Genomic DNA, 115,343 nt, shown 5'->3' on the forward strand with positions numbered 1-115,343 from the left:
AGGATTCACCGTTGATCATGATCTGCCACTTACCGGAGCGTACGGGCTTGCCGCCGTCCTTCAGGGGAGTCATGCCCTTGGAACCGTCGTGACGCTCACCGTTCTCGTCGGTCTTCCAGATTGGCAGACCCCACTCTTCGAACAGGTGTACAGATTCGTCAACGTGGCGGCCCAGGTCATAAGCCAGGTCATCACGGGTGATACCCATCAGGTCGTTGGATACCATGCGGGCATAGTCCGCAGGATCCTGCTCGGAACCGATGTAGGTGTTGATAGCAGACAGACCCTGTGCAACCGCGCCAGAGCGATCCATAGCAGCCTTGTCTACCAGTTTGATTTTAAGGTCAGTGCCTTCTGCCCAGCGCATGATTTCAAATGCAGCGCCACAGCAGGCCATGCCTCCGCCGATAAGAAGAATGTCTACTTCTTCTTCGACGATTTCAGGATTACCAAATTCTCCTGCCATTTTCTTTTCCTCTCTTAAGCTAAAAGTTCAGGCTTACTTGCGGATCAGTTCGGCTGGATCGCCAGCGCGGTAACCGTTCTCGTTGTTGAAGAAGCCAGGCTCGTCGATCTTGGCCATGTCGGCAGCAGGCTTGCCTGCATAAGGATCGATGGAGCCTTCAGCAGTCGTACGGATCGGGAACTTGAAGCGCTTCAAGGTACCGTTGCGGAACTTGATGGTCCACATGATGGAGTCAGTACCGCGCAGAGGCTGTACGGAACCACCCAGGGGAACGATATCCGCATAGTGACGGGCTTCGATTGCGTTCTGAGGACAAATCTTCACGCAGCTGTAGCATTCCCAGCACTGTTCCGGTTCCTGGTTGTAGGACTTCATGGCGTGGCCGGTTTCAGAGCCATCCTTGTCCAGTTTCATGAGATCGTGCGGGCAGATGTACATGCAAGCGGTCTTGTCCTGACCCTTACATCCGTCGCATTTCTCGGTTCTAACAAAAGTAGGCATATCAGCCCTCCGTTTTATTTTCAGTTTTCAACGTTGAAAAATGGGGGTCTCCCCCAAATTGCATTTCTGCAATGCTTTCTGCCTGGCCGACCCCGGCTAGTGCTAGCCCGGGTCGGCTGGACAAAACCTGTAGCCGGAAGATTACTTGGCGGAGTGGCCTTTCAGCTCCACTTTCACCTTGTCTTCTTCCTTGATGCTGCCGTAGTACGCGCGCAGGATGGTCAGCACTTCCGGGCGTGAGAACTTGTCAGAGACTTCCCCGCCTTCGGACAGGGCATGACGCAGCTTGGTGCCGGATAGCAGGATGCGGTCTTCTGCGCTGTGTGGGCAGGTCTTCATGGAAGCCATGCCGTCACACTTGTTGCACCAGAAGGTCCAGTCGATCTTGAGCGGCTGGGTTTCCAGGGCATCTTTCGGAATCTCGTCAAAAATGTGGTGCGCGTCGAACGGGCCATAGTAGTCGCCGACACCGGCGTGGTCACGACCAACGATCTGGTGTGAACAGCCATAGTTTTGGCGGAACAGGGCATGTATCAGGGCTTCACGTGGACCGGCGTAACGCATGTCCAGCGGGTAGCCGGCCTGGATGACGGTGTTCGGAGCGAAATACTTGTCGATCAGGGTACCGATGGCGTTGGAACGCACGTCAGCCGGGATATCCCCAGGCTTCAGCTTGCCCAGCAGTGAGTGGATCAGAACGCCGTCCATGGTTTCGATGGCGATCTTGGCCAGGTATTCGTGTGAGCGGTGCATCGGGTTGCGGGTCTGGAACGCGGCAACGGTTGTCCAGCCACGTTTTTCGAATTCGGCGCGGGTCTGCATCGGTGTCATGAACTGGTCGCCGTACTGTTCCGGGAAACCGCCCAGGGACAGGACCTTGATCGGGCCGGCCAGGTTCACGTCGCCCTGTTCCATGACCATTTTTACGCCAGGATGATCCATTTCGGTGGTCTTGTAGACCATCATGCATTCGTGGGCTTTGTCGATGCTGTATTTTTCGGTGATGGTCATGGTGGCCATGATGGCACCGGTTTCACCGTCGACCAGGGCGATGTCGTCGCCGTCGTTCAGGCCGTTTGCATTGTCGGAATCAGTGGAGAGGGTAATCGGGATGGGCCAGAACAGGCCGTTTGCCATTTTGTAGCCGTCGCAGACGCCTTGCCAGTCGGCGTGGGTCATGAAGCCTTCCAGCGGGGTGAAACCGCCGATACCCATCATGATGACGTCGCCGGTTTCGCGGGAACTCATTTTGACCTGTTTCAGGCCCTTGGCGCGCTCCAGTTCTGCCTTGGCAGCATCACCTTCCAGCAACAGTGGCTTGAGTTCGCCGCCACCATGTGGCTTAACCAACTTGGACATCGTTTTAACCCCTTCCTAATATATTGTTCGAAATGTCTTGAGGCGCGAAACTTTAAAGCCAAAATAGGGGCAACACTAATTAGTATTACTGCGGTTGCGTATAAGTGTTCTTTATTTTGGAAAACTTGGCCTAATGCGCCAAAATGCGGCTGGTTGAGCCGGGAACGTTACTTGAAAAACCACTTAAAAAACAGCGAGTTACTAAATTTTTCGAGGTCTTAAGCTCGAAACGCCGAGCATCTTAACGCAGTTTCCCGGGGCGGGAAAGCACAAAGGAATTTTATGAGTATTTCAGTCAGGTTTTTTGCCAGCGTCCGAGAGCGGGTGGGGCGCAGCGAGGCGAATGTTGAGGTTCAGGGGGCAATACCTGTCACCGTTCTTTGGGATAAAGTAACCGGCATGACCCGGCCACCCAAGTTGCTGGTTGCCATCAACCAAGAGTACGTGGATTGGGAGGCAGTGGCCAGTGACGGCGACGAAGTCGGGTTCTTCCCGCCGGTCACCGGCGGTTAATCCTGAACAGGAATCACACATCACAATGAACCGGTTGTGCAGCTCATGGCCGATGTTCCGGCAGGAGAAATAATGGAAGTACGGGTGCAAGAGCGGGCCCTGGATCCGTGGCAGGAAGTCCAGGCATACCAGTCCCAACATGCAGAATTATTGGGTAAATTTGGTGCGACCACGATCTTTGTCGGCACCATGCGCGACTTTAACCAGGGCAAGGATGTCACCGAAATGCGCCTTGAGCATTACCCCGGCATGACCGAATCGCACCTGCAGAAAGTGACCAGTGAAGCCCTGGAAAAATGGGACGTGCTGGACGTGCTGGTGATTCACCGGGTCGGCTTGATGCGGCAGGGCGACCCCATCGTCCTGGTCGCGGCCTGGTCCGCCCACCGCGCCGATGCCTTCGCCGCCTGTCGTTATGTCATCGATGAGCTGAAAACCCGTGCACCGTTCTGGAAGCAGGAGTCCATTCCCGGGGGTGAAACCCGGTGGGTGGAGCCCGAGCAAGAGTAGCGCGGGCATTAACCGGGGATGATCATTGCTGCGGTGCAGATGGCGCCGGGTCGGCGGATTTTTCCGGTGCAGTGAGCTTCTCGGCTGCGGCCTGGCTGGCCTTGATCTCCCTGTACCGAACCAGTTCCTTGTTGTAGTGGGCCTCAATGTCTTTTTGTTCGACGCGCTTGGCGTCGATGGCGCCCTTGACGCGGTTGATCTGGCTTCGGGTGTGCTCCAGGCTGTCTTCTTCAACCTTTTGTTTTTGTTGCCGTTCCAGGGTCTTTTCCAGTGTCGTCAAGGTTTCCTTGTTGGCGGTGATGGAGTGTTCGACCTGGGCGATTTTCCGATCTCGAACGTAGATGATGTCTTTTTCATGACCATAGATTGAGAGCAGCAGGGCGTCTTGCCGGGCCTGTTCGGCCTCGGCTTTTTTGCGTTCTTCATCACGCTTTTGCTGTTCTTCAAGTACTTTCAGTTCCTCGACTGTTGGTGGTGCAGCGACTTCCCCGGTCTTGGTGCCATCGGTATTCATTTCAATGATCTTGGACTTGGCACAGGCTGCGGCCGCCCGGTCGCCGTAGTGCCACATCCCGTCCTCATCCTGGCATTTCTTGATCTTGGTGGCGCCCGCTTGACCTGCGAGAAGAAGCGATCCAAGCAATAACGTCAGCGTTAGGTTTTTCATGAGTGTTTTGTCCATAAGGCGTAATTATTTTCCAAAATAGTTAACCAGCAGGGATAATGTCAACATATTAGCATCGGATTGGGTGATTTTGAGCGATATTTTTCAGTATTTGGCGCTGTTCGTTGTCTCGCTGGTGGCCAACGCGTTTTCCGCCTTTGCCGGTGGCGGTGCCGGCCTGTTGCAGTTTCCGGTGTTGATTTTCCTCGGCCTGAATTTTGGTGTGGCCTTGGCCACGCACAAGATTGCCAGCGTTGCGCTTGGTCTGGGCGCGACCATTCGTCACTGGCGTGAAGGCAGCCTGGAGCGGAACATGGCCGTGTTCATCCTGGCCTGCGGTCTCCCCGGCGTGGTCCTGGGCGCGACCTACATTCTTGATGTGCCGGACCAATGGGCGCGATTGAGCCTCGGCGTGCTGACTATCGGGCTTGGTGTTTACTCCTACATAAACAGTGAGTTGGGTCTAGAGCATCGGCCCAGCAATCGCAACCAGCGCGGCTACATGGTTGGCGGTCTTGGCCTGTTCCTGATCGGCGTATTGAATGGATCGCTGACATCGGGCACCGGGCTGTTTTGCACGTTGTGGCTGGTACGCTGGTTTGGTCTCGATTATCGTCGCGCCGTCGCTTACACGTTGGTATTGGTCGGTATTTTCTGGAATGGAACCGGCGCCATCACCCTGACCTTGCTCGGCGAAGTAAAGTGGGACTGGCTGCCCGCATTGTTGCTGGGTTCGGTAATTGGTGGCTACCTCGGAGCACACTGGTCTATCGCCAAGGGTAACCGCTGGATTAAGCGTGTTTTCGAAGTGGTAACCGTCCTGGTGGGTTTGAAACTGGTATTTTAGTATGCAAATTGTGAACGCTATCATGCAAAACTTTGGCTAAAGGCGTATTATTGTCGCTTATGAACCCGAGTAATACGGGTAAAAAGGGAAATGGGGAACCGGAAAGCAAGGCAACCGGAAACAGGAGGTGCAAGATGCATCGCAGAACACTGGATTCAATACAAACCGTACCCGTCACGATCCAGCGTGATCGAATAGTCAAGGGCGATATTCGCGGCGAATGCAGCTACGTGATCCACGGTCGTGTTGTCGGTGATTCAGACCTGGATGGCGCAATTATGATTGCCGAGTCCGCGTTTTGGCTGGGCAACATCAATGCCGAAATGGTTGTTGTCAAAGGCAGGGTCAAAGGCAATATAGTTGCCAATAGCAAGATTGAGTTACGCCCTGGTTCGCAAGTAATGGGAAGCTTGTCGGCACCGTTTATTACTATCGCCGAGGGCGCCAACCTGGTGGGCGATATTGACGAAGTCAGTATGGTCACGCATTACACTGAAAGCCGTACCCATTAGCTGATCAAGTAGATTGTGGTGGTTCTGGCCGAAAACGCGCGCCGCCATAGCAATTTGCGGCAGGGCAAAAAAGATAACTAGCCGCCATACTCCTGGCGGTATTCACGAATGGCGGCGAGGTGTTCTTCTTGCCCGCCTTTTTGTTCCAGGTAGGTTTCCAGTGTCTTGAGGCTGACAATGTTGGCCACCTGGATATTGAACTTCTCTTCGACTTCCTTGACGGCTGCCAGCTTGCCGGCGCCGCGCTCCTGCCGATCCAGGGCAATGACCACGCCGGCCACCCTGGCGTCCATACCGCGAATGACATTGACCGCCTCGCCAATGGACAGGCCGGCAGAAATCACATCATCGATGATCATGACGCGACCTTCGAGTGGCGCACCAACAATAATGCCGCCCTCGGCATGCTGCTTGGCTTCCTTGCGATTGAAAGCAAACGGCACATCGCGATCGTGGTTGTTGGCCAGGGCAATGGCCGTGGCCGCCGCCAGCGGAATACCCTTGTAGGCTGGGCCATAGAGCATGTCGAACTCAATGCCGGAATCCAGTATGGCAGCCGCGTAGTACTCGCCAATGCGTGCCAGCATGGCGCCGGTATTGAACAGGCCTGCATTAAAAAAATACGGGCTAAGGCGACCGGATTTCAGCGTGAATTGGCCGAAGCGGATGACGTCGTGGCCAATGGCGAAGTCGAGAAATTCTTTTTCGTAGTCTTGCATGGGAGTGGAGCATACCGGAAATGGCTAACGGGAGACCAGTATGATTTACCGATACAGGTTTCAGGGTTGACGCCGGGATGCCGGGTTATTGGGTCTGCCGGGATGAATTCCGGCAAAGAAAAAGGCGGGCCACGGCCCGCCTTGCTGAAGATCTGTATATAAAGAGAATCAGTTTGTCAGGTTGATATATATCCGATTGGGCTGGGCGCCGCTGTTTCCTTCCAGCAAGTCGAGATCGCCATCGCCATCCAGGTCACCGAGCCCGGTGGCATATGTGGCGCTTACTCCCAGTGCCTGGCCGCTGTCGGTAAAGTTACCGCTGCCGTCATTAAGGTATACCCGGTTTGCGGAAAATCGGTTGCCAGCCACTATGTCCAAATCGCCATCACCGTCTACATCTCCGAGTGATACGGTCAAGGTGGAGTTTGCGCCCAGGGCCTGGCCGCTGTCGGTAAAGGTGCCGGTACCGTCATTAAGGTATATCCTGTTTGCTTCACCTGAGGAGTTTCCGGCAACCAGGTCCAGGTCGCCATCACTGTCCAAATCACCAAGCTCGACCGAATAGGTGGTGCTCGCTCCCAGGGCCTGGCCGCTGTCGGTAAAGGTGCCGGTACCGTCATTAAGGTATACCCGGTTGGCTTGACCGAGGTTGCCTGTCACGAGATCGAGATCGAGATCCCCGTCAACGTCGCCAAGAGTAACGGATGCCGTGGCGTTTGTTCCCAATGTCTGGCCGCTGTCAGTGAAGTTGCCCTGACCGTCATTAATCCAGACGAGGTTGGCTTGGCCATCGTTGCCTGTCACCAGGTCTGGATCGCCGTCGCCATCAACATCCCCAAGAGCGATGTCAAAGGTCTTGCTTGTTCCCAGTGACTGGCCGTTGTCAAAGAACCCTCCGCTGCCATCGCCCAGCAATACACGGTTGCCTTGGAGCCAGTTGCCTTCCACCAGGTCCAGGGTGCCATTGAAGTCGAGATCGGCAAGCGCAATCGCATGTGTCTGGTTGCTACCCAAAGATGCGCCAAGACTGAAGTTGCCCAGGCCATCGTTGAGATAGACACCGTTGGCCTGATTCCAGTTTCCGGTTACGAAGTCAAGATCGCCGTCGCCATCGACATCGCCGAGGCTGACAGAGTAGGTCTCGCTTGTCCCCATTGCCTGGCTGCCGTCGGTGAAGAAGCCGTTGCCGTTATTGATGAATACCTGGTTTGCCTGGTTGTAGTCAGCTGATACCACGTCGAGATCTCCATCACCGTCTATATCGACCACTATAGCCGAGAAGGTATCATTTGCCCCGAGTGCCTGACCGCTGTCGGTGAAGTTTCCTGCTCCATCATTGAAATAAATGCGGTTAGCTTGACCCCAATTGCCTTCGGTCAAATCAAGATCACCGTCTGCATCCAGGTCAGCGAGAACAACCGACCTGGAGTTGTTGCTGCCCAGCGATTGACCGCTATCGGTGAATGTGCCGGTTCCGTCATTGATGTAGAGACGATTGGTCAGTGTGGAGTTCCCTGTGACCAGGTCAAGGTCACCGTCTGAATCTACGTCGCCAAGACTGACGGCGGTGGTATTGTTGGTTCCCAGGGATTGACCACTGTCGGTAAAGGTGCCAGTTCCGTCATTAATGTAAACGCGGTTGCCCTGGTTATTGAAGTTCGCTGATACGAGGTCGAGATCCCCGTCTCCATCAATATCCCCGACCACTATCGCGTAGGTGTTATTTGATCCCAGTGCCTGTCCACTGTCAGTAAAAGTGCCGGTGCCGTCGTTGAAATACACCCGGTTAGCTTGACCATTATTTGCTGTTAGCAAGTCCAGGTCGCCATCACTATCAACATCGGCCAGAATAACATCCTGGGTGCCGTGAATTACACCCAGTGCCTGTCCACTGTCAGTAAAAGTGCCGGTGCCGTCGTTGAAATACACCCGATTTGGCAAGCCGTTGATGGCCACAGCCATATCCAGATCCCCATCGCCGTCCACATCACCCAATTCAATATCCAGGGTATTGTCGGCACTTAATGACTGCCCGCTGTCTATGTAGCTGCCTCTGCCATCATTAAGAAGAACCGCGTCAGCCTGTCCAAGCCTGCTTTCTATCAGGTCAGGATTTCCATCACCGTCGACATCACCAAATGTCAGAGAAGTCGAGGCGTATGTACCCGCCATCGGGTTATGAAATATGCCCGCTAAATGATCCCGGGTGATGACACAGACAACCGTGACATTGGTAATATTGCTGTTGCTGATGGTGCCGGTGCCATTGGCGATGGCGCAGGACTGCTTGGGCCAGGCCGGTTGCGTCAGCACGGAAACATCAAACGTGCTGCCATCGGCTATATCGGTAGCAAAGGTAAATGCGCCATTGGCGGATACGGTCAGGTCATCACCAGCGTTATTCTGCAAGATCACGCGGTTACCCGGTTCCAGGCCAGTGATAGCACCACCAAGCGTGAAATTATTGACACAAGCCACTGCGACATTTGTCACATTGGATCCGCTTACCGTGCCGCTGCCGTTGGTCACCGTACAAGTCTGATTCGGTGCGGTTGGTTGAGTCAGTACTGTAACATTGTAGCTGCCACCGTCAGTGACGGCAGTTGGCAGGGTAAAGTTGCCATTAGCCGCGACGGTTAAATCGTCTCCGCCATTGTTTTGCAACACCACGTTGTTGCCCGTAGCCAGTCCCGATACGGTACCACCAATCATGTAAGTAGTGGTGATACAGGTAATTGTGATATCGGTAACATCGGCACCACTGATCGTGCCGGTGCCATTGGTAACTGCGCAGGCCTGGTTCGGTGTAGTCGGTTGAGTCAGTACCGTTACATCATAAGCGCTGCCATCAGGAACTGCAGCCGCGAACTGGAAAGCGCCGTTGGCAGACACAGTGACAGCAACAACGCCGTTATTTTCCAGTACAACAGTATTGCCTGTTGCCAACCCGCTTACCGTGCCGCCGATAGTGTAGGTAGTGGTCACGCAACTGACTGTAACGGTGATATCAAAGTTAATGATGGTGCCGCTGCCATTGCTGACCGTGCATACCTGGTTCGGGGTGGTCGGTTGTGTAAGTACCGTCACGGCATAGGTGTCGCCAGAGACGAGAGCTGTGGCGAAGGCGTGCGTGCCATCAGTATTCACCGTCAGGTTGTCGCCACTGTTGTTCTGTAGCACCACGCTGTTCCCGGCAGCCAGGCCGCTGACGATGCTGCTCACGGTGTAAGTGTTGGTCACACAGTTCACGGCAATGCTGGTGATATCGGCACCACTGATCGTGCCGGTGCCATTGGCCACTGTACAGGTCTGCCCAAAGGGCTGGACCAGTATGGTAACGTCATAACTTGTTCCATCGGCAACTGGCGTGCCGAACTGGAAGGCGCCATCGGCAAACACCGTCCAGCTGTCTCCACCGTTGTTTTGTAATACTACGGTATTGCCTGTTGCCAACCCGCTTACCGTGCCGCCGATAGTGTAGGTAGTGGTCACGCAACTGACTGTAACGGTGATATCAAAGTTAATGATGGTGCCGCTGCCATTGCTGACCGTGCATACCTGGTTCGGGGTGGTCGGTTGTGTAAGTACCGTCACGGCATAGGTGTCGCCAGAGACGAGAGCTGTGGCGAAGGCGTGCGTGCCATCAGTATTCACCGTCAGGTTGTCGCCACTGTTGTTCTGTAGCACCACGCTGTTCCCGGCAGCCAGGCCGCTGACGATGCTGCTCACGGTGTAAGTGTTGGTCACACAGTTCACGGCAATGCTGGTGATATCGGCACCACTGATCGTGCCGGTGCCATTGGCCACTGTACAGGTCTGCCCAAAGGGCTGGACCAGTATGGTAACGTCATAACTTGTTCCATCGGCAACTGGCGTGCCGAACTGGAAGGCGCCATCGGCAAACACCGTCCAGCTGTCTCCACCGTTGTTTTGTAATACTACGGTATTGCCTGTTGCCAACCCGCTTACCGTGCCGCCGATAGTGTAGGTAGCCGGTAGTACCGGCGCGCCACCACCGCCACCACCGCCACCACAGCCGGCAAGCCAGGCAACAAGTGAAATGAAGAGTGTGGTTTTCAGAACGGCGGCAACGATGCGCACTAGGGTTCCCCTTTCGCGGTATTATTGGGTTGGCCACAAATAAAACGCCGGGCAGGAAAACCTGCCTGGCAGTATGACTCGTTTAATTGTCGCCAAGCCCCGATTGGGGAAACTGCAATAAATATTATTATTCTGAAGGCCTGTTGATACCACAGGGTATTTGCTGCACAGGCACATGCTCGAACTAGGATAGCCAAAGTCGCCGGGCGCGGCAACCCGGGTTTTTGTTTCAGGCAGAAGAGCGGGATTTTTCCCGCGTGAGAGATCTGTGCAGCAGCAAGGGTCAGGCCGAGCATGGCCACGAAACTGCTCTTCAATGTGGTCTGCTGGTGAGTGCGTAGCGCTATAATTCATGCTTGTTTTCTAGTACCTTCGCCCCATGAGAGTGATATCAGCAAATTTGAACGGCATCCGGGCGGCCCATAAGAAGGGCTTTTTTCAGTGGCTGGCACGGCAGAAGGCCGACGTGGTCTGCATCCAGGAGACCAAGGCCCAGGTGCACCAGTTGACTGCCGAGATGCTGGAGCCGAAGGGGTTTTACGGCTATTTCCACGACGCCGAGAAGAAGGGCTACAGTGGTGTCGCTATTTACAGCAAACTGCAGCCGGATAATGTGCGCATTGGCCTGGAGTTGCCGGAATGGGATGCCGAGGGGCGTTACATCCAGGTGGATTTTGGCGAGCTGAGCATTGCCTCAATCTATGTGCCATCCGGTTCCAGCGGTGATGTGCGGCAGGAAGCCAAGTTTCGTTTTATGGATGAGTTCACCCCGGTCATGCAAGACATGAAGGCCAGCGGTCGTGAATTCATTCTTTGCGGCGACTGGAACATTGTTCATAAAGAGATCGATATCAGGAACTGGAAAAGCAACCAGAAGAACTCGGGTTGCTTGCCGGAAGAACGCGCCTGGCTGACAAAGTTGTTTGATGAGATGGGCTGGGTGGACGTGTTTCGTGTCGTCAACCGGAAACCGGACCAGTATACCTGGTGGTCCAACCGTGGTAATGCCCGGGCCAATAATGTGGGGTGGCGCATTGATTACCATATCGCCACGCCCGGTATTGCCAAAAAGGCAACAAAGGATCGCATCTACAAAGACAACTGGTTCTCCGATCATGCGCCGCTGATTATTGATTACGACTACGACCTGGAAGGAAACTGATTGACGGCGACAGTATCCAGTTGGCGGGAGGCGCTGTCGGTTTATACCCGGCCACGCGTTGTTGGCATGTTCTTTCTTGGTTTTGTGGCCGGGCTGCCGTTTCCCCTTGTATTTACAACGCTGTCTACCTGGCTGCGTGATGTGGGCGTTGAGCGCAGCACGATCGGCTTCTTCGCCTGGATAGGCATCAGCTATTCCATCAAGGTGTTCTGGTCACCGGTAGTGGACCGGGTACCGATCCCGTTTTTCACGCGCGTGATGGGCAAGCGCCGGTCATGGATGTTACTGGCGCAGCTGTTCATTATTCTTGGCTTGACCGGCATGGCATTGACCAACCCGACGCAGCATATCGTAACCATGGCGTTGTTTGCCTTGCTGGTGGCGTTTGCTTCGGCCACCCAGGACGTGGCCATTGATGCTTATCGTATCGAGGCGGTAGAAGCAGAGTACCAGGGCGCCATGGCGGCCATGTACCAGAGTGGCTGGCGCGTGGCCGCCGCGTTGGTTGGTGGCGCAGGCGCCTTGTATATTGCGGAATATGCGTCGTGGCAGAGCAGTTACCTGGTTATGGCTGCCAGCATCATAGTGGGTATTGTTACTGTGTTGGTTATTCGCGAGCCTGAACACAAGGTCGGTTCAAACATGGCCGCCGACGAGCAGCGTGTTATTGATTACCTTGAGCGGGCGGCGCATGTGCCGGGTGTTATTCGCAGGCCGGTTGCCTGGTTCATCGGTGCTGTTGTATGCCCGTTTACCGATTTTTTCAAACGTAACGGGAAATGGGCGCTGACCATTTTGCTGTTTATTGGCATTTATCGCATCAGTGACATTGTGCTGGCCAACATGGCTTACCCGTTTTATATCGACATGGGCTACAGCAAGCCGGAGATTGCCAATATTGCCAAGTTGTTCGGCTTTGCCATGGCGGTGGGCGGCGCCTTTGTCGGTGGTGCGCTGGTAGTGCGTTACGGCATCATGCGCATACTGTTGCTGGGCGCGATACTGGTGGCAATTACCAACCTGTTTTATGCGCAACTGGCAGTCATGGATAAAAGTCTCGCCGGCCTTGCCTTTGTCATCAGTGCCGATAATTTTTCCGGTGGCCTTGCCGGGTCGGCATTCATCGCCTACCTGTCGCGCCTGACCAACTCGGCGTATACAGCAACCCAGTACGCGCTGTTCAGTTCCCTGATGACGCTTGGACCAAAGTTTGTCTCGGGATTCTCCGGGGTGATTGTTGATGGCTTTGGCTATGTCAGCTTCTTTGTCTACGCGGCAGTCATGGGCATCCCGGCGATACTGATGGTGACGGTGCTGGCCAAAAACGAGTCCCCTGACGGTCGCTGAAAAGAAAGTCATCGTATTTTCAAACAAGTACTTGTGGATGAAACTTGAGGTAAATACTGCCCGGCTTGCAGGCGTTTGCTATTGCTCGTATATTGACCCGCATAAATACATTATAAAAACCTGATATGGCAGCGCTACCATAAATAAAGATATCGCTAATGCTGCCTGTTTTTATCGCTAGCGAGGGAGCATGGCGTGACCGAATCTGCAGTAATCAGTTCGGGGTTTCCCGAACAGTATTCCCGTATCAATGATCCTGTCTGGAAGCAAGTCTCTGCTTCGGCGCGACCCTATTTTATTCCGGCCGGAACCGTGATTAATGCCGGCGATGGAAACAGTCCCGGTTTTATGGTGCTGTCTGCCGGAGCGGTCAGGGTAATGGCAACATCGGAAGAGGGGCGTGAAATCCTGTTGTACAGAATCAGGCCGGGTGATGTCTGTGTGCTGGCATTGGCCGAGTTGATTGACCAACGGCCTGGCGGTATCAAGGCGATAATCGAGCAGGATGTATCGGCCATCAGTATGTCCCACGAGCAGTTTCAATACGCGTTTTCAGGATCTAATGATTTCAGAAACATCATGTTGTTGACTATTGCCAGGCGTCTTAACGAGATGACCACCCTGATCAAGGATCTTGCCTTTGAGCGGCTGGATCGACGTATTGCCCGCACATTGCTGGAAAAGGTGGAAGAAACCGGATCAACCGTTCTGCAACTTACACACCAGGACCTGGCCCACCATCTTGGTTCAACGCGCGAAGTCATTAGCCGAATTCTGAAGGAGCACGAGAAAGTCTGCGGCTGCATTCGCATGGGTCGCGGCATTATTGAAATCGTTGATCTCGACGCTATTCGCGCGGTCGCTGAATAACGCCAACAATCTCCCTTTCCTCATAAAACCCTGCTTTTTTAGTGTAACCAAAATCACACAAGCTTAGTGATTATCGTTACAGACAAGAACCTTGGCTGATCGCTAATCTCATTCCCGCATCAACCAGACCTATACGCATATAAGACAATCAGACCGGTTGTGGTTGGCGCCGCCCGTGATCCACGGGTGATAACTATAAAACCAAAGGGATTTGCGGCTGTACGACTTGATCACGTGCAGCCCTTGGGGTCGGGAAAACACGGTTTGTAACCTTCACTAGAGTGTATTGAGGAGATCAATCATATGAAACGGCGCGAATTTCTCCGTAACGGGGCCGCGGGCGCTGCAGCATTCAGCATGTCTGGCATGACCACGCTATTGCCACGCAAGGCGAACGCTGCAGTAACAGTCAATCTCACGGCCGAGGGCGCAACCCGGACACTGGTAGACGGGACATCGGTATTTGTCTGGCGTTTCCGTGACAACAATGGCACGGGACCGGGTGCGTTGACGTCCGGCCTTGTTGTGCAGGAAGGCCAGGCTGTTACGGTCAATGTCAGCAATGCACTGGATCGCAATATCAATTTTGTCATCCCGGGAGTGCTGGAAGGCACCAGTTCAGTATCGCCGGGAAGCTCCCGCAGCTACAGCTTCACGGCGCCGGCGGCGGGAAGTTATTTTTATACCGACAGTCGCAACGGCGAAATCGGTCGTGCCATGGGTCTTGCCGGGCCGATGGTGGTGATGCCGTCCGATGGCAGCCAACGACTGTATCGCGGCGGCCCGTCTTTTGATCGCCAATACACGCTGGTGCTCAACGAGTTGGATGATCGCCTGAATGCCGCAGTTGCGGCCGGTGGCAGCTACAACATGGCCAACTACGAGCCCAATTACTTTTTCGTCAATGGCATGAGTTACCCCGATACATCCGCCGATGCGGATACGGTGGTTTCCATGCGAACCGGTGATGATGTGGCAATTCGTTTCATTAATGTCGGTGCCATTACCAATCCAATGCATTTCCATGGTTACCACGTGAACATCGCTACACGCAACCGTGTGCCCGATACGCTTATGGGCGAGAAGGACACGGTGCTGGTGAACGTGGGCGAGTGCGTTGATGTGATGTTGCCGGTAAAGCAGAACGGCAAGTATCCATTGCACACGCACTATGTCCCCGGGGTGACTGCTGATGGCACGTATGCCAACGGCGCATTGATCATTATGTCGGCTGCCTGAGGCGGTCGAACTGAACGTATTGGAGGTTTGTTATGTTTAGCTATTTAAATTCTGTTCCCATGGGACGTATGGGTGGCGGTGGTGGCGGAGGCGGTGGTGGCGCCGGCTCAACCGGCGGTGGCCGCACGTTTACATTTCTTGGTCCCAATAATGCCACGGTCGGCGTCAATATGAATGGTTCGGCAACCATGGCTGATGGCAGGACAATCAGCACCTGGTATTTTGGCAGTGGTTTTAACGGTGATCGCACCGTGCCAAGCCCGGTCATCGAAGGTGTCCAGGGCCAGACTGTAAACGTCACGCTTAATTCCATGATGGAGCATACCATTCACTTGCATGGTCTCGATGTGAACCAGGCCAATGACGGCGTACCGGCGACCTCTGGATCGGTTGGTATGGGACAGGCGCTGGGTACATCTTATACCTATACATTCACTGCACCCCATGCCGGTACCTATATGTACCACTGTCATGTGGATACGGTGCTGCATTTTGAAATGGGCATGTACGGTACTGTTATCATTCGCCCGAGTGATGGCTCAACCAACAAGGCATGGAATAACGGACCGACGTTTGACAAGGAGTACATCTGGCACCTGCATACCTTCGACAGCACCTGGCACGGTGGTGGCGGTATGGGTGGTGGCGGTATGGGTGGTGGCATGGCTACCGGCGCACCGACTGCGCGTCATCGCCCGGATTACTTCATGATTAACGGACGCGATGGGGGCAATACGCTGAACGATACGACAACAGCCATACGTGCTGCTGCCGGCAAGAAGGTGCTGATTCGTGCAACCGGTGTCGGATACCAGCCGGCCGTGGTTCGCCTCGGCGGCCTGGCATTTGATGTCATCGCCTCTGACGGCCGGCCCTTGCCGAACCCGATACGAACAACGTCACAGTTAATTGCCCCGGGTGAGCGTTATGATCTGCTCCTGACCATGCCCAGTAGCGGCACGCGCACCGCGACCGTGGACTATTACGATATTCGTCGAGGCGGAATCCTCGGTAGCGCATCAACCAGTATTACCGTGGGCTGATCACGGATTGCACGATGTGCGCTTCGAGGGCGTACGGAAAAGGCCGGGGTGACCCGGCCTTATTCTTTGGTAAATGCGGCGACTGTTATTTTTTCCGGAAACGATACAGCGCCACTTCGCCCAGCAGGTTTGGCAATATTTTTAAACCAAAACTGCCGCGGTGACTGTGATCCACGGCCTGGCGTTCCAGTATGCGAAAGCCCAGCCGGTCACAAAGCCGTTCAAAGTCGCTGAGCGTGCACAAGTGGATATTGGGCGTGTTGTACCACTCGTTGGGCAGGGATCGCGTTACCGGCATGTGGCCACCGAATACCAGGTTCAGCCGTGACTTCCAGTGACCGAAGTTGGGAAAGGTGACAATGCCTTCATTGCCAACGCGCATCATTTCCTTGAGCAGCAAGTCAGGCCGATGCATGGCCTGCAGCGTCATGGACAGGATGACATGGTCAAACGAGTCTTCATCGAACTCCGCCAGGCCAAGGTTAAGATCCATCTGGATAATATTGATGCCATGACTGATGCATTGCACCACGTCGCTGTCGGCGATATCGACACCATAACCGTTCACACCCTTGGTTTGCAGCAAGTGGTGCATGAGCGTGCCATCACCACAGCCGAGATCCAGTACCCGGCTTTCCGGCTTGATCCAGTCGGCAATGATCGCCAGGTCAGGTCGTTGGGCAAGCAGGTTCATTGTGCTGCTCCCTTCGCGGATTCCCTGGCGACGCGTTTCATGTAGGCATCAAATACGGCCACGTATTGCGGAATCTTCATCAGGAAAGCGTCATGCCCGTGTATGGCATCCACCTCGGCATAGCTGACATTAAGATCGTTGTCATGAACGGCCTTGACGATCTCTCGGGAACGCGACGGCGCGAAGCGCCAGTCACTGCTGAAGGAAACAACCAGAAAGTCGGCCCTGGCGGTGGACAGGGCGCGAGTGAGATCGCCATCGCATGTCGCCGCCGGGTCAAAGTAATCCAGCACCTTGGTCATCAGCAGGTAAGTATTGGCATCGAAGCGACCAACAAAGCTGTCGGCCTGGTAGCGCAGATAGCTTTCTACCTGGAACTCGACATCGAAGTCGAAGTCGATCTTGCCGTCGCGCAGGTCGCGACCAAACTTCTCGCGCATCATGTCGTCAGAAAGGTAGGTAATATGGCCAAGCATGCGGGCAATGCGCAGGCCGCGTGCGGGTTCGGTACCCTGCTCGCTGTAGCGGCCGTCATGAAAATCGGGATCGGTACGAATCGCCTGGCGCGCGACTTCGTTGAAGGCAATATTCTGTGCGGTCAGTTTTGGTGCTGATGCTACAACCACGGCATGACGCAGGCGATCAGGATAATCAATAGCCCATTGCAGTACCTGCATGCCGCCGAGACTGCCACCGATTACCGCGGCCCATTGTTCGATACCCAGCAGATCGGCAAGCCTTGCCTGGCTTTCGACCCAGTCTTTCACTGTAACAATGGGGAAGTCCGGTCCAAAAGGTTTGCCGGTTTTCGGGTTAATGCTTGATGGCCCGCTGGAGCCTGCACAGCCGCCAAGATTGTTGAGCCCGACGACGAAGAAGTTGTTGGTATCAATGGGTTTGCCCGGGCCAACGAAGTTTTCCCACCAGCCGGGCTTCTTGTCTTCAGTGGAATGATAACCGGCGACGTGGTGATCGCTGCTGAGCGCATGACAAATCAGGACGGCATTGGTTTTGTCGGTGTTGAGTTGGCCATAGGTTTCATAGACCAGGTCATAGCCGTCAAGCACACCGCCACTGACCAGTTGCAATGGTTCGATGAAAGTGGCGGTCTTGGGTGTTACCAATCCGACTGAGTCGGCGGGAATGGTTTCCGGCATCAACGGGCTCGTCCAGTCAGGTGTATTACCGTTTACAATGGCCGGAGTTAACCACGCGGACAGATAGCTGTAAACCGCGAACCCGGGGCTGGCTGGCGCACTCCCGGCTACCAGGTAGCCGGGGCATTCAGCTCAGATGTTCCGGTTTGCTGAGGAAAACGTGCTGGTTGATCTTGTCCCGAATATAGGCGGTAGTTCGTTGCTGGGACTCCAGGTCGACCCGGGTTTCTTCCAGCTCGGCAATGCTTTCATCCAGCGAGCCTTGCTGCACGGAAATCTGGCGCAGGTTCTGGGTGCGCTGGTCGATCATTTCCTTGTGCTCCTGGATCTGGGCAATAACCGGGTCCATGATGGATTTGTACCAGACTTTTACGTCATCGTTACACTGGCTGAACGTGTTGCGCGCGTGACTGACCATGCTGATGAAGAACCGCTTGATCACAAAATGCTGTTCCATCATCACCATAATGGTGCTGTTTCGGAATGCCTCGGCTTCACGGTAAAGCCGGGAAAGCTCATTGAGATATGGCCGAAGCGAGAAGTTTTGTGACTTCAGCTTGGCCAGGCCATGCTCGACCTGGAAGCTGTTGTAAATACCCTCTACTACTTCCTTGATGGCGTGGGCCTGCTTGTTCACTTCCTGCATGGTTTCGACGGCGCCATCAAAAAAGGTTTTCATGCCGATTTTCAGGCCGTGGGTTGTCCAGGATTCGTGCATATCCTTTCGGGTCTGGGATATGAGCCGGTCGAATGCCTTGAGACTGAGCGGTTGCGCCAGTACCCGCATCTGTTCTTTCAGCTTGACCTGGGCCTTGTTGAAGTTCGCGATTTTCTTGTCGTAGGCTCGTTGTTCTTCGCGCGCCTCTTCGATCATCTCCTGGATCGTGTGCTGGTTCTTGCCGCGCAGGCCTTTTAATTCCTGCAGTTGGTCGTTGATGGAAGAGAGTCGGTTGGCAACCATGGACGAAGTGTTTTCCACCATACTGCCGACCTGGTGCACAATCTTGTCGTGTACCAGGGCCTGCTTGTAGGGGATGATTTCCCTGGTGAGCTTGTGCTCCAGTTCACGCAGTCCACTTTGGCCGAGCAGGTTGCTGTCACCCTTGATTTTGCCAATCAGTCCCTTGAGCGCAGATACCGGGAATACCTGGCTCTTGGTAATGCCCAGTGCCTGGGCGGTTTCCTGCATTTGCCTGGAAATGGTTGCCTGGACAACCGCATCACCGCGCAGTTCATCCCAGAGCGTATCGACCTTGTTCAGTACGACGATGCGCCGGGTTTCGTTGCCATCGGTCGCCGGTTTGACATAGCTGTTCCAGATTTCAAGGTCAGACTTGGTTACGCCCTGGTCTGCCGACAGTACAAACAATACCGCGTGCGCATTGGGCAGCATGTTCAGAGTAAGCTCCGGTTCCGAACCCAGCGAGTTCAGGCCCGGCGTATCCAGTACGACCAGCCCTTTTTGCAGTAACGGGTGCGGATAGTTGACGATTGCATGGCGCCAAACAGGGATTTCCACCATGCCGCCCTGGACCGTCTGGGCCATCATGGTGTCTTCCGGGTTGTATAGATCCAGCTTCTGCGCTTCCTGGATTGTGACTTTCTTGTTCCTGATGATTTCCTTGAAGGTTTCCGCCATTTTGGCTGAATCATTAACCGGTAATGGAATTCGCGTCCACTGGGTTGGTGAGCGCTTGTATTCGGCAATGGTATGGTTGCCTTCGCGGGTTTCAATGGGCAGCAGCATGATGCACGGCGGCAACTTGTCTGTATGCAGCAGTTCGGTCGGGCACATGGTGGTGCGACCGGCGTCAGTTGGCAGCAGTCTTTCCTTGTAATCGGCGAAAAAAATGGAATTGATCAACTCGGTTTTGCCGCGGGAAAACTCGCCGACGATGGCGATAGTGAAATTGTCTGATTTAAGTCCCTGGATAATTTCGTAAGTGGGCAAATCGGCGATACCACGGCTTTGGCCGTGGCGCTCAAGAAAATCCTGGTAGTCGGAGAGTGCGGTGAGCAGCCCCTCACGCCAGACATGATAATCATCAAGTTGTGCGCTGAGCGTATCGGCAATCGCGTTGCCGGTGACCTGGACAACATTTTCCATGTGTTTCAGACCTCGATAATTCTCGCACCGAACCGTATGTACTGTGGCATCGCCGGTGTCTCGTTTTCTGTGCGTCTAGTTAATCAGTTGTCAGATTTGGCCGGGCAGTGTGTAGGTGATCCAGCCAATATCGTGTCCCTGAGGTATTTTCCTCATACCTATAATAGTGTAGGGAAAGCGTTTATCGGCGCAAGGCCAGAAATCCTGTATTTATGTCCGTTTGACCGATGAACGGTTAGCCCACATCTCCGAAATCTGTCGCCAACATGCCAATCAATTGTGAATCCGTGGTTGGCCACGGGTTGGGGAACAGGGTTTACTGGCTGCAAGATACTGTTTATAAAAATAAAGCCGAGTTCCAGGCGCGTGCACCCTGTCGCAGGATTGGTGTCCTGGGTTTCAGCAACGGCGCTCATGGCGTCAACGTAGCCGGGGAGCCGGGAAAATTACGTCTGGCGGCTGATACGAATGTTTACACAGTTGCCCGGGGCTCATGGACGCATTCCATATTTCCGGGCCCAGTACGGTAATTGCTGATGCGTTACACGCCAACCACTTTGCTCAGGATTTTCAGAGCCGTGAATAGCAGGAAAATTACCAGTATTGGCGAGAAATCAATTCCACCCATGGGTGGAATCAGGCGCCTCGCCGGGCGCATCAGGGGGTCACTGATGCTGGCGCTTAGTCGGGCGACCGGGTTCTGGTATGCCGCATGAGGATTGATCCAGCTGATGACAATACTGATAAATATGGAGCCGATCAGGATATAGATTGCCAATTGGATCAGCTGCGCCACGGCAATGATCGCCAGAATGGCGATGCCGGCCCGGGTATTGGTAATCAGGAAAAGAATGCCCAACTCGACCGATTTGAGAATCAGCATCAGCGCGACAGAGGCCATATCAATGCCCCATAACCCGGGAATCAGACGCCGCATCGGGTTCAGGACTGGTGCTGTCATTTTGACAATGCCTTGGGAAATGGGATTATAAAAGTCTGCGCGAACAATCTGCAGGATCAATCGCAACATCACAACGAAGATGTAGATACCAAACACTAGCTGAATGAATTCCGCCAGAATTTCTGTGCCCAGGCTCATTTGTCGTTTCCTCCGAACATTTGTGCCAGTTCCCTGGCCCGCCCGATGGCGGCATCGATGGCGCGTTGACAAATATCGCGTAACCCGGCTTCCTCAAACGTGTTGATAGCCTGCTCGGTAGTGCCGCCGGGCGAGGTAACACGTCGTCGCAGTTGGGCCGGGTCTTCGTCGCTTTCCAGGGCCATTTTGGCCGCGCCCAGCGCGGTTTCCACTGCCAGCAAGCGTGCGTCGTTGCTGTCCAGGCCTCGGGCAACCGCAGCGTTTTCCAGGGCCTCTATCATCAGGAAGAAATATGCCGGTCCGCTGCCGGAAAGGGCCGTGATTACGTCCAGTTTCGCCTCGCTGTCGACCCATACGGTCACGCCACAGGCACGCATGAGGGATTCGGCAAAGTTTCGGTCGTCAGCGCTGGTGCCCGGGCTGGCATACAGGCCGGTCGCGCCCGAACCGATCAATGCCGGGGTGTTGGGCATGGTCCGAACCATGTTGAGCCCGCCACCGAGCCAGGACTGAATATCCTCGACCAGGATGCCGGCGACAACAGAAATAACCAGGGGCTTGCGCTGCTGAACCGCGGATGCCAGTGGCTGCAACACGGATTTGAGCAGTTGTGGCTTCACCGCCAGTACCAGTACGTCGCAATGACTGATCAGCTCTGAATTGTCCGCAATACATGTCGTACCCAGTAGTGACGCGGTGGATGTTCGCTGATCATCATTGGGGTCGGACAAAATCAACCGCGCTGTTGGCCAGCCATTGTCAATCAGCCCCTTGGCGAGGCTGCGGGCCATGTTGCCGGCACCGATAAATCCAATCTTTCGCGTATCCATGATTCCCAACCATTGATAGTGTCATTATGCCCGGATTCGGACCCGAGTTGTGACAAGTGTACCGCTATCCCGGGGCATGTACCAAAACGGACAGGCGGCACAGAATCCTGACTATCTAGCTGGATATCCCCGCACGGACCCCTTGTTTGTCCGGGCTTGATAGTTATACTAAAACCAAGAATTCAAACAACCAAACGCACCGGCTGCCGATTTTCCACTTTTGTGGCGACAGGGTGGCCGGCACTGTAACCACATCTGGAGAGAGTATGGATATTGCCGAGTTGCTGGCATTCGCCTTCAAGCAGGGTTCCTCGGATATTCACTTGTCGGCCGGGTTGCCGCCAATGATTCGGGTCGACGGCGAAATCAAGCGAATCAATGTTGATCCGCTGGATGATCGCACCGTTCATAACATGGTTTACGATATTATGAACGACAAGCAGCAGAAGGATTTTGAGGAATTCCTGGAGTGTGACTTCTCCTTCGAGATTCCCAATATTTCACGGTTTCGCGTCAATGCCTTCAACCAGAATCGTGGTCCCGGCGCCGTATTTCGTGTGATTCCGTCCAAGATCCTGTCACTGGAGCAGCTTAATGCTCCGCAGATCTTCAAGAAGATTTCCGAGCAGCCGCGCGGCATTGTCCTGGTGACCGGGCCAACCGGCTCCGGCAAGTCAACGACGCTGGCGGCAATGGTCAATCATATCAACGAGACCAAGCACGAGCATATCCTGACCATCGAGGACCCCATTGAGTTTGTACACCAGAGCAAGAACTGCCTGGTCAACCAGCGTGAAGTCCATCGTGATACCCTGGGGTTCGACAACGCCCTGCGTTCGGCGTTGCGACAGGACCCTGACATTATCCTGGTCGGTGAAATGCGTGACCTGGAAACCATTTCGCTGGCGCTGTCCGCAGCGGAAACTGGCCACCTGGTATTTGGTACACTGCACACCAGTTCTGCCGCTAAAACCGTTGACCGTATCATCGACGTATTCCCGGCAGCGGAAAAAGACATGGTCCGGGCAATGTTGTCGGAATCACTGCGCGCAGTTATTTCACAAACGCTGCTGAAAAAGATCGGTGGCGGCCGTGTCGCCGCGCACGAGATCATGATTGGTACGCCTGCGATTCGAAACCTGATTCGCGAAGGCAAGGTGGCACAGATGTATTCGTCCATCCAGACCGGTCAGAAGGAAGGCATGCAAACGCTTGACCAGAACCTGCAAGGCCTGGTTCAGGCGCGCCAGGTGGATGTTAACGAAGCCAGGCTGAAGGCTGCCAACAAGGACAACTTCATGGGTGGTGGCGGTGGTCCGGCCAAGTTTGGTTCCGGCGGCTAGGAATTGGATACGGAATAACCAGGGGCAGGCATGGTATTTACTGATTTACTCAAACTGATGAAACACAAAAAGGCTTCGGACCTTTTTGTAACGGCAGGCGTTCCGCCTTCAATCAAGGTGGATGGCAAGATTATGCCGGTTACCAAGCAGGCGCTGACGCCGGAGCAGTCCCGTGCCATGGCCTACGGCATCATGAATGAAGAGCAGCGTCGCCAGTTCGAGGCCGATAGCGAATGTAATTTTGCCATTTCGCCCAAGGAGATAGGCCGTTTTCGTGTCAACGTATTCATGCAACAGCGCCAGGTAGGCATGGTGTTGCGTACCATTGAAACCGACATCCCGAGGTTTGATGACCTGAACCTGCCCAAGGTGCTGGCGGATATCTCGCTGACCAAGCGCGGGCTGGTTATTTTTGTCGGTGGCACCGGTTCCGGTAAATCCACGTCACTGGCGGCGATGATCGGCTACCGAAACGAATACAGCTACGGCCATATCATCACCATCGAAGATCCTATTGAGTACGTTCACGAACACAAGAACTGCATTGTTACCCAGCGTGAAGTGGGTGTGGATACCGAATCATTTGGTGCCGCACTGAAAAACACCCTGCGCCAGGCACCGGACGTAATCCTGATCGGTGAAATTCGTGCCCGTGAAACCATGGAATACGCGGTGCAGTTTGCCGAAACCGGTCACTTGTGCCTGGCAACCCTGCATGCCAACTCTGCCAACCAGGCGCTTGATCGCATTATCAACTTCTTCCCGGAAGAGCGGCGCCAGCAATTGTTGATGGACCTGTCGCTGAACCTGAAGGCGGTTATCTCGCAGCGCCTGATCCCGCTGAAGCAGGGCAAGGGTCGGGTACCGGCGGTTGAGGTCATGATTAATACGCCGCTGATTGCCGACCTGATTATGGACGGCAGCATTCATGAGCTGAAAGAGCTTATGTCGAAATCCGGCGAGGCCGGTATGCAGACATTTGACCAGTCGCTGTTCAACCTGTTTGAGGCTGATCTTATTTCCTATGACGAAGCCCTGCGCAATGCCGATTCAGTCAACGATATCCGGTTGCGTATCAAGCTTGAAGGCAAGGATGCGAAAACCAGGGAGCTTGGGGAGTCAATGGAGAATCTTTCCATTAGCTAGTATTTTGCACCGTGATTTCAGGCCGCAGTATAGACGATACCTGCTGCAGGTGAGCGGACTGAATTTTCGACAGAACTGAAGAAACCACGAAAGAAACGCATGCGCTGTATACCTATCAATGAATTAAGGAACAATGGATTGCCGGAACGCTTGCCGGCACAAACCCGTATGGGCGTCTGGAAGCGCAGCACCGGGTTCGAGGTGATCCTGCCTTATAGTCTTGGCTTTGTGTCCTGGTTGATCATGTACCTGGGCCTGGTGGCGCTGGTTGCCGGAGCAGTAGCTATTGCCTATTATTTTCCGGGCACTGGTGTCGGGCAGCGACTCGTATTGTACTGTGTACTGGCACTGATGATCCTGATCTACATTTTCTTTATGGCGCACCGCCGGAAGATGGTCAATCACACCAAGATACGTATCGATATGACACCGCTGCGATTGACGGTAACGCGCGTCAGTCCTGCAGGTGTGAGCAAGCGATTGAACGAGTTGCCGGTGCGCGAAATTGAGGAAATCTGTATTGATGTTGCCAAGGGTATCAAGATCAATGGCCAGATCGAGGATTTGAGTTACGGTTTCTGGGTGGGTGCCGGGTTGTCGGCGGAAGACCTGCATTATCTGGCCTGTGTTATCGGCCAGGTGACCAAGCTGACCATGCAGGATGCCAACCCACTGGAAACATTCGAACTGCGGTGAGCCCCGTTGTCGGCGTGACGAATCAGGGCTGTTGAACTACCCACATTTCAACTTCCAGCTCTTCGACATCATCTCGCTTGATTTCGTAGGAAAACAGGCCGCCTGGCGAGTTCTTCCCGACTACCAGCTTGTCTCCAGCCATGGCCAGTAGTGTGCCCTCGCGGGGCTGACCGGTTTTCAGGGTAATCCGTACCTTGGCATCAACATGGTTCCCGGCCTCGCGCAGCGGCGTTTTTACCCAGGCCAGTTCCTTGACCACGCGCGTGCTCCTGCGACGTTCTTCCCATTGCTTGTTCCATCGTTCGCGAGCTCGCTGGTGAGATTCGCGCGAAGCTTTTTCGGCTTCCTCCTGGGATTGCCGCGTGACCGCCTGCTGCTCCTTTTCGAGTCGTCGGGCATGTTCCTGTTCAGCTGCCGTGTCCCTGGGCTGGTAGGGCCTTCCGTCTAGCATCGCTTTTGTCATTCGGGTCAGCTCGGCTACATACTGCTCCCTGGTTTCCAGCGCTTCAAGATTACTGGTCAGGGTGGCGAGCGGCTGCTGGCCCGGCAACAGTGACAGGGCACTGGTAATCACAATGCTGCCTGCAATGATATTCAGCGCCAGCGCCAGCCAGGCCTGTCTGAAATTCATAATGGCAAAAACGACAGGAACCAGCACGATTAGCACCGAAGTGGGCGCACGCCATGGATTGTCCAAGAATGTATAAATATAGATTACCGTGCCAAGCAATGGGGCCAGCAGGCAGCCAACGCCCCACCAGGCATGCTTTCTGAACGCCATTATCAGCAACCAGGCGCCACTCATTGCGCCGAGCAGCAGACCGAGTATGAGCCCGATGCTTGTATCCAATCGAATTGTCTCCAGGTTGGTCTGGTTATGCCTTTGATTATAGGCATATTAGTTCGTAGAATTTAAGTTTCGATTGTACCCGTGTTTCGGATTTTACAACGCGCCAGGCGGGAATCTCTGCTAACATCGGGCCTGGTCTGCAATTCAATTCGGAGATTAATCATGGCAAAAGCCCGCGCCAGGCACATCCTGGTAGACAATGAAGCCAAATGTAATGAACTCAAGGCCGAAATTGAGGCCGGCGCCGATTTTGGTGATGTAGCGAAGGCCTATTCGAGCTGTCCTTCGGGTCGCCAGGGCGGTGACCTGGGCGAATTTTCGCCGGGTCAAATGGTGAAAGAATTCAATGATGTCGTATTTTCTGCTGAAGTGGGCAAAGTGCACGGCCCGGTGCAGACACAGTTCGGCTATCACCTGATCGAGATTACCAGTCGTACCGATTAGTCCTCCCGGCATATTCTGCTGACGGGTCAGTCGTCGTTGTATTCGTAAACGACTTGTCCGCCCACCAGGGTGCGGACGACTCGACCCGTAAAGTTCCAGCCAATAAACGGACTGTTCTGGCCGCGACTGACAAAATCTTCGTGGCCCAGGGTCCAGTTTGTGTCGGGATTGATAATGCATATATCCGCAGTGGAGCCTGGCCCGAGGTGGCCGCTGTCGATCCCGATGATTGAAGCGGGATGATGGGTCAGGCGGGCGATAGCCTCTGGCAGGGTCAAAATGCCGTCATCGACCAGTCTCAGGGTGAGGGGCAGCAGCGTTTCCAGTCCTGATATGCCTGGCTCCGAATCACTGAACGGCGCCAGCTTGGCATCGGCTTCGTGAGGCTGGTGGTCGGAACAAACCGCCGATATCACGTTATCTTTCAGGGCTGCGCATAATGCTTCCCGGTCACGTTGTGAGCGTAACGGCGGCCACACGTGGCACTGGGTGTTGAAGAAGCCGATATCATGCTCAGTCAGGTGCAGGTGGTGGGCGCTGACGTCGGCGGTGACGCGCAAGCCACGGGCCTGTGCTTCAGCGATCATGTCTACTGCCCGGGCGCTGGAGATCTGGCTGAAGTGGGCGCGTACCCCGGTTTGCTCGATCAGCGCCAGGTCGCGTCCGACGGCTGCTGTTTCGGCGGCCTCGGGAATTCCTGGCAAACCCAGGCGCGTGGCCACTTCACCTTCGTGGGCGCAGCCATCCTTGCTTAGCCAGGGATCAAAAGAATTAAAAAATACGGTCAGGTCGAAACTGGTGGCATATTCCAGGGCCCGGCGAAGCACCAGCGTGTTGGTGACAGGATTGAGGCAATTACTCAGTGCCACGCAGCCAGCTTCATCAAGAGCCTCCATGTCGGAGAGCATCTCGCCATCCAGGTTGCGCGTCAGCGCGCCAATGGGGTGAATGAATGCCATGCCATAGCGCCAGGCGCGTTGCTGGATCATTTGCGCCATCGCAGGCGTATCAATAACCGGCACGGTGTCAGGCGGACAACAGAAAGTGGTTACGCCACCCGCCACGGCGGCACGGGTTTCCGATTCGATCGTGGCCTTGTACTCAAGACCCGGTTCGCGTGGCCGTGCTTTCAGGTCAATCAGGCCGGGGCAAACAACCTTGCCGCTGGCATCGATAACCTGTTGTTCGTGAAAATCTTCCGGTTTGTCGCCGACGGCAGCGACAAAGCCTTCGTCATCAATATAAATGTCGGTGATCGCATCAAGGTCATGCGCCGGATCAATGACACGACCACCCCGGATAACAAGGCTCATGACTCACCCCCGGTGCTGCGAACATTGGGGCGGTTGCCCTGACCTTGGCCACCCATAATCAGCGCCATGACCGCCATGCGCACGGCAATACCGTTGGTGACTTGCGGCAGGATGACTGAACGGTCGCTGTCAGCGACCTTGGAATCGATTTCCAGCCCACGGTTCATCGGACCCGGGTGCATGACTATGGCATCGCTCTTGGCCATGGCCAGCTTTTCTTCGGTCAGGCCGTAGAGATTGAAATATTCCTGTTCGCTGGGGATGAGTGCGCCCTGCATGCGTTCCCGCTGCAGTCGCAGCATGACCACGACGTCAACATCATCCAGTCCGGCATACATATCGTAATGCTTGCTGACGCCGAGTCGTTCCACGTCAACAGGCAGCAGGGTCTTGGGGCCGATGACCCGTATATCCGGTACACCGAGAATATTCAGCGCATGAATCAGCGAACGGGCAACGCGCGAATGCAGGATGTCGCCGACTATGGCAACCTTCAAATCGGTAAAATCGTGTTTGTACTGCCTAATAGTGAAACTGTCGAGCAGCGCCTGGGTTGGATGGGCGTGGCGCCCGTCACCGGCGTTGACCAGCCTGACGTGATCAGGCAGGTGCTTGGCAATCATGTAGGCAGTACCGCTGTTGGCGTGACGGACAACGAACAGGTCCGTATGCATGGCCTCCAGGTTACCGATGGTGTCGAGCAGGGTTTCGCCCTTCTTGGTGGACGAAACGCTGGGATTCAGGTTGATGACATCAGCTGACAGGCGCTTGGCCGCAATCTCAAAAGTAGTGCGCGTGCGGGTACTGGCTTCGAAGAACAGGTTGACGACAGTTTTGCCGCGCAGCAGCGGAACTTTTTTGATTTCACGTTCGCCGACGGCGATAAAGGATTGAGCGGTATCGAGAATATCGAGAATGGTTTGACGTTTCAGGCCTTCAATAGTGAGCAGGTGCCGGAGTCGGCCGTGCTCATCGTAAAGAAGGTCGTCAGTCATTCATTTGCCTCTTGCAACGTCAGGGCGAGTGTACCGTCTTTCTCGTTCCTGACAAGTTTTATGTGCTGGTTGGGCCTGAGTGTCAGCGACTGGCCGGCGACATCGGCTCGAATCGGCAGTTCGTGGCCATTGCGTTCGATCAGGCAGGCAAGAATTATGGCGTCCGGCCTGCCGTAGTCGAAGATTTCGTTCATGGCGGCACGAATCGTGCGGCCAGTGTGTAACACGTCATCCACGAGGATAATGTGGCGGCCTTCAACACTGGTACTCAGGTCAGAAGTCCTGACCTGCGGGTTCATGCCGATACGGCTGAAGTCATCACGGTAGAACGAGATGTCCAGCGTGCCCAGCGGCTCGGTCAGGCCCAGGCGCCGGTGCAGTTGTTCGGCCACCCATACGCCACCGGTGTGAATGCCGATCATGAGCGGGTTATGGTCAAGCCGGGGACGCAAGGCTCCGGCCATGGTGTCCAGCATGCTGTCAATGTCGAACGTCGTGTTCAAGTGGTCTGTCCCGGATTATCGTTCAGGTAACTCTGCAATATGGTTTGTGCCGCCAGTTTATCCAGTTTTGGCTTGTCACCGCGGCGCGTTTTTTTCCCGCTCGTTTCAAGCGTATGCCGTGCCGCACGGGTACTCAGGCGTTCATCCACCATGTAGATGGGCAGATTGTAGCGGTCCTGCAGCGCTTCACCAAATTGCCTGGCCGCCGGTGTGGTGCCGGTATCGGTTCCATCCATGTTCAAGGGCAGGCCGACAACCAGGGCATCGGGCCGCCATTCATTCATGTAGCGGTCAATTTGCTGCCAGTCTGGTCCAGAAGGGTGCATCGGCACCGTGCCCAATCCTTCGGCGAGGCCGCTGAAGCGGCTGCCCACCGCGATACCGATAAACTGACTGCCGTAATCAAACCCGATAAAGCTGTTCTCGCTCAAGCGTGTCCCGCCTGGTCCGACAGCATCTCAATTTCCACGCCCAGCAGTTTCGCCGCAGCATGCCAGCGCTCGGATACCGGTAGCTCGAAAATGATCTGGTTGTCAGCGGGACCGGATAGCCAGGCATTGGCTGCCATTTCCTGCTCCAGTTGTCCCGGACCCCAGCCGGCGTAGCCCAGTGCCAGCATGTTTCGCCGCGGACCACGATTGTGGGCCATAGCTTCCATGATGTCCTTTGACGTGGAAATGGCCAGCGAATCGGTGATACGCATGCTCGAATCCCAGTCGCCGGGCGGTTCATGCAGAACGAAACCACGATTATGTTGCACCGGGCCGCCCTGGAATACCGGTGACCGCGTATCAATATCGGTGTCGGGCCGGATTTCCAGTTCCTCAAAAATTTCGGCCATGGAAAGGTCCAGTGGCCGGTTAATGATCAGGCCCATGGCGCCTTCCGGCGTGTGTTCGCAGATATAGGTAACCGTGCGCGAAAAGTTTGGATCGGCCAGCCCGGGCATGGCGATCAGGAAATGGTTGGCGAGTGATTCAAATTCCGGCATGACACCAGTATGTTGCAGCGTCCGGGAGGACGCAAGCCGCGTGCTGGCGAATCTAGTCTTGCAGCCAGCCGCCCTGGTTAAATTTCCAGGTGCGGGTGATGTGCAGGATATCGGTTTCATCCTTGATGGATTTGGGAAACGGTGCGAACGGTGCGGCAAGCGTGACAATGCGTATAGCTGCATCGTCCAGCAGCTTGTGCCCGGAGGAGCGGCGCACATCCAGGGCATGCAGGCTGCCATCGGGTTTCAGTGCGACATCAAGAACCAGGTCGCCGGCGAGATCTCGCTGTCTTGCAGCCTCGGGGTAATTCAGGTTGCCCACGCGTTCGACCTTGGCGCGCCAGGCATCCATGTAGGCGGCGTATTTATATTCCCGTGTCCGGGCATTGATGAATTTCTTCCTCGGCAGTTGCTGGTATTCCTGCCAGAAGCGACTGATCTCGGCGTTGAGTCGCGCGCGCTCATCGGCCGGTTGCGTCTCGTCAATCATGCCGGGATTGGAATCGGCCGGGGGTCTGCGCTCGGTTCTTTGTTCCGAGTCCTTTTTCCGGGCCTTGTCCGCAGACTTGTCTGCTGTCATCAGTTCGGCAACATCCTGTTTGCGTGATTTCTGCGGCTCAAACATCGGCTGGTGGCTGGGAAGAATGTTGGTGGACTCGCCAATTTCCTGGATGGGCAGCGGATTTCGGGCAATGCCTTTTTCCGGGTGGTTACCGCCTCCGTCCTGGTTGGCCTGGGCTAGGTAATCCGCCTGGTCCGGTGCTTGCTCGGACCGAGTCTGTACCAGTGTTATCTCCAGTGTCGGCAGCCCATCCAGTTCGCGCAACTTGGGTAAGCCAAAGGTGATACCCAGAACGATGATCATGTGTAACAGGAATGAACCGAAGAAGGTGACCCCCATGCGGTCGTTCTCGGTGAACTCCGGCAGGGATTGAGAGGCATTCAGCGTGTAGCTACCTGTGTTGACTGCCAGCTGGTCTTGCATCAAATGTTTCATAATGCCTTGGTAATGATTTGACCCGAGTATAAGTGTTGATCACATTTATTGGTAGATGGTCGTCGCTCGTTGGGCGCACAAGCAAAAATAGGTTTCATTAGCAATGTCTAAAATAGTTTTAAATAGCGTGATTGGGATGCCCGGAATCGTGATGGAGTTCAAAGACTTGAAATCATATTTGTGTAACTCTTGAATCGCATCCAGACATTGTGTACAGATAGCCAAAACTTTTCTAAACTGTCTGGATAAGTGATTGATAAAAATAGTTTAATTCAGATGGTGACAGGTCAAGAATGTTCTTTTTATTCGGAATACTGTGCAAGACTAGGCGGTAAACATTAGCAGTTCGCAAGTGTTTAGCTGGCACAGCAATAATCGAAGGATATTGTTTCAATTGTTTGAATGACTGACCAATAAAGCCTATAATTTTCTGAGTAATCCGGTATAGCAGAAAAAGAATATAATTACGCCGGATACGACGCGACAAAAATGGAAAATAAAAGAAGTTCCTTTGGTTAACCAAATCTTACTTTAGCGATCGTAATATAGGGAGAGTATCCAAATGAAAACCAAGAAGTTGAAAAGTTTGGGCGTAGGCTTGGCCGGCCTCGCGCTCGTGGCGGGCGCCAATGTGGCAGCTGCTGATGGCGCTAACGTTTCTGTTGGCGGTATCGGTATTTCTGCCGGGGCAGCCATAGCCGGAACCGGTTCGATGTCCATACGTGTAGGTGGTCCCGGCGGATTCAGCGATCAGGTGTCTTTTAGCGGAACTTCCGCATCCTGGAGTTTGCCAGGCGGTGCGGCAGATGGCGTCTATAAGTATGATGTCTACACCGTGATCCGTTCTTTAGGGGAAGGTAAAGGCGGACAGGTATTCCGTGAATCCGGAAGTTTCACAGTTCGTGGCGGTATCATTCAAGTTGAAGGTTCTGCCGATGGCAAGATCTCTCAAGCGCCTTCTGTTTCGGGAGTCGTTGAGCGTGTCGCCGAAGCGGTGGTGGACTTCCTGTTCCCGGCAGCGCACGCGGCTGATCTGACCGCATCAAGTGCAACACCAAAAATCTTCATGGATGACACCGACACCGTGGGAGGTGACTGGGAATTCTTTATCAACGGTAATAACACGACTTACGGCAACTTGTTGCGTTTGTTTGATCGTCAGGCCCAGGTCGAAGTATTGCATTTCGCCGGCGGCAGCACGCTTTTGCAGAATAGCCTGGCAGTAGACGATATTGGTGATGTTGGTTTGGCTGGCGGAGCCGTATCCATCGATCGTTCGCTCGGCAGGGTAGGTGTTGGTACCAGCACTCCCGCCAATTCGATTCATATTACAGGCGGTAACCCCGGAATTCGATACGACAATATCGGTGAATACTATGACGTAGTGGCCGGTGACGATTACACGCTGTATCACAATGATGGCACTACTACAGTTCCAGTCTTCAATGTAGAAAATCTTCCTGCCAACCGCGGTTGGGTAACATTCGGTGGTAACCCAGGCTTCTTCCCGGGTGCCCCGCTGGAGGTATTGCGGTCTGACGGTACATCGAAAATTCTGGTCAAAGAAACCAACGGTACGACTGCAGCGCGTAACATGTTTGAGCTCGTCAACAATGGTCCAGTTGGCTTCAATATGACCGATACGACTGCAGGTACATGGCGTTTTGCGGCACAGCCTACCGGCTTCCGTATTTCGCTTGACGGCACCGGTGGTCCGGAACTGGAAGTGGGTAATGGTGGTACGCTGGCTGTTGGCCCGGGTTCAGCTACCCGCTTCTTCGTCGATGCTCTGGGTAACGTGACCATTAACGGTACACTGACTCAAGGTTCTGATATCAACAGCAAGACCAATATCAAGAACATTGATCGTGATACCATCCTGGCCAAGCTGGCTCAACTGCCGGTCAGCCAGTGGTCTTACAAGAGTGATACCGACTCTGTTCACATGGGCCCGATGGCGCAGGACTTCCACAAGGCCTTTGGCTTTGGCCCTGACAACAAGCACATTGCCCCGGGAGACCTGGCAAGTGTTGCATTGGTTGGTGTGCAGGAGCTGCAGAAGCAACTGGCAGCGCGTGACGCCGAAATTGCCGAGCTGAAAGCCCAGCTGGCACAGCGTGATGCCCTGACTTCAGAAGTGCATGCTCGCCTGACCACGCTGGAAGGTATGGTACAGCGCATCGCCAAGTTTGGTGTTGACGACCAGGTAGCCATGAACACCAAGAAGTAAATCAGATTGTAAATGAGTCTGATGAAGGCCCCCGGTTCGCCGGGGGCTTTTTTGTGCCTGTTAACCGGTAATGCATCAACAGCCGGGTCAGGCCGATATAGCCTTGTTGTGCATACCGGTATCCGGAAGCGTTTTGTCGTACAATGGATGAGCTATTGACGTCAGGATCCGGGATCAACGAGAAGCGCCAGTCGACGAGATGACAAAAACTGTTCAGTTCTATCGGGATTACCAGGGTTTCACCGGCGGGCACCTGAAAGTGTTTGATTACTTCAATCATGTCAATTCGACCGAAGGTTACCGGGCCCAGATATATTTTTCCGAGCGTTCCGTTTGGGATGAAAGAAACCCCTGGCAGGCCTGTCGGGACGGCATTCAACATACATGGGAGCCGGGTAGCGCTGATATCCTGTTCCTGGCTGGCACCGACTGGCAAGCTTTGCCTGATGGCTGGCTGGAGACCAACCCCGATGTGCCCATTATCAATTTCATCCAAGGTATGCGACATGCGGAGCCTGAAGATCCCAGATACAGATTTCTCAGCAACCGCGCTGTGCGTATTTGTGTTTCCGATCAGGTGCGGCAGGCGATTGAGAACACCGGAAGGGCAAATGGCGCTGTGTTCACAATACGCAATGGACTCCATCTCGAAGAGATGCCGCGGCTTGCTGAAGAGGAAATGGATCAAGATAGCGTGCTTTTGTACGGCGTCAAGCAACCAGCAACTGCACGCAGTATTTCGAAAGAGTTAGCGAGCAGGGGCATTAAAGTTCGTTTGCTTCTGGAGCCAGTACCGCGATGGGACTTCCTGTCGCTGGTCAGGAGAAGTCGAATATCTGTCCTGTTGCCGTTGGCCACCGAAGGGTTTTTTTTGCCAGCCCTGGAGTCCATGTTTTTGGGTAGTCTGGTTGTTTGTCCCGATTGTATTGGCAACAGGGACTTTTGTATTGACGGTGTGAACTGTCTTATGCCCGGGACCAATGAAGATCAAATTATTGAGATGGTGTTGTCCGCATTAAACCTGGAAGAAGAAGCAAGACAGGCAATGTTACAAAAGGCAAGGCAGACCGCCGAAGGTTATGATATTTCTTCTGAAAGAAAGACATTTTTAGGTATTTTGGAGAATGTTGACGATATCTGGTGAGAAGCCATTATGCGAAACCAGCAGCAGTAGAGGTGCATTATGTTTCTGCACTTAAAATTGATCCATTACGCCCTGAATATCGTTTTCATTGTAGAATTCAAGAAAGGCGCCGCCAGTGGAAAGCAAACGGCTGGCCAGCTCTTCCATCAGTGATTTATTGTACAGATTATTCGTATTCCTGCTGTTTAGCGTTGGACTGTCATCTGAATGAAGTCGCGTTATCCTGTTCAGAATGTCACCATTGGTTGAAATAACATCTTCGTATTTTATTATTCTGTCTGGTTCGAGATGGCTTTTGTATTTTTCAAAATACCAGTTTAGAAGCGATACCTGTCTGTCGTGCCTGTCGCACAGGCTGGACAGTCGGATCTTCAGCATTGGGTCAACCTTTTCTGCTGCCGGGGCGTGCCCATCGTTAAGTGGCAAGTCCAGAGTATTCCATGAAGCAAGCACAGACAGCGGATTACGAATACAGGCAAAATAGTCGAACTGTCTGGCAAGGGTTCCAATGATCGCAGTAAACAGATTGGGGTGTTTCACGACAATGTCAAAATCCTCGGGGTTCTCAACAGCGACTTGAATTATCCCTTGCTGAATGACACTTTTTCGAAGACCATTGGAACCTGTGCTTGCAGAAAAAGTATTGGACGGCGTGTCATTTTCAGCTAACTTGGTGGAAATCAGCCCATTTTCGCGTATGGATGTGCGCGTATCATTGAAAAAATTTCGAATCAATTTCGTATATTCTGTTTCCGTGGACGTAGAAAAAAAAGGGCTTATATCCATTGGCTCAACCAATGCAACGCATCGCCTTGATCGATTCAGGATACTGCATACCAGCGAGGTTCCTGATCGTGGAATTCCGGCAAGTATTATATCTTTTGATGCCACGGTTGTATTCCGTATACCCAAATGTTTTGGCATTATAACACCCGGATCAAGTCAGGCACCATTTTGGCGTATTGCCAGGTTGATCGCCATCTTGGATCGGCTGGCAACTGATCAGATCATGAATCAAATATGACTTCAAAGCACAAGGTAAGCTTCGTTATTTGTGGCACCCAGAAAGGAGGCACCACCGCGCTTGATCATTACCTCAGGCAGCACCCCGGGATTTGCATGGCAAATCACAAGGAAGTTCACTACTTTGATACGGAAGAATGTTTTGAGGAAGGCGCGCCCGACTACGAGGTATACCATGCCCATTTCAGCTGTCTTGGTTCGGGAATAGCCGGCGAAGCAACGCCCATCTACATGTACTGGCGTGGGGCGATGCAGCGGATATATGACTATAACCCGGGCATTAAAATTATTTTGCTGTTGCGCAATCCGATTGACAGGGCGTATTCGCACTGGAATATGGAGCGCAGCCGCGATGCTGACGCATTGCCGTTTTTAGAGGCCATTACGCGGGAAGATGAGCGATGCAGCGAGGCGGCACCACAACAGCATCGGGTGTATTCGTATATTGACCGGGGTCGATATGCCCGGCAGATACAAAATATCTGGCAACTGCTTCCAAAAGAGCAGGTATTGATTCTGAAAAATGAAGAGCTTCGTGATGCACTGCATGAGACCCTGGCGAGAGTGACATCGTTTTTAGGTGTTTCTGATTTTCCACTGGTGGCGCATGAAGATGTTCACTCCAGGGATTATGAAGCCGGAATGGGTCAGGATGCACATGATTACCTGGTATCGGTATTTCGTCCGGAGATACTTGAGCTGGAGCAGTTGCTCGGCTGGGATTGTTCGGACTGGCTTAAGCCCTTGCACATGAACAAGAATTGAAACCGGCAGTTACTGCTGCAGATTGTTGCCTTGCGAGACTGCTGCAGCGATCCTGTCATTCATGACATCATTCCTGGCGGCCAGGTCGTTCTTCCATGCCAGTTCAACAGCACTCAGTTGCATCATGTTGCCGGTAATTTCCCAGTCCCGGCCATCGCTGCTCATGAGTGCCTGGCAGCCACCGGCCGCAGCCATCGGGTCATCATCAATTACAGTGACAGACCGGATTGTTGGCGCCGGAAACCCGGTATCCGGATCCAGGTAGCTGTGGTAGTAGTGACTGTTTTCGGTAAACCCGTGATCTTCGATTTCGGTATGACACAGGGTTTCGCCGGCATTGAGTCGATAGCCGGGCGCGCCTTGAGTATGCGCATACCTGATATCTTCCCCAAGGCTGCTGGCCATGTTGTTGGTAAATACACTGGCTTTTCGGTACCCCGCGTCATTCAGTATGGCGCGTACAAGGCGAACAATGTGTCCCTGGTAGAGCAGGCCGTAATGAATTGCCACGGCTGGATTCTTGCTGCGCACACGGATGCCGTCGAACTCAATATCTTCCGTGGAAGGGTTCTGGTTGACCAGGGCAAGTATTTCCCGTGTGGATGGCAGCTTGAGGGTTGCCGACTGTTTTGGATCGCGGTGAAATCCCCACAAGTTGATTAACTTGCCGATAGCCGGGTTGAACGTATTGTTGCTTTTTTCAGCCAATGCCCTGGCGTCACGCGTGAGCTGTAACAACGAAGGATTGATGGACGACCACTCGCCGGTACCGAGTCGGTCATTGAGCCGGGTAATGCCGCCAATCTTGTCCGGATGAATGACGTTGTTCAATAACTCCAGTTCGGAGAAGATGAAATCCAGCGTTTCCTTGTTTTGCCTGGCCGAAGGTGATTCACCAAGCTCCACGCGGACACATTGATACAGGATATCACATTGTTCACGGCTGGTTTCGGGCTGTATGCAGGCGGCTGTTGCCAGTATTGTGGCCAGGATTATTGTTCTGCGAAACATCAACACAGCCTTTGTTCGATCACATCCATTAACTGGCCGGCGATATCCAGGTTGTACTGGGCGTCCAGTTCACGAATACAGGTTGGACTGGTGACATTGATCTCGGTGAGGTAGTCGCCAATGACATCCAGGCCCACAAACAGCAGGCCACGCTGCACCAGTGTCGGGCCGACTTGCTCACATATCCAGCGATCACGATCTGACAGGGCGACGCCTTCGCCTCGCCCCCCGGCCGCCAGGTTGCCACGCGTCTCGCCTTGTGCCGGAATGCGCGCCAGTGCATAGGGTACGGGTTCGCCATTGACCACAAGGATGCGCTTGTCGCCCCGGGTGATTTCCGGGATATAGCGTTGTGCCATGACAAACCGGCTGCCATGCCGGGTAATGGTTTCGATAATCACGCTGGTGTTGGCATCGCCAGGGCGCACGCGAAATATGGAAGCGCCGCCCATGCCGTCAAGCGGCTTGATGATGATGTCCTGATGTTCAGCAAGAAAATCCTGCAGCAGTGCCGGTTGCCGGGTGACCAGTGTCGGTGGCGTACATTGCGGAAACCAGGCGGTAAACAGTTTCTCGTTGGCGTCGCGCAAACTTTGAGGTTTGTTGATAACCAGCGTGCCTGCAGCTTCGGCCTGCTCCAGCAGGTAGGTGCTGTATATGTATTCCATGTCAAACGGCGGATCCTTGCGCATCAGGATCACATCCAGGTCTGATAGCGGCGCAGTGACAGCAGGTGCCAGCTGATACCACGGTTGCCGGTCTTCCTGTAACTGCAGTTTGCGCTGGCGGGCAAATGCCTTGCCATCACGCATAAACAGGTCACCGGGCTCCATGTAATGAAGCGTCCAGCCACGCCGGTTGGCAGCACGGATCATGGCCAGGGTGCTGTCTTTTTTTACATTGATGGACCCGATGGGGTCCATGACGAATCCGATATTGATTGAAGTCATGGTGGTTGCTTATTCAGATTCTTCTGCCAGCTCACGAGCAGCCGCCAGGAGCGCCAGCCGGGCAACAACGCCGTAGGCATAAAACCGGTTGGGGTGGGCATCGGGTGCCTTGTTGGGATCCGGATTATGGCAGGTTTCCTCGAACGCCAGCGGCTCGAAATGCATACCGGGCGCATTGAGGTTTTCGTTGGGTCCGCGATCAGTGTGTACCCGGTAAAAGCCGCCGACTACATAGTGATCCATCATGTAGACAACGGGTTCGGCCACCGCCTGGCTCTCGCCCCAGGTTTCAAAGCTGTAGACGCCTTCCTGGACAATCACATCTGTGACCGCCTGACCTTCCTTGATGCGGGCCATTTTGTTGCGCTGCTTGCGATTCAGTTCGCGCATCTCCTCGCCACTATGAGCAGTCATAATGCCCATGCCGTAGGTGCCGGCATCGGCTTTGACGATGACGTAGGGCGCGTGCTTGATGCCGTATTCGTCATACTTGGTCTGGATTTCGGCAATGACCGCATCGACATTCTTGGCTACGCAGTCCTCACCTTCCCGCTTGTGGAAATCAATCTTGCCACAGCGCCTGAACGAGGGATTGATAATCCAGGGATCAATATCGACCAGCTTGGCGAACTCCCGGGTGATGCGCTGATAGTGGGCAAAGTGGTTGGACTTACGCCGGTTGGACCAGCCAAGGGCGAGGGGCGGAATAACCGGTTGATCCAGGTTTTCCAGGATGGCCGGGCGACCACCTGACAAGTCATTGTTAAGCAATATAAAACAGGGCTCAAAATCGCCCAGCACCAGCTTGTTCTCACGTCGCTCCAGCGGTTCCAGGGTAATATTCTGGCCATTGGGCAGGTCCAGAACCTGGGGTCCATCGAGGTCAGGTAGCATCGAGCCAATACGTACCTCAAATCCGGCCATATCCAGGATCTGGGTGAGTGCTGATACGCTTTCGAGGTATTTCAGGTTGCGCGTGTGATTTTCCGGAATCAGGATGGTGCGCTTGGCCCTGGGGCAAATGCGCTCCGCGGCGGATTCGGCAGCGTGTTGGCATAAAGGCCGAAATGCCGGGTTGAGATTGTTGAATCCGGCCGGGAACAGGTTGGTGTCCACCGGCGCCAGTTTGAAGCCGGCGTTACGCAAATCCACGGAACTGTAAAAAGGAGCGGGTGTTTCAAGCCATTGCTCACGGAACCAGTGTTCAATTTCAGATTGCCGATCAAGAAAGTGTTTTTCAACTTCGTGTAATGGCCCGGTTAGCGCGGTGGTCAGGTGAGGTACCGCGTGCATATGTTCAACAGACATAATGTCCTTTTTGGTGGTATTTATTCATGACAGCTACCATAATAGGTATTGCGTGGGGGCTTCAAGTCAATTATTCAAATGCCGGTCAGAGAGTGGCGGGTGCTTATGGCTGTCTGGCGCCGATAGGCCTGTTCAACTATATATAGGGTGCGGAGAGCGGGCGCGGGAGGCGTATCAGCGCCATTGGCGAGCAGACTGACCGCGGTAAATTGCCTCTAATTGGTTTCTTTCGTGGATTTTGACAGAAAAATGTGCTAACAAATCATTTAGGTACGTCAAAAACTGCAGAAATTACATTTAAAGTGTGGCAGGGCTAAAATGTGGCATTGGGCCGAAGATCCGGGCGTGATTTTTGGTAAGTTTTTTCCGGATTTGGGGATTGGCGCATGCTGGCCCATGTTGGCGTCAATGCAGTATGGAGAGATGGGAAATCCGTGGCCGTAAAAGTAATGATAATTGATGATAGCAGCACGATTCGCCGTACTGCGGAAGCGCTGCTCAACAAAGCGGGTTATGAGGTATTCACGGCAGGTGACGGCTTTGAGGCTATGTCCATGATTACTGACAACCAGCCCGACATTATTTTCGTCGACATCATGATGCCGAGACTGGATGGCTACCAAACCTGTCAGTTGATAAAAAACAACAAAAAATTCAAGGAAACACCGGTCATTATGTTGTCGAGCAAGGATGGTTTATTTGATCGTGCCAGGGGTCGAATTGCGGGCTCACAGGAACACGTTAACAAACCTTTTACCCAGGAAGAATTGATCGACGTCATTAACCGGTATGTGCATTGACCGGAGGCGAGCCCTCACCAGGGCGGCTCGAACGGATTTTTGGGAAAATAGACGCGTAGCGCATTAAGAGTTCAGGAGTTTATCAAATGGCAATCAAGAGAGTACTGGTAGTTGACGATTCCCCAACGGATGCCCACGTCGTTACCGCAATCCTGGAAAAGCACGGCTTCAGCGTGATTTCTGCATCCAGTGGCGAAGAAGGTGTAGCACTGGCCAAGTCACAAAAGCCTGATCTCGTGTTGATGGATGTGGTGATGCCCGGCATGAGCGGATTCGAGGCGACCCGGTCCATTTCCAAGGACCCGGAGACTTCACATATTCCGGTCATTATCTGTTCCTCCAAAGGGCAGGAAACAGACAAGGCCTGGGGGTTGCGACAAGGTGCGCGAGACTACCTGATTAAGCCCGTGGGTGAAGCGGATCTAATGGCAAAATTGCAGGCTTTGTAACAGCGGCTTTTGAATTTTTCAGGACCGGGATACATGGCGCAAGAACCGTTCAGCATACTGATCAAGATGGAACAGGACAGCCTGGCGTCATCGCCGGGTCTGCCCGAGGAAGTCAAGGCAGCCGAACTGTGGACCGGTATTGGGTTCAGGATAGGCGATGTACACCTGGTAATTCCGCTGAACAGTGTCACGGAAATTATCCAGTATCCGCCCATTACCCCGGTACCGATGACGCGATCCTGGCTTAAAGGCTTGGCCAATGTTCGCGGTAGCCTGATTACTATCGTTGATCTGTCCAGGTATTACGGGCGTGATTCCATTTTTCTGGATGATCGTGTGCGGGTTCTGGTTATCAACCGGGGCGAACTCTCGACCGGTCTGGTAGTAAGTGAAGTATTTGGTTTGCGCCACTTTGACGAGGAACTGGAGCGTCAAAGGGTTACCGGCATTGATGATCCGGTAATGGCCAACACCAAGGGGGCATTTCTTCGAGAAAATACCCTGTGGGGTATTTTTGATATGGATGCATTGCTAGAGAGCGACAAGTTCCTTCATGTTGCCACCTAGATCAGCGACCGGAAGTGTCGTTGATGAATTGTGCATCAGGTTTTAACTGGGTTTTTCCAACGGGGTCGGAACAGCAAGAGAGGCAGGGTTATGGCACTTAAACTATTTGGAAAAGGTGGCGATGATACGATCGACCAGATATCCGAAGATATTATCGACTTTGCAGCGGACGAGATTGGCGAAGAGATAGTCCCGGCGGTAAGGGATTCCGGTCGCCATGGCGGCAGGGTCGGTGGTCTCTTTAACAATATAATGAGCCTGAAAACACTGCTGGTTACCATGGTGCTTGTTGGTACCGGTGCCGCATGGCTGTATTACAAGACGACTACCGATGCTGCCCGCGATACAACCTATATTGAAAAATCTTCGCAGTTGCTGATGTTGTCGCAACGCGTGGCCAAGGATGCCCGTGAAGCCGTGCAAGGTCAGGAAATTTCGTTCAAGACCCTCAAGGAATCCCGTGATACTTTCGATCGCATACTGGGTGCTTTGCAGAACGGTGACGCCAGCACCGGCCTGGCCGCCTCGCCTGAAACCATTCGCCCGGTCTTGAATGACCTGGTAAACCAGTGGACTGAAAGAAAAAACGGTGTGCGAAACCAGGTTAACCAGATCCTGACCCAGGAAAAGACCCTGTTCGCCCTGCGTGACCACGTCTTGGCTATTAACCAGTTGGCGCCGCTGTTGCTGTCCATCGCGGATGAAACTGTGGAAGTGGGAAGCCGGGCCGGCATGAAACAAAATGACCTTTACCTGGCTTCACGACAGGGCATGTTGAGTCAGCGTATCGCCAAGGATGTAAACCTGTTTGCACAGGGTGGCAATGAAGCGGCTGTTGCTGCTGCACAGTTTGGCAAGGACGCAAAGCTGTTCAAGGATACTGATTCACGGTTGCGCAAGGTCGCGCCGGCCGCGGTAAAGAGCAAGCTTAACGAGGCCAATGAAGTGTTCTCCGAAATGAACACCCACGTAGAAGGCATCCTGAGCAACGCTGCGGAACTGTTTGTATCGCAGCGTGCTTCGAAACTGGTGGTAGATAAATCCGACGTATTGCTGGAAAAGGTTCGTGCCCTGGTGGATTCCTATGCCGGGCTGGGTGAAGAGCGGGCCGGCAGCCAGATTATTCTCTATGCGTTGGCGATAGTGTTACTGGTCTGTATCGTCGCAATCGGCTGGCGATTCGTACAGGACGAAAAAGATCGCGCTGAGTTGTCTGCGGAACAAAGCCGGACCACGCAGGACGCTATCCTCAAACTTCTCGACGAAATGGGTAACCTGGCTGACGGCGACCTGACGGTGGAACCGGAAGTAACCGAACAGATTACCGGTGCGATCGCAGACTCCATTAACTTCGCCGTAAAGGAAATGCGCAACCTCGTAATGCGTATCAAGACTGCCGCGCAGCAGGTGGCGCTGGCATCTGAAAGCTCACGACAGACTGCCACAGAACTTACCGAGGCGGCGTTGCGGCAGGCGGCACAGATTACAGAAACATCTGATCGTATGAACGTGATGGCGCGATCCATGGAAGACATGTCGCAATCGGCTGAAAAATCAGCCGAGGTAGCACAAGGCTCGGTACAGACTGCAAAGCGTGGTGCCGAAGCGGTACAGGATACCATCACCGGCATGGATCAAATGCGTGAACAGATCCAGGAAACTGCAAAACGAATCAAGCGACTGGGTGAGTCTTCCCAGCAAATCGGTGAAATCGTTGAATTGATCAACGATATTTCCGAACAAACAAATATTCTGTCACTGAACGCGGCGATCCAGGCGGCCATGGCCGGTGAAGCGGGTCGCGGTTTCGCGGTGGTTGCGGACGAAGTACAGCGACTTGCTGAACGTTCCGGTGAAGCGACCAAGCAGATTGCCGATCTCGTAAAAACCATTCAGGCGGATACCAATGAAGCGGTTGCTTCCATGGAAGAAGCCACCAATGGTGTGGTCGCGACAACACGGCTGGCGGATGCAGCCGGACAGGCGCTCGGCGAAATCGAATCGGTATCCGAACAGTTGTCAGACCTGATCGTAGGTATTGCACGTGACGCGCTTGAACAATCAGAAAGTGCAGGCGTGGTATCCGAAAACATGGCCAAGATTCAGGAAACAACCAACCTGACATCATCCGGTACCCGCCAGACGGCGGAAGCTATCGGAAAACTGTCAGATCTTGCGCGAGAGTTGCAGGAATCCGTAGCCGGCTTCAGGTTGCCGGCTTAATTCAGCATTGAGGGATATGCGCGCATCTGCTGACCCGGGTGTGATTGCAAAAAGCATAACAGGATAATGGCTATCAGCAGCACAGTGGACCTGAGCACACTCGGTTGGGTAAAAACCGAGATAGAGGAGACGCTCAAGCAGGCGCGTCAGGCTTTGGAGTCCTATCTCGAAAGCCCAGACGAAGGCCAGTTGCGTTTTTGCTCCACGCATTTGCACCAGGTTATCGGAACGCTGGAGATGGTGGAGCTTGACGGTGCCGCCATGCTCGCGCGCGAACTGGAAGCATTCGTTGAAGCATTGCTCGATGAGTCTGTCGGTGCTGAAGAAAATAACTTCGAAATACTTATCCGCGGTATTCTTTCCATCCCGGATTACCTGAGCCGGCTTGAATTCGGTCAGCCTGATGTACCAATCAGGCTGTTGCCCGTAATCAATGACTTGCGCCGGGCGCGTGCCACCGACTTGTTGAACGAGGTGGACTTTTTCAGTCCCGATCTTTCTGTCAGGCCTCCGTATTCAGAGCAGGCCGGGGACCTTCCTTCCGAAGACGATTACGGCAACATGGCCAAGCGCCTGCGACCAAAATTCCAGGCTTCATTGCTGGCATGGTTGCGGGACACCGGTAGCCGTGATGCTGTTGACACCATGGTGGAAGTGCTTGACGAACTCAGCGCAAAATCCAGGCTTGGTGTAATTCAGCAATTGTTCTGGGTAGCCAGTGGTTTGCTGGAAGCCATGATGGAAGGTGAGCTCGAGCCCAACAACGAGCGCAAGAAACTGCTATCAAAACTTGATCAGCAAATGAAAAAACTGGTCGAAGGTGGTGGCCGTACCGAGCTGCGTGACACATCTGAATCTCTGGTCAAGACCATCCTTTATGAACTAGGCGGTGCCAGCAACAATTTGCCCCGGGTCGGGCAGCTGAGAAAGGCGTTTGATCTTGATCTGTTGCTTGGCAAAGTGGCCGTTGAGGGAGAGGACGGCATTGACCAATTGCCGACACCGGAAGTGTTGGAATCTGTTGCCGCTGCGCTGAAGACCGAGATTGATACCGCGCAGGAACACTTGTCGGTCTATTTTGATCCGGATCATGAAGGCGAAAGATCACTTGTCGTTCTGATTGCCTTGCTGGACAAGATGTCTGCGACCATCGAAATGCTTGGTGTGCCTTTGCTCAAGAAGCTTATTGATGCGCTTGGTGATGTATGCCGTGGTGTCGAAATCGGGGAAATCGAAACCACCGATGATGCGTCAATGGTCATGGCGCGCGGCCTGTTGCTGATAGAAAACAGTGCTCGCGATATCTCGCATTCAGCTACGGACTGGAAGCGTCATGTTGAAGAGGGCATTGTCCTTCTTGAGAACCTGGCTGGTCACGAAACCAGTTTGCCTGGAGTCGAGGGTTTCGAAGTTTCAGATGGTGAGCTTACTGAAAGCGATTTCCGCCAGCTTCTTTCCGTTGTTGCCGAAGAAATTCGGGCCAATCTTTCCCAGGTGGAGGAGGAGTTTGAGGCGTTTGCCAATGACCGTGGTGCTACTAGTCATCTTGCTGTCATGCAGGACTCTCTTGGCCAGATTTACGGTGCACTGCAGATAATCGGCGAGGAAGTCGCCGGAATGCTGGTGGACCGGACCATGGCGGCGCTGAGAAACATTTCGCGCGGTGTCGTTGAGGTCGATAATGCGGTAATGGATGCATTGGCGATTGCCATCGGCACTATTGGTGCCTATATCGATGGCTTGCTGTACAACCGCTCGAATCTTGATGCCCTGCTCGATCTCGCGTTCCAGGAATTGCATTCCGCCTTTGCCAGCCAGTACCGTTATGAGCGAAATCCGCCGGCATTGATCGAGGCGCTTGAGGATACCGTTATTGCCTGGCGCGATAATTACAACAGTCGCATCATGAACGAGCTGAAACAGGTCAGTGAGGCGGCGCTGAAGGTATCCGATTCACTGGGTATATCGGATGCGTCAGAGCTGGCGCAGCACCTGGTTGAGGCACTTGATGCAGCAGCGAATGCCGATGAACAATCCATAGAATCCGATTCTGCACTTGTCAGTGAACTGGCAGCTCGTTTTATAGAATCTGCCCGGGAGCAGTTCCCGGATGATGCGGTAGAAGCAACCATTCCGTTACCCGAACCCGGACATGCAGCAAGTGCGCCCGTAATTGTTGAAGAGCCAGCGCGAGAGGCTGTATCGCCGGCGCCCGTATCTGCTGCTGCAGCGATGGCGGATGTAGATGATGACTTCGACGAAGAGATCATGGAGATCTTCATCGAAGATGCCCGTGATTCGGTAAATACAATTGTTTCCAATTTCCCTGGCTGGCGCGACAGTGAAGACAACGCCGCTATGCTTGAGGTTCGTCGCGGCTTCCATACTATTAAAGGCAGCGGCCGCATGGTCGGTGTTACCGATATCGCCGAGCTGGCGTGGGCATTTGAGAATATGCTGAACAGGGTGCGCGACGGAAAGATGTCGCGTAACGCCGTGATGGTCGACCTTATTCAGCAGGTCATGGAAGTCATGCCGGTAATGATTGATGCGCTGGAAAGCGGTACCAGTCCTGCAGTGGATCATGAAAGCCTTCGTCTTGCCGCTGAGGCGGTTGCCGAAGGCCGAATAACTGATGCTGAACCGGCAATTCCCGTTTCCGAACCAATAGTAACTGAGCCGGCACAAGTGGAAGTCAGTTATGAGCCCGATGAGCCCGAGATTCAACCGGTAGCAAAAGCTGATGACGAACCGGTCGTATCGCTGGACGGGACTCTGCTTAATATTTTTGTCACCGAGACGCGTGGTCATTTGCAGTCAATTCGAAATCACGTTGGCGCCTGCCAAAAACGCGGAAGTTGTTTCGCCGACGCCGATATGGTTCGCGTGGCTCATACGGTTGCCGGAAGCGGCCGCTCTGTCGGTCTGACTGATATGTCTACTGCAGCGAAGGAGATGGAGAAACTTTTCCTGGCTGCCCAGGAGCATGGTTTTCTGCTCACATCTGAGCCCATAGCCCTGTACAGCGAGCTTGAGCAAAGTGTTGGTGCGCTGGTTGATGTGCTGTTGGCCAAGCAGGGGAGTTGCAGCGAGGGGGACATGGCGTCGTTTATAGACCTGGCCGCCCGGATCGCTGATGCAGAAACCCGCCTCGGCAATGCCCCGGTCCAACCCGCGCCTGAACCGGACGTTGTCCCGGTGGCTGAACCTGAACAGCAGCCGGTTGCTGCTGAGCCTGTGCAGGCTGTTGCCCCGGAACAGGAAGATTTGTCGTTGTTTACTGAAGAATTCGGCGCCATTCTGGCCGCTGGCATCACAACGCCTGCTGCCGACGATGGTGGCGATGTCGCTCCACAACCTGTTGTTGACGATGTTGTTTCCGAGCAAATTGATGAAGACCTTGCAGATATCTTTTACGAAGAGGCGGTTGATATTCTGCAGAATCTGAATGAGGCTATTGCAACATGGCGCGGCGACCAGTCCAATACCGGAGTGATCGGGGACATGAAGCGCGCCCTGCATACCTTCAAGGGCGGTGCGCGCATGGCTGGCGCCATGACTCTGGGTGAGTTAGCCCATAAAACGGAGACCATGCTGGGCAAGGTTGAATCCGGAGATATACCCGCTGCCAGGCCGGTGCTGTCCTTGCTGGAAGAAATGCATGATACCTCGGCAGCAGCATGCGAACAGCTCAATGCCGGTCAACCAATGACAGGCCTGAAAACGCTGGAAGCCCGGCTCGATGCCATGATTGCCGGTCAGGCACCAACAGCGCTGTCAACGCCGGCTGTCGCCCACGTCGTTGCGCCAAGTGCAGTGACAACGGTAGCGGAACAGGTGAAAGCACCGGCAGCACAAGCTGTTCAGCCCGAGCCTGTATCAACCAGGCCGGCAGTTGTTCCGGCCGATGTCACTTTGCCTGCTGATAACATTGATACAGACCTGGCTGATATCTTCTACGAAGAGGCGGTAGATCTTTTGTCCATTGTCAACGACAGCCTGGTCAAATGGCGTACCGATACCGGAAACACATCTCCGCTGACCGATCTGAAGCGGGCAATGCATACCTTCAAGGGTGGTGCGCGCATGGCTGGCGCCATGTCTATCGGCCAGGTTGCCCATCTGACTGAAACAGCCGTCGAGCGCGCAGAGAGCGGAACCTTGACGGCTGACACCGGCCTGATCGACCTGCTTGACGAGGTGCATGATACATTTGTCAGCGCGATAGAGCAGGTCAATTCCGGACAGGCTATTTCAGGACTAGAGGCTATTGCCGGTCGTCTTGATGCCGCGATTCGCAGCGGCAAGGCAGGGGCGACTGCAACGACCAAACCCATTGATCCCGGAGCGTTGATTGAGCAGCGCATGGCCGCTGCCCAGAGAGCCATAGAAGAAAAGGCTGCGCAACGCCAGGTAAAAGCTGGAACCCGGGTGAGTGAATCACCGTTAACCGAACCGGCGGACTCTGCGGAACTGGTGAGCCAGCCTGTTGTGCCTGCCGCACCCGCGCCAATGCCGGTTGCGCAGCCGGATCTGACGCAGCTCGCCAGTGCTGACCCGATGGTGTTGCGTGATGAGGTCTTTACGGAAAAAGGAAAGGGCCTGGAAAAAACCGAGCGGCGTGAACAGATTCGTGTGCGTACAGATCTGCTCGATACACTGGCCAATTACGCCGGCGAAGTCAGTATTTCCCGTGCGCGTATGGAGCAGCAGGTTTATGGACTGCGTGAAAACCTGGGTGAATTGCAGTCCAACGTACATCGTTTCCGGGATCAGTTGCGCGAACTGGAAATCCAGTCTGAATCACAAATGGCCGCCCGTATTGAAGCGGCCGGCGCCGAGAACATGGAAGATTTTGATCCTCTGGAATTTGACCGTTTCACAGCTTTGCAGCAGTTGTCGCGGTCATTAACAGAGAGCTTCCATGACCTGACATCGATTCAGAACAGTCTTGGCAATTTCGCCAGTGAGGCAGAAACGGTTCTGGTTCAGCAGGCCCGTATCAATACCGATCTGCAGGAAGGATTGATGCGCACCCGAATGGTGGCGTTGTCAACCCAGGCAACACGCTTGCGCCATATCGTGCGCCAGACATCGCGTGAACTTGGCAAATCAGCACAGCTCGTAATTAACAATACCGAAGTAGAGCTTGATCGAAACGTGCTTGAGCGCATGATAGGTCCGTTCGAACACATGATTCGTAATGCGATTGATCATGGCCTGGAGCCGGCTGAAAAACGCAAGGCTGCGGGCAAGCCCGAACTTGGAACAATTCGTATTGATCCGGTTCAGCAAGGCAACGAAGTGGTTATTCGCGTATCTGATGACGGGCGCGGACTCGATATTGCTGCCATCAGGAAGAAGGCTGTTGAGCGAGGCTTGATGTCAGAATCCTCGACGTTGTCTGACCAGGAAGTTACCCAGTTTATCTTGATGGCCGGATTCTCCACGGCAACTGCAGTCACCCATATCTCGGGTCGTGGTGTCGGCATGGATGTGGTACATAATGAAGTGCGCCAGCTTGGCGGCTCCATGTCTGTCGATACCAAGGCAGGCGAAGGCACAACATTTATTATTGCACTGCCTTTGACCCTGTCTATTATGCAGGCGCTGATGGTAAAAGCAGGCGAACAGTTGTACGCGGTACCGCTTTCTGCCGTTATTAACCTGGTTGAACTGCCGGCGAAGGACATCAAGGGTTTGTCAGTCGGTGACAACCCGCTGCTTAATTATCGCGACCAGGTATTCCCTTTCATGCATCTTGGCGAGCGCCTTGGCGTGTCGTCCGCCAATAACAGGGGCAAAAAAGTTCCGATCCTGCTGGCCAGAAGCGGGCCGCGGGAAGTGGCGATTGAAGTGGACGGGCTGGGCGGTACCCGTGAAATCGTAATCAAGGGAGTTGGTCGACAGGTGGGAGAAGTCCAGGGAATTGGTGGTGCCACTATTCTTGGTGACGGTAGCGTCGTCTTGATCCTGGATATTCCCGGGCTGTGGCTGCATGAAGAAGGCTTGCACGTTGCAGAAAAAGCTCATGCCACGGTTTCACGTACCAGCGCCCCGGCTGCCGATGTTGTTCCGGAAGCTGCCGATATTGCAGATGACGTGATCACAGCGCCGACAAGTGTACCGTCGGTAACACCTGAGCCGCGACCATCCACGGAAAAACGACCACCAATCGTGATGGTGGTGGATGACTCGCTCACGGTAAGAAAGATTACTTCCCGGCATTTGCACAAACGCGGCATGGAAGTACACACGGCAAAAGACGGCCTTGACGCAGTTGAACAGTTACGTGAAATCGTGCCAGATGTCATGCTGGTAGATATTGAAATGCCGCGCATGGACGGCTACGAATTGACGTCCCGTATTCGAGCGGAATCCGGGCTGAAGCACATACCTATTATAATGATCACGTCCCGCGCCGGCGCCAAGCACAAGGAAAAAGCGTTGAGCCTGGGTGTTGATATTTATATGAGTAAGCCGTACCAGGAAGACACTTTGCTGGCGAACATCGAGCAAATGCTGAATTATCGCCATGAAGACAATGTTTCGTAACGTGCGAACCAGTCTGATGTCTGGGAACAGCAAACAAGGGGAAGATAAATGGCCCAATTTCTGAAGGTAACAGTCGGAAATTCTGTATACCTGTTACCGGGAAAAGCCAGCCTGGGTATCGTGCAAAAGGACAAACTGATGCTTAATGGTGCCGGCGGAAACATCGTCGGCTGGAAACAGGATGCATCTGGTCGTTGGCCAGCATATGCCCTGACCGAAGACTGGGCGGTCGATTCATCAGCTTCGTGGGAGCGCGCCGTGTTTATACCGGGTTCTCCATCGCCAATTGGTATCGGCGCCAACACGGTTGAAATGATGACTAATGTTGATATTGAGCCACAACAGTTCACGCCGGCTGGCCCGGCGCCGTCCCGGTTTGGTCATCTGTTTAATGCGGTCTGGGTCGATGATGGTGTGACACACCTGGTGATTAATCCACCCGGGGTTGCCGGTTACCTGTCTACCGTGGGTGGATCATCATGAGTAACGCATCAGCACTTAGGCAGTCTTTGCATGTACTGGAAATACCTACTGCAGGGCATCCAATACTGGTACCCAGTGCCTGTGTAGCCGAAGTGGTCAATATCGGAACCGTCACGCGAGCACCACAAGCACCTTCCTGGTGCATGGGAATTGTTGGCTGGCGCCTGCAAGGCGTACCGATAATATCGTTTGAGGAATTGACCGGTCAGCCCACTGGCGGTATTGCTACTCGGGGCAAGTTGATTGTCTTTTTCCCGTTTCCCGGGCAACCGAAGCACCAGTTTTTTGCCATCATGAGTACATCCGAGCCGCAACCGCACACGTTGAACGCAGCCGATGCTGTGTCGGTGACTTCCCCGGTTCAGTCGACCTATGTTGCCGCGTCAATCAACCTTAAAGGCACGTCTGTACTTATCCCCAATTGGGATACATTGGGTGCCGTTGTATTTCCCAAGATGGTGTAAACCAGTGGTCGGCAATAGGTCGATTGATCTATTGCTCAGTATCCCCAGTAACTGGCCAGAAGCTCCCGGTATCCATCGTAGTCTGACGCATCACCGGCAATCAGTTGATTCAATCCCGCTTGTTCCAGTGCAAATCTGCCCGCAGAGGAATCTGCTGCAAACAGTAATGCGCGCTGGACCTGGCGAAAAATGACCGGGTCCAGATCGCGTGATGCAGTAATGGCGCGTGCCGCGACCGGCTCGGTGATGGCCAGGATGCGATAACCCTGGCTGATTTCGAGCAAGTCTGACGCCAGTGAAGTTGGCAGCATGAGTGCCGCAACTTTGTCTTGGTCCAGCAGTTCAAGCCCGTCCTGGTAATCAGAGATAGGGTAAATCCTTGGCTGCCGCGCCGGGTCGGGCAGCATGGCATGAAGCCGGGTGGCATCCAGGCTAGGTATATCGCGCACGGCTACGGGTTTGCCGGCAAATTTATGTAGCGGAGTGTTATCGGTCGATCGGGTAATGAGCGCCAGACTGCTGCTGCCAGTCTCCTTGGCCAACAGGCGGTTGCCGAGTTTTGTCAGACGATAGTCAGAAAAATGCGCGGCATCAATGGCTATCTCCCTGGACGAAGCGACACGCACAGACGTCCAGTGAAACAGGAAATTGTGTGACGTGCGAACCCGGTACCGGTATCCGGTGCGGGCTTCCAGGTAATCCGCCAATGCCTGAAAACGTAGCGCAGAATCAGCCTCATTTTTTCCCATGGGCGGCACCACCATGGTGATGGGATCTGTTGCATCGAGTGGATTTTTGCCCGGAATCGTGTCCTGATGGCGCGAGGCTGAGCCGGTAGCGCAACTGCCAAACAGCATCACAATCGCCGCTGGCAGTATCAGTCGCCGGTAAGCAAGAAAAAATAAGGTTTTTTGACGATGGGGTCGGTTCATGAATTCAGGCTTTCGTTCGGTTGTTCGTGGGCGTTTGGAGTCTAGAACAGAGGATGCACAGACTGTGCCAGAACAAACTGGGAAAACATGCGTAAAACGGTACAATGCGGCACCGTAAAAACTGTTTTCGTGAGTTTCCTGATGCTTGATGCTCTTCAATATATCTCGCAACTCGTGCCGCGACTGGCCAGCGAAGAACTCATGGACCGATTTAACCGGGTGCAGGTCGAGCAGAAAAAGGACGGCAGCCTCGTAACCGATGCAGATGCGGCAATGCAGGCGCGCATATGTACGGAACTGCAAGAAAAGTGGCCTGAAATCAGCATATTGGGTGAAGAGATGCCGGCCAGCGAGCAGTCCAGGCTACTGGCTACTGGCAAGCCTATCTGGTGCCTCGATCCGCTTGATGGCACGACCAATTTCGCCGCAGGCATGCCGATTTTTTCGGTATCGCTGGCGTTAATCGAGAATAATCAGCCGCTTCTTGCCCTGGTTTACGATCCAGTGAGAAAAGAATGCTTCACCGCCATGGCCGGAAAAGGCGCCTGGTTGAATGGCGTGCCGCTGTGCGTCAGCCCCTGGACACGGGGGCTGCCGGAAGCGGTGGCAATGGTGGATTTCAAACGCCTCAGCGCCGAGGAAGCCACGGCGCTGGTTGTCGATCCCCCGTTTCGCTCCCAGCGGAATTTGGGAACCTCTGCTCTGGAGTGGGCCTGGCTGGCTGCCGGGCGGTTCCAGTTGTACCTGCACGGCGGGCAAAAACTATGGGATCGCGCGGCGGGTTCATTGATTGCCCGGGAGGCGGGTGTTAGTGCACGTACACCAGGTGGAGATCCGATTTTCGTCGATAAATTGACGTCCTGCCCTATTCTGGCGGCGTGTGATGACGCGCTGTGGACAGAGTGGCACGGCTATTTGAATACCATTTAAAACAATTTTTCCGATAAAAGACACTTATAGCGCCCAAAATACGAGAAATGGACGGCATTTCCACTATTGCGGCCACGGGCAGGGTGAGAGAGAATACGCGCCTATTTTTGGACACTGAATCCGGATACAGCCAGGCAAGGGCGGCCGTATTCGCAATTAATCGTCGCCATAATTTTTGTTGCCCGGCTTCCATTACAGCCGGCAGGGATCAGATTTACCCGATAACCCGGTAGCGGTTTCGGTGAGCAAATTTAAATCTTGTTAAAGGGGTAAAACATGTCAAAAGCAGCAGCGCCAAGTCGTCGTGAAATGGCTAATGCCATTCGGGCCCTGAGTATGGATGCGGTTCAGAAGGCCAACTCCGGACACCCGGGTGCGCCGATGGGCATGGCGGATATCGCCGAAGTCCTGTGGAACGACCACATGACCCACAACCCGGCCAATCCGAAGTGGCCGAACCGCGACCGCTTCATTCTGTCCAACGGTCATGGCTCCATGCTGATTTACTCGCTGTTGCACCTGACCGGTTACGACCTGTCAATTGACGACCTGAAGAATTTCCGCCAACTGCATTCCAAGACCCCGGGCCACCCGGAATACGGCTATGCGCCGGGCGTGGAAACCACCACCGGCCCCCTGGGCCAGGGTATTACCAACGCTGTAGGCATGGCGATTGCTGAAAAAGCACTGGCAGGCCAGTTCAACCAGAAGGGCCACAATATTGTTGATCACAATACCTGGGTGTTCATGGGCGATGGTTGCCTGATGGAAGGTATTTCGCACGAAGCCTGCTCACTGGCCGGTACCCTGGGCCTGGGCAAGTTGATCGCGTTCTGGGATGACAACGGCATCTCCATCGACGGTCACGTTGAAGGCTGGTTCACTGATGACACACCGAAGCGCTTTGAATCCTACGGTTGGCACGTGATTCCAGGCGTGGACGGCCATGACTCTGCGGCTATTGAAAAGGCTATCGAGCAGGCCAAGGCCATGACCGACAAGCCGACCCTGATTTGCTGCAAGACCACTATCGGGTTTGGTTCACCGAACAAGGCCGGTTCGCACGCCTGTCATGGCGCGCCGCTGGGCGAAGAAGAGATCAACCTGACCAAGGCAGCACTGGGCTGGGATCATGGAGCGTTTGAAGTACCGGCCAATGTTTACAATGGCTGGGACGCCAAGGATGCCGGCGCCAAGGCCGAACAGGCCTGGAACGACAAGTTTGCCGCCTACAAGGCAGAGCACCCTGAGCTGGCCGCCGAATTTGAACGCCGCATGAACGGTGACTTGCCTGCAGACTGGGCCAAGACCTCGGCTGGTTATATCGCCAGCGTTAATGCCGCGGCCAAGACCGTGGCTACGCGCAAGGCGTCCCTGGCCTGTATCGAAGCGTTTTCACCGGCGCTGCCGGAACTGTTCGGTGGTTCCGCTGACCTTGGTTGCTCCAACCTGACCGAATGGTCCGGCTACAAGCCGATGGATGCCAACGAAGTCGCCAACTATGTCCGCTATGGCGTGCGTGAATTCGGTATGTCTGCCATTATGAACGGAATTGCCCTGCACGGTGGCCTGATTCCGTTTGGCGCAACCTTCCTGATGTTCTCTGAATACGCGCGTAACGCCCTGCGTATGGCTGCGTTGATGAAACAGCGCTCCATCTTTGTTTATACCCACGATTCCATCGGTTTGGGTGAAGATGGTCCGACGCATCAACCCGTTGAACAGATTCCGACCATGCGCATGATTCCCAACATGGCGTTGTGGCGTCCATGTGATGCGGTTGAAGCGGCTGTTGCCTGGTCAAAAGCCATCGAACGTCGCGACGGTCCGACCTGCCTGATTTTCTCGCGCCAGGATTTGCCACACCAGGTTCGCAGTGATGCCCAGATCGCCGACATCGCCAAGGGCGGTTACATCCTGAAGGACTGTGACGGCACACCTGATGCCATCATTATCGGTACCGGTTCCGAAGTTCAGCTTGCCACGGGCGCAGCTGAAGCCATGTCCGGCAAAAAGGTTCGCGTGGTATCCATGCCTTCTGTTGACGCATTTGAAGCCCAGGACGACAGCTATCGCAGCAACGTACTGCCAAAGGGCGTTCCGACTGTAGCTGTTGAAGCGGCCGTTGAAGCCGGCTGGTACAAGTATGCTGACAAGGTTGTGGGAATCAATCGCTTCGGTGAATCCGCGCCTGACAAGGTACTGTTCAAGGAATTTGGCTTCACCGTTGAAAACGTCGCGAACGCCGTTGAATCAGTTTTGTAATTCAAGAAATTTTGAGAACCTTTAAGGGGAGATAAACAATGACTATTAAAGTCGGTATTAATGGATTCGGCCGTATCGGCCGCATGGTATTCCGCGCTGTATACAACGAATTCAACGACATCGAAATCGTTGGTATCAATGACCTGCTGGACGCTGATTACCTGGCGTACATGCTGAAGTATGACTCTGTTCACGGCCGTTTCAAGGGCACCGTTGAAGGTGGCGATGGCTGCATGATCGTCGATGGCAAGAAGATTCGCCTGACTGCTGAGCGCGACCCGGCCAACCTGAAGTGGAGCGACGTTGGTGCGGATATCGTTATCGATTCCACCGGCTTCTTCCTGACTGAAGAAGGTTGCCAGAAGCACATTGATGCTGGCGCCAAGAAAGTGGTTATGTCCGCTCCTTCCAAGGACGGCACGCCGATGTTTGTTTACGGCGTAAACCATGAAACCTACGCAGGTCAGGCAATTGTTTCCGCTGCTTCATGCACCACCAACTGCCTGGCGCCTGTCGCCAAGGTTCTGAACGACAACTGGGGTATCAAGCGCGGCCTGATGTCTACCGTTCACGCTGCTACCGCTACCCAGAAAACTGTTGATGGCCCTTCTTCAAAGGACTGGCGCGGTGGTCGTGGCATTCTGGAAAACATCATCCCTTCTTCCACTGGTGCTGCCAAGGCAGTAGGTGTTGTTCTGCCTGAGCTGAATGGCAAGCTGACCGGTATGGCGTTCCGTGTGCCGACTTCTGACGTTTCAGTTGTTGACCTGACTGTTGAGCTGGAAAAGCCGGCCAAGTACGCTGATATCTGCGCGGCCATGAAGAAGGCTTCCGAAACCAAGGGCATCGGCGATACCCTGGGTTACACCGACGAGAAAGTGGTTTCTACTGACTTCCGTGGTGTTGGCTACTCTTCAATCTTTGATGCCGAAGCCGGTATTGCCCTGGATGACACCTTTGTCAAGGTTGTCAGCTGGTACGATAATGAGTATGGCTATACGTGTAATATGATGAGGTTTGTCCAGCACGTAGCCGCGAATTAAGCGGATCTTTTGCACGCTGAGGGTGTTGCGGCACGAGTTTTAATTGCTCATGTACGCGCATGTACACTGCGCATTAAAACTCGCACCGCGCCTACTCAGCGCACAAAATTTCTCGCTTAATTTATTGCCGGGAGTTGAGCAGGACTATTTCTTGCTTTTTTGGCCGGGAATGAAACGAGCAGAAAAGAAAATTGATTGGCCCGGGGTGACAACAGCCCGGACTGATTGATTACCAAGCATTGAGAATCATTTGCCAAGTTGTTGGTCAAAATTTGCCAAATAATTCTTTATCTATCTGGAGTTGTGAAATGTCTTTCATCAAACTGACTGATCTTGATCTGGCTGGCAAGCGTGTACTGATTCGTGCCGACCTGAATGTTCCTGTCAAAGACGGCAAGGTAACTTCCGATGCCCGTATTACCGCATCCATGCCGACTATCGAGCACTGCATGAAAGCCGGCGCAAGAGTCATGGTGATGTCACACCGTGGACGTCCTGAAGAAGGCAAGGCCGACGAAGAAAATTCCATGGCCCCGATTGCCGCCGATATGTCCGCCAAGCTGGGTCGTGACGTTCGCCTGGTCAAGGACTACATCAATGGTGGTTTTGAAGTAGCTGAAGGCGAATGCGTACTGCTGGAAAATGTCCGTTTCAATGCCGGTGAAAAGAAAGACAACGAAGAGCTGGCAAAAAAATACGCCGCGCTGTGCGACATATTTGTCATGGACGCTTTCGGGACCGCCCATCGCGCCCAGGCTTCTACCCACGGTGCCGGAAAGTTTGCACCGACTGCCTGCGCCGGTTTGTTGCTGGCAGAAGAACTGGACGCGCTGGCCAAGGCCCTGGCTAACCCGGCAAGACCGATGGTAGCCATTGTTGGTGGCTCCAAGGTTTCAACCAAGCTGACCGTACTGGAAGCCCTGTCCGAGAAAGTTGACCAGATGGTTGTCGGTGGCGGTATTGCCAATACGTTCCTGAAAGCGGCCGGTCACCCGGTTGGCAAGTCACTGTGTGAAGTCGACCTGGTGGACACTGCCAAGGGCCTGATGGAAAAAATGAATGCGCGCGGCGCATCTATTCCAATTGCAACTGATGTTGTCGTTGGCAAGAACTTCGATGAAAACGAACCGGCTGTTCTGAAAAAGGCCGATGAAGTTGCGGATGACGAAATGATTTTTGATATTGGTCCTGATTCAGCGAAAGAACTGGCAGATATAATTGCCAAGGCCGGCACCATTGTCTGGAACGGCCCTGTCGGCGTATTCGAGTTTGATCAGTTCGGTGAAGGTACCAAAACTGTTTCCATGGCAATTGCCAATGCCGATGGTTTCAGTCTCGCCGGCGGCGGTGACACCATTGCCGCCATCCAGAAATACAACATCTATGACAAGGTGTCGTATATATCAACAGCCGGTGGCGCATTCCTGGAGTACCTGGAAGGCAAAACTTTGCCGGCAGTTGCCATGCTGGAAGAGCGCGCCAAGGGCTAAACTACAATCACGGGCCGCGGCGGCATGCCTGCAGTCCGTGTTGGGGAATTTATGTTAAGACGTACAAAAATAGTCGCCACCATCGGTCCGGCCAGCGAAGATCCGCAGATCCTCGACAAGCTGATCGAGGCCGGCGTTGACGTGGTGCGCCTGAACTTCTCGCACGACAAACCGGAAGTACACATGCGTCGCGCCGAAGAGATGCGTGACCGCGCCAAGGCTCATGGCCGTGAAGTCGGTGTTCTGGCCGACATGCAAGGGCCAAAAATCCGTATCGGCAGGTTCAGGGACAAGAAAATCATCCTGAAAGAGGGTGCGACTTTTGTACTTGATGCAGATATGGATATCGAGGCCGGCACCGAGGAAGCGGTCGGGCTCGACTACAAGGAATTGCCTAACGACGTTCAGCGCGGTGACAACCTGTTGCTGGATGACGGTAGAATTATCTTGTGGGTCGACAAGGTTGAAGGTGCGCGGGTTTGCTGCAAGGTTGTCATTGGTGGAGACCTGTCAAACAACAAGGGCATCAACAAGCAAGGCGGCGGTCTTTCCGCAAAGGCGCTTACTGACAAGGATCGCCGGGACATCAAGACTGCAGCTGAGCTGAAGGCCGATTACGTCGCCATTTCATTTCCGCGTGATGCCGATGATGTTCGTGAGGCGCGTGACTTGTTGCGCGCAGCCGGCGGTCATGGCGGTATTGTTGCCAAGATAGAACGTACCGAGGCCCTGGACAACATCGAAGAAATTATTCGTGAAGCCGATGCCATCATGATTGCCCGTGGCGACCTGGGCGTGGAAATCGGTGACGCGGCGTTGCCACCGATCCAGAAAAAACTGATCAAGCTTGCTCGCACCATGAACAAGGTGGTGATCACGGCAACCCAGATGATGGAGTCGATGATCGAAAATGCCATGCCGACGCGTGCCGAGGTATCTGATGTTGCCAATGCGGTAATCGATGGCACTGATGCGGTGATGCTGTCTGCGGAAACCGCGGCCGGCAAGCATCCGGTAGCGGCAGTCGCTGCCATGGATCGAGTCTGCAAGGTGGCTGAACAGACTCGTGAAGTGAAGAGTTCTACGCACCGCATGGAAGTTTCATTTCAGTACATTGATGAGGCGATTGCCATGTCGACAATGTACGCGGCCAATCATTTGCCGGTCCGCGCCATTGCTTCACTGACTGAATCCGGATCGACTGCCCAGTGGATGTCCCGTATCAGTTCCGGCGTGCCGATCTATGCCCTGACGCCGCACGAAGCCACGCGTCGCAAGGTGTGCCTGTATCGCGGTGTGTACCCGGTCAGTTTTCAGTTGACCTGTAATGATCCAGCAGTGGTCATGCAGGAGGCGGTTGATGAGCTGCGTCGTCGTGGCGCTGTACGGGAAGGTGAAGTGGTCATTCTGACCATCGGTGAACCGCTGGCCAAGCCGGGTGGAACCAATACAATGAAGATCGTCCAGGTTGGCGATCATCACGATTAACTAACGGAATTTCAATTAAACGCATCCTGGAGGATATTATGGCTCTAGTCTCACTTCGTCAGTTGCTGGATCACGCCGCCGAAAACGGTTACGGCATGCCGGCTTTCAATGTCAACAACATGGAACAGGTTCACGCCATCATGCAGGCGGCGGATGAAGCCAATAGCCCGGTGATCCTGCAGGGTTCCGCCGGTGCCCGTTCTTACGCCGGTGAGCCATTTCTGCGTCACCTGATTTCCGCTGCAGTTGAAATGTATCCGCATATCCCGCTGGTTATGCACCAGGATCACGGTTCCGAGCCTGCAGTATGCTTGCGCTCTATCCAGTCCGGGTTCTCTTCGGTCATGATGGACGGCTCGTTGATGGCAGACATGAAGACTCCTTCCAGCTACGAATACAACGTTGACGTTACTCGTGAAGTCGTCAAGATGGCCCATGCCGGCGGTGTTTCCGTAGAAGGCGAGCTTGGCTGCCTGGGTTCCCTGGAAACCGGTATGATGGGTGAAGAAGATGGTCATGGTGCCGAGGGCGCCCTGGATCATTCACAGCTTCTTACTGACCCGCAGGAAGCCAAGGATTTTGTCGAAGCTACAGGTGTTGACGCTCTGGCTATCGCTATCGGCACTTCTCATGGCGCCTACAAGTTTACCCAGCCGCCTACCGGCAAGGTGCTGCGTATTGATCGTATCAAGGAAATCCACGCTGTTATCCCTGATACCCACCTCGTAATGCATGGCTCATCTTCTGTGCCGCAGGACTGGCTGGAAATCATCAATAACTTCGGCGGTGACATGGGTCAGACCTATGGCGTACCGGTTGAAGAAATCGTTGAGGGCATCAAGTCAGGTGTTCGTAAGGTCAATATTGATACCGACCTGCGCATGGCTTCTACCGGTGCGATTCGCAAGCACATGGCTGAAAACAAGTCCAACTTCGATCCACGCAAGTTCCTGAAGGAGTCTACCAAGGCCATGAAGGAAATCTGCAAGGCGCGTTACGAAGCTTTTGGCTGCGCCGGCCAGGCAGACAAGATCAAGCCTGTTTCACTTGAGAAGATGATCGGCTTCTACAAATAAGACCGGTCTCAAGAAAAAAACGGCCCCGAAACGGGGCCGTTTTTTATTGTATACCGGAAAGTGTCATCATGAATTCAGCTGGTGCTCTTTCCACAACAAAAATACTGCAGGCAATACTACCAGGGTCAAAAGTGTGGCACTGACCATGCCACCAACCATGGGTGCGGCAATGCGACGCATAACCTCCGAACCGGTACCGCCACCAAGCATGATCGGTAACAGGCCGGCAATAATGGCCGAGACTGTCATCATGATCGGGCGTACCCGCAGCAAGGCACCCTGGATTACCGCTTCCTTGATGTGCTTGTGGTTCAGCACTGTGTACTTGCGCTTCATGTCATCGTAGGCCTGGTTCAGGTATACCAGCATGATGACACCGATTTCCACTGCAACACCGGCAAGGGCGATAAAGCCAACGCCTACGGCTACTGACATGTTGTAACCCAGCACATAAAGCAGCAGGAATCCGCCTACCAATGCCAGTGGCAATGTGCCCATGATAATCATGACTTCCGTGAAATTACGGAAGTTCAGGTACAACAACAGGATAATAATGGCCAACGTTAACGGTACGACAACCGACAACCGCTCCTTGGCGCGCACCATGTACTCGTACTGTCCCGACCAGGCGATGGAATACCCGGCCGGCAGTTTCACCTGTTCGGCAACGACTTTTTGCGCTTCTTTGACATAGGATCCCAGGTCGCGACCCTGTATATCAACAAACGTCCAGCCATTGGGGCGTGCATTCTCGCTCTTGATCATGGCAGGCCCGCTTTCAACAATAATATTGGCCACCTCGCCGAGCGGGATGCGTGCACCAGCGGGCGTGACAATCGGCAAGTTACGCAGTTTCTCCACCGAGTCGCGTACATCACGAGGGTAGCGAATATTGACCGGATAACGTTCCAGCCCCTCAACTGTCTGGGTGATGTTCATGCCGCCAATCGCGGTACGTATTACTTCGTGAATGTCGCTGATGTTGAGACCGAAGCGTGAAGCCTTGACGCGATCGATATCAGCAGTGACATAGCGTCCTCCGGCTACCCGTTCTGAGTACACCGAGGCAGTACCTGGAACAGGCTTCAGTACCTCTTCCAGCTGTTTGCCTATTTTTTGTATTTGCTCGAGGTCCGGGCCGGCAACCTTGATACCCACCGGGGTCTTGATCCCGGTTGCGAGCATGTCGATGCGGGTTTTGATCGGCATGACCCAGGCATTGGTCAGGCCGGGAAAGCGCACCAGTTCATCGAGCTCTTTTTTGAGCTTGTCCAGTGTCATCCCGTCTCGCCATTGATCCCGGGGTTTGAGCTGGATCGTGGTTTCGATCATGGTGAGCGGCGCCGGGTCGGTGGCAGTGTCGGCCCGGCCGATCTTGCCAAATACGCGCCGGACTTCCGGCAACGTGCTTATGAGCTTGTCGGTTTGTTGCAACAGTTCCTGTGCCTTGCCGATGGATATGCCCGGGAACGTAGTGGGCATGTACATGAGATCACCTTCGTCCAGGTCCGGCATGAACTCGGAGCCCAATTGCATCATTGGCCAGATTCCCAGCACAACGATAGCGCCGGAGACCGCCAATACCTGTTTGGGTTTCTCCAGTACCCAGTTGATCATAGGTTGGTAAGTGTTTACCAGGAAGCGGTTGACGGGATTTTCGTGTTCCGGCGTAACATGGCCGCGAATAAAGTAGCCCATCAACACCGGGACCAGGGTTATAGACAGGCCTGCCGCAGCGGCCATGGCATAGGTCTTGGTAAAGGCCAGCGGCGCAAACAATTTGCCTTCCTGGGCCTCGAGAGTGAACACCGGCAGAAAGCTGAGTGTGATGATCAGCAGTGAGAAGAACAGCGGTGGCCCCACTTCCCGGGTTGCTTCACCGATAATTCGCCAGCGATTGTCATCGGTCAGTGGCTCGCGCTCGATATGTTTGTGTACGTTCTCAATCATGACAATGGCGGCATCGACCATGGCGCCTATAGCGATGGCAATGCCGCCCAGTGACATAATGTTGGCGTTAATGCCTTGTTGGTACATGATTATGAAGGCGGTCAATATTCCCAGTGGCAGGCTGACGATAACCACAAGAGATGAGCGCAAATGAAACAGGAATACCGCGCAAACCAGGGCGACAACAATGAATTCTTCCACGAGCTTGCCGGCCAATGTGCTCACTGCCCGATTGATAAGGCTGGAGCGATCATAGGTTTCAACGATTTCGACGCCCTGGGGCAGGCCCTGCTTCAGCTTCTCAATCCTGGCCTTGACGCCTTTTATGGTAGTCAGTGCGTTTTCGCCAAAGCGCATGACGATAATGCCGCCCACTACTTCCCCCTGGCCGTCAAGATCGGCAATGCCTCGCCGCATTTGCGGGCCAAGACGAATATGGGCAACATCTTTTAGCAAAATTGGCGTTCCCTGTTTGTTTACGCCAAGCGGTATGCGTTCGAGATCATTAATAGACTGGATATAGCCGGTCGCACGAACCATGTATTCGGCTTCAGCCATTTCGATTACCGAGCCGCCGGTTTCCTGGTTGGCGTTCTTGATGGCCATGCTGACGCGTGATAATGGCAGGCCGTAGGCGCGCAGCCGGTCCGGGTCCAGTGCTACCTGGTATTGCTTGACCATGCCGCCGACGGTGGCAACTTCCGATACGCCGGGTACGGTCTGCAGTTCATATTTCAGAAACCAGTCCTGCAGTGATCGCAACTGGGCAAGATCGTGTGTTCCGGTTCTGTCGACCAGGGCATATTCATAAATCCAGCCGACACCGGTCGCGTCCGGACCCAGTGTCGGTCGAGCCGAATCCGGCAACCGACTGGCAACCTGGCTGAGGTACTCGAGTACACGCGTACGCGCCCAGTAGGGATCGGTGTCTTCGGCAAATATGATGTATACATAGGAGTCGCCAAAGAATGAGTAACCGCGAACGGTAACGGCACCCGGAACCGACAGCATCGCCGTGGTCAACGGATAAGTAACCTGGTCCTCGACAACTCTTGGCGCTTGCCCAGGATAGGAAGTTTTGACAATAACCTGGACGTCAGACAGATCCGGAATGGCATCGAGCGGTGTATTCTTGGCGGCGAAAATTCCCCAGCCGATCAGCAGACCGGTCAGCAGCAATACCATGAATCGATTATTGAGCGACCAGTCAATGAGTCTGTTAATCATTGAGGTAGCTCCTGGTGCTGCATCTTGTCGATGCTGTTGATAACGTAGCCATCATCCACTGGTTCCAGGGTAAAACTGACATGATCGCCGGGCTTGAACCGGCTGATGTCCACGCCATGCTTGTACCTGAAATCCATTACCATGGATGGCCAGCCCAGCGACTGGATAGGGCCGTGTTCCATATTGATTTTATGTTCGTCAGGCTTGAGCGCCTTGATTGTGCCCATGCCCTCGATAACCATGTCTTCGCCCCCGCCGATCTTGCTGTCAGCGGAAGAGGTTGTTGTTTTGGTTTCGGACATGCGGGTGAGGCTGGCTTTCAGGCTGGCTTCGGAATCAATGAGGAACTGGCCGGAGGTTACGACGGCGTCTCCCTGTTCAAGCCCGGCGATAACTTCGACGTTATCACCGGATTCAACCCCGACAACGATATTGCGCGGTGCAAATCGTCCCTCTCCCTTGTTGATAATGACGCGGGTGTTCTGGCCGGTGCGAATCAGCGCTTCGCGGGGAATGACCAGGACTTCGCGGGTGGCACCGCCGAATATCGTGACGTCGGCGTACATATTCGGCTTTAATGCTTCGTTTATGTTATCGAACTTGAGCCTTACCTTGAGTGTCCGTGTCTTGGCATCGAGTTGCGGATAGATGTAGTCTACCTTGCCTTCCCAGACCTTGCCGGGAAGGTAGGACAATCGAACTTCTGCAGGTTGGGAGGATTTTACCCAGTCCGCCTGTTGTTCAAACACTTCGGCCTGTATCCAGACCGTGGAAAGATCGGCCAGCGTCATGACATCGGTAGCCGGTTTGACGTACTTGCCTTCGCGTACCATTAGCGCGGACACAACCCCGTCCTGGGGTGCATACACGGTAATGCGTTGTTGCGCCTTGCGTGTTTTCTGCAACTGGTTTATTTGGCCACTGGAGATACCCAGTGCTTTCATGCGGTCACGTGAAGCCCTGATCAGTGATTCACTGTTGGTAGTCAAGGCTTCAAGATATTCTTCCTGGGCATTGACCAGTGCCGGTGAGTATACAGCAAACAACGGCGCCCCCCGTTTGACATGCTCGCCTTCACTTTTGACATGAAGTTTTTCAATCCAGCCATCAGTGCGCAGGTGTATGTGACTGACCCGGGTTTCGTCATGATCAACATAACCCACGGTATCAATGCGGCGCCACAATTTATCAAGCTGGATGGTGGCGGTACGAACGCCAAGGTTCTGGACAACGGCTGGCGATATCTTCACATCAGCACCACCTCCATCATCGTAAATGGCTATGTAGTCCATGCCCATTTCATCCTTCCTCGGTGCGTCGGATGTAATGGTTGGCTTGTGCGGGTGGCGGTAGTACAAGATTTTTCGTTCGGCAGATGTCTCATCGGCGCCGCCTTGGGTTTCGACCTTTTTCTCGACCAGTTCCATGCCGCATATGGGGCAGTTACCGGGCTGGTCGCGAATGATCTGGGGATGCATAGGGCAAACATATTTTGGATCAAGATGTTTGACCGCATGTTCGGCCGCCGATTCTTTTTCTGGACCGGGCCCGGTGGTTGAAGCGGGTTCATTTTCAGTGCATGCCGCGATCGACACGGCAATACCGATAAGCAGTAAAGCGTTGAGGCGGTTCATAGGTTTTCACCTCCAAGGTAAATCAGGTCAGCCTGGGCCTTGGCCCAGTCGGTTTGCAGGCGTAAATGTTGCAACCCGGTTTCGAGTTCCATGACGCGGGCGCGCATCAGATCGGTGAACTGTCCGCGATCGCTTTGATAGGCTCGTAATGCCGCATTGGCATTGGCCCGCGCCTGGGGCACAAGATTGTCAGTGTAGTTGTCAATGCGCATGCCAATATGTCGATAAGCAGCATTTACACTTTCGACCTGCTGGCGCAGCATGCGTAGCATGTCGTCCTTGTTAAGCATGGCGGCACTGTAGGATGATTCGCCGGCGTCTACTTCCTGGCGCTGTCGACCGCCGAACAGCGGGAGGTCCAGCATTAATACCGCTGACGCCATGTCTTCCAGCGGGCGCCCATCCGGGTAGTTGCCTTCGCGTCTGCCATAAGTCAGGTCGATGGTAACCGAGGGTTTGTAACCGGCCCGGGCCAGGTCAATCTCGGCTTTCCTCGCGTCAATCATGGCATCCATTTCACGAATAGCCGGGTGTTGCGGCAACCCATCAACGATATCGTTGACAAGTTTGATGCCGGGCAAGGTCGGGCAACTTTCCGGCAACGGCCGTTGGCTGTCGGTGTCGCCGACGTAGCGAGCCAGCATTGCGCGGGCCTGGTCTGCCTGGATACGTACCTGGTGTTGTCGGTCTTCGAGCCGACTCCATTCCAGCGATGCCTGCAGCACGTGCTGCTGGTTGCTGCGGCCGGCTGCATACTGCAGTTCTGTAACACGTTGCAGTTGTGCAAACAGGCCCTTGTTCTTTTCAATTATGTGATCGGCTTCTTGCCAGTAATACAGGTCAAGCCAGGCCTTGCGTACATTTCGAATCAGTTCCTGTTCTCGATTGGATCGACGCGCACTGGCGGAGCTGGCCTTGGCCAGCATGCCATCACGTTTTGCATCCAGCGCACCAAAGGAGGGAAACATTTGCTGCAAGCCGATCTGCTGTTGGGTCATAACCGATTGATCCAGTTCCCAGGTATCTGTGGGGACATTCATGGCGGCCAGCTTAAGCTTGGGATCGGGCAGGCTGTCAGCGGCTTTGCTGCGTTGGGTCCAGCCAAGCGTTTCCTGTTCAAGCGCCTTGAGCGAAACATCGTGCTTGAGTGCCAGCAATACGGCTTCATCAATGGTCAATATGCTGCCGGCAAAGCCTGGCGCCGCCCATAGCGTGCCTGCTACTACAGCGATTAATAATCTTGTTTTGTTCATGTTGCCAGCCCTTCGACGGGGTGATGTGAATGTTGATGGCGACCGTTTTGATCGGCGCGATCAATTATCGGGTCCGGTCAAAACCGGTTTCCCGTTGTACGAAGGAGGTTAGCGCCTGGGGGGCTGGCTGGTATCGTGATGCGGGCAGCTGTGCGGGACAGCTGTCGAGGACTGTGCGTTACCAGACGCGGATCTTTCCGTGTGCATGGGGCAATGGGTCAGGCCGGCGACATGGTGCGCAGCCTTGCAATCGCTGCAATTCTTTTCGCAACCGTCTTTGCCCGGCTGGCTGCCGTCAGCCTGTTTGTGGTGAGGGCAGTCACTGCCGTCAGCCATGGTTATTTTGTCGCTTTGCATCTTGGCGCAATGGGTGTCGACAGCCTCCTGTTTCATTGTGCCGGCATAGGCACCACCCAGCGGCGCTACGGCGATCGCCAGCATCAGGGTAAAACGAAGAATGTTCAGGAAGCGCTTCATGCAGGCACCGTAATAGTTGCCATAAATCTTGTCAATCAATAACTCAGTATCGACGGTCCTGAATATAGCCCAGCGGCGTCGTCACTGTACCCGGAGTCTTTGAGTTCATACTGGCGGAAAAGTTCCCCGCCAGGGACACGGCATTTCAGCCCTGCTTCATGACTGATGGGCCCTCGGTCAGCACGTAGTCACGGAATGCCATGGCAGCGGGAGACAGTCGTTTGCCCTGTCGATGGACCACGTACCAGTGCCTCAGAATCGGGAAAGATTGGGCATCAAGAATTGCCAGGCGCCGGGTTTCCAGTTCCAGGGTCAGGGTATGGATTGATACAATACCTAGCCCGAGACCGGCCTCCACGGCCTGCTTGATGGCCTCGTTACTGGTCATCTCCATGCCGGTGGTGAGGTGTACGCCTTGCTGGGAGAAGAAGCGCTCCATGGCGATTCGGGTGCCGGATCCGGGTTCGCGTACCACGAAAGTCTCCTGCTGCAAGCGAGACATGGGGATATCCTGTTCTGATACCAGCGGGTGGTCGGGTGGCCCGATAACTACCAACGGGTTGTCCATAAACGGTTCAGTGACCAGATCCAGGCCTTCTGGTGGTTTTCCCATAATGACCAGGTCAGTCTCGTTGTTGATCAGTTGATCCAGCAGGCTGCGACGATTGGTGACATCAAGACTAATGGTAATATCGCTATGTTGCCTGGAAAAATCAGCCAGCAGTCGCGTAGCAAAATAATTGGCTGTACTGGCGACGGAGACCGACAATCGGCCGCCCCGAACACCTTTGAGGTTCTCCAGCACTTCCCCGGCTTCATTCAATAACCTGTTGATTTCCTGGGAGTAATTATAGAATTCATGACCCGCATCGGTGAGATAGGTTTTTTTGCCCATTTGTTCAAACAGTGGCAAACCCAGGTTCTCTTCGAGCTGTTTCACCTGCATGGAGACTGCGGGCTGGCTTAAATGCAGCTCCTGGGCGGCTTGGGTGTAGCTCAAATGGCGCGCCACGGATCGAAATACCTGCAATTGTCTAAAAGTTATATTCATTTTCGAAATATATAAATAAATCCTTATGAGAGCAATCAAAAATACTGAATATACTTTATGATTCCCCTCCGTATACTTGCCGCACTAATTTCCTGCGCACACCTTATTCTTGTCCGGGTAATTTGTGGGAAGGTAGAGATTAACTAACTGACTAGCTATTAGGAGGCCTGTCAATGGCTAAGAAATATGATGCGGGTGTAAAAGAATACCGCGAAACGTACTGGATGCCGGAATATACTCCACTGGATACTGATATCCTGGCATGCTTTAAAGTTACACCTCAGCCTGGTGTACCTCGTGAAGAGGTTGCTGCTGCGGTAGCTGCCGAATCTTCAACCGGTACCTGGACCACTGTATGGACCGACCTGCTGACTGACCTTGATCACTACAAAGGTCGTGCTTATGCCATCGAAGACGTACCGGGCGACGACACCTGTTTCTATGCTTTTGTTGCCTACCCCATCGACCTGTTTGAAGAAGGCTCAGTTGTAAACGTACTGACCTCTCTGGTTGGTAACGTATTCGGCTTTAAAGCTCTGCGTGCTCTGCGTCTGGAAGATATTCGCTTCCCAATCGCTTACGTAATGACCTGTAATGGACCACCTCAGGGTATCCAGGTTGAACGCGACATCCTGAACAAATACGGTCGTCCGCTGCTGGGTTGCACCATCAAGCCGAAGCTGGGCCTGTCTGCGAAGAACTACGGTCGTGCTTGTTACGAAGGTCTGCGCGGCGGTCTTGACTTCACTAAGGATGATGAAAACGTTAACTCACAGCCATTCATGCGCTGGAAGCACCGTTTTGACTTCGTTATGGAAGCTATCCATAAAGCTGAAGCCGAAACTGGCGAACGTAAAGGTCACTACCTGAACGTTACAGCTCCTACTGCTGACGAAATGATGCGTCGTGCTGAATACGCACACGAAATCGGCGCGCCGATTATCATGCACGACTTCCTGACTGGCGGTTTCTCTGCCAATACCCAGCTGGCTCAGTGGTGTCAGGAAAAAGGTATGCTGCTGCACATTCACCGTGCCATGCACGCGGTACTCGACCGCAATCCGCACCACGGTATTCACTTCCGTGTACTCGCCAAGTGTCTGCGTCTGTCCGGTGGTGACCACCTGCACTCAGGTACGGTTGTTGGTAAGCTGGAAGGCGACCGCGACGCAACCCTGGGCTGGATCGATATCATGCGTGATTCCTTTATCAAGGAAGATCGTAGCCGCGGTATCTTCTTTGATCAGGACTGGGGCTCAATGCCTGGTGTTATCCCGGTTGCTTCCGGTGGTATTCACGTATGGCACATGCCAGCGCTGGTTAGTATCTTCGGTGACGATTCCTGCCTGCAGTTCGGTGGCGGTACATTGGGTCACCCATGGGGTAACGCTGCTGGCGCTGCTGCCAACCGCGTCGCTGTTGAAGCGTGTGTTGAAGCTCGTAACATGGGCCGTGAACTTGAGAAGGAAGGTAAGGACATTCTTACCAACGCCGCCAAGTCCAGTCCGGAGCTTAAAGCTGCAATGGAAACCTGGAAAGAAATCAAGTTCGAATTCGACACCGTTGACAAGCTGGATGTTTCTCACAAATAAGAAACTTTCAATGTCAACACCGGGGCGTGCATTGCCCGCCCCGGCATGAATTCGAAATTAACTTTAGGAGTAAATCACAATGAGTGATATGCAAGACTACAATTCAAGTTTAAGTGATGCGGCACAAAGCCGTCGGTTTGAGACTTTCTCTTATCTGCCGCCACTGAGCAAGGAATCTGCTCGTGCCCAGATTCAGTACATCGTAGACAAGGGCTGGAACCCATCTATCGAACATACTGAGCCTGAAAATGCCGCTGGTTCTTACTGGTACATGTGGAAGCTGCCAATGTTCGGCGAAACCGACGTTGACGCTATCCTGGCTGAACTGGACAACTGTCACAAAGCTCACCCTAACAACCACGTGCGTCTGTTAGGTCTTGACAACTTTGCCCAGTGTGCCGGTACAGCAATGGTTGTTTACCGTGGTGTTGCTGTTTAAGTAGCCGGGGTTAAACCGAAAAATAAAAAGGCCCCTGCTGCGTCATGTGGTCAGGGGCCTTTTTTATTGAATAATACAGGTATATTGAGACAATCATGTCAAGACCGCCCAGAACATCACAGTCAGACAGATATATTGGTATTGATGAAGACCTTTTTGCCGGCATGACTACCATCGGCAAAATGATTCGAGATGCATGGGTATTTGGCCTGATTGAAGAAACAGAAACCTGCAAAGGCTGGAACCTGGCCGGGATTAATGTTTTGCTGGACAAGGTTAATGCCGAATGGGACAAGTATGGTTGCCTGGTCAGCCGTTTGCCCGCAGAGTTATTTGAGCGACACCAGCGGATTCACGGAGAAGCCGTGGAAAAGGCCCGCGAACTGGGCTGGGATGGTGACTATGAAACTCATAGCGATACGTAAATGCATCGAGTCTATTAATTATTGTTAATCAAATATTAACCAAGGTGTGTCATGGAAACTACAGTTGATCCACAACAGTACGTAATTAAAGCAGAGCCCTACTTTGAACCCGTTGGCAACGAAATTGAGTTGTACGAGGCGGCTTATAACGCGCGCATGCCAATGATGCTGAAAGGTCCAACCGGTTGCGGAAAATCACGTTTTGTTGAATACATGGCGTGGAAACTGAAGCGACCGCTTATTACCGTTGCCTGTAATGAAGATATGACCGCCTCAGATCTCGTGGGTCGTTTCCTGCTGGATAAGGACGGCACCAAGTGGCAGGATGGCCCGCTGACCACAGCAGCGCGTATCGGCGCTATTTGTTACCTGGATGAAGTGGTGGAAGCTCGCCAGGATACTACAGTTGTCATTCACCCGTTGACTGACCATCGTCGCACCTTGCCGCTGGATAAAAAAGGTGAGCTGATCGAGGCGCACCCTGATTTCCAGCTGGTTATCTCTTATAACCCGGGTTACCAGTCTTTAATGAAGGATCTGAAGCAATCCACCAAGCAACGCTTTGGCGGCCTGGATTTTGATTATCCGGTTGAAAATATTGAAGTGCAGATCGTTTCCAGGGAATCCGGTGTTGACAAGGAGACCGCAGGCAAACTGGTACAGATTGCACATCGCGCCCGCAACCTGAAGGGCCATGGCCTGGATGAAGGTATTTCAACCCGTCTGCTGGTATACGCGGGACAGCTGATAAACAAGGGTATTGATGCCCAGGCAGCCTGCAGCATGACCATGGTTACACCATTAACCGACGATCCGGATATGCGTGATACACTGAACGCGGCTGTACAGACATTCTTTGGATGATTTAATAAAACATGTATCCGCAAATTTAACCCGAACGACGCGAAGAATTTTAATGTATTTTTGACGTACATTTGTGTTTATAGGCGGAAAAGTTTATTACTGGATGCAAAGATGTGAGTCATGAGCATTAAACTCGAAGATTACGAAGAACAGTTGAAAGATGTCGCGCCGGAAGTGCGTGATGTATTGGCTGGCACGTTTCATGAGGCCGCGCGTATCATGTCGCCCACCGGGCTGGAGGCCTATCTGACAGGTGCCAAGGCCATGTGCAACCTGGGTCGTGGTTCAGACCTTGTCATCACTTATTTGCAGGAAATGCCGCTGGTTGCCAAGGAGTGTGGCGAAGACGTTATTGATGACTGCATTACTGCTGCCATGAAACTGTCTTCCATGACCTCCGGCGGAGTCATCATGCTGATGTTTGCCAGTCTGCCGTCGGCTGCCCGTCATCTGGGTGATGGCCAGTTGCTTCGTGGCTACCTGACCTTTATTCACCAGTTCGCATCCACAGCAGCCCGTGGATTACGCCCGATGCTGAATCACATGGATGATTTGCTGGACAAGCTGACGCTGAGCGGACTGCGTCGCTGGGCCAACTTTGGCGCCCAGGCTTACCGCAGGGACTTTGATAACCTGATAAGTTACTTCAATCTTGAATCCGCTGATTCAAGGGCCATGTTGCAGAAAGAACGTCGCGGCGTTCTGTTCATCAAGGTGCAACGGAAACTGAATTTTTATCTGCGCGCCTTGTGGGGCCGTGATTTTTTCCTGCGCCCTACAGGGGCTGATTACACGGATTTTCGTCCCTACATTGAACACCGAATTCTGCATATGCCGGACGCGGTAGACCATATTGGCCCTGAAGACAACCGGGTTGAAGGCCTGGAGCTTTATCGCGCTACTGCGGCGCACATGGCTGCGCATATGTGCTATTCCACTTCAGCCATCTCTGCTGAACAGCTGAGTCCTGCGCAAATGTTTTTTATCGGCCTTATGGAAGACGCGCGCATTGAATACAAGGCTGCGAAAGATTTTCCGGGTCTGAGAAAGTTGTGGACAACCCTGGCCAAGATTGCTGATGACGATGAAGAGCCCGAGCATCCTGCGATGCTGGAGCTGGAACATATCGCGCATATGTTGCTGGATGACAATGTTACTACCAATGACGCCGAGGTAGCCGAATTCGTCAAGCGGTTCCATGCTGAAATCGAGGAAAAACAGGACGATAATAATTACTCATGGCACATGGGTCTGGAGCTGTTCAACCTGTTCTCTGCACGTAAAAACGTCCCCAGCCTGCGCATACTGGAACGTATTCGCATTCCCTATCGTGATGACAATCGCTTTATCTGGGAATTCGAGGAATTCGACATGAATGTCGAATTCGAATACATGGCCGCCAGTCAGCGCCAGGTTCGCCGTATCATGAATATCATGGAAATGGCCAATGAAGTGGATTGCGAACTGGCGGGTGATGACGCCCAGGAAATCTGGATTTGCCCGGATGAAATGTTCCCTTACGAAGACGATCTTTCTGATACACAGAAAAGCTTTAACGACATGTGGGGCAAGGAGCCTATTTCAGATCCGTTCCATTATCAGGAATGGGACTACCAGATTCAGTTGCATCGTCCCGACTGGGTAACAGTATATGAGCGTCGTCAGCCGAAGGGCAACCCGGAAGATATCAACGATATTCTCGATGCCTATAAACCCGTAGCACACCGCATCAGGCAGATCATCGATCTGCTGACACCGGCAGGTGTACAGCGCGTGCGTGGTCTTGAGGATGGAGATGAGCTTGATCTTAACGCCGCTGTTGATGCAATGATTGCCATTCGCATGGGTGAGCAGCCCAGTCCCCGTATTACCATGCGCAATGTGCTCAACACGCGCGATCTGTCTGTGGTTGTGCTTATGGATCTTTCCGAGTCAACGAATGAACCAATGGGTGGTTCCGACAAGACCGTTCTGCAGCTGACCCGTGAGGCCGCTACACTGGTAGCGACCGCCATTAATGGCATCGGTGACCCGTTTGCGTTGCATGGCTTTGCCTCTGATGGCCGTCACGATGTGCAGTATTTCCGTTTTAAAGACTTTAACCAGCACCTTGATGATGACTGCAAGTCACGTCTTGCGGGAATGAAAGGCGGTCTTTCTACGCGCATGGGAGCAGCACTGCGCCATGCCGGCTATCATCTGCTGAAGCAGCCGGAACGTCGCAAGCTCATCCTGTTGGTGACGGATGGAGAGCCGGCTGATATTGATGAGCGCGATCCACAGCATCTTCGTCACGATACCAAGAAGGCGGTGGAGGAGCTCTACAGTGCCGGTGTGCTTACCTATTGCCTGACGCTGGATGAGCATGCCGACGCCTATGTGAAACGTATATTCGGCGAGAATAATTATACGATTATTGATAACGTTGACCGTTTGCCCGAGAAGCTGCCACAGCTGTTTGCAAGCCTGACGTCATAATGCGATGATATTAAAGCTTTAGCGTGCTCGTATTGACCCTGTGGTTGTTATACCGAGACTTGTATCTCGTCTGTTCACATGCAGGATGTGTCTATTGACTTGATTATTATGTCAGAATACAACTACATCAATAACACGAGTTCTCTGGTTGTTTCGGTGCAGGGGCGTTAGGTTCTCGCATGTATGACCGCCTGGACGATATCCCGGTACTGGCGTCGCGCCAGCGCAAGGTTGTTGCTGCACATTACAATCATGTTCAGAAGGCGCTCAAGCGCCTGGGACCGGAAATCCGCCTGTCTCTCCCCGGGTTAAAACACCTTGATCTCATCATGCAGAAGAACGCCTGGATAATAGTAGACCGGGTGTTAAACGATTATCCTGTCGTTGCCTGGACCGGTTTTGAAGTGCAGGGGAGAGACAGTTTGCATGAAGATATAGGGTGCGAGATAAAATTCTACCATGCCAATGCCAGTATGATCATGAACCGTGCGCTGGAAGCCATGGACTTGATGCTGGGAGAGCAGCTTGGTGAACTCGACGATATGAGGCCGGCATCGGTTATTTCAATCAACAAGGACCGGAAGTAGGCAGACCGTGTCAATGTACTGTTTTCTGTTCAATTAAAATTACGAGAGGTAATTGTGAATACCGCTAATGACAAACGCCTTCCATCATTGCGAATCATGGCCCAGCTCATATTCTGGAGCCGATGGTTGCAGGCGCCGTTATACCTTGGCCTGATTGTTGCCCAGGGTGTGTATGTCTACCATTTCATGATTGAGCTCTGGCACCTGGTGCACGATGCTGCTGCTGCGTCTGAAACAAAAATCATGCTCAGCGTCTTGGGCCTGATTGACGTTGTCATGATTGCCAACCTGTTGATTATGGTCATTATTGGCGGCTATGAGACCTTTGTCTCAAGGCTGAATATCAAGGAGCACCCGGACCAGCCCGAATGGCTGTCTCATGTCAATGCCGCCACTATGAAGATCAAGCTGTCCATGGCACTGATTGGCATATCATCAATACACCTGCTCAAGACGTTCATCAATGCTGAGCACATGCAAAACGATACCATCATGTGGCAGGTGTTGATCCACTTGACATTTATTCTCTCAGCCATTGCCATGGCGGTCACTGATCGTATCATGACCAGAACCATTCTCGAGGCGCACGGAACCGTAGCGCACGACTGAGATTATGACGGAAACCGTAATTGACCTTATTCGTCACGGTGAGCCGGTTGGAGGCCGTGCTTACCGGGGCCACGGAGTTGATGACCCCCTGAGCGAGAAAGGCTGGCAACAGATGTGGTCTGCTGTCGGCGAAACATATTCCTGGCAAAAATTGTTTACCTCGCCGATGAGTCGTTGCCGTGAGTTTGCCGAAGCGCTGGCCAGGCGAACCGGCGCGATCGTTATTGTTGATGATCGCCTGAAGGAGATCGGTTTCGGCGCCTGGGAGGGTCGGACGCCGGAACAAATTCAGGCAACCGACCCGGATGAGTATGCCGGTTTTTACCGGGACCCGGTGAATAATCGTCCGGAAGGTGCGGAGCCGCTGCAGGGTTTTCGAAGCCGTGTGGTCGATGCCTATGAAAACATCCTTGCCGACAGTGACGCCGGGCGTATCTTGGTGGTGACACACGCGGGCGTAATACGAGCGTTGATGACCCATGTGTTGCAGGCACCGGAGGCTGCCATGTACCGGATCAAGGTAACCAACGCTTCAATTACTCGCATAAGATATCGGGACAATATTCCCACCATCGAATCCCATGGAAATACATCCGTCTGATTTGTCGCGATACCGGTAAACATGCCATGACTGATAAGTGGCCATGATTCGCCGATAGGGGAATCATTGGTGCTATGGCCATGCTGACCGGCTTTCACCTATATTGGCAACAAGGGAGTTGATCTGCAATTACAGTGGAAGCAATAATGAAAACAAGTCATCCAGCTCTGGGAAACAGTCCCGACTGTAAAGAACCTGCCCGAAGTAGCGATATATCGAGACTCAAGGCACGCATGCCGGACAAGCAGTCCAGGAGTTTTGTTGTCAGCGATATTCCGTTCCAGAATGGCATGTTTCTGTTGTCTGCTATTCCTGACATGCCGGCTTTGGGCACCAGGATGGAATTGATGCTGGAGTCGGAGGCCGGTCAGGGCGCGCGTGCCGTAGAGGCAGTAGTTGCGTGTCGCACCAGCCACGGATTCGGCATTGAGATTATCCGTTAACTCTGACCGCATGGAGGGCGCTCGCTCGCGTATCGTTTTTCGTCGAATTGCCTGCGCCGCACCAGGTCAGCGCTATATCGCAATATCCGGTCCAAATAAAAATAAGGGGAAGCATATGCTTCCCCGTCTGAAATTACCGCTTATAATAGCTATTAATAATAATATCTAGTTCTGATGATAGAACGGTCCTTCTGTTGTGGTGTTGCCACCAGCATCAGTAGAGCTGACGTAATACTCATAGAGTGCACCGTTTGAACCCTGGAATGACATGTAATGTGAGGTCACCATGGTACTGTTGGAATAGGTGCCGCAGCAGGTGAATGTCACAACAGAATTCGACGGGATGTCGGTAGTCCAGCTGATGGCAAAGCTTGGTCCATTCAGATCAAGCGATGTCACGTTGCTGATTACCGGGCCGGCGGTGCCACCGCCACCACCACCTGCCGTGACTGTAACAGTCTGGCTGCTAGTGCTGATTGCGCCCTGGTTGTCAGTAACAGTGAGGCTGACCTGGTAGCTGTTGGCGCTGGCGTAGCTGTGACCGATGGTTACGCCGGAGCCGTTGGCACCATCACCGAAGTTCCAGGCGTAGCTGACTATACTGCCGTCGGAGTCGGTGCTGGCACTGGCGTCGAAGCTGCAGTTTAGGTCTGTACAGTTATAACTGAAGCTTGCTGTCGGCGGGTTGTTGGTCGGTGTGCTGCCACCACCCAGTGCAATCCACGCATCACGCGCCTGGATCAGGCCGAAACCGTAGGCGGAATCACGACCGGCTGCGCCAAGATCCAGGGCAGTGTTCTGAATGGCTGTGCGGATCTGGTCGTTGGTCAGTGACGGGTTGGCACTCCAGATAACGGCCGCTGCGCCGGATACATGGGGCGTGGCCATGGATGTGCCATCCCAGGCTTCGTAACCGCTGTCCGGCTGGGTTACGGTATTCACAACGCTGCCATTCTGGCCCAGGTTATTGGCAATAATCAGTTGGCCATCTTCCTGTGACAATGAGATCGCCGGAATGGCTGATGTGTTGCCTGTGCCCAGCGTACCGGCAAAGCCACCGGCTACATTATTATAGATAATCACAGCAGTGGCGCCGGAGTTTTGTGCATTCATGACCTTGTCGTAGAAACTGACAACGCCGCGCTCACACATGACTACCTTGCCTGACCAGGCACCGGTGGCGTCACACAGGCCACCGTTGGCAACGGCACCCGAGCCGCTGCCCTGGGCGGCGAACTCGATGGCGCTGCCGGTGTAGGTGGAACCGTTAACGGTAATAGTGCTGGTCGCTTTCCATGGCACGCTGCTCAGAATGCCAACACCCGGAGCGGCAATTTCAACAGCAGAGTTTTGCTGTGAGAAATCGGCGACCACGTTATTTGAGTCAACTGCGGCAACAGAAACAACTGACGCATAAGAAGCCGGGTAGCTCTTGCGGGTATTGCCATCATTGCCGGCGGCAGCGATGGACAACACGCCGTTGGCATAGGCCGCGGCGAAGGCGTTGTCTTCAGCCTTGCTGCTGAAGGTGCCGCCAAGACTCATGCTGATAATGTTTGCACCAGCGGCCTGGCAGCGTTGCGCTGCATCAACCAGATCAGAACTGTATGACCAGCCACAAGACGGGCCATCAAATACCTTGACGATATACAGTGATGTCTTGCCGGGCGACACACCGACCACGCCGGTGTTGTTGTTGGCGGCAGCAATGGTGCCGGCAACGTGACTACCGTGTCCGCAGGTATCGGTATCCCATCCTGCCGGGTAACCGCCTACCAGGTTAACGCCGGCGAAGTCTTCATGACCGGCGTGAATCCCGGAGTCAATGATACAGACCAGGCGACCGGAACCTGTGGGTGCGCCGCTGTCGATGACGTTGTCATGATCTGTGTCCCAGATGTCCCGTGCCTGGACCTTGTCGATACCGTAGGGCACGGTTTGTGCTGATGGGTAACGCTTCGGGTCGGCTTCAATGAGTGTGACGTTGGGATTGTTGCGTAACCCGCTCAGGGCGCCGGTTGGCACGCTGGCCGCGAACGCATTGATATGGGAAAAGTGATAATGCACCTTGGCATTGGCATTGCCCAGTTGCTGTTGCACCTGGGCAGCCTTGCCCTTGTTATAGTGAATCCATACCCGTTCGCCCGGATTGTTTCCCGCTGCCGAAGCGGACTGGAAGCCGGCGAGCAAAAGCAGTGACGTCGACAGCGTCACTAAAAGCGTTTTCATTTCAAGCTTCATTCTGCTTACTCCTGAATTATTGTTGATGATTTGTCCAATAAGGTTTTGCGAAACCCCTTGGCTCGGCAGAAAGCGGCAGCATGGATGAACGGGACACAGGTTCGGCCGTTTGCACGCTCTTGCCAGCGGGTAGTATGGCGAACATGATCAACTATGTACAGTTCATGTGGTTATAATGTATCTTGATTCCCTGGCTGGACGGAACCGTGACCGGGCCAGGATCGGAAAATTTCAGGGGACGTGACTTGCGATAGACCAGAGACAACGATACATTGCAGCCCGAGTTCGATAGTGCAAACCGGGCGAGGCTGCCGGGTTGATCAAACAGGTGAGATTATGCAATTGGCTGTAACGTACGCGCGTGAAGCGGGCGTGTTGAGAATCATGCTGGCCATGCTGGCCATTGCCGTAATTGCTTCGGCCCCGTTTGCCGGTGATCACGCAATCACCGAGGGTTGGGCCATGATACCAACTGTGGTTGTGCCGGCCACGGTTCCCATCGTGTTTTTTGTTCTGTGGTTGGACGCGCTGATGGCGGCCGTGTTTCGCGCCGACGCGGTGGATGACGAGGTCCGCAGGGTGCGCTTCGGTAATATCGTCAAGGCAGACATCATTCTCGTCAGCGTATTGACGCTGTCGTGGTTACCCTATTTCTATTCAGTACTGGCCGTGTGATCGATTGACAGATCCGGTTCGGTCAGCCCGGGGCGTTTTTATGAGTGAAGAAAAATCTGTACCGGCTGGCCCGATTCCGGTGGATATCAGGCTGCGCCAGAAGGCGCGCCTGCTTGAAATCGATTTCAATGATGGCAGCCAATTCAAGTTGCCTTGCGAGTACCTGCGGATCTTCTCGCCCTCGGCCGAGGTCAAGGCGGCAGTGGCGCGTGGCGAGATAGTTCATGGCAAACGAGACGTGAATATCACCGGCATTACCCCTGTCGGTCATTACGCGATACAGCTGGTATTTGACGACGGCCATGACACCGGTGTGTATTCGTGGAAAACCCTTTACGAACTGGGTCAGCAGCAGGACGGCAAATGGTCGACTTACCTGCAACAGCTTGAGCAAACCGGGCTGGATCGCGGCGAAGCAGGCAAGGGCCCACGTCGTATCACCTTGCTGTATTTTGTCAGTCTGCCAAAGGAACTGGGCAAGGAAACCGAGCAACAACAATTGCCTGATTCGGTGATCACCGTAACTGACCTGGTGGAGTGGCTGAAAAAACGTGGTGACAACTGGCAGCAGGCACTGTCGCGCTATGACCTGATCATTACCGTTAACAAGCAGTTTGCTGAATCGGATACACCCATCGATAACGGTGACGAAATCGCCATTGTACCCAAAGGCTGATGATTCAATCGGTCAGTCCAGGTCATCGGGGCTGTTAATATTGGCAAAGAGACCGGATTGATCGTTAAAACTGGCCGTACTCCATTGCTGAGATTGCATCCAGTTCATGACCTTGCGCTCACCCTGACCCAGGTCCGTGATTAACCTGTCGTGAAGACGGCAGCGCAGCAGGGCGATGACCGGGTGGATGCGCAGGTTATCCTCGGCCATAGCCAGGTCACCGGTCTCACCCAGTGCTTCGGACAGTCGGGTTAACAGGTCTGTCGGCAGGAAAGGCGTGTCACAGGGCGCGGTAAGTAACAACTCACTGTTACAAAACTTCATCGCCGTGGCGATTCCGGCCAACGGTCCCCAGTATTCCCCCAGGTTATCGACCAGTACCGGGTAACCGTATTGGCGATAAAACTCCACGTTACGGTTGGCGCTGATCATGATCTGATCCGTCTGCGGCTGCAGCCGTTCGATCACATGCTCTATTAACGGTTTGCCGCGAAAAATCACCGTGCCCTTGTCCTGGCCACCCATGCGCCGGCCGCGACCGCCGGCCAGGATCACGGCGGAAGCAGCCATGTCAGAACAGTTCCCGGAAACTGAAATAGGTAACGGGGTCACCGGGTTTGATCACCTGGTTTTCCCGGATGACGACCAGGCCATCTGCCCACGCGGCCGAGGAAAGAACACCGGAGCCTTGCTGGGGGTAAAGTTCTGCACTGCCGTCCGGCACAAGTCGCGCGCGGACGAATTCGCGACGCTTGTCCGGTCGCGGCCAGTCGAAGCCGGCTTTGACCGGGATGCCCGTTGGCAGCACCTTGTTGAGACCTTGCATGGTGTTGATAAATGGCCTGGCAAAAAGCAGGAAAGTGACAAAAACCGAGACCGGGTTTCCGGGCAAGCCGATGAAGTCAGTTTCGCCGATACGCCCGTAGGCGACTGGTTTGCCAGGTTTCATGGCAATGCGCCACATATCCAGCTGCCCCAGCTGCTCCAGTGCCAGTTTGACGTAATCTTCTTCGCCCACCGAAACGCCGCCACTGCTGATGATCAGGTCGGCACTCTGTGCTGCGCTTAGCAGGGCTTCCCGGGTATCGTCCAGTGTATCGGCTACACGACCCAGGTCGATGACCTCGCAACCGGCAGAACGCAGCAGGCCGGCCAGGGTGTAGCGGTTGGAGTTGTATATCTGTCCCGGCGCCAGCGCTTGGCCGGGATCAACCAGTTCATCGCCAGTGGCAAACAGGGCGACGCGAAGGCGCCGAACCACCTCAAGCTCAGCTACGCCAACCGATGCAGCCAGCCCGAGTTCCTGGGGGCGTAACAGGGTGCCGGGCTCGAGTATGATGGCCCCGGCGGTTATGTCCTCACCGGCCCGGCGAATGTTGGCGCCGGATTTCGGCGCGACGCCAATGACCACTTGGTCGTCCTGCTGCTGGCAATATTCCTGCATTACCACGGCGTCAGCGCCCGGTGGCACGGGCGCGCCGGTAAAAATGCGCGCCGCTGTACCCGGTTCCAGGTCGGTGCCGATGCTACCGGCCGGAATGCGCTGACTGACCGGCAGTGTCGTGCTGTCAGTGCTGACATCGGCGCATCGAACGGCGTAGCCGTCCATGGCACTGTTGTCATGTGGCGGCACATTGATGCCGGATTCAACTGCTGTTGCCAGGACCCGCCCCAAGGCCTGGTCCAGGGGGACGGATTCCTTGCCCGGTATGGCCCGGGCCTTGGATAACAGCAGCTCGATCGCGTCGTCAAAGCTGATCAGGTTTTGTTTTGGTGTATCACAGCATTGGGACATGGCTGGCTCTACTTTTCTTTCAGTCGCGGCAGTAATTCAGCGAAGTTACACGGCCCGTTACGAATATCCAGCTGATCCCGCAGGATTTTGTCCCAGGCGGTGTGGCAGGCCCCGGTAGATCCGGGCAGGCAGAAAATCAGGCGGCCATTGGAGGTGCCGGCAACAGCGCGGGACTGGATGGTAGAAGTGCGAATCTCCTCGTAGGACAACCAGCGAAATAATTCGCCGAAACCGACGATTTCCTTGTCAAATAAAGGGGTTACGGCCTCAGGGGTAACATCGCGGCCGGTCATCCCCGTGCCACCGGTAATCAGGATGACTTCCACTGCATCGTTTACCACCCACTGCGCTACCTGGGCGCGAATCAGGTAAGGGTTATCAATCAAAATCTGGCGATCCGCGAGGGTATGACCCTCGGCACCCAGCTTGGTGACCAGTGCTTGGCCAGAGGTGTCGGTTTCCAGGGTGCGCGTGTCCGATACGGTCAGCACCGCAATGCCGAGTGGAGAAAATTCACGAGATTTCGCTTTCATTACTGGTTTTGCCTTTCTTCAGGAAAAAAATCGGCGCCGAGTGTATCAGACCGAATTTCGGAAAATCTGATTTCGATCATAGTTTAGCCGGTTATGAATAGTTCATGATGCACCCCGGTGGCACGCAATATAAAAGAATTTCCGGAAAACAATAACTTGCGTACCTGCTGCCCAGGGTGTAATAACGCAGGCGATCAATACTTGGCAACGGGTACGCACCTGGTTTCAGGTTGTGAAAGTAACAAAAAGCGACGAAAACAAGAATATTGAGATTTCCCTGGCCCGGGACAAAGGAAAACAGGAAATATCCTGTTTTCCTGATAAGCTTGGCACTTCTAATGGAATTCACATCGGGAGTGCCCGTCCGGGTTGGTTGTCTCGCTTCATGTTGTTGAAAAAAACCTTTTTTCAGAGTCCTGGCAAAAGTGTCGTGACCGGCTTCGTCGCTATTGTCACGCTGATGCTGGTGGTATCTGTGCTTGGCATGATTCATATGCGCTCGCTCAAGCATGAGCTTGACTCCATTGTCGAAAACCATTTCGAAAAAGGCAGATTAATTGGCGCCATGCGAGTTGCCGCCCGCGAGCGCACCCTGAGTCTTTATCGAATCATTCACCTGGAAGATCCATTTGAGCGCGACGACGAATGGATACGTTTTAACGCCCGGGCAGCCATGTTTACCGGTGCTCGCACCGAATTGATGTTGCTGCCGCTCAGCGACGAAGAGAAAACAGTCCTGGAGTTCCAGGGCCGGTTTACCAGTGTGGCGGTGCCGTTGCAGAACCGGGTGGTGGACCTGGCGCTGGCCGACCGGTACGAAGCCGCTGAAATGGCGCTGGAGAAAGAGGCGATTCCGGCACAAAACCAGGTACTGGGCCAGCTGGACCTGCTGTCTGAAATCCAGCTAAGAAGTGCCAATGCCGCCGTCGGGGAAATGGGCGCTCAATACCGCACCACGCGTATCACCATGATTACGCTGATTCTGATATTCCTGCTCATTAGTATTTCGGTTGCTGCTTATATTGATCGACGATTACGCGAGGACCGACGGTCACTCCACGGCGAAAAAGAGAAGGCACAGGTTACGCTGCGCTCCATCGGCGATGCAGTCATCACCACCGATGCCGACGGAAACATTGAAACTCTCAATAATATTGCCGAGCGACTCGCTGGTTGCAGCGAGGAGGAGCTGAGAGGCAGCTCGATTGACGAAGCCTTGCCGTTCCTGCATGACAGTACCCGCTTGCCGAGCGAATGCCTGGTGAGCAGAGCCTTGTCTGAAAACACGATTGTTACCAGTTCATCCAGCCTCGTGCTATCGAGCCGTTCCGGAATTGAGTATGCGATTGAGGCCACGGCGTCGCCGATTCGGGATGATGTCAACACAATCTTTGGCGCGGTCCTGGTTTTTCGCGACGTAACTGAAGTGCGGGCCATGTCGCGTGAACTTGCGTACCAGGCCAGGCACGATGTATTGACCAATCTGTTTAACAGGCGCGAGTTTGAGGAGCGGTTGACAGAATATTTTGGTATGGCCAAGAAAGGAAAAACCGGTCATGTCCTTTGCTATCTGGATCTCGACAACTTCAAGGTTGTGAATGATACCTGTGGCCATGCTGCGGGAGATGCGCTGCTGAAACGCCTCGCCAAGTTATTGCGAAGAAACCTGCGCCGGGAAGATATCCTGGCAAGACTGGGCGGTGACGAGTTTGGTGTGATTATCGTTGATTCCGGTATTGATGATGCCAGGCAAGTTGCTACCAAGTTGCATAATGTGATCAAGGATTTTCATTTCTACTGGGAAGGGAACATATTTGAAATTGGCGCCAGTATCGGTCTTGTGGAAATCGGCATGGATGCACGCAGTATTTATGACCTGCTGCGGGCTGCGGATTTCGCCTGCTATGCCGCCAAGGACATGGGTCGCAACCAGATACAGGTGTATTCGCCGGATGACCTGGTTATGGCGCGTCGCCAGGGTGAACTGGAATGGGTGCAGCATATCAACCATGCACTGGAACAGGACCGCCTGGTGTTGTATTGCCAGGACATCACGCCACTGGATGCCCCGGGCAAGGTCAAGTACGAGTTCCTCGTGCGCATGAGGGGTGTCGACGGGGGTATTGTCGAGCCATCATCGTTCTTGCCGGCAGCGGAGCACTATAACCTTATTGTATCCATTGACCGCTGGGTAATAGACCACGGGTTCCGGATTGTATGCGCACTTGAGCCGCAGCAGCTGAAAGAAATCGACTGCTTCAATATCAATCTGTCCGGACAGTCGGTCGGTGACCCGGCGATACTTGACTATATTGTCAAGCGGTTTGAGCTCTACGAAGTAGCGCCTGAAAAAATATGCTTTGAAATTACTGAAACCGCTGCTATCGCAAACCTGGGTAGCGCCCGCAACATGATGACTATTCTGAAGGCCATGGGTTGTCGATTTGCCCTGGATGACTTTGGCAGTGGTCTGAGCTCGTTTGGCTATCTCCGGTCTCTGCCTATTGACCTGGTCAAGATTGATGGCGCGTTTGTGCGCAACATGGTATCAGACGAGACTGACCTGGCCATGGTAATTTCCATTAACCAGGTTGCCCATGCCATTGGCATCAAGACAGTTGCCGAATACGTGGAGAATCGCGAGATTTTGTTGCGCGCCAAGGAAGTGGGGATTGACTACGGACAGGGAATCCATATTGCCAAGCCCCGCGAGGCGATTGCTGATGAGCTGGGCGCCCCGGTGGTTCCGATTGCCTGGAATCCATCTATCCTGAACTAGACCGGGCTGAACTGTCGTGGCCCGGGACTCTCCATTGGGCTATTTTTTTCCGCCTGGCCGGAAGCTGGCGGGTGCACCACCATCCTGGCTCTCACCGAAAAAGAACCCGAGCATGTGATTTTCAAGTACCGAGATAGCGCGCGGGTCAGCGGTAGACAGGCCGTATTCGTTGATAATCATGGTGGCCTGCTGCAACCATTTTGCCCAACCTTCCCTGGAGATGTTTTCGTATATGCGTACGCCCAGCTCACCGGGATGAGTGGGTGCATCCAGTCCTTCCGCCTCTTTTTTCAGTACCTGGCAAAAAATCATTCGACTCATGGCGAGATTACTCGTATCAATTTAACGGTTGATTGGTGAGCCGCTGCTCTTGAGTTGCGGCCCGCCAGATTTCATAATGGGTGCTAGTGTAGCGGACCCCGGAAAAAAACACATCCCGGCCCCTGCTTTGTTTACAGGCATATTTTTCATGGGCATTGGCAGTGTCGACCGAGGCCCAAACTTGTGAGGTGAAACATGACCACAGCCGCTTTTCCGCATACCGTATCAGAAGCCCAGATGATCATTACCAACAGCGCCCGCACCAAGCTGGCGGAACTGATGGCTGCGGCTGATGATGATCTCAGCGCTATTCGCGTGTTTGTCTCCGGCGGTGGTTGCGGTGGCATGCAATACGGCATGACCTTTGTCGAATCCACCGAGCCCTATGACAGCATCCTGGAAGCGGATGGTTTCAAGGTTGCTATTGATCCCGTCGCCCTTGGCTACCTGGAGGGTGTCGAGATCGATTTCCGCGAAAACGGCATGAATGCCAGCTTCGTTTTCAATAATGTCTTCAAGTCTGTTGGCGGCACCGGCGCCTGCAGCGCCTGCGGTTCTGCCGGCGGCGGTTGCGGCGGCTAGGCTTCCGTTCGTACCCGGGTCGGGGCAGTGACCATTGCTGTTGTTTTTGTTGCCCCGCACGCCAGCTATCGAATCGCTCCTTACGTTGATGCCGCCCGGCGCCTGGGGGCGGTGCCCGTCATTGTGTCGCAAACACGCCTGGCGCCGGTGGGCCAGGACGTCGAAGGCGTGTTTGTGGATTTTGCCGATTCCGCGCAGGTGCTTGAACGTATTGTCGGTGTTGGTCGAACTCACCGGATCGCCGCAGTTATAGGAACTGATGATGCCACTTCGGTAATTGCCGCCCGAGCAGCCCAACGGCTCGGGCTGCCACACAATAGTCCTGGGTCGGTGGATTGTACGCGTCGCAAGGACAAGGCAAGAATGCAACAACAGTCTGCCGGTATACCTGTGCCCTGGTTCCGGCTGCTGGATAGTTCCGATGGCGCTGATCCGGACATTGAAACCATATCGTTCCCGTGTGTGGTGAAACCGGTGAGCCTGTCCGCCAGTCGTGGAGTGATTCGCGCCAATAACCGGGCCGAGTTGTTGCAGGCGATGGCGCGTATTTTGTCGATACTGAAGTCCGAGACCTTGCCGATTGAAGAAAAATCGTTGCTACTGATCGAGCAATATCTTCCGGGTCGGGAAATTGCTTTTGAGGGCCTGCTGACAGAAGGCCGCCTGCAGATGTTGGCTATATTCGACAAACCGGATCCCATGGAAGGACCGTATTTCGAAGAAACCTATTACATCAGCCCATCGTCATTGAGCAAATCCGTGCAGCAATCGGTTTGTGACACCGTGGCCGCCGCGTGCCGGGCCTATGGCTTGCATCATGGGCCTGTGCACGCCGAGTGTCGTGTCAATGACGATGGTGTGTGGATGCTGGAACTGGCCGCCCGTACCATCGGCGGGCTTTGCAGTCGCCTCTTTCGCTATGGAACCGGTACCGACCTGGAATCAACAGTCATTGCCCATGCCATTGGTCAACCGATCGATGTGCGCTTGCAGCAGCAGGCGGTGGGCGTATTGATGATTCCCATTGCCGAGGCTGGCATCCTGAGGAGGGTCGAAGGCGTCAGCGAGGCCATGCGAGTTCGTTTTATCGAAGAGGTAATTATCGATATTCGGGAAGGTTACAGGCTGGTCCCGCTTCCTGAAGCATCATCATACCTGGGGTTCATCTTTGCCATGGCACCCGATGCTGTCATGGTAGAGGCGGCCTTGCGCCAGGCGCACGCCTGTCTCAATGTTGTTGTTGCACCCGAATTGCCGGTATCGGGGGCAGGGTAAGGCGCCAACCATTACCAATACCCGCCCGCCTTGGTTACAATAGCGCCTTTACATTCAACCGGGCAAAAGCATTCAGATATGGGCAAACAGAAAAAACCAACCATGGCCGAGCAGGCTGATCGTCACGTGTTATACCAGGAGTCGGTCCAGGCGCCTGACAGCGACGTGGAATTCTTTATTGAAACCTACAGGGCCTTGCGTGGTCGCGAAGCCGTGAATATGCGCGAAGATTTTTGTGGTACCGCGTTGTTGTCCGTTGAATGGTGCAAGACCGATCCGAAGCGTACCGCTGTCGGTGTTGATCTCGACAAGCCCACCCTGGAATGGGGTACGCAGCACAACATCGTTCCCGCGGGAATGGCCGATCGCATCAGGCTGGTTGAAGGCAACGTGCTGGATGAACCGGATGAAAAAGTCGACCTGACCTGCGCGCTGAATTTCAGTTATTGCTGCTTTAAAACCCGGGACCAGTTGCGCGCCTATTTTGAAAATGCTCGCCGCGGTCTGAAACAGGATGGCATCCTGGTGCTGGATCTGCTTGGTGGAACGGAAACCATGGACGAGCTTGAAGAGGAGCGTGAGGGTGATGAAGATGAGAACTACACCTATATCTGGGACCAGGCGAAATTCAATCCCATTAACCATGATATGACCTGCCATATTCATTTTGAATTTGACGATGGCTCAAGAATCGACAAGGCATTTACTTACGAGTGGCGCTTGTGGATGATTCCGGAAATCAGCGAGCTGCTCAAGGAAGCAGGCTTCAGCAAGGTTCGGGTCTACTGGGAAGAGTTTGTTGATTCGGAGGATGATGACGAAGAGATGGAAGGTACCGGCATCTATCATGATGTGACCGAGGCCGAGCAGCAGGAATCCTGGGTCAATTATATCGTTGCCGAATACTGACGGAGGGCAATTTCCAGGTCAGCCGGTTCAGTCGGAACTGGCTGGTCTGGACAGGGAAGCAATTACTGGAGCGTATGGGTCTGAATCTGGGCTTGAAGATCAGCCAGTGAAATGACCTCGGCAAGAGTTGCTTCATTTGGCACTTCATTTACGTAGCTGAATTCCACGGAATCAATGCGGCATTCGTCTTCGACTTCCATCTTCACCATCGGGCTGCCGACAAACACTCCACGTCGCCCATCTTCCATGGTGACCATAATCATTTGTAGCGGAAGTTTTTTCATTGGCGTATCCATATCGGGTTGGGTTCACTGTTACAGCTTTCGTCATCTCTAATGCGAATATTAAGCAGACTATAGCCGTTTTCACCCTGCTTGCGGGTCATGGACACAATTGTTTTGAGTTTACAATGGCTTAACCGGAAGCTATTGCGATGCATATGTAAATCCGGTGTATTTACATATGCCGGCTATAGACTGGCTCGCTGATGCTGCGATAAATGTTATAGAAATGCACAATTCGCAACTGGCACACGTTCATGTCCCGTACCGATTGCCTTGCGCGAAGACCAATAATCTACTCGACGTTTTGCCTGATAAAATCAAGTAAATCTTCGTTGCTGATAATGTGTGTGCCGTCGCAGTTGAACTGCATGCGTATGGCGTCGTGAACCATGCTCATGGAAAAATTTCGCATATAAAAATTCGGAATGGTTCTCAGCGTCGGGACGTTGGCCAGCGTGGATTGAATCTCCTTTTGACTGACAGGTTGCCAGTTGGCGTAATAATCCGAGAACACTTTCTGGAAGTGGGATGGCGCCGAAAAAAACGCCGGATGTTCGGATGTGGTGGCGTAGATATGACGAATGAGATTGGTTTTTTTGCTGTAGTCCATTTTCGGGAAGTGGCGTTCGATATAGCCGGGATCCAGAAGTTTTCCGCAGGAATGAATGTGATCGCCGAAGGGCTCAAACACGGTCTTGATTCTTACCTCTTCACTGCTTAACGAGACAAAAAAGTGATAGGCACTCCGGTTCAGGATCAGGTCTTCAAGTACAGGCAGCAGTTTGTTCATGGCGGTGTCGGCAATGCTCTCGTAACGCTCACGAGAAAACGCCGATTCGCGCATGGATGGATCACCCTTGATGCTGACCTTGAGCAGGTTTGCCTTGATGCCGGCCTTGGCCAACACGTCCTCTGCCAGTATCAGTTCTTCGTAGCGACCGGCCATGCGTTGCCGAATCTTCCCGGCAGCCGTGTTGTCTGTTTCCATAAAGTTGATGAACGCTGAAGTATCAAGGCGCAGCAAAATACAGTCTTCGGTTGCCAGCGCAGAAGCTGTGCGCCTGGCTTTGTCCAGTACCGCCATTTCACCAAAACAGTCTCTTGAGCCCAGGGTGGACAGCCGTGCCTCGTCAGTGAACTTGCGGGTAACAATAGATACCTGCCCGGATTTGATAAAGTAGACGCCGTCGGGTTCGTCACCTTCGGAAAAAATGGTATCGCCTGCTTTTATGGGAACGATCTGTGCATGTTGTTCAATAGCAGCGAGATCGTTATTGTCCAGCGTCGGGCTGGTCGCTTCTGCAACAGTCATGTGGATGCTCCCCCGGTTTGTGTACCGCTGATTAGCGGCAGAAATAACTATTCTTAATTAAGCATATATTATCAGTCATTCCTGACCACGCAAGATGCGAGTGGTCTGAATATCAACATCATTTGCCATGGCTTGACCCCGGGCTAACAGCCTAGAGCCGTGATTCCAGGATTTGACGGATTTCCCCGTCTTCCAGCTTGATCGGGTTTGTCTTCATGCTGCTGCCACGACAATTGGCAACAATATTGTCCAGGTCTGTACTCGTTACATTAAAGTCACCAAGTGTGGGCAGTCGCATGCGCTCTGTCCAGTGTTCCAGGGTTTTAACCAGTTGTGCGTGAGCCTCGTTGTTGTCCAGGCATGACTGCCTGCCCAGCAGGTTGCCCAGGCGGGCATAGCGATCCAGCGCAGGGTTTCCCGGTTCACGCTCCAGCATGGCGTCAATATTTCTGGCAGTGCAGGCAGCAACCAGGGTGCCACAGGCAACACCGTGAGGAATCGGGAAGAACGCTCCCAGTGGTGCAGCCAGGCCATGCACTGATCCCAGTCCGCTTTGGGCCAGGGTAATTCCGGAAAGCAATGCGCCGTAGGCCATGCCGGCGCACGCCTGATCATTGCCGGCATCGTCATACCAGGGCAGCAATGAATCGCGTACGGCCTCCAGGCCACTCAATGCCAGCGCATCGGTGAACGGGTTTGCGCGCAAGGAGACGTAGGACTCGAGCAGTTGCGTCAATGCGTCCATGCCGTTGGCGGCGATCAGTCCCGGCGGGCAACTCTTCAGCAGGTCCGGATCAACCAGGGCCACATCAGCAACAAGCTGATCATCGCGGAAGGATTTTTTGAAGCCATTGGCGCCGCGTCGACTCAAAACCGCATTCTTGGTGGCTTCGCTGCCGGTACCCGCGGTTGTTGGAACAGCAATAAACGGCAGCGGCGGGCCCGCGTAAGCCAGTTCCGGCCCCACGCCTTCCAGGAAATCCATGACGCTGTTGCTGACAGTCAGCAATCCGGCGATGGCCTTGGCAGCATCCAGAACACTGCCGCCACCAATACCGACGACGACATCAAAGTTTTCATCCCGGTACCGGGTAACAATATTATCCACCAGTTCCGGAGAGGGTTCGCCATCAACAATGACGCGTTGCCAGGTCAGGCCGTCCTGGTCGAGCGTATTGATCAGGGTTTGCCAGGAGGGTTGCCTGGCAATTGACTGGTTGCCGGTTACCAGCATCACCCTGTTGCCATAGTTACGGATTAGTCCTGGCAGGCGTAACAGCTTACCGGAACCGAATTCAATTCCTGGCAACCGGGCAATGGAAAAATCAAACAGCGAAGTTGTGATGCTCATGCGAGTGTTTTCCATTGCCGGGCTTCGACGGGATTCAGGCCGTGATACAGGACGCCTTGCCTTGATGATGCCATCCAGTTGGAGACAGTGTCGCGCCACTGCAGGTAGTGTGTCGTTTGTTTGTGCGCAGCGGCGGCAGCAGCATCTACGTATACTTCATGTAATACAAACCGGCAGGGATCATTGGCCTGCTGCAATACGTCAAAGCGCAAGTTGCCCGGCTCCCTGATGGATGCCTGGTGATTGGCCGTATTGGCATCGATAAAATCATCAATGTGCCCGTCTTTTATATGGATATGAACCAGTGTTACGTGCATGGATTTCCCTCCGTGATAAACGTCAGGCTGGAGTTGCACCGCGGTTACAGCTTACCCGCAATCTGCTCCTGCCAGGGCTGGTTGCCCCGGTAGTAGCCGTAGTCCCAGTCGCCGCCGCCCAGGGTCCGCAACTCTGCAAACAACACGTCGGACGGCACGGCGATGCCGTCCATAATACCATCGATAATAATAAAAGCCCTGGCGAAGCAACCGCTGCGACGCCAGCGCAGTTCTTGAGTATTGCTCTGCTGACCGCAATGCGGGCAAACGAGTTGATTATTTTGCACGTGGGTTTGCCATTGTTGTACAGGTCTGTTGCATGATCGACAGTGCGGGCGGGCTGCATCGCCAGCTAGCAGGACGGGTTGCTCCGTGGCGTGTGGCAGGTAGACAGGGAACATGGTCCCGTTATCGTCGGTTCGGTAAAGAGTCGGGCTGCAGCCAAGAAAGCTGATCAGCCGGCTGAACTGTTGCCCATATTCATACCGGGTGTCGGCCGGGTGCTCAATGAGGCCTATCCGCAGCAGTAGCTGAATCAGGGCGTCGGCATTATCCGGTGCCCAGTGGCTGTCTTTGGGGTTGATGATCATGGCTTCATGCATAGGCTGAGGTTTCGCGTCAGATTGCTTTCTGGTGTAGGCAATGTTACATCAACAGGATCGAAATTTTTATGTGGAGAGCCCGGTTTGTCCCAAGCAGAAACCAGTGCCAGCGTGGCCCGACTGTTTAACCTTGTCGCGTCCGGATACGACAGTCCGGCCTTGAGGTTCTTTCCGTTTGTCGCCGATTACATGACGGCAAAACTGCCGCTGAAGCCAGGTGATCGTGTCCTGGATGTAGGCACCGGCACCGGCGTCCTGGCAATCGCCGCAGCGCAGTCAATTTTGCCCGGTGGCCGGGTGCAGGCAATCGATATCTCACCGCGCATGCTCGATCGGTTGCAGGCGCACATGGACAAGAATGTCCTTGGCAACATAGACGTGCATGAAATGGATGCATCGAAACTGGAATTTCGAAGCGATTATTTTGATGTTGTCGTGGGCAATTTTGTCCTGTTTTTCCTGGAAGATATTCAGGCTGGTTTGAAAGGTTGGGCAAGAGTGGCCAGGCCAGGTGCAACGGTAGCCTTTACTGCGTTTGGTCCCGGCGCGTTTCAGCCGATGCTCAACGCGTTTCGGGAGCGCTATCTTTCCCTCGACGCAAATGCGTCACGACAACAGTTGTTCGATCAGCCGCTCGAGAGCCCTGACGAGTGTCGGCAGCTCGCAGAATTGGCCGGCCTGGTGGATGTAACTGTAGAAACAAGGGATATGGGTTACCACGTCAAGGGTGTTGATGACTGGTGGGAGGTTGCCTGGAATGCCGGTTTGCGTGGATTGCTGGACAAGCTGCCGCAGGAAAAACTCGGGCGATTCAAGATGGCGCATCTCAAGGAGGTTGCGGAAATGCTTGGCGACCAGCCCTACCTGAATATCGAGACCCATTTTGTCAGCGGGCGTAAACCCGCCTGAAAATTTCCGGGCACATCTTTTGTTGATCAGCCGGAGACCCGCTAACTCAAAAACCGTACCAGGCTGCGACTCGGCACTGCGCTTGTCATGTTAATGGGGTCATGTCTGGAATTATTGACGGCGGCAATGTTGTGCCAGCCTGTTTCGGATTGCAACAATATCGTGTTTAATACGTCGTCACGCGCACGAACGTGTTTCGGGTTAATAACAACAAAGTGGTATCTATAATAAAGATGCACCCATGAGTGGTAACTTGCTGAAAAAAATCCTGGTGGCTGATGATCACTCGGTGTTCCGGGATGGTATAAAGAGCCTGTTTGCCGAATTTGGTGATAACGTCGAAATCATCGAATGCGGCAGTTGTCAGCAGACTCTGGATGTTGTTGATCGGCATGCTGATCTTGATCTTGTGTTGTTTGATCTCAGAATGCACGACATGGATGGCTTTGAGGTATTGGCCACTATTGTGCGAAAACGCTATACCTTGCCCGTGATTGTCATATCAGCCTCTGAAGATGCAGATGACATGAAGCGTTGCCTGGATGTCGGCGCAATGGGGTATATCCCCAAGTATGAAACCGGTGATGTAATGCGCAGCGCCATCCAACTGGTATTGTCAGGCAGCATCTATACTCCCGCGGCCATGTCGGCAAGCCGAAATACCCGGCTCGCGCCGGAACTGGCAGGACTGACCTCGCGGCAAATGGATGTGTTGCAACTGATGATGGAAGGTTGCAAGAATCAGGATATCGCCAGCAAGCTGGGCATAACCGAGGTCACGATCAAGACCCATGTCAGCGCGATCCTCAAGAGTCTCGGAGTCGAAAATCGGACCCAGGCAGTACTCAAGGCCAAACAATTGGGATTATGATGGGTTGTCGGCGGTGTTGATCCGTGTCGTGCGTGCAACATGCTGGATAAACGCGCGAATCCTGGCCGGGTTCACCGGTTTATGCAATACGGAAAAATCATGTTCCTTGATTTCTTTCAGTCGCTCCGGGGCAATGTCGCCAGTAACAATTATTGCTTCAATTGCCTGACCCGCATGCCTGCGAATCATTTCAATGGCCTGAAAGCCGTTATCGTTTCCGCGCAAGCGTAAATCAACAATCATTCCGTCAGGCGTACGACCGCAAGCGTCAATCCGGTCTATGGCCTGCTGTATTGAGTCAGCCATGATGCTGCGGATGCCCCAGTCTTCGAGCAATGCTTCCATGCCCTGACGTACATCGGCCTCGTCGTCCAGAACCAGGATGCAGATGGGCCTGGCGTTTTCACTGGCAGTATCTGCAAACGGTTGTTGTGCGAGTGTTTTGGTGCCGGCTGAGAAATCATTGCTTCGCGGGAGGGCGAGGCCAAAGTTCGAACCCTCTCCCGCCCGGGATGTTACAGACAACGGGTGCTCGAGCAACCCGGCTAGCCGGCGCACAATGGCCAGCCCAAGTCCAAGGCCCCGCGTACGATCACGTTCCGGGTTATTCAGTTGACGAAATTCCTCGAACACATCTTCAATCGACTCTTGGGGAATACCAATTCCTGTATCAATGACATTGATCCTGATGTTGTCGGTTTCCGCCGAGAGTTTGATGGTGACGCCACCGCTGTTGGTATATCGAATCGCATTGCTCACCAGGTTGCGCAGAATGGTTTCCAGTAATGCCGGATCAGTCTGCACATGACCACCATGGCCAGACATTTCCAGGGAAAGGCTTTTTTCGAGGGCCTGTATATTCATCTCGTCAACAAGCTGTTGCACCATTTGATCAAGATTGAATACTTCCTTTTTCGGTGTGATGGCACCCGCGTCCAGCCGCGAAATATCGAGCAACGCATTGAGCAGGCCTTCCAGTGCCATGACAGACTTGCCGATGTTGTCCACCAGTTTTTCGCCTTTTTCGGTGCCCACCTGCGGCTTCAGGGCTTCAGCAAACAGTGACAGTGCATGCAGTGGTTGGCGCAGGTCATGACTTGCGGCTGCCAGAAACCGGGATTTGGCCAGGTTAGCCTGTTCTGCGCGATCCTTTTGTTGGGCCAGTTCCTGACGTAACCGCAGGGTTTCACGAATGGCATTTCCCCTGTAAGACGCGACAATATAGCTGGTGGCAATCAGCAGTATTAACACGAGCCCGGTCATGTGGTGTTCAGTGGTTGAATTCAGGAAGAACCGGGTGATATGGGGTGGCAACGACATCAGGATAAAGGCAAGAAAACCTGGAAGATAGGAAACGCTCAATGTCATAAATATGGCAGAGACCGATCCAATCGCGGCAATTGCCATCTGCATCTGGTACGAATCAGGCACATACAGGAGGAACGCCGACGAGCCCCAGGACATCCCGAATAGTCCAAGAGTAAGAATCAGCATGGTGGCCCACTTCTTTTCAATCGGGTCTGGTGGGTTGAGTTTGCGAAAGTACAACAGGTAGCCGGCTCGAATAACTGAGGCCAGGCTGACAAAGCTGACCCAGGCGATGATATTCGCGGCTGGAACCTTGTCGACAAATATCATGCCTACTACCATGGCAACCGGAATATTTAATATTGCCGGCATCAGCGGTGCGTTATGCGAAACGCGCAGGAATTCGGATTCGAGATTATTGTTGGTCATTTGGACGTCGCCAGAAAAAGCAGTTTGTCGCAGCTGCTGCGGATTTTTTTTGGTTAGGCAGAGCTGCGTGCGCTATTTTTGTTAAAAATCATACTTTAGTATGATACTTATTAGTCTAATGTATTATGGATTTTGTCTATACTATAATCAATAATTATTAGTGAGTTGCGAAAAAGCAACCAGAGAGTCAGGGTTGCCTTTGTATGGGTCATCTTGTCAGGTTACTGCTCAGGTATTCTGGCGATAAATCCAACGACTATTTCCGGTGCGCAGACGAAATTTGAAACAACAGGTGATCCTGGGTTGCCGAAGTCGCTGGTATCCGGTGTTTCGGGACAGGCTATCTGTTTCAATGTTCGCATTTTAGGTTGGCCCAGGTATTCGGGTAGACGTGGTAATGATCGGCTACAGGGATCGGTATCCGGGCTTGATCGAGATCAGAACGGAAATGATTTATGTATCGCGGTTTATGTATTCAAGATGAGGAGATTTTCGTGAATCCAGTATCAGTATCGAGATTTGTCCGGGCCGTTGTTCTGGCAATCCTGCTTGGTGCCGGTGTTTCGGCCTGTCACAAGAGCAGTGGCGGAGGGAGCGTTGCGCCAGTGCCGGGAACAACCGCCTGTGTTTGGGATTCCACTAATTGGGATGCCTGCAATTGGCAATAGCACGAAGTATTGGCCAACGATTTCCCATTAAATATTGCCGACGGATAAGTGCGATTAAAAATCGCACAGGAGAACAAGTTATGAAGCTCAAGTTAACAGTACCGAACAGATCCCAGCTGATCGCCGTGACAATGCTTGTTACCAGCGCATCTGTTGGCTACGCGGTGACGGTTCCGAACACTTTTACATCCGGATCGCCGGCTGTGGCAGCGGATGTCAATGCCAATTTCAACTCCCTGGTCACCGCGCTGACCGCTGCTGAAGCAAGCATCTCATCGCTGCAGGCTTCATTAGCAACAGCCAATACCAAGATAGCTGCGCTCGAGGCCAAGCTGGCCAACGTGTCAGTCGTAACGTACAACGGCCAGCCGACAGTGCGTTTTAGCGGTGTGAATGTCCAGGTCGTAAATGGCGCAGGCAGTACCGGCGTCGTTGACGGCAAGGGTAACCTGATCGTGGGTTATGACACGGCAAGAAGTGATACCGCCAGTTTTTGTTCTGCAGGCCATGCTGTTACGCAGGCTGATTGCACCGCTGCCGGTGGTGCCTGGGCTGTATCGCACAAAAGCGGCTCACACAATCTTGTAATCGGGGACCAGAATAACTACTCCTCCTACGGCGGCATGGTTGTCGGCTATCGCAATACGATTAACGGCGCGCGCGCCAGCGTTGCTGGTGGTATGTACAACACCGCCCGTACCAATAATACCTCGGTATTGGGCGGCTACGGGAATACCGCAGGAGGCACAGGGAGTGCCGCCGCGGGTTCGGGCGCAGCGGTAAGTGGCGGCAGTATCAATGTCGCCAGTGGCACTTATGCAAGCGTGAGCGGTGGTCGAAGGGCTACAGCCAGTGGCCCGGATGCGAGTGTGAGTGGCGGTTCTTATAACGTGGCATCGGGATCCGCCGCCAGTGTCAGTGGTGGCGGCGGTGATTTCCCCAACTTTGGCCTTATCGCCAGCGGAAGCTTTTCCAGTGCGACAGCTGGTTCAAGCAGTGAAGCGAGTGCGGCGTATTCCGGTATTCATGGCGGCAGTGGAAATAACGCAGACGTGCATGGCTCCATAATAGGCGGTGGCTATGGTTGCGACGCTTCCTCCTTGGGCACATTGGCTACAGGTCGATGGGCCGCCGGAGGACTTAGTAGCGGTTGCAATTTGTGGAATAACTAGGAAGGCAAAAACAGGGACTGACGACAGCACCTTAAAACAAGCTGGCGGCGGATTCCCGGTAGTGTTGCCGTAGTGGCGTTCAATATGTACGAAAGGCGTGTACCGTCCGGCCCGGGAATCCTGTTTCCGGGTCGGTTCACGCTTGAAATTGGCCGGATTATCAAAAAAAGAGGAGGCTCCATGAGACGGCTGAATACAATATTGATAATTTTCGTGACTGTTTTATCCGTCGCTTGTAACGACAGCAGCGGCGGCAAATAAGTCAGTATTGATCTCTGGGCCGGGGTGTCAGCAGGCGGCAGCATTGTATTGCTGCATGCTGAATCGGTGCTCAGCGGCGGCATCAGCATAAGTGGAAATATTGTCAACCATGCTCCACCTGCCGGGTTAACCGGTACAGCTGATACATTTGCGTTCGTGATTCGATCTGCTGCCGGTGTGATTCGTCAGGGAGTTATATCGGTACAGTTGTTGTAACCAGGGTTATTTCAGATATGTGAACTGGAACCGGTTTTAAGGCAAGGGTTTTTCACGATATACAATAAGGTGAACAGTTTCACCGATTTGCCGGTTCGAGCCGGCTAACCTCATAACGGTTCGACCATTTTTGCGTGCGATACAGGAAGGAGGTTGTAATGAAGTCGACAAAAAAGCGTGTTAAGCGCGGGAGCACTAACGGCAATCATGCTGCAGAACTGCGGGCATACAGAAGACGAAGCCAGCTTATTGGGGCAGCCATTATTGCATCCAGCAGCATAATTGCCATGGCAGCATCTGTACCCAATACCTTTACTTCTGGGTCACCGGCGTTGGCGTCGGATGTCAACGCCAATTTCCAGGCGTTGGCGACTGCGGTAACCGCAATGGAAACCAAGCTGGCCAGCTTGTCGCTGGAGACGGTTAATGGCCAGCCGACGGTGCGGTTTAGCGGGGTGAACCTGCAGGTGGTGAACGGTCAAGGGACAACCGGCACAGTTAATGGCGTCGGTAACCTGATAGTTGGTTACGATGAATTGGATATCTCCGGAACCAGCAAGTGCTCACTGGGTACCAATCCGTCCAATCAGGCAATCGTGGTCACCGAGGGGGATTGCCTTGCTGCAGGCGGCATCTGGGCGACCAGCCATAAAAGCGGATCACATAATCTGGTGTTGGGCCTACAGAACAATTATTCCCAATACGGCGGCCTGGTATCAGGCGCGCGCAATACCAGCAATTACCGATTTGCCTCATTGCTTGGCGGTTATACCAATATGGCTTCAGGTGAGTATGCCGTTGTTACGGGCGGTTCGGATAATAGTGCCAGTGGCAATCGCGCCAGTGTCAGCGGTGGGCAAGACAATACGGCCAATGGTGGCTGGTCCAGTGTAACCGGCGGCAGGCTGAATCTTGCAGGCGGTGGCTGGGCCAGCATCACCGGCGGTTCCAATAATGTAACTTCCAGTGGTCCGGCCAATACGGTGAACGGTGGCCAGTCGAATTCGGCCAGTGGCCAGTTTGCTGTTGTCAGTGGTGGAACCGGCAATGTTGCCTCCGGAATAAAGGCCGTTGTCAGTGGCGGTAATGCAAACCGGGCCACGGGCGACCATGCCACGGCCAGCGGTGGCTGGTTAAACAGGGTATCCGGCAATGCTGCCGTTGCCAGCGGCGGATATGCCAATTTTGCCACTGGCGCAAACGCAGTCATCGGTGGCGGTTCCGGCAATACCGCATCACATAATGCCAGTACGGTAGGCGGTGGCAGTTCCTGTGTATCTACCCAGGATGCCTATTGGGCGGTTGGCGTCAATGCAGCAGCGATAGGCGGTGGTTGCAGGGTGAATAATAACTGATTGCGGCAGCGGGCCAGCATGGTCAGGATGAAGATGGTTATCTGTTAACGATCAAATGGTTACCGGAGTCATTAGAAAATGACCATAAAACCATCAGCTGCGCATCATATCTGCAGCCCGATTATTTGTTTTCATGGTGCGTCGGTACAGGTATGCGCACTGTTTTGTGACGGGGTGTACCAAGACCGGGATGGCTGAGAGTCAGGCAGGGCATTTTGCCCCTCTGCCATCTATTTGCCGCATATGACAACTGAGAAAGAAAAATACGGGAGTCTGGTCCATTTTTGCCAGAGAAATCAGCAGCAACAAGCTGACCAAAATACGGAAAACAGATCGATGAGGACATGAAAATGAATAAATTATTAAGATCGGTACTGGCTATATTTACTTTTGGCGCGTTGGCCGCCTGTGGCGGTGGCGGTGGCAGTGATTCGCTGCCACCGGTACCTACAGTAGGCTGCAGTACTACCACGGCCGGCGACCTGACCGTTACGTTTGCCGGCACCATACCTACAGGCAAGACCGGTGCCGTCAAGGTATATGATGCCAGCGGCACGCTGGCCGGTACGGCCACGGCAACCAGTCCAACACTTTCAGGGTTGGCAGCTGGCGCCTATGTGCTGGTGTCCACGCCGTTATCCGGTGCCGCCAACGCCATAGTCAGGCAGGCCTATGATGCAGCGGTTTCTCCTGACCAGGTTTGTATTGGCGATGGCACGACGGAAACATCAACGGCAACTTATGCCTTGATACCAACCAGTAACAAGCTGTGGGTTGGGTCGCAAGGCAGTGGTATCAACAACACGGTTAGTTATGCTGCGACCAGTCTGACAGCTACTGCTACGGTGGCGGCGACAACGGTCAATACAACAAAAGGCCATAGCGGTTTCGCGATCGACACCCATGGCAATCTCTGGGTGCTCGGGCAGTCCACCACTGATCCATTGTTGGCGCGCTACCCGGCCGGCAGTTTCTCTGCTGGTGGTGCCAAGACACCGGATTTTACTGTACCGCTGAGCGCCATACCTTATGCTGCACCGCATTCCAAGGGGTTGGCTATATCTCCACGTGGGCACATCTGGGTCTCCAGCCCGGGTAACGACGAAGTTTACCGGTTCAAAGCTGCACCAGGCGGCGTCGTGGAAACCACGCCCAGCGTCACCATTACTGGATTGAACTATCCAACCGGGCTTGCGTTTGATGCAAGCGGCACCTTGTGGGTCTCTGATACCGGAAGCGGCCACTTGCTGCGCTACAGTGTTTTCCCGGTCACCGATGGAGCGATTCTGTCAACGCCTTCAGTTGACACCAATCCGGGACAGGATGTTACCGGTATTGCCTTTGATGCTGCCGGCAATCTTTGGGTGGCATCCTTAGTCCAGGGTCAACTGATCCGTGTCGGATCGGCCGCTTTGTATGGTGGTGGTAATGTGACTCCAGACAAATGGTTCGCGGCCGGCAGTCTTCCAGTATCGGTAGCGATTGATGAAAACGGCCTAGTCTGGGTGGGAGGCAATGCCGGATCCATAAGGGCATTCAACCCGGGTGCGGCCAATGGCACCGCCGCAATTCGCACTATTACGACCAATACATCTGAAATGAACTATGGCGAATCGCTGGCGTTTTATCCCGCACCTGCAGCGTTACCGCTGGCGCATTCACTGCCCTAGGCAACAGTTCCATGTCGCACTCGGCCCGCTTCGGCGGGCCTTTTTTTGTTCAGTTTGCGGTGGCCAGCCAGCGGCATTCAATGGCGACAAAAAACCGGGAGAATGGGGTCAATAATGTCAGCCAGCCTGCCGCAATTCCGGCCCCGTTGGCGAGCATATCGTAGTAATCCATGTAGCGAAGCGGGTGGAAACTCTGGGCAAACTCCAGGCCCGCCCCAAGGGCAAACAACCCGAGGGCGATCAGCCAGTGCCGGTGTTTCGGGTAGAGCTGCAGGAACCACCACATGGGCACGCCGTACATGGCGACGTGACCGACCTTGTCCTGCCATTCCACTACTGTTGGCAGGTTTATGGCGGTCAACGATAGGTAGATCACCGCAAATACCCAGCCCCAGGCCAGGCTCAGCCAAACCAGACGTTTTTCGGGTAATTGTTTTTCGTCAAGATTATCTATCATAAGTACTTGTTCTATATTGGTATTGTGCTTACACGATGTCGCCGGAACGATCACAAAATCGATTCGCGCGGCCCGTCAATTTGGGTAGAATAACGGCCTTTCACGTATCCGGGTAGATGTTGCCCGGGTCATTCTTAACCGGAAACCGAGCGATAACCAATATAATGAGTACTCCCGACATTTTATTTGATTCCGAGATCAAAAGCCTGCCGCGTGTGCATCGTGGCAAGGTTCGCGATATTTATGAAATTGACGCCAGTCACTGGCTGATTGTTACGACCGATCGACTGTCAGCGTTCGACGTCATTCTGCCAACGGCGATACCGGGCAAGGGCGCGGTGCTGACCGCTGTATCCAACTTCTGGTTTGACCGATTGAAGAGTGTCGTGCCCAATCACCTCGCCGAGATGAGCCTGGAGCAGGCCCTGCCTGATGCTGCCGAGCGTGCCCAGGTGGAAGGTCGGGCTATTGTTGTGAAACGTCTCAAGGCGTTGCCGGTAGAGGCCATTGTACGTGGTTATATTATTGGTTCCGGCTGGAAGGATTATCAGAAGACCGGCACAGTCTGTGGTATCCGGCTGCCTGAAGGGTTGCAGCAGGCAGACAAGTTGCCACAAGCCATTTACACGCCATCGACCAAGGCGGATGTAGGCGAGCATGACGAAAATATTGATTTCGACAAGACCGTTGAAATCCTCGGCGAGGCCCGGGCAAAGGAAGTCCGTGATGTTGCATTAAAGCTTTATACCGAGGCGGCCAATTACGCGCTGGAGCGCGGCATTATCATCGCTGATACCAAGTTCGAGTTTGGTGTTGATGATGACAATAACCTGGTATTGATCGACGAGGCGTTGACGCCGGATTCCTCCCGGTTCTGGCCGGCTGACAGCTACAAGCCTGGCATGAGTCCGCCCAGTTTTGACAAGCAATACGTTCGTGATTACCTGGAAACCCTGGATTGGGACAAGACACCTCCGGGACCGGAGTTGCCCGGAGATGTCGCTGAACAAACAGCAGCCAAGTATAACGAGGCACTTGAGAGATTGACTGGCCAGGCATGATTTCATGTCGACAAAGGAATGATTGATGATGAAGCGGTATGCTTTATGGCTGAAGCGAATGATGATCGGCGCGATGATGGTTGGTGCTGTTGCCTGTACCGAGGATAAATCAAAACAGGTGACACAAGAGCCGCAGGCTGACACTGGCCAGGCGGCGCCGCAGCTGAAGGAAAGCCGGTTTTCGGTGGAAGCCATATCCCGGGGAGCAGCAGTATTCCAGACGCATTGCGCCGAATGTCACGGCCCGGATGCCCAGGGTCACCCGGACTGGGGTAATCCCAATGCCCAGTACGTGGTGGCGCCACCCCTTGATGGAAACGGGCCGTCTCCCAAGCGCAGTCGCGCCGAACTGATCAATGTGATTCTGAATGGTGTTACTCTTGATGCCAAGCAAGTGATGCCTGGATGGAAAGGTCGACTCAAGGATTCCGAGGTAATCGATACCATAACCTGGTTCCAGGCGTTATGGCCGGCAAAAATCTACGAGCAATGGGAAAAGGCCCAGGCCGATGGCGGCAAACAACGCGGTTCCTGACCGCACGAATAAATCTGGTTTTAACTAGCAGGAGATAATTATGTACGGATTCAGTGTTCAGGTGGCATATGGTTTTGACGAAGCCATTGAAAGGGTCACAGAAGAATTGCAGAAAGAAGGGTTTGGCGTGTTGACTGATATCGATGTCAAGGCCACCCTGAAGAAGAAGCTGGACGTGGATCGCAAGCCTTACCGTATTCTGGGTGCGTGCAATCCGCCGTTGGCCAACCAGGCTATTAACGCTGATGCGGATATCGGCCTGTTGCTGCCTTGCAATGTCGTTGTGCGCGAGGAAGACGATGGCAAGATTACCGTTGCTTTCATGGATCCATCGGCGGTACTGAAGCTGGTGGAAAAGGAAGGCATTGAAGCCCTGGCTGCCGAGGTTCGGTCACGCCTGGAGCGGGTAAAAAACGCACTGGCAGGATAATCATTCCCGGTGCGGTAATAACAAGCGGCCTCTTCGGAAACGGGAGGCCGTTTTTGTTTCTGCAGGTCATGTATTCGCCGACATGGGGGTCGTGTTTTTCGTATCTCTATGCAGGGGGCATTGCTACAATCTAATAATCATAAAAATTAATTGTAGTTTCCAGGGTTTTTGACCAGTTCAGGGAGGGTCATGCGCATGAGGCTTTTTATATGTGCAAAAACAGCCATTGAGGTGATTGTGATGCTGCCTGCGTTGGCGGGTTCGATTACTGCGTTTGCTGAAGAGCAGGACCGAGGTATCGCGCTAATATTGGCTGCAGACTATGCGGAAAAACGGGTCGAGCATACGTTCAAGGCGGCAGGTCCCGGTGGTGCAGATGTTGTATTTGATGGAGAAATGTCGGCAGCCGCGGTGGCACTGACGGCGGCAAAGGGTGGATTCTATATTAGTCTGAATGCCGAAATGCCTCTCAGGGAGGAAACCACGCCGATTGGAGAGAGCCTGCTTTTTCTCGAGCGGGATGATTACGCGTTGACCCTGGGTTACTCGGTGTTTGAGCGCATATCGGTTTTTGCCGGCTACAAGTATGGCAAGACCCGGATCACCAATGTGTATACTGATGTTGACCTCAGCGGCCCGACGCCAAGGCCGTATCTCGGGAGTAGTGAATTTGACCTGATCGAGGAAGGCCCGTTTCTTGGCCTCGCCTACAACCAGCCAATCAATGAAGGTAACTGGCTGGGCGTGAACGTGGCATACGGCTTCATGGACAGCGAAATAGTCAACCACACACTGGCTACGGGTGGCGGCAATACCGGTCCGGCAAGTGGTTCAGGTGACACGGAAGGATTCAGCTTTGGCGTGAGGTGGAGCCATGCATTTTCAGCTGCAACCCAGGTCGCGGTTGGTTACAAGATGAATACCTATGATAACGAAGGTGCCGATATTACCGGTACAGGGTATAAATACGAGTCTGTGTACAACTACATTACGCTGGGCTTGTCCCATTATTTCTGAGTCGCGGGACGGCGTCCGGGTTACGTCGGTCAAACAGGGGAAAATGGTGAGTGACATGATTACTGAATACCATGTAGAAAAAATGAAGTGCGGTGGCTGTGTCGCCAAGGCGCAGGAAGCACTGAAGAACGTGGATGGTTTTGAGTCCGCGGAATTTGACCTGGAAGCGAAGGTCGGTCGTGTTGAAGGGGACGTTGACCCGCAATCGGTATGCCTGGTGTTGACACAGGCAGGGTATCCCGCCGTGGTAAAGAGCGCGTGATCGTTGCCCGGTCAAGGATATGACTAACCAGGAGCCACAACGTTTTTCCATTGGCGGAATGAGTTGCGCCGGTTGCGTAACTGCGGTGGAAGAAGCCATTCGCGCTGTTCCGGGTGTGACCGATTCATCTGTGAATTTTGCCGAACACACTGCCAGTGTTACCGGCGCTATTCCGGCACAAACCATTATCAACGCCGTTACTGAAGCCGGTTATGAAGCGGCGCTGTTGCAGGGGGAGCAGGCGGAAGCTGAAAAGCTTGAAGCCGAGTTTCGTCATTACCGCAAGCTGTTGCACAAGTTTGTTGTCGCGGCCCTGGTTGGTGGACCGCTGTTTCTGTCGGGCATACTGGGATATATGCCCGGTCTTGGCAGCGGTGCAGAGCAGCTATTCTGGCTGGCTGTATCAGCTTTAACCCTGTTCGTGCTGGTATTCTCGGGCGGCCAGTTTTTTACCGGCGCCTGGAAGTCGTTCCTGAATCATAATGCCAACATGGATACACTGATTGCCCTGGGTACCGGTACAGCCTGGAGTTATTCGCTGGCCATCACTGTGTACCCGGAACTGGTTCCGGAAGCGGCACGTCATGTCTATTTCGAAGCTGCTGCCATTATTATTGCGCTCATCAATCTTGGCTCGGCGCTGGAAATGCGCGCACGAGGCAAGACCTCGCAGGCGATCCAGAGGTTAATTGGCCTGCAACCAAAAACAGCATGTGTCGTGCGTAACGGTGAAGAGATCGACATAGCTATCGGTGATGTAGGTCTTGATGAGACCTTGCGTGTGCGCCCCGGCGAGAAGATTGCGGTCGATGGCGTAATCATTGATGGCCGTTCGAGTATTGATGAATCCATGCTGACCGGTGAGCCGATGCCGGTGAGCAAGGGTATTGGCGATGAAGTGGCAGCTGGTACCTTGAACAAGCAGGGAACGTTCCTTTTCAGGGCGACGCGTATAGGGCGCGATACGGCGCTGGCGCAGATTATTGAAATGGTGCGCCAGGCGCAGAATACCAAACCGGCAATAGGACGACTCGCAGACAAGGTGGCCGCTGTATTCGTGCCGGTTGTGTTGATCATTGCCGTGCTGACGTTTCTCGCCTGGGCCAATTTCGGACCGGAGCCGCGCAGTGCGTTTATGCTGGTGACAACCATGACCGTGTTGATCATTGCCTGTCCGTGTGCATTGGGGCTGGCAACGCCTATTTCCATCATGGTCGGCGTAGGCAAGGCGGCTGAATACGGTATCCTGATTCGTAACGGCGAGGCGTTACAACAGGCCGGTAATATCACCGCAGTCATCCTGGACAAGACCGGTACCATTACCGAGGGTGAACCGCATTTGACGGCAGTAATCCCGGCGGATAACTGGACAGAGCAGCAGGTTTTGATCCTGGCTGCAGCCGTTGAGGTGGGTTCCGAACACCCATTGGCAGAAGCAATTGTCGGAGCCGCCAGGGCCGAGAAACTTGAATTGCCAACGGTTACCGACTTTGAGTCGGTTACTGCCTGTGGTGTGCGCGGCATGATTAACGGCAAGCAGGTGGCGCTGGGCAATGCGAGGCTCATGGTCAAGCAGGGTGTACAACTCGATGCCATGTATAAGCGTGCGCAAAAGCTGGCTGCACAGGGGCAAACCGCTATGTTGTTGGCAGTGGACGACAGCCTGGTTGGCATTCTCACTGTTGCTGACCCGGTAAAACAGGATTCCGCGGCAGCTATCGCCCGGTTGCACAAAGCGGGTATCAAGGTTGTTATGTTGACTGGCGACAATCGAAACACTGCGGAAGCTGTGGCCGCACGGGTTGGTATTGACGAGGTTATGGCCGAGGTGCTGCCGGAAGACAAGTCAGGCAAGGTGGCGGAATTGCAGCAACGAGGCGAGGTGGTCGCCATGGTGGGTGACGGCATCAATGATGCGCCGGCCCTGGCGCGCGCTGATGTCGGTTTTGCCATTGGCACCGGTACTGACGTGGCCATGGAAAGTGCATCGGTAACACTGATGCGAGGGTCGTTGCATGGCGTTGCTGATGCCATCGCCATATCGCGGGCAACGGTACGCAACATCAGGCAAAACCTGTTTGGTGCCTTTGTTTACAATACCCTGGGTATACCGGTGGCAGCCGGCGTACTTTTTCCGGTTTTCGGGGTATTGCTTAACCCGGTGATTGCCGGCGCCGCCATGGCCATGTCGTCGGTGACCGTAGTCAGCAACGCCAACAGGCTGCGCCTGTTGAGCCTTGATCGGAACGCGAAATGAGCAATTCGCTGGCAGTCATAAATATCATCGGGCCGGCACTGATTCTTGCCATCATCTGGTGGTTCTGGATAGCGCGCGGCAAGACCCGCAAGGTCGAGAACAATGTCGTCGAAATTGTTGTTGCCGACGGGGTTTATACGCCTTCGCGCATTGAAATACCGCTTAACCAGCTCGTGGTGTTGAATTTTACCCGCAAGGATCCGTCTCCCTGTGCTGAAAAGGTGATTTTCTCCACGCTGGAGAAAAGCCATGACTTGCCGTTAAACGAAACGGTGCCGGTATACATCAGCTTGTCAGAGCCGGGCGAGCACGAATTTACCTGCCAGATGCAGATGTATCGTGGATCGTTGATCGCCAGGTAACGGCTTGTCAGTATTTTGGCAAGGAAAGATTCAGCCGAATATTCACCAGTGTCATCAGCAGCAGTGCGGCCAAGGCGTTATGGCTGGTCACCAATGCCAACGGCAGATCCAGTACAAGTTGCCCGATTCCGACAAGCATTTGCAGAATCAGCAAGATAAACATGAAGTTGACCACCGGCTTTATGCGAGGCTCACTGGCTTTTGCCTGCCAGCCAAACCAGGCCAGGTACAGCAAGAGCAATACCGCGCCAGACCGATGCAGGAAGTGTATTGCCGGCATCGCCTCGTCGGGCACGATCATACCATTTTGAGTAGCCAGTACCCGCAGAGGATTCAGTGCCTGTAGCCAGTCACCGCTGCAGAGTCCCGGTCCCGGGCAGGCTGGTCCGGCAAAATTTCCGCTGACCCATGCGCCCAGCAGTATCTGGGCAAACAGCCCGCCCAGGGCAATCGTGGCCAGCGGCCCCAGTCGTTGCGCAGAAGCCAGTGCCTGTATGGGTGGACTGGTATAGGTCTGTCCCAGCCACCATAACATGGCCAGCATGGCCATACCGCCTACCAGGTTACCCACGGTGACCGCAGGAATCCACGGTGACGGTGTTGTGTAGCCCAGCACCGAAAGAAACACCGTGATACCAAGAATGGCAAAGGGCAGGCCAATGCCGGGACCGCCCCGTTTTCGCATGCGCATGGCCATGGCGACGATCATGATGATAAACAGCCCGAGCGCTGATGCGACCACTCGATGAAGCATGCGGGCGAAGCCATGAGGCTGTTGAGGCTGTGCGTTGGTAAAGGAAGATTTGGCCGTGTACTGGTCCAGCGCACCGACGTAGCCATAACATTGTGGCCACGGTTCGCACCCGAGCCCATTGGTCGATAACCGGATATAAGCACTGAGAACGATTGTCATTAGCGTTAACAGGATCGACACAAATATCAGCAGGGTGAACAGGTTATTGCGGGATTGAGCATTTTGAATCATTGGCTTGCCTGGTGTTGTTATCGTTATGCTCCGGCCATGTTTCATGGCGGTCCGGCTTTATCTTATTGATTTAACGTCCAGTTGTATATTCTGATTTATTGAGCAGGATCATGGCAATCCGCAGCAGCTGCGGTAAATTGACGCAGGTCAATAATTGCGCCCGGAAAAAATGTTCTATTACGCTGATAAGGTGTACCGAGAATACATTTTTAAAAGGGCGGGGTTAGGTCCTGATCATCGCCTGTGTTTTTCCGTTAGCTTATTCGAATTCGTCAATTGCGCAGTGCTGGAGGATGAAAATGTCTGAAAACAATGAAAATGAAGCAATCCCGGTCATGCAAAGGGTGCTTGATAATCCGTTTCTTCTGCTGTTCCTTGGAGTGGTTATCCCAACGGTGTTTTATATTCTTTGGGGAATCATGGAGATCGTCACTATTCCGATAGCCAGCTAATTTCGGTAAGAGGAGAATAACTATGAGTGCTTTGACCCCTCCGAGTAAGCGAATCTGGTGGAAGGAGCCTGTTGAGCGCGTAGAGCTCATCTGGATCAGCCTGGTTGTCGTATGGGGCCTGATCATGACGTTCATGATGCCTTACTGGCATGTAGTCGGAAAACAGAATCTATCCAACGAAGCTTACCGAACAACACCACAACAATTTCTTGCAAAAGCCCAGGCTATGGTTGACCAGTACGAAGTCCGTAAGGAAACGGAGAGACAGATTCCGGTTGTCGCACCTCCTGCAGGTTCGGATGTCTACCTGGTGGCGCGCCTGTGGGACTGGTGGCCTATCCTGGAGCTGAAAAATGGCGAGACTTACCGGTTGCACGTGTCATCCCTGGACTGGCAGCACGGATTCTCATTGCAGCCTACCAACCTGAATACCCAGATTATCCCGGGATATGAAATGGTCATGACGGTAACGCCCAACAAGTCGGGTGATCACGCCATTATATGCAACGAATACTGCGGGATCGGCCACCACAAGATGGTCGGCAAGATCTACGTGAAATAAGGGGAGATGGTTATGAGTGAGTTCAGAACTTGTCCGGATACCGGACTGCGTTTCCACCGACCTGCCGAACAACTGATGAAATTGAACGCGGTAGCGGCAGTGGTTTTCCTGCTGGTTGGTGGAATCATGGGTATCGGGGTGGGCCTTACCCGATGGCCGGCAGTACACCTGCTTGGCGCGGAAGACTTTTACCTCGTGTTGACATCACATGGCATCAACGTGCTGATCTTCTGGATCATCTTCTTTGAAATAGCCGTTTTGTACTTTTGTTCATCGGTGCTATTGAATGTAAGACTGGCGACGCCACGAATGGCCTGGCTGGCGTTTGCATTGATGATAATCGGTGCCGTAACAAACAACGTAGCCGTATTCATGGGTCGATCCAGTGTAATGATGACCTCGTATGCACCTATGGCAGCGGACCCGGCGTTTTATCTCGGCTTGATCCTGTTTGCGGTGGGCGCATTGATTGGCTGTTTTGTGTTCTTCGGAACATTGGTTATTGCCAAGGATGAAAAGACCTATGAAGGGTCGGTGCCGCTGGTGACCTTTGGTGCGATTACGGCCGCAATCATAGCCGTGTTCACCATTGCTTCCGGAGCGATTATCCTGATTCCGACGTTGCTGTGGAAGCTGGGTTATATCGGCTCCATCGATCCGCTGATGTATCGCATTATCTGGTGGGGTATGGGTCACTCGTCACAACAGATCAACGTGGCCGCCCACGTTGCTGTCTGGTATGCCATTGCCAGCGTCGTATTTGGTGCCAAGCCGTTGTCAGAGAAGGTCAGTCGCAGTGCATTCCTGCTGTACATCCTGTTCCTGCAATTGGCCTGCGCGCATCACCTGTTGGTGGACCCTGGTGTCAGTTCCGAGTGGAAGATATTCAATACCAGTTACGCCATGTACCTGGCGGTAATGGCTTCCATGATCCATGGCCTGACTGTACCGGGCGCAATCGAGGCGGCCCAGCGCAAGCGTGGTTTTAACAAGGGCCTGTTTGAATGGCTGCGCAAGGCACCCTGGGGCAATCCGTCATTCTCCGGCATGTTCCTGTCGCTGATTATCTTCGGGTTCCTCGGCGGTATTTCCGGCGTCATGATGGGAACCGAGCAGCTGAACCTGCTGATTCATAATACCATCTATGTACCAGGTCATTTCCATGCCACGGTTGCCACGGGAACAACGCTGGCGTTCATGGCGTTGACCTATTGGCTGGTACCCATCCTGTTCCGGCGCGAGCTGATTATGCAAGGCTTTGCCAAGTGGCAGCCCTACATTTTCGCGCTGGGCATGACCGGTGTATCGCTGTTCCTGATGGCGGCCGGTACTATCGGTGTGCCTCGACGTCACTGGGATATCACCATGGCAGGAACATCGCTGCCGTATGAGTTCCCGGCAACCGCGTTCAACCTTATGGGCTTTGCTGGCGTCTCTGCGGTGATAGCGGCCGTGGGCGGCGGCCTGTTCGTGCTGATCATTGTCGGCTCCTTGCTGCTGGGCAAAGATCTGGGCCAGGAAAAATCGCCGCAACCCCGTATCGCCGAACCGGTTACCAGTTATAGCGGAATCGGGTCCGGATCGATTGCAATTCCGGGTACGCTGGTGCTGGCATTGATCTTCCTCACCGTGTTTGTGCTCTACTACTTCGTCAACTGGAAGTATCTTGGCCAGACATGGGGATTAAGTTGATTCTCCGGTAAATAGTGGTGTGTCAGGGGTGGGTACAAGGAGTGCCCGCCCCGTTTTTTTCAATACAACGACAACAATGACCGACAGAGTGTAATGAGCGCAGTATTATCAATATCCAGGATTCTCACCGGGTTGTTCCTGCTTTGTTGTGGCTGGGCGCCCCTGGTCGGGCAAGCGACTACCAAGTCAGCTGACGACAAATCCACGCTGTCTATCAGCCAGGCGGCCATAGGCAAGATGCTGGGCGATTACACGCTGAAGCAGCCTGATGGCACAGCTTTCGAGCTGAAAACCCTGCGCGGCAAGCCGGTTGTAATAAGCCTGATTTACACCAGCTGTTATCACATATGTCCTACCACTACGCGGCACCTGGCGAGCGTTGTACGCAAGGCGCGCTCGGCACTGGGTGACGACAGCTTTGTTGTTTTGACCATTGGCTTCGATGTGGACCGTGACAAGCCTGAGGTGATGGCCAGGTTTGCTGCCGAGCAAGCGGTGGACATGGGCGGCTGGTATTTCCTGAGCATGGACAGCGATACGATGACCGGCCTGACAAGGGACCTGGGGTTTATATTCAAGCCCAGCGCCATGGGTTTTGACCACCTGATCCAGGCGTCGATAATTGATGCACAGGGCAGGGTCTATCGCCAGGTGTACGATATGAAGTTCAGCACACCGATGCTGATCGAGCCACTCAAGCAACTTGTTTACGGAAAGCCTGGAACCAGTTCCGTGGTGGATCACCTGGAAAACAGGATCAGGTTATTTTGTACTGTCTACGACCCCAAAACCGATCGATACATATTTGACTACTCAATGTTTATAGGCATGATAATTGGAATCACAACCCTGCTGGCATTCGCCTGGATTATTTTCAGGGAATGGCGGCGGCACGATCATGGAAAGTAGAATGTCAGGGGAGGTGTGTTCAGTTAAAATGTCTGTGGAGATAATGCTTTGCACGGGGTTATAAAAAAACCAGGTCGATTTTTGTTTGGTATCGGTGAAAAGATACTGGGCCTGGCGTTCGGCTCCCGCCTCAATCCCCTGCATGCACTGGGGTCCCTGTCGTTTTTCATGTTCTGGATTGTTGCGGTGTCCGGACTGTACCTGTACATCTTCTTTGACACCAGCATCAACGGCGCCTACCAGTCCATCGAAAGCCTGACAGTATCGCAGTGGTATCTTGGCGGAGTGATGCGCAGTCTGCACCGCTACGCCTCCGATGCAATGGTGGTGCTGGTGTTCTTGCACATGCTGCGAGAGTACGTGTACGACCGCTATCGTGGCGCACGGTGGTATTCCTGGTCTACCGGCTTTCCATTGGTATGGTTGATGTACGCAGCAGGCATAGGTGGTTATTGGCTGGTTTGGGATGAATTGGCCCAGTATATTGCCACTACCACTGCTGAATGGTTTGATTGGCTGCCACTCTACAGCGAGCCGATGGCCCGAAACTTCATGAGCCAGGCCAGCATTGATGACAGGCTCTTTTCGCTGCTGGTATTCCTGCATATTGGCGTACCACTGTTCATGTTGCTGGGCATGTGGATCCATATCGAACGAATTGCAAACCCGGCCAGCAACCCGCCACGTGAACTCGCCTGGGGCAGCCTGCTAGCGCTGATTGTGTTATCGCTGTTCAAGCCTGCAGTCAGCCAGCCGCCGGCCAATCTTGATATTTCGGTAACGACATTGCCGATAGACTGGTTCTACCTGTATTTTTACCCGCTTATCGAGCGCTGGTCGCCTGGTACCGTGTGGGCCTTGTTACTGGGGGTCAGCTTGTTGCTGGCGGTGTTACCGTGGTTGCCGCGAAAGAAGGACCCGCCGGCTGCGCGTGTGGACCTGTCCAATTGCAACGGCTGCAAGCTGTGTTTCGATGACTGCCCATACGATGCGGTAACCATGGTCCCCAGAACCGACGGGCTGCCCTATACGGAGCAGGCTCTTGTTGATCCGGACCTTTGTGTTGCCTGCGGTATCTGTGCCGGAGCCTGCCCAACCTCAACACCCTATCGCAGGAAGACCGCGCTGGTGCCCGGCATAGATATGCCGTCGTTGACCATAAGCAGTTTGCGGGACCAGGTGCTGCAGGCCAGCGCAGCACTTGATGGAAAATCCCGTGTCATGGTGTTCAGTTGCGAGCACGGTAAAAGAGTCACAGAGGCCGGTGTCGATACGGCTGTCATCGAGCTGCCGTGTATCAGTGCCTTGCCTCCTTCGTTTATTGATTTTGTGCTGTCACGCGGGCACGCTGACGGGATCTACCTGTCGGGCTGCAAGGATGGCGCCTGTTACCACCGGTTTGGCATTGACTGGATGAGTGAGCGACTTGACCGCAAGCGGGATCCACGCTTGAGACAGCGTATTCCCAGGCAGCGCATCGGTTGCAACTGGCGACGGGCACCGGACCTGTTTTATGACTCAGCGGAGAGCTTTCGCGAAAGCCTGGCCGGCCTGGAAAGCGGTATTGGTAGCGTTGAGCTTTCCGTGCACAAGGGCTTGCCGAAAGACAGGGGGGAAGCATCATGAGCCTGATTGAATGGCGCGATGACTTTGAGCTTGGCATCGCGGATGTGGATCACGAGCATCGACAACTTATTGATCTGATCAATGAGCTCCATACCGCCCTGGCCGAAAACAATTCATCGGAACAGCTCCAGGACTTTCTGGGCGAAGTTTATGCAAGGATGGCAGCCCATTTTGCGCTCGAAGAAAGGGTGATGCGTGAACTCGATTATGACGAGTATGTGCAGCACAAGGACGATCATGAGCAGTTACTCGACGGGTTGCGCGACATTATGGACAAGTACGAAGACGAGCAGGAGTACAGCGACGCGGAAATGGCCAGTCATTTGAACAGCTGGTTTGGCAACCATTTCAAGTCCATGGATGCACGGTTCCATCAATTCCTGGAGAAACAGGGTGAATGACGGTAACCCGGTGAAATTATGAAAAAGTTCTTGCGATATGCCGGGCAGGCGGTTTTTTATGGCGGCTTTGCAGCCTTCCTGGGGTTCTTGTCTGTCAGTCCGTCGTATACTTTTTTGCCAGAGGGTCAGGCGGTAATAAAGCTGACCCTGAATCATGGTGGTAAGACAGTTGGTAACTGCAGGAAGCCTACGGCAAAGGAGACAGAAGGCTATCCACGTAACCTGGTGCCAACGGAAATATGTCCAAGGGAGAGATCCCCTGTTAAGTTGAGCATGGGACTGGATGGAAAAAATCTGATTCGTACTGTCCTGCAGCCAAGTGGTCTGCACAATGACGGAAGTTCGGCTACCTACCAGCGTTTTAGTGTAGCAGCCGGTGAACATGAGTTACTGCTGGAGATGTCCGATGATGTCCGGGCTGCCGGGCCTACGCACAGGCAGGTTGCACAGATCAGTCTTAAGCCGGCGCAGGTACTGGTTATCAATTTTGATACCGCCGGCAACCGGTTTATAATAGAGTGATTGTCATGCCTGTTGGCAGAAGTAATTGCCAACCTTTATTCAATCACGGAAATAATAATAGTTATATCTATTCTTGAATATGAACAATGAACATTACGTGCTGGAGCTGCCCGGGGACCAGAGACGACAGCTCGCCATAGGCTGGTTATGGCTCGGCATCCTGGCATTGCTCGCCTCCGGCGTATTCTCGGTATTGCTGGTACTGTCGCGCACCCCGGGTGCGCAGAATGTAATACCATGGATTGATTTTTTTCATACCGCGCTTGTTGTACACGTGGACCTGTCGGTACTCGTTTGGTTCCTGGCGTTTGCCGGCGTACTGTGGAGTATTAACTGCACTTCAAGGATGATGTGGCTGGGCTGGCTGTCACTGGTTACGGCGTCCCTGGGAACGCTGGTAATGGTATTGGCGCCTTTCGTGGCAGATGGCAACCCGGTAATGAGCAACTATATTCCCATGCTTCAGCAGACAACATTCATTGCCGGTCTGCTGATATTTGCTGCTGGCATCGGTTTGCTGGTAGTGCGGGCCATGTTTGCGATTCCGCTGGTGGGTCAGTACATGCAACCGGTGGGATCATTGCGATTTGGACTGAACGCGACGGCAATCTCTGTTGTTATGGCATTCATGGCATTTGCCTGGTCATGGATGGCGATGCCGCCATTTCTCGAAGGCAAGCCGTATTACGAGTTGCTGTACTGGGGTGGCGGTCATGTATTGCAGTTTAGTTATACCCTGTTGATGCTGATCGGCTGGGTATGGCTGGCAAGCAGCAGTAATGTTCGAATACCTGTCAGTCCAAGGGTCATATTGCTGTTGTTTGCAGTCGGCTTGTTTGCCGTTTTCCTGGTTCCGCCAATTTACTATTCCTACGGCATAACATCGGTGGAGCACGTCAAGCTGTTTACCTGGCTAATGCGTTATGGCGGCAGCCTGGCGACCCTGCCGCTGGCGATAGCGCTGATGTACGGCCTGGCCACGAGTGGACCGGCAGGCAAGGAGCAGCGCCCATTGCGGGCCGCCTTGTTGTCGTCCATGCTGTTGTTCGGATTCGGCGGCCTGATCGGTTTCTTTATCCAGGGCAGCAATGTCATTATCCCGGCCCATTACCATGGCAGTATAGTTGGTGTTACGCTGGCATTGATGGGTGTAACCTATGAACTGCTGCCGCGGCTGGGTTACCGTCGGCCATTGCCGAGGCTGGCCAGTTGGCAACCCTACCTGTACGGTGGCGGCCAGTTGCTGCATGTGTTGGGGCTGCTTTGGTCGGGTGGCTACGGCGTTCAACGCAAGGTCGCCGGTGCACAGCAAGGCCTGCAGGGTATCGAACAGATTGCGGCCATGGGCCTGATGGGGCTGGGTGGGCTGGTGTCGGTTATTGGTGGACTGGTATTTATTTACGCGGCAATTCGGGTGATGACGGGACCGCGGCAGAAGCAGGCTGCTGCGTGATGGAC

General features: G+C 53.8%; 106 protein-coding genes (2 of these 106 running past the window's edge). 64 read left to right on the top strand and 42 right to left on the bottom strand.

What is annotated here, in order from left to right; genetic code table 11:
• The 3 genes from aprA to sat all read right to left on the bottom strand — a co-directional run.
• A protein-coding gene (gene aprA / locus OEZ10_04540) for an adenylyl-sulfate reductase subunit alpha (GenBank protein MDH5632245.1) crosses the window boundary here: on the bottom strand, window positions 1–466 show its 5' portion. It extends 1,517 nt beyond the left edge of the window; the window shows 466 of its 1,983 coding nt (coding positions 1–466); the start codon lies at window positions 464–466; the stop codon falls past the left edge of the window.
• Window positions 467–499: 33 nt separating this feature from the next.
• Complete coding sequence (gene aprB, locus OEZ10_04545; GenBank protein ID MDH5632246.1) at window positions 500–967, bottom strand: adenylyl-sulfate reductase subunit beta; 468 nt, start codon at window positions 965–967, stop codon at window positions 500–502.
• Between the two features lie 141 nt (window positions 968–1,108).
• Complete coding sequence (gene sat / locus OEZ10_04550) at window positions 1,109–2,326, bottom strand: sulfate adenylyltransferase (GenBank protein ID MDH5632247.1); 1,218 nt, start codon at window positions 2,324–2,326, stop codon at window positions 1,109–1,111.
• A 282-nt stretch (window positions 2,327–2,608) separates the two neighbouring features.
• On the opposite strand from sat, the gene OEZ10_04555 reads away from it, so the two are divergent.
• Together OEZ10_04555 and OEZ10_04560 are read left to right on the top strand one after the other, a co-directional pair.
• Window positions 2,609–2,839, top strand: a complete 231-nt coding sequence (locus tag OEZ10_04555) for a MoaD/ThiS family protein (protein MDH5632248.1) — start codon at window positions 2,609–2,611, stop codon at window positions 2,837–2,839.
• A gap of 72 nt (window positions 2,840–2,911) precedes the next feature.
• The gene (locus OEZ10_04560) at window positions 2,912–3,349 is read left to right on the top strand and encodes a molybdenum cofactor biosynthesis protein MoaE (GenBank protein ID MDH5632249.1); all 438 of its coding nucleotides are present in this window, start codon (window positions 2,912–2,914) and stop codon (window positions 3,347–3,349) included.
• A gap of 22 nt (window positions 3,350–3,371) precedes the next feature.
• Here the strand turns inward: OEZ10_04560 and OEZ10_04565 are convergent, their stop codons facing one another.
• Window positions 3,372–4,016 (bottom strand): DUF4124 domain-containing protein, encoded by a 645-nt coding sequence (locus OEZ10_04565; GenBank protein MDH5632250.1) that lies wholly within the window; start codon window positions 4,014–4,016, stop codon window positions 3,372–3,374.
• Window positions 4,017–4,113: 97 nt separating this feature from the next.
• Here OEZ10_04565 and OEZ10_04570 point away from each other — a divergent pair, with 97 nt between their 5' ends.
• Together OEZ10_04570 and OEZ10_04575 are read left to right on the top strand one after the other, a co-directional pair.
• Window positions 4,114–4,860 carry a sulfite exporter TauE/SafE family protein gene (locus tag OEZ10_04570; protein ID MDH5632251.1) on the top strand — a complete coding sequence of 249 codons (747 nt, stop codon included), beginning with the start codon at window positions 4,114–4,116 and terminating at the stop codon, window positions 4,858–4,860.
• Window positions 4,861–4,994: 134 nt separating this feature from the next.
• Window positions 4,995–5,372, top strand: a complete 378-nt coding sequence (locus OEZ10_04575) for a polymer-forming cytoskeletal protein (protein MDH5632252.1) — start codon at window positions 4,995–4,997, stop codon at window positions 5,370–5,372.
• A gap of 77 nt (window positions 5,373–5,449) precedes the next feature.
• Here OEZ10_04575 and pyrE read toward each other — a convergent pair whose 3' ends face one another.
• Both pyrE and OEZ10_04585 read right to left on the bottom strand, forming a co-directional pair.
• On the bottom strand, window positions 5,450–6,091 hold the full coding sequence (gene pyrE, locus OEZ10_04580) for an orotate phosphoribosyltransferase (protein MDH5632253.1): 642 nt from the start codon (window positions 6,089–6,091) through the stop codon (window positions 5,450–5,452).
• 168 nt (window positions 6,092–6,259) lie between these two features.
• Entirely contained in the window at window positions 6,260–10,192 is a 3,933-nt protein-coding gene (locus OEZ10_04585; protein ID MDH5632254.1) for a VCBS repeat-containing protein, read from the bottom strand.
• Window positions 10,193–10,571: 379 nt separating this feature from the next.
• On the opposite strand from OEZ10_04585, the gene OEZ10_04590 reads away from it, so the two are divergent.
• The 5 genes from OEZ10_04590 (at window position 10,572) to OEZ10_04610 (ending at window position 15,853) form a co-directional block, all read left to right on the top strand.
• The gene (locus OEZ10_04590; protein MDH5632255.1) at window positions 10,572–11,354 is read left to right on the top strand and encodes an exodeoxyribonuclease III; all 783 of its coding nucleotides are present in this window, start codon (window positions 10,572–10,574) and stop codon (window positions 11,352–11,354) included.
• Window positions 11,355–12,701, top strand: coding sequence for an MFS transporter (locus OEZ10_04595; GenBank protein MDH5632256.1), 1,347 nt, complete (start codon window positions 11,355–11,357; stop codon window positions 12,699–12,701).
• A gap of 195 nt (window positions 12,702–12,896) precedes the next feature.
• On the top strand, window positions 12,897–13,571 hold the full coding sequence (locus OEZ10_04600) for a Crp/Fnr family transcriptional regulator (GenBank protein MDH5632257.1): 675 nt from the start codon (window positions 12,897–12,899) through the stop codon (window positions 13,569–13,571).
• A gap of 303 nt (window positions 13,572–13,874) precedes the next feature.
• Window positions 13,875–14,810 (top strand): multicopper oxidase domain-containing protein, encoded by a 936-nt coding sequence (locus OEZ10_04605; GenBank protein ID MDH5632258.1) that lies wholly within the window; start codon window positions 13,875–13,877, stop codon window positions 14,808–14,810.
• A gap of 32 nt (window positions 14,811–14,842) precedes the next feature.
• Window positions 14,843–15,853, top strand: coding sequence for a multicopper oxidase family protein (locus tag OEZ10_04610; protein MDH5632259.1), 1,011 nt, complete (start codon window positions 14,843–14,845; stop codon window positions 15,851–15,853).
• 85 nt (window positions 15,854–15,938) lie between these two features.
• Here OEZ10_04610 and metW read toward each other — a convergent pair whose 3' ends face one another.
• The 5 genes from metW to proC all read right to left on the bottom strand — a co-directional run bounded on the left by metW (window position 15,939) and on the right by proC (window position 21,740).
• Entirely contained in the window at window positions 15,939–16,547 is a 609-nt protein-coding gene (metW, locus tag OEZ10_04615) for a methionine biosynthesis protein MetW (protein ID MDH5632260.1), read from the bottom strand.
• On the bottom strand, window positions 16,544–17,704 hold the full coding sequence (locus tag OEZ10_04620) for a homoserine O-acetyltransferase (protein MDH5632261.1): 1,161 nt from the start codon (window positions 17,702–17,704) through the stop codon (window positions 16,544–16,546). The genes metW and OEZ10_04620 overlap by 4 nt, the downstream gene beginning before the upstream one ends.
• Before the next feature lie 127 nt (window positions 17,705–17,831).
• Window positions 17,832–19,811 (bottom strand): dynamin family protein, encoded by a 1,980-nt coding sequence (locus OEZ10_04625; protein ID MDH5632262.1) that lies wholly within the window; start codon window positions 19,809–19,811, stop codon window positions 17,832–17,834.
• A gap of 541 nt (window positions 19,812–20,352) precedes the next feature.
• Window positions 20,353–20,910 carry a YggT family protein gene (locus OEZ10_04630; GenBank protein ID MDH5632263.1) on the bottom strand — a complete coding sequence of 186 codons (558 nt, stop codon included), beginning with the start codon at window positions 20,908–20,910 and terminating at the stop codon, window positions 20,353–20,355.
• Complete coding sequence (gene proC / locus OEZ10_04635; GenBank protein MDH5632264.1) at window positions 20,907–21,740, bottom strand: pyrroline-5-carboxylate reductase; 834 nt, start codon at window positions 21,738–21,740, stop codon at window positions 20,907–20,909. The genes OEZ10_04630 and proC overlap by 4 nt, the downstream gene beginning before the upstream one ends.
• Window positions 21,741–22,006: 266 nt before the next feature.
• On the opposite strand from proC, the gene OEZ10_04640 reads away from it, so the two are divergent.
• The 3 genes from OEZ10_04640 to OEZ10_04650 all read left to right on the top strand — a co-directional run bounded on the left by OEZ10_04640 (window position 22,007) and on the right by OEZ10_04650 (window position 24,925).
• Entirely contained in the window at window positions 22,007–23,083 is a 1,077-nt protein-coding gene (locus OEZ10_04640; GenBank protein MDH5632265.1) for a type IV pilus twitching motility protein PilT, read from the top strand.
• A gap of 30 nt (window positions 23,084–23,113) precedes the next feature.
• Window positions 23,114–24,229 carry a PilT/PilU family type 4a pilus ATPase gene (locus OEZ10_04645; GenBank protein MDH5632266.1) on the top strand — a complete coding sequence of 372 codons (1,116 nt, stop codon included), beginning with the start codon at window positions 23,114–23,116 and terminating at the stop codon, window positions 24,227–24,229.
• Between the two features lie 99 nt (window positions 24,230–24,328).
• Entirely contained in the window at window positions 24,329–24,925 is a 597-nt protein-coding gene (locus OEZ10_04650; GenBank protein MDH5632267.1) for a hypothetical protein, read from the top strand.
• Between the two features lie 22 nt (window positions 24,926–24,947).
• On the opposite strand, the gene OEZ10_04655 is transcribed toward OEZ10_04650, so the two are convergent.
• Window positions 24,948–25,775 carry a hypothetical protein gene (locus tag OEZ10_04655; GenBank protein MDH5632268.1) on the bottom strand — a complete coding sequence of 276 codons (828 nt, stop codon included), beginning with the start codon at window positions 25,773–25,775 and terminating at the stop codon, window positions 24,948–24,950.
• 162 nt (window positions 25,776–25,937) lie between these two features.
• Here OEZ10_04655 and OEZ10_04660 point away from each other — a divergent pair, with 162 nt between their 5' ends.
• Window positions 25,938–26,219, top strand: a complete 282-nt coding sequence (locus OEZ10_04660) for a peptidyl-prolyl cis-trans isomerase (GenBank protein ID MDH5632269.1) — start codon at window positions 25,938–25,940, stop codon at window positions 26,217–26,219.
• A gap of 26 nt (window positions 26,220–26,245) precedes the next feature.
• Here the strand turns inward: OEZ10_04660 and OEZ10_04665 are convergent, their stop codons facing one another.
• Genes OEZ10_04665 through OEZ10_04690 form a run of 6 tightly spaced genes read right to left on the bottom strand, consistent with a single transcriptional unit; the run spans window position 26,246 to window position 31,006 of the window.
• The gene (locus tag OEZ10_04665; GenBank protein ID MDH5632270.1) at window positions 26,246–27,532 is read right to left on the bottom strand and encodes a dihydroorotase; all 1,287 of its coding nucleotides are present in this window, start codon (window positions 27,530–27,532) and stop codon (window positions 26,246–26,248) included.
• Window positions 27,529–28,527 carry an aspartate carbamoyltransferase catalytic subunit gene (locus OEZ10_04670; GenBank protein ID MDH5632271.1) on the bottom strand — a complete coding sequence of 333 codons (999 nt, stop codon included), beginning with the start codon at window positions 28,525–28,527 and terminating at the stop codon, window positions 27,529–27,531. The genes OEZ10_04665 and OEZ10_04670 overlap by 4 nt, the downstream gene beginning before the upstream one ends.
• A complete protein-coding gene (gene pyrR / locus OEZ10_04675) occupies window positions 28,524–29,003 on the bottom strand; it encodes a bifunctional pyr operon transcriptional regulator/uracil phosphoribosyltransferase PyrR (protein MDH5632272.1) in 480 nt (159 codons plus the stop codon). Before pyrR ends, OEZ10_04670 begins: the two co-directional genes overlap by 4 nt.
• Window positions 29,004–29,026: 23 nt before the next feature.
• The gene (gene ruvX / locus OEZ10_04680) at window positions 29,027–29,461 is read right to left on the bottom strand and encodes a Holliday junction resolvase RuvX (GenBank protein ID MDH5632273.1); all 435 of its coding nucleotides are present in this window, start codon (window positions 29,459–29,461) and stop codon (window positions 29,027–29,029) included.
• Window positions 29,458–30,021: a YqgE/AlgH family protein gene (locus OEZ10_04685; GenBank protein MDH5632274.1), complete on the bottom strand. Its 564-nt coding sequence runs from the start codon at window positions 30,019–30,021 to the stop codon at window positions 29,458–29,460. Before OEZ10_04685 ends, ruvX begins: the two co-directional genes overlap by 4 nt.
• Before the next feature lie 52 nt (window positions 30,022–30,073).
• The gene (locus OEZ10_04690) at window positions 30,074–31,006 is read right to left on the bottom strand and encodes a TonB family protein (GenBank protein ID MDH5632275.1); all 933 of its coding nucleotides are present in this window, start codon (window positions 31,004–31,006) and stop codon (window positions 30,074–30,076) included.
• Window positions 31,007–31,580: 574 nt separating this feature from the next.
• Here OEZ10_04690 and OEZ10_04695 point away from each other — a divergent pair.
• Both OEZ10_04695 and OEZ10_04700 read left to right on the top strand, forming a co-directional pair.
• Window positions 31,581–33,248, top strand: a complete 1,668-nt coding sequence (locus OEZ10_04695) for a tail fiber domain-containing protein (protein ID MDH5632276.1) — start codon at window positions 31,581–31,583, stop codon at window positions 33,246–33,248.
• A gap of 199 nt (window positions 33,249–33,447) precedes the next feature.
• Window positions 33,448–34,392, top strand: a complete 945-nt coding sequence (locus OEZ10_04700; protein MDH5632277.1) for a glycosyltransferase — start codon at window positions 33,448–33,450, stop codon at window positions 34,390–34,392.
• Window positions 34,393–34,443: 51 nt separating this feature from the next.
• On the opposite strand, the gene OEZ10_04705 is transcribed toward OEZ10_04700, so the two are convergent.
• Window positions 34,444–35,283: a sulfotransferase domain-containing protein gene (locus OEZ10_04705; GenBank protein ID MDH5632278.1), complete on the bottom strand. Its 840-nt coding sequence runs from the start codon at window positions 35,281–35,283 to the stop codon at window positions 34,444–34,446.
• A gap of 129 nt (window positions 35,284–35,412) precedes the next feature.
• Between OEZ10_04705 and OEZ10_04710 the strand changes: the two genes are divergently transcribed.
• Window positions 35,413–36,180 carry a sulfotransferase domain-containing protein gene (locus tag OEZ10_04710; protein ID MDH5632279.1) on the top strand — a complete coding sequence of 256 codons (768 nt, stop codon included), beginning with the start codon at window positions 35,413–35,415 and terminating at the stop codon, window positions 36,178–36,180.
• Window positions 36,181–36,189: 9 nt separating this feature from the next.
• On the opposite strand, the gene OEZ10_04715 is transcribed toward OEZ10_04710, so the two are convergent.
• Genes OEZ10_04715 through gshA form a run of 3 tightly spaced genes read right to left on the bottom strand, consistent with a single transcriptional unit; the run spans window position 36,190 to window position 39,449 of the window.
• Entirely contained in the window at window positions 36,190–37,191 is a 1,002-nt protein-coding gene (locus OEZ10_04715; protein MDH5632280.1) for an FAD:protein FMN transferase, read from the bottom strand.
• Window positions 37,191–38,141 carry a glutathione synthase gene (gene gshB / locus OEZ10_04720; GenBank protein MDH5632281.1) on the bottom strand — a complete coding sequence of 317 codons (951 nt, stop codon included), beginning with the start codon at window positions 38,139–38,141 and terminating at the stop codon, window positions 37,191–37,193. The genes OEZ10_04715 and gshB overlap by 1 nt, the downstream gene beginning before the upstream one ends.
• 9 nt (window positions 38,142–38,150) lie before the next feature.
• Complete coding sequence (gene gshA / locus OEZ10_04725) at window positions 38,151–39,449, bottom strand: glutamate--cysteine ligase (GenBank protein MDH5632282.1); 1,299 nt, start codon at window positions 39,447–39,449, stop codon at window positions 38,151–38,153.
• A 386-nt stretch (window positions 39,450–39,835) separates the two neighbouring features.
• Between gshA and OEZ10_04730 the strand changes: the two genes are divergently transcribed.
• From OEZ10_04730 to OEZ10_04760, 7 genes are all read left to right on the top strand, one after another.
• Window positions 39,836–40,249, top strand: a complete 414-nt coding sequence (locus tag OEZ10_04730; GenBank protein ID MDH5632283.1) for a response regulator — start codon at window positions 39,836–39,838, stop codon at window positions 40,247–40,249.
• Window positions 40,250–40,335: 86 nt separating this feature from the next.
• Window positions 40,336–40,698, top strand: a complete 363-nt coding sequence (locus tag OEZ10_04735; protein MDH5632284.1) for a response regulator — start codon at window positions 40,336–40,338, stop codon at window positions 40,696–40,698.
• Between the two features lie 33 nt (window positions 40,699–40,731).
• Window positions 40,732–41,265: a chemotaxis protein CheW gene (locus OEZ10_04740; protein ID MDH5632285.1), complete on the top strand. Its 534-nt coding sequence runs from the start codon at window positions 40,732–40,734 to the stop codon at window positions 41,263–41,265.
• 90 nt (window positions 41,266–41,355) lie between these two features.
• On the top strand, window positions 41,356–43,488 hold the full coding sequence (locus OEZ10_04745) for a methyl-accepting chemotaxis protein (GenBank protein MDH5632286.1): 2,133 nt from the start codon (window positions 41,356–41,358) through the stop codon (window positions 43,486–43,488).
• A 66-nt stretch (window positions 43,489–43,554) separates the two neighbouring features.
• Window positions 43,555–50,043, top strand: a complete 6,489-nt coding sequence (locus OEZ10_04750; protein MDH5632287.1) for an Hpt domain-containing protein — start codon at window positions 43,555–43,557, stop codon at window positions 50,041–50,043.
• 48 nt (window positions 50,044–50,091) lie between these two features.
• Entirely contained in the window at window positions 50,092–50,526 is a 435-nt protein-coding gene (locus OEZ10_04755; protein MDH5632288.1) for a hypothetical protein, read from the top strand.
• On the top strand, window positions 50,523–50,990 hold the full coding sequence (locus tag OEZ10_04760) for a chemotaxis protein CheW (protein MDH5632289.1): 468 nt from the start codon (window positions 50,523–50,525) through the stop codon (window positions 50,988–50,990). Before OEZ10_04755 ends, OEZ10_04760 begins: the two co-directional genes overlap by 4 nt.
• Before the next feature lie 35 nt (window positions 50,991–51,025).
• On the opposite strand, the gene OEZ10_04765 is transcribed toward OEZ10_04760, so the two are convergent.
• Window positions 51,026–51,922 carry a phosphate/phosphite/phosphonate ABC transporter substrate-binding protein gene (locus OEZ10_04765; GenBank protein ID MDH5632290.1) on the bottom strand — a complete coding sequence of 299 codons (897 nt, stop codon included), beginning with the start codon at window positions 51,920–51,922 and terminating at the stop codon, window positions 51,026–51,028.
• Window positions 51,923–52,009: 87 nt separating this feature from the next.
• Between OEZ10_04765 and OEZ10_04770 the strand changes: the two genes are divergently transcribed.
• The 6 genes from OEZ10_04770 (at window position 52,010) to fba (ending at window position 60,214) form a co-directional block, all read left to right on the top strand.
• Complete coding sequence (locus OEZ10_04770) at window positions 52,010–52,852, top strand: inositol monophosphatase family protein (protein ID MDH5632291.1); 843 nt, start codon at window positions 52,010–52,012, stop codon at window positions 52,850–52,852.
• A 276-nt stretch (window positions 52,853–53,128) separates the two neighbouring features.
• Window positions 53,129–55,117, top strand: coding sequence for a transketolase (gene tkt, locus OEZ10_04775; protein ID MDH5632292.1), 1,989 nt, complete (start codon window positions 53,129–53,131; stop codon window positions 55,115–55,117).
• 38 nt (window positions 55,118–55,155) lie between these two features.
• Window positions 55,156–56,160 (top strand): type I glyceraldehyde-3-phosphate dehydrogenase, encoded by a 1,005-nt coding sequence (gap, locus tag OEZ10_04780; GenBank protein MDH5632293.1) that lies wholly within the window; start codon window positions 55,156–55,158, stop codon window positions 56,158–56,160.
• 308 nt (window positions 56,161–56,468) lie between these two features.
• The gene (locus OEZ10_04785) at window positions 56,469–57,650 is read left to right on the top strand and encodes a phosphoglycerate kinase (GenBank protein MDH5632294.1); all 1,182 of its coding nucleotides are present in this window, start codon (window positions 56,469–56,471) and stop codon (window positions 57,648–57,650) included.
• 51 nt (window positions 57,651–57,701) lie between these two features.
• Entirely contained in the window at window positions 57,702–59,138 is a 1,437-nt protein-coding gene (gene pyk, locus OEZ10_04790) for a pyruvate kinase (protein MDH5632295.1), read from the top strand.
• A gap of 38 nt (window positions 59,139–59,176) precedes the next feature.
• Window positions 59,177–60,214 carry a fructose-bisphosphate aldolase class II gene (gene fba / locus OEZ10_04795; protein MDH5632296.1) on the top strand — a complete coding sequence of 346 codons (1,038 nt, stop codon included), beginning with the start codon at window positions 59,177–59,179 and terminating at the stop codon, window positions 60,212–60,214.
• A 66-nt stretch (window positions 60,215–60,280) separates the two neighbouring features.
• Here the strand turns inward: fba and OEZ10_04800 are convergent, their stop codons facing one another.
• The 5 genes from OEZ10_04800 to OEZ10_04820 form a co-directional block, all read right to left on the bottom strand.
• Window positions 60,281–63,391: an efflux RND transporter permease subunit gene (locus OEZ10_04800; GenBank protein MDH5632297.1), complete on the bottom strand. Its 3,111-nt coding sequence runs from the start codon at window positions 63,389–63,391 to the stop codon at window positions 60,281–60,283.
• A complete protein-coding gene (locus tag OEZ10_04805) occupies window positions 63,388–65,025 on the bottom strand; it encodes an efflux RND transporter periplasmic adaptor subunit (protein MDH5632298.1) in 1,638 nt (545 codons plus the stop codon). Before OEZ10_04805 ends, OEZ10_04800 begins: the two co-directional genes overlap by 4 nt.
• Entirely contained in the window at window positions 65,022–66,278 is a 1,257-nt protein-coding gene (locus OEZ10_04810) for a TolC family protein (protein MDH5632299.1), read from the bottom strand. Before OEZ10_04810 ends, OEZ10_04805 begins: the two co-directional genes overlap by 4 nt.
• Window positions 66,279–66,386: 108 nt before the next feature.
• Window positions 66,387–66,794 (bottom strand): hypothetical protein, encoded by a 408-nt coding sequence (locus tag OEZ10_04815; protein ID MDH5632300.1) that lies wholly within the window; start codon window positions 66,792–66,794, stop codon window positions 66,387–66,389.
• Between the two features lie 106 nt (window positions 66,795–66,900).
• A complete protein-coding gene (locus OEZ10_04820; protein MDH5632301.1) occupies window positions 66,901–67,806 on the bottom strand; it encodes a LysR family transcriptional regulator in 906 nt (301 codons plus the stop codon).
• A gap of 173 nt (window positions 67,807–67,979) precedes the next feature.
• Here OEZ10_04820 and OEZ10_04825 point away from each other — a divergent pair, with 173 nt between their 5' ends.
• The 9 genes from OEZ10_04825 (at window position 67,980) to OEZ10_04865 (ending at window position 75,844) form a co-directional block, all read left to right on the top strand.
• Window positions 67,980–69,398, top strand: a complete 1,419-nt coding sequence (locus OEZ10_04825) for a form I ribulose bisphosphate carboxylase large subunit (GenBank protein MDH5632302.1) — start codon at window positions 67,980–67,982, stop codon at window positions 69,396–69,398.
• A gap of 79 nt (window positions 69,399–69,477) precedes the next feature.
• Window positions 69,478–69,837, top strand: coding sequence for a ribulose bisphosphate carboxylase small subunit (locus tag OEZ10_04830; GenBank protein ID MDH5632303.1), 360 nt, complete (start codon window positions 69,478–69,480; stop codon window positions 69,835–69,837).
• A 95-nt stretch (window positions 69,838–69,932) separates the two neighbouring features.
• Window positions 69,933–70,262 (top strand): hypothetical protein, encoded by a 330-nt coding sequence (locus OEZ10_04835; GenBank protein ID MDH5632304.1) that lies wholly within the window; start codon window positions 69,933–69,935, stop codon window positions 70,260–70,262.
• Window positions 70,263–70,313: 51 nt separating this feature from the next.
• Window positions 70,314–71,126: a CbbQ/NirQ/NorQ/GpvN family protein gene (locus OEZ10_04840; protein ID MDH5632305.1), complete on the top strand. Its 813-nt coding sequence runs from the start codon at window positions 70,314–70,316 to the stop codon at window positions 71,124–71,126.
• A gap of 120 nt (window positions 71,127–71,246) precedes the next feature.
• Complete coding sequence (locus tag OEZ10_04845; protein MDH5632306.1) at window positions 71,247–73,604, top strand: VWA domain-containing protein; 2,358 nt, start codon at window positions 71,247–71,249, stop codon at window positions 73,602–73,604.
• Window positions 73,605–73,783: 179 nt separating this feature from the next.
• Window positions 73,784–74,191 carry a DUF3352 domain-containing protein gene (locus tag OEZ10_04850; GenBank protein MDH5632307.1) on the top strand — a complete coding sequence of 136 codons (408 nt, stop codon included), beginning with the start codon at window positions 73,784–73,786 and terminating at the stop codon, window positions 74,189–74,191.
• Between the two features lie 96 nt (window positions 74,192–74,287).
• On the top strand, window positions 74,288–74,800 hold the full coding sequence (locus OEZ10_04855; GenBank protein MDH5632308.1) for a TIGR00645 family protein: 513 nt from the start codon (window positions 74,288–74,290) through the stop codon (window positions 74,798–74,800).
• A gap of 4 nt (window positions 74,801–74,804) precedes the next feature.
• Window positions 74,805–75,401, top strand: a complete 597-nt coding sequence (locus tag OEZ10_04860; protein MDH5632309.1) for a histidine phosphatase family protein — start codon at window positions 74,805–74,807, stop codon at window positions 75,399–75,401.
• 146 nt (window positions 75,402–75,547) lie between these two features.
• Complete coding sequence (locus tag OEZ10_04865; protein ID MDH5632310.1) at window positions 75,548–75,844, top strand: hypothetical protein; 297 nt, start codon at window positions 75,548–75,550, stop codon at window positions 75,842–75,844.
• A 165-nt stretch (window positions 75,845–76,009) separates the two neighbouring features.
• Here the strand turns inward: OEZ10_04865 and OEZ10_04870 are convergent, their stop codons facing one another.
• Window positions 76,010–78,073, bottom strand: coding sequence for a S8 family serine peptidase (locus OEZ10_04870; protein MDH5632311.1), 2,064 nt, complete (start codon window positions 78,071–78,073; stop codon window positions 76,010–76,012).
• A 348-nt stretch (window positions 78,074–78,421) separates the two neighbouring features.
• On the opposite strand from OEZ10_04870, the gene OEZ10_04875 reads away from it, so the two are divergent.
• Window positions 78,422–78,760, top strand: a complete 339-nt coding sequence (locus tag OEZ10_04875; GenBank protein MDH5632312.1) for a hypothetical protein — start codon at window positions 78,422–78,424, stop codon at window positions 78,758–78,760.
• A 40-nt stretch (window positions 78,761–78,800) separates the two neighbouring features.
• Window positions 78,801–79,436 carry a gamma-butyrobetaine hydroxylase-like domain-containing protein gene (locus OEZ10_04880; GenBank protein MDH5632313.1) on the top strand — a complete coding sequence of 212 codons (636 nt, stop codon included), beginning with the start codon at window positions 78,801–78,803 and terminating at the stop codon, window positions 79,434–79,436.
• A 12-nt stretch (window positions 79,437–79,448) separates the two neighbouring features.
• On the opposite strand, the gene mobA is transcribed toward OEZ10_04880, so the two are convergent.
• The 3 genes from mobA to moaB are packed head-to-tail and all read right to left on the bottom strand — an operon-like array spanning window position 79,449 to window position 81,764.
• Entirely contained in the window at window positions 79,449–80,006 is a 558-nt protein-coding gene (mobA, locus tag OEZ10_04885) for a molybdenum cofactor guanylyltransferase (GenBank protein MDH5632314.1), read from the bottom strand.
• A 1-nt stretch (window position 80,007) separates the two neighbouring features.
• Window positions 80,008–81,231, bottom strand: coding sequence for a molybdopterin molybdotransferase MoeA (locus OEZ10_04890; GenBank protein MDH5632315.1), 1,224 nt, complete (start codon window positions 81,229–81,231; stop codon window positions 80,008–80,010).
• A gap of 8 nt (window positions 81,232–81,239) precedes the next feature.
• The gene (gene moaB, locus OEZ10_04895) at window positions 81,240–81,764 is read right to left on the bottom strand and encodes a molybdenum cofactor biosynthesis protein B (GenBank protein MDH5632316.1); all 525 of its coding nucleotides are present in this window, start codon (window positions 81,762–81,764) and stop codon (window positions 81,240–81,242) included.
• Window positions 81,765–82,149: 385 nt separating this feature from the next.
• Between moaB and OEZ10_04900 the strand changes: the two genes are divergently transcribed.
• Complete coding sequence (locus OEZ10_04900; GenBank protein MDH5632317.1) at window positions 82,150–84,543, top strand: EAL domain-containing protein; 2,394 nt, start codon at window positions 82,150–82,152, stop codon at window positions 84,541–84,543.
• Window positions 84,544–84,582: 39 nt separating this feature from the next.
• Here the strand turns inward: OEZ10_04900 and OEZ10_04905 are convergent, their stop codons facing one another.
• Entirely contained in the window at window positions 84,583–84,864 is a 282-nt protein-coding gene (locus OEZ10_04905; GenBank protein ID MDH5632318.1) for an oxidative damage protection protein, read from the bottom strand.
• 195 nt (window positions 84,865–85,059) lie between these two features.
• Here OEZ10_04905 and OEZ10_04910 point away from each other — a divergent pair, with 195 nt between their 5' ends.
• From OEZ10_04910 to OEZ10_04920, 3 genes are all read left to right on the top strand, one after another.
• A complete protein-coding gene (locus OEZ10_04910; GenBank protein MDH5632319.1) occupies window positions 85,060–85,446 on the top strand; it encodes an iron-sulfur cluster assembly accessory protein in 387 nt (128 codons plus the stop codon).
• 27 nt (window positions 85,447–85,473) lie between these two features.
• Window positions 85,474–86,721: an ATP-grasp domain-containing protein gene (locus tag OEZ10_04915; protein ID MDH5632320.1), complete on the top strand. Its 1,248-nt coding sequence runs from the start codon at window positions 85,474–85,476 to the stop codon at window positions 86,719–86,721.
• 78 nt (window positions 86,722–86,799) lie between these two features.
• Window positions 86,800–87,630 (top strand): class I SAM-dependent methyltransferase, encoded by an 831-nt coding sequence (locus OEZ10_04920; protein ID MDH5632321.1) that lies wholly within the window; start codon window positions 86,800–86,802, stop codon window positions 87,628–87,630.
• 62 nt (window positions 87,631–87,692) lie between these two features.
• On the opposite strand, the gene OEZ10_04925 is transcribed toward OEZ10_04920, so the two are convergent.
• The 5 genes from OEZ10_04925 to OEZ10_04945 all read right to left on the bottom strand — a co-directional run bounded on the left by OEZ10_04925 (window position 87,693) and on the right by OEZ10_04945 (window position 91,496).
• Window positions 87,693–87,914, bottom strand: a complete 222-nt coding sequence (locus OEZ10_04925; GenBank protein MDH5632322.1) for a hypothetical protein — start codon at window positions 87,912–87,914, stop codon at window positions 87,693–87,695.
• Window positions 87,915–88,206: 292 nt separating this feature from the next.
• Window positions 88,207–89,226: a cyclic nucleotide-binding domain-containing protein gene (locus OEZ10_04930; protein MDH5632323.1), complete on the bottom strand. Its 1,020-nt coding sequence runs from the start codon at window positions 89,224–89,226 to the stop codon at window positions 88,207–88,209.
• 151 nt (window positions 89,227–89,377) lie between these two features.
• Window positions 89,378–90,577, bottom strand: coding sequence for an iron-containing alcohol dehydrogenase (locus tag OEZ10_04935; GenBank protein ID MDH5632324.1), 1,200 nt, complete (start codon window positions 90,575–90,577; stop codon window positions 89,378–89,380).
• Window positions 90,574–90,894: an antibiotic biosynthesis monooxygenase gene (locus tag OEZ10_04940; protein ID MDH5632325.1), complete on the bottom strand. Its 321-nt coding sequence runs from the start codon at window positions 90,892–90,894 to the stop codon at window positions 90,574–90,576. The genes OEZ10_04935 and OEZ10_04940 overlap by 4 nt, the downstream gene beginning before the upstream one ends.
• A 44-nt stretch (window positions 90,895–90,938) precedes the next feature.
• The gene (locus OEZ10_04945) at window positions 90,939–91,496 is read right to left on the bottom strand and encodes a hypothetical protein (protein ID MDH5632326.1); all 558 of its coding nucleotides are present in this window, start codon (window positions 91,494–91,496) and stop codon (window positions 90,939–90,941) included.
• A gap of 84 nt (window positions 91,497–91,580) precedes the next feature.
• On the opposite strand from OEZ10_04945, the gene OEZ10_04950 reads away from it, so the two are divergent.
• Both OEZ10_04950 and OEZ10_04955 read left to right on the top strand, forming a co-directional pair.
• A complete protein-coding gene (locus OEZ10_04950) occupies window positions 91,581–92,405 on the top strand; it encodes a methyltransferase domain-containing protein (protein ID MDH5632327.1) in 825 nt (274 codons plus the stop codon).
• Window positions 92,406–92,646: 241 nt separating this feature from the next.
• Window positions 92,647–93,276: a response regulator transcription factor gene (locus OEZ10_04955; GenBank protein ID MDH5632328.1), complete on the top strand. Its 630-nt coding sequence runs from the start codon at window positions 92,647–92,649 to the stop codon at window positions 93,274–93,276.
• Here the strand turns inward: OEZ10_04955 and OEZ10_04960 are convergent.
• Window positions 93,271–95,013: a hybrid sensor histidine kinase/response regulator gene (locus tag OEZ10_04960; GenBank protein MDH5632329.1), complete on the bottom strand. Its 1,743-nt coding sequence runs from the start codon at window positions 95,011–95,013 to the stop codon at window positions 93,271–93,273. The genes OEZ10_04955 and OEZ10_04960 overlap by 6 nt on opposite strands.
• A gap of 748 nt (window positions 95,014–95,761) precedes the next feature.
• Between OEZ10_04960 and OEZ10_04965 the strand changes: the two genes are divergently transcribed.
• From OEZ10_04965 to OEZ10_04975, 3 genes are all read left to right on the top strand, one after another.
• Window positions 95,762–96,853: a hypothetical protein gene (locus OEZ10_04965; protein ID MDH5632330.1), complete on the top strand. Its 1,092-nt coding sequence runs from the start codon at window positions 95,762–95,764 to the stop codon at window positions 96,851–96,853.
• Between the two features lie 635 nt (window positions 96,854–97,488).
• Entirely contained in the window at window positions 97,489–98,685 is a 1,197-nt protein-coding gene (locus OEZ10_04970) for a hypothetical protein (GenBank protein MDH5632331.1), read from the top strand.
• A gap of 350 nt (window positions 98,686–99,035) precedes the next feature.
• On the top strand, window positions 99,036–100,355 hold the full coding sequence (locus tag OEZ10_04975) for a hypothetical protein (protein MDH5632332.1): 1,320 nt from the start codon (window positions 99,036–99,038) through the stop codon (window positions 100,353–100,355).
• Between the two features lie 49 nt (window positions 100,356–100,404).
• Here OEZ10_04975 and OEZ10_04980 read toward each other — a convergent pair whose 3' ends face one another.
• The gene (locus OEZ10_04980; protein MDH5632333.1) at window positions 100,405–100,812 is read right to left on the bottom strand and encodes a VanZ family protein; all 408 of its coding nucleotides are present in this window, start codon (window positions 100,810–100,812) and stop codon (window positions 100,405–100,407) included.
• A gap of 164 nt (window positions 100,813–100,976) precedes the next feature.
• On the opposite strand from OEZ10_04980, the gene OEZ10_04985 reads away from it, so the two are divergent.
• The 7 genes from OEZ10_04985 to OEZ10_05015 all read left to right on the top strand — a co-directional run bounded on the left by OEZ10_04985 (window position 100,977) and on the right by OEZ10_05015 (window position 106,736).
• On the top strand, window positions 100,977–101,873 hold the full coding sequence (locus tag OEZ10_04985) for a phosphoribosylaminoimidazolesuccinocarboxamide synthase (GenBank protein ID MDH5632334.1): 897 nt from the start codon (window positions 100,977–100,979) through the stop codon (window positions 101,871–101,873).
• 25 nt (window positions 101,874–101,898) lie between these two features.
• Window positions 101,899–102,408 carry a c-type cytochrome gene (locus OEZ10_04990; protein MDH5632335.1) on the top strand — a complete coding sequence of 170 codons (510 nt, stop codon included), beginning with the start codon at window positions 101,899–101,901 and terminating at the stop codon, window positions 102,406–102,408.
• A 40-nt stretch (window positions 102,409–102,448) separates the two neighbouring features.
• Window positions 102,449–102,838, top strand: a complete 390-nt coding sequence (locus tag OEZ10_04995; GenBank protein ID MDH5632336.1) for a DUF302 domain-containing protein — start codon at window positions 102,449–102,451, stop codon at window positions 102,836–102,838.
• Between the two features lie 195 nt (window positions 102,839–103,033).
• On the top strand, window positions 103,034–103,855 hold the full coding sequence (locus OEZ10_05000; protein MDH5632337.1) for a hypothetical protein: 822 nt from the start codon (window positions 103,034–103,036) through the stop codon (window positions 103,853–103,855).
• Between the two features lie 55 nt (window positions 103,856–103,910).
• Window positions 103,911–104,117 (top strand): heavy-metal-associated domain-containing protein, encoded by a 207-nt coding sequence (locus OEZ10_05005; GenBank protein MDH5632338.1) that lies wholly within the window; start codon window positions 103,911–103,913, stop codon window positions 104,115–104,117.
• A gap of 19 nt (window positions 104,118–104,136) precedes the next feature.
• On the top strand, window positions 104,137–106,374 hold the full coding sequence (locus tag OEZ10_05010; protein MDH5632339.1) for a heavy metal translocating P-type ATPase: 2,238 nt from the start codon (window positions 104,137–104,139) through the stop codon (window positions 106,372–106,374).
• Entirely contained in the window at window positions 106,371–106,736 is a 366-nt protein-coding gene (locus OEZ10_05015) for a cupredoxin domain-containing protein (protein MDH5632340.1), read from the top strand. Before OEZ10_05010 ends, OEZ10_05015 begins: the two co-directional genes overlap by 4 nt.
• 7 nt (window positions 106,737–106,743) lie before the next feature.
• Here OEZ10_05015 and OEZ10_05020 read toward each other — a convergent pair whose 3' ends face one another.
• Complete coding sequence (locus OEZ10_05020) at window positions 106,744–107,721, bottom strand: COX15/CtaA family protein (protein ID MDH5632341.1); 978 nt, start codon at window positions 107,719–107,721, stop codon at window positions 106,744–106,746.
• 299 nt (window positions 107,722–108,020) lie between these two features.
• Here OEZ10_05020 and OEZ10_05025 point away from each other — a divergent pair, with 299 nt between their 5' ends.
• From OEZ10_05025 to OEZ10_05060, 8 genes are all read left to right on the top strand, one after another.
• Window positions 108,021–108,173, top strand: coding sequence for a hypothetical protein (locus tag OEZ10_05025; GenBank protein ID MDH5632342.1), 153 nt, complete (start codon window positions 108,021–108,023; stop codon window positions 108,171–108,173).
• Window positions 108,174–108,195: 22 nt separating this feature from the next.
• A complete protein-coding gene (locus tag OEZ10_05030; GenBank protein MDH5632343.1) occupies window positions 108,196–108,735 on the top strand; it encodes a cytochrome C oxidase subunit II in 540 nt (179 codons plus the stop codon).
• A gap of 12 nt (window positions 108,736–108,747) precedes the next feature.
• A complete protein-coding gene (locus tag OEZ10_05035) occupies window positions 108,748–110,427 on the top strand; it encodes a cbb3-type cytochrome c oxidase subunit I (protein MDH5632344.1) in 1,680 nt (559 codons plus the stop codon).
• Between the two features lie 93 nt (window positions 110,428–110,520).
• Window positions 110,521–111,336 (top strand): SCO family protein, encoded by an 816-nt coding sequence (locus OEZ10_05040; protein MDH5632345.1) that lies wholly within the window; start codon window positions 110,521–110,523, stop codon window positions 111,334–111,336.
• Between the two features lie 48 nt (window positions 111,337–111,384).
• Window positions 111,385–112,962 carry a cytochrome b N-terminal domain-containing protein gene (locus OEZ10_05045; protein ID MDH5632346.1) on the top strand — a complete coding sequence of 526 codons (1,578 nt, stop codon included), beginning with the start codon at window positions 111,385–111,387 and terminating at the stop codon, window positions 112,960–112,962.
• Window positions 112,959–113,363 carry a bacteriohemerythrin gene (locus OEZ10_05050; GenBank protein MDH5632347.1) on the top strand — a complete coding sequence of 135 codons (405 nt, stop codon included), beginning with the start codon at window positions 112,959–112,961 and terminating at the stop codon, window positions 113,361–113,363. Before OEZ10_05045 ends, OEZ10_05050 begins: the two co-directional genes overlap by 4 nt.
• Before the next feature lie 267 nt (window positions 113,364–113,630).
• Window positions 113,631–113,885: a hypothetical protein gene (locus OEZ10_05055; GenBank protein MDH5632348.1), complete on the top strand. Its 255-nt coding sequence runs from the start codon at window positions 113,631–113,633 to the stop codon at window positions 113,883–113,885.
• A 79-nt stretch (window positions 113,886–113,964) separates the two neighbouring features.
• A complete protein-coding gene (locus OEZ10_05060) occupies window positions 113,965–115,338 on the top strand; it encodes a cbb3-type cytochrome c oxidase subunit I (GenBank protein MDH5632349.1) in 1,374 nt (457 codons plus the stop codon).
• Here the strand turns inward: OEZ10_05060 and OEZ10_05065 are convergent.
• A protein-coding gene (locus tag OEZ10_05065; protein ID MDH5632350.1) for a hypothetical protein crosses the window boundary here: on the bottom strand, window positions 115,280–115,343 show its final stretch. The gene runs 203 nt beyond the window's last position; 64 of the gene's 267 nt are visible here — the last part of the coding sequence; its start codon lies beyond the right edge, outside the window — the gene reads right to left on this strand; it ends in the stop codon at window positions 115,280–115,282. The two genes, OEZ10_05060 and OEZ10_05065, sit on opposite strands and share 59 nt — an antisense overlap.

This window comes from Gammaproteobacteria bacterium (assembly GCA_029880545.1).
Classification (GTDB): domain Bacteria; phylum Pseudomonadota; class Gammaproteobacteria; order Acidiferrobacterales; family SZUA-150; genus JAOUOD01.

Excerpts from the sequence above, each read along its gene's own strand:
- aprB (MDH5632246.1), bottom strand. The coding sequence starts at position 967 with ATGCCTACTTTTGTTAGAACCGAGAAATGCGACGGATGTAAGGGTCAG.
- sat (MDH5632247.1), bottom strand. The coding sequence starts at position 2,326 with ATGTCCAAGTTGGTTAAGCCACATGGTGGCGGCGAACTCAAGCCACTG.
- OEZ10_04555 (MDH5632248.1), top strand. The coding sequence starts at position 2,609 with ATGAGTATTTCAGTCAGGTTTTTTGCCAGCGTCCGAGAGCGGGTGGGG.
- OEZ10_04560 (MDH5632249.1), top strand. The coding sequence starts at position 2,912 with ATGGAAGTACGGGTGCAAGAGCGGGCCCTGGATCCGTGGCAGGAAGTC.
- OEZ10_04565 (MDH5632250.1), bottom strand. The coding sequence starts at position 4,016 with ATGAAAAACCTAACGCTGACGTTATTGCTTGGATCGCTTCTTCTCGCA.
- OEZ10_04575 (MDH5632252.1), top strand. The coding sequence starts at position 4,995 with ATGCATCGCAGAACACTGGATTCAATACAAACCGTACCCGTCACGATC.
- pyrE (MDH5632253.1), bottom strand. The coding sequence starts at position 6,091 with ATGCAAGACTACGAAAAAGAATTTCTCGACTTCGCCATTGGCCACGAC.
- OEZ10_04590 (MDH5632255.1), top strand. The coding sequence starts at position 10,572 with ATGAGAGTGATATCAGCAAATTTGAACGGCATCCGGGCGGCCCATAAG.
- OEZ10_04605 (MDH5632258.1), top strand. The coding sequence starts at position 13,875 with ATGAAACGGCGCGAATTTCTCCGTAACGGGGCCGCGGGCGCTGCAGCA.
- OEZ10_04610 (MDH5632259.1), top strand. The coding sequence starts at position 14,843 with ATGTTTAGCTATTTAAATTCTGTTCCCATGGGACGTATGGGTGGCGGT.
- metW (MDH5632260.1), bottom strand. The coding sequence starts at position 16,547 with ATGAACCTGCTTGCCCAACGACCTGACCTGGCGATCATTGCCGACTGG.
- OEZ10_04620 (MDH5632261.1), bottom strand. The coding sequence starts at position 17,704 with ATGCCGGAAACCATTCCCGCCGACTCAGTCGGATTGGTAACACCCAAG.
- OEZ10_04625 (MDH5632262.1), bottom strand. The coding sequence starts at position 19,811 with ATGGAAAATGTTGTCCAGGTCACCGGCAACGCGATTGCCGATACGCTC.
- OEZ10_04630 (MDH5632263.1), bottom strand. The coding sequence starts at position 20,910 with ATGAGCCTGGGCACAGAAATTCTGGCGGAATTCATTCAGCTAGTGTTT.
- proC (MDH5632264.1), bottom strand. The coding sequence starts at position 21,740 with ATGGATACGCGAAAGATTGGATTTATCGGTGCCGGCAACATGGCCCGC.
- OEZ10_04640 (MDH5632265.1), top strand. The coding sequence starts at position 22,007 with ATGGATATTGCCGAGTTGCTGGCATTCGCCTTCAAGCAGGGTTCCTCG.
- OEZ10_04645 (MDH5632266.1), top strand. The coding sequence starts at position 23,114 with ATGGTATTTACTGATTTACTCAAACTGATGAAACACAAAAAGGCTTCG.
- OEZ10_04650 (MDH5632267.1), top strand. The coding sequence starts at position 24,329 with ATGCGCTGTATACCTATCAATGAATTAAGGAACAATGGATTGCCGGAA.
- OEZ10_04660 (MDH5632269.1), top strand. The coding sequence starts at position 25,938 with ATGGCAAAAGCCCGCGCCAGGCACATCCTGGTAGACAATGAAGCCAAA.
- OEZ10_04665 (MDH5632270.1), bottom strand. The coding sequence starts at position 27,532 with ATGAGCCTTGTTATCCGGGGTGGTCGTGTCATTGATCCGGCGCATGAC.
- OEZ10_04670 (MDH5632271.1), bottom strand. The coding sequence starts at position 28,527 with ATGACTGACGACCTTCTTTACGATGAGCACGGCCGACTCCGGCACCTG.
- pyrR (MDH5632272.1), bottom strand. The coding sequence starts at position 29,003 with ATGCTGGACACCATGGCCGGAGCCTTGCGTCCCCGGCTTGACCATAAC.
- OEZ10_04685 (MDH5632274.1), bottom strand. The coding sequence starts at position 30,021 with ATGCCGGAATTTGAATCACTCGCCAACCATTTCCTGATCGCCATGCCC.
- OEZ10_04690 (MDH5632275.1), bottom strand. The coding sequence starts at position 31,006 with ATGCAAGACCAGCTGGCAGTCAACACAGGTAGCTACACGCTGAATGCC.
- OEZ10_04695 (MDH5632276.1), top strand. The coding sequence starts at position 31,581 with ATGAAAACCAAGAAGTTGAAAAGTTTGGGCGTAGGCTTGGCCGGCCTC.
- OEZ10_04700 (MDH5632277.1), top strand. The coding sequence starts at position 33,448 with ATGACAAAAACTGTTCAGTTCTATCGGGATTACCAGGGTTTCACCGGC.
- OEZ10_04710 (MDH5632279.1), top strand. The coding sequence starts at position 35,413 with ATGACTTCAAAGCACAAGGTAAGCTTCGTTATTTGTGGCACCCAGAAA.
- OEZ10_04715 (MDH5632280.1), bottom strand. The coding sequence starts at position 37,191 with ATGTTTCGCAGAACAATAATCCTGGCCACAATACTGGCAACAGCCGCC.
- gshB (MDH5632281.1), bottom strand. The coding sequence starts at position 38,141 with ATGACTTCAATCAATATCGGATTCGTCATGGACCCCATCGGGTCCATC.
- gshA (MDH5632282.1), bottom strand. The coding sequence starts at position 39,449 with ATGTCTGTTGAACATATGCACGCGGTACCTCACCTGACCACCGCGCTA.
- OEZ10_04730 (MDH5632283.1), top strand. The coding sequence starts at position 39,836 with ATGCTGGCCCATGTTGGCGTCAATGCAGTATGGAGAGATGGGAAATCC.
- OEZ10_04735 (MDH5632284.1), top strand. The coding sequence starts at position 40,336 with ATGGCAATCAAGAGAGTACTGGTAGTTGACGATTCCCCAACGGATGCC.
- OEZ10_04740 (MDH5632285.1), top strand. The coding sequence starts at position 40,732 with ATGGCGCAAGAACCGTTCAGCATACTGATCAAGATGGAACAGGACAGC.
- OEZ10_04745 (MDH5632286.1), top strand. The coding sequence starts at position 41,356 with ATGGCACTTAAACTATTTGGAAAAGGTGGCGATGATACGATCGACCAG.
- OEZ10_04750 (MDH5632287.1), top strand. The coding sequence starts at position 43,555 with ATGGCTATCAGCAGCACAGTGGACCTGAGCACACTCGGTTGGGTAAAA.
- OEZ10_04755 (MDH5632288.1), top strand. The coding sequence starts at position 50,092 with ATGGCCCAATTTCTGAAGGTAACAGTCGGAAATTCTGTATACCTGTTA.
- OEZ10_04760 (MDH5632289.1), top strand. The coding sequence starts at position 50,523 with ATGAGTAACGCATCAGCACTTAGGCAGTCTTTGCATGTACTGGAAATA.
- OEZ10_04765 (MDH5632290.1), bottom strand. The coding sequence starts at position 51,922 with ATGAACCGACCCCATCGTCAAAAAACCTTATTTTTTCTTGCTTACCGG.
- OEZ10_04770 (MDH5632291.1), top strand. The coding sequence starts at position 52,010 with ATGCGTAAAACGGTACAATGCGGCACCGTAAAAACTGTTTTCGTGAGT.
- tkt (MDH5632292.1), top strand. The coding sequence starts at position 53,129 with ATGTCAAAAGCAGCAGCGCCAAGTCGTCGTGAAATGGCTAATGCCATT.
- gap (MDH5632293.1), top strand. The coding sequence starts at position 55,156 with ATGACTATTAAAGTCGGTATTAATGGATTCGGCCGTATCGGCCGCATG.
- OEZ10_04785 (MDH5632294.1), top strand. The coding sequence starts at position 56,469 with ATGTCTTTCATCAAACTGACTGATCTTGATCTGGCTGGCAAGCGTGTA.
- pyk (MDH5632295.1), top strand. The coding sequence starts at position 57,702 with ATGTTAAGACGTACAAAAATAGTCGCCACCATCGGTCCGGCCAGCGAA.
- fba (MDH5632296.1), top strand. The coding sequence starts at position 59,177 with ATGGCTCTAGTCTCACTTCGTCAGTTGCTGGATCACGCCGCCGAAAAC.
- OEZ10_04800 (MDH5632297.1), bottom strand. The coding sequence starts at position 63,391 with ATGATTAACAGACTCATTGACTGGTCGCTCAATAATCGATTCATGGTA.
- OEZ10_04805 (MDH5632298.1), bottom strand. The coding sequence starts at position 65,025 with ATGAACCGCCTCAACGCTTTACTGCTTATCGGTATTGCCGTGTCGATC.
- OEZ10_04810 (MDH5632299.1), bottom strand. The coding sequence starts at position 66,278 with ATGAACAAAACAAGATTATTAATCGCTGTAGTAGCAGGCACGCTATGG.
- OEZ10_04820 (MDH5632301.1), bottom strand. The coding sequence starts at position 67,806 with ATGAATATAACTTTTAGACAATTGCAGGTATTTCGATCCGTGGCGCGC.
- OEZ10_04825 (MDH5632302.1), top strand. The coding sequence starts at position 67,980 with ATGGCTAAGAAATATGATGCGGGTGTAAAAGAATACCGCGAAACGTAC.
- OEZ10_04830 (MDH5632303.1), top strand. The coding sequence starts at position 69,478 with ATGAGTGATATGCAAGACTACAATTCAAGTTTAAGTGATGCGGCACAA.
- OEZ10_04835 (MDH5632304.1), top strand. The coding sequence starts at position 69,933 with ATGTCAAGACCGCCCAGAACATCACAGTCAGACAGATATATTGGTATT.
- OEZ10_04840 (MDH5632305.1), top strand. The coding sequence starts at position 70,314 with ATGGAAACTACAGTTGATCCACAACAGTACGTAATTAAAGCAGAGCCC.
- OEZ10_04845 (MDH5632306.1), top strand. The coding sequence starts at position 71,247 with ATGAGCATTAAACTCGAAGATTACGAAGAACAGTTGAAAGATGTCGCG.
- OEZ10_04850 (MDH5632307.1), top strand. The coding sequence starts at position 73,784 with ATGTATGACCGCCTGGACGATATCCCGGTACTGGCGTCGCGCCAGCGC.
- OEZ10_04855 (MDH5632308.1), top strand. The coding sequence starts at position 74,288 with ATGGCCCAGCTCATATTCTGGAGCCGATGGTTGCAGGCGCCGTTATAC.
- OEZ10_04860 (MDH5632309.1), top strand. The coding sequence starts at position 74,805 with ATGACGGAAACCGTAATTGACCTTATTCGTCACGGTGAGCCGGTTGGA.
- OEZ10_04865 (MDH5632310.1), top strand. The coding sequence starts at position 75,548 with ATGAAAACAAGTCATCCAGCTCTGGGAAACAGTCCCGACTGTAAAGAA.
- OEZ10_04870 (MDH5632311.1), bottom strand. The coding sequence starts at position 78,073 with ATGAAAACGCTTTTAGTGACGCTGTCGACGTCACTGCTTTTGCTCGCC.
- OEZ10_04875 (MDH5632312.1), top strand. The coding sequence starts at position 78,422 with ATGCAATTGGCTGTAACGTACGCGCGTGAAGCGGGCGTGTTGAGAATC.
- OEZ10_04880 (MDH5632313.1), top strand. The coding sequence starts at position 78,801 with ATGAGTGAAGAAAAATCTGTACCGGCTGGCCCGATTCCGGTGGATATC.
- mobA (MDH5632314.1), bottom strand. The coding sequence starts at position 80,006 with ATGGCTGCTTCCGCCGTGATCCTGGCCGGCGGTCGCGGCCGGCGCATG.
- OEZ10_04890 (MDH5632315.1), bottom strand. The coding sequence starts at position 81,231 with ATGTCCCAATGCTGTGATACACCAAAACAAAACCTGATCAGCTTTGAC.
- moaB (MDH5632316.1), bottom strand. The coding sequence starts at position 81,764 with ATGAAAGCGAAATCTCGTGAATTTTCTCCACTCGGCATTGCGGTGCTG.
- OEZ10_04900 (MDH5632317.1), top strand. The coding sequence starts at position 82,150 with ATGTTGTTGAAAAAAACCTTTTTTCAGAGTCCTGGCAAAAGTGTCGTG.
- OEZ10_04905 (MDH5632318.1), bottom strand. The coding sequence starts at position 84,864 with ATGAGTCGAATGATTTTTTGCCAGGTACTGAAAAAAGAGGCGGAAGGA.
- OEZ10_04910 (MDH5632319.1), top strand. The coding sequence starts at position 85,060 with ATGACCACAGCCGCTTTTCCGCATACCGTATCAGAAGCCCAGATGATC.
- OEZ10_04920 (MDH5632321.1), top strand. The coding sequence starts at position 86,800 with ATGGGCAAACAGAAAAAACCAACCATGGCCGAGCAGGCTGATCGTCAC.
- OEZ10_04925 (MDH5632322.1), bottom strand. The coding sequence starts at position 87,914 with ATGAAAAAACTTCCGCTACAAATGATTATGGTCACCATGGAAGATGGG.
- OEZ10_04930 (MDH5632323.1), bottom strand. The coding sequence starts at position 89,226 with ATGACTGTTGCAGAAGCGACCAGCCCGACGCTGGACAATAACGATCTC.
- OEZ10_04935 (MDH5632324.1), bottom strand. The coding sequence starts at position 90,577 with ATGAGCATCACAACTTCGCTGTTTGATTTTTCCATTGCCCGGTTGCCA.
- OEZ10_04940 (MDH5632325.1), bottom strand. The coding sequence starts at position 90,894 with ATGCACGTAACACTGGTTCATATCCATATAAAAGACGGGCACATTGAT.
- OEZ10_04945 (MDH5632326.1), bottom strand. The coding sequence starts at position 91,496 with ATGCATGAAGCCATGATCATCAACCCCAAAGACAGCCACTGGGCACCG.
- OEZ10_04955 (MDH5632328.1), top strand. The coding sequence starts at position 92,647 with ATGAGTGGTAACTTGCTGAAAAAAATCCTGGTGGCTGATGATCACTCG.
- OEZ10_04960 (MDH5632329.1), bottom strand. The coding sequence starts at position 95,013 with ATGACCAACAATAATCTCGAATCCGAATTCCTGCGCGTTTCGCATAAC.
- OEZ10_04965 (MDH5632330.1), top strand. The coding sequence starts at position 95,762 with ATGAAGCTCAAGTTAACAGTACCGAACAGATCCCAGCTGATCGCCGTG.
- OEZ10_04970 (MDH5632331.1), top strand. The coding sequence starts at position 97,489 with ATGAAGTCGACAAAAAAGCGTGTTAAGCGCGGGAGCACTAACGGCAAT.
- OEZ10_04975 (MDH5632332.1), top strand. The coding sequence starts at position 99,036 with ATGAATAAATTATTAAGATCGGTACTGGCTATATTTACTTTTGGCGCG.
- OEZ10_04980 (MDH5632333.1), bottom strand. The coding sequence starts at position 100,812 with ATGATAGATAATCTTGACGAAAAACAATTACCCGAAAAACGTCTGGTT.
- OEZ10_04985 (MDH5632334.1), top strand. The coding sequence starts at position 100,977 with ATGAGTACTCCCGACATTTTATTTGATTCCGAGATCAAAAGCCTGCCG.
- OEZ10_04990 (MDH5632335.1), top strand. The coding sequence starts at position 101,899 with ATGATGAAGCGGTATGCTTTATGGCTGAAGCGAATGATGATCGGCGCG.
- OEZ10_04995 (MDH5632336.1), top strand. The coding sequence starts at position 102,449 with ATGTACGGATTCAGTGTTCAGGTGGCATATGGTTTTGACGAAGCCATT.
- OEZ10_05000 (MDH5632337.1), top strand. The coding sequence starts at position 103,034 with ATGAGGCTTTTTATATGTGCAAAAACAGCCATTGAGGTGATTGTGATG.
- OEZ10_05005 (MDH5632338.1), top strand. The coding sequence starts at position 103,911 with ATGATTACTGAATACCATGTAGAAAAAATGAAGTGCGGTGGCTGTGTC.
- OEZ10_05010 (MDH5632339.1), top strand. The coding sequence starts at position 104,137 with ATGACTAACCAGGAGCCACAACGTTTTTCCATTGGCGGAATGAGTTGC.
- OEZ10_05015 (MDH5632340.1), top strand. The coding sequence starts at position 106,371 with ATGAGCAATTCGCTGGCAGTCATAAATATCATCGGGCCGGCACTGATT.
- OEZ10_05020 (MDH5632341.1), bottom strand. The coding sequence starts at position 107,721 with ATGATTCAAAATGCTCAATCCCGCAATAACCTGTTCACCCTGCTGATA.
- OEZ10_05025 (MDH5632342.1), top strand. The coding sequence starts at position 108,021 with ATGTCTGAAAACAATGAAAATGAAGCAATCCCGGTCATGCAAAGGGTG.
- OEZ10_05030 (MDH5632343.1), top strand. The coding sequence starts at position 108,196 with ATGAGTGCTTTGACCCCTCCGAGTAAGCGAATCTGGTGGAAGGAGCCT.
- OEZ10_05035 (MDH5632344.1), top strand. The coding sequence starts at position 108,748 with ATGAGTGAGTTCAGAACTTGTCCGGATACCGGACTGCGTTTCCACCGA.
- OEZ10_05040 (MDH5632345.1), top strand. The coding sequence starts at position 110,521 with ATGAGCGCAGTATTATCAATATCCAGGATTCTCACCGGGTTGTTCCTG.
- OEZ10_05050 (MDH5632347.1), top strand. The coding sequence starts at position 112,959 with ATGAGCCTGATTGAATGGCGCGATGACTTTGAGCTTGGCATCGCGGAT.
- OEZ10_05060 (MDH5632349.1), top strand. The coding sequence starts at position 113,965 with ATGAACAATGAACATTACGTGCTGGAGCTGCCCGGGGACCAGAGACGA.